This is a genomic window from Atopomonas sediminilitoris (assembly GCF_022601735.1).
Classification (GTDB): domain Bacteria; phylum Pseudomonadota; class Gammaproteobacteria; order Pseudomonadales; family Pseudomonadaceae; genus Atopomonas; species Atopomonas sediminilitoris.
This window is the reverse complement of sequence record NZ_JAKUMM010000005.1, coordinates 1-114003: the sequence shown is the minus strand read 5'-3', so window position 1 is coordinate 114003 and position 114003 is coordinate 1. Positions and strand designations below refer to the sequence as shown.

The window sequence follows — 114003 nt, the reverse complement described above, 5'->3', positions numbered from 1 at the left end:
CCCAGCGGCAGCACGCCCTGCCCTTGCAGGCGTTGTAAGCGGGCGCTGACCACGGCCTGTTGCTCGGCCAGCGGGGCGGCTAAGGCGTGATCGAGCAGCTGTTGTTGCAGTTGATGACGGCTCAGGCCGTCTAGGGCGAAGGGTTCTAGGTCGGCGCTGGTTACCTCCGGCTCGTCAAAATTGACCCCTAAGCGTTGCTGGTAAAAGTGGCGAACGGGGTTGCGTAAAAACTGCCCGAGCTGGCGCAAGGTCACGCTGCCGCCTGCGGTCAGCGGCGCGAGTGCTTGCTGCGGCGCGGCTTCGCGCTGTGTTTGGTGCAGCTGCTGCCACTCACGGGCATAGCTGAACAGCCACGCGGGTTTGGCCTCATCAGCAAAGTAGCGGCGGCTGAACGGTTGTAGCGGATGGCTTTCGCTCAAGGCCTCTAGCAGCGGTTGGTCGTCGGCTAGGGCAAAGCGTGCGCGCAGGTCATCTTGCAATTGTGCGACCAGCACCGAGGGCGGACGCTCGCTGTTGTCACGCACGTCATGGCCGATCCAGCTGAGCAGTAAATGGTCGCGGGCGGCGAGCAAGGCTTCTAAGAATAAGTAGCGGTCGTCTTCGCGGCGCGAGCGATCGCCGGGGCGGTAATGCCCGGGCTTGCCCATCAGATCAAACTCCAGCGGCGCGCGGCTGCGTGGGTAGTCGCCGTCATTCATGCCGAGCAAGGCAATCACCCGAAACGGAATGGCGCGCATCGGCATCAGGGTGCAAAAGTTCACGCTGCCGGCCAAAAACCGCTGGCTCAGGTTGGGGGCATCCACCGCGGCTAGCCACGCCTCCCGCACCACGGCCAAGGGCAGCGGCTCATCAAGACGCGCCTCGGCGCACGCCTGCTGCCAGTGCTCTAGGTGTTGACGCAGGCTGGCTAGCAGTTGCTCGTCGCTGTCGTCGGCGGCGCTGAACAGGTCATCCAACAGCTGGGTTAAGCGCGCGGCCCAGGTCTCGGGGTTGGCGGCGTTGGCCAGCTCACCGCTGTAGTGACGCAGCTGCGCGAGCAAGTCGAGCAGCGGACCGAGGGCGGCGGCATCCAGCCCGCCGACTTCCGCGTAAGGCTCAATATCCGCCCACGGCGCGCCGTTGCCGGCCAAATAACCGAGCAGCAAGCGCTCCAGACCAAAGGCCCAGGTGTTCTGCTCTAGGTCATCCGGTAAGCCCAGCGCGGCGCGTTGGCTGGCATCCAGCCCCCAGCGTATGCCCGCGCCTTCGACCCAGCGTTTCAGCTGCGGCAGGCTGCTTTCGTGCAGATCAAAGCGTTTTCGTAGCGCCGGTACATCCAGCAAGGTCAGCACATCGCTCACCCGGCAGCGGGCTTGCGGGAGCTCCAGCAGTTGCTCCAAGGCTTGCAGCAGGGGCAGGCGGCCGCGTTGGTTTTGGTCGGCCAAGGTGAAGGGGATAAAACGCGGATCTTGTTGCGCGTACTGGCCGAATACCGCTTGCACGTGCGGGGCGTATTGCTCGACATCCGGCAGCATCACGATCACCTCGCGCGGCTCGAGCGCCGTGCCGGCTTGCGCGTGCTGGGCGAATAACGCCAGCAGCTTGTCGTGCAAGATTTCAACCTCGCGCTGGCGGCTGTGCGCCTGAATAAACCGCACGCTGTCGTCTACTTGTGCCAGCACGGCGGGGCTGCTTGGGGTCGGCGCCAGGTCGAGAATGGCGTTGTGAAGCTGGGCCAATAAGTGCGGTTCGCTGCGCGGGATAAACAGGTCGATGCGCTCGGCGTTGAATGCGTGGCGGTAGTGTTCTGGCTGATCGAACTGGTCGAGCAGGCGAATATAGTCGCGCCCCTGTTTGCCCCACGAGGCCAGTAGCGGATGAGCATGCAGGTGCAGCTCTGCTTCGGCGAGGACGGTGGGCATCCCCGGTTTCAGCGCTTGACGGCGTTGCGCGGCGCGCAGTAACTCGCGGTGCTCGATGATGTCGGCCCAAAAGTGCTGGCAAGGGTTTTGTACCGCCAAAATCACTTGGCAATGCCGCCCCAGCGCGGCGAGTGCCTCAAGCAGGCTTTGCGCCAGCGATGAAATACCAAACACCACGATGCGCCGCGGCAAGCCGACCGGCCGCTGCGGGGCGTCCGTCAGCGCCTGAACAAAACGCTGATGCAGCGCCGCGCGATGGCTGTCACGGCTGGCGGCGGGGACGTCGTCTTGCAAGGTGGCCCATAACTCGGCCTGCCAACGCTGATCTTCGGCCAAGGGCTGCGCGTGACCGAGGGCATCGTTGGTTTGCCACAGGCTTTGTGCCCAATCATTCAGCCAGTCGGCACGGTAGACCTGATATTGGTCGTACAGATCAGCCAAGCGCTCGGCCAGTTGGTGGCGTTTGCGTAGCTCGGGGTCGTCGCCCAAAAAATCGCGCAGCGGGGCAAAACTGGCGCGCGTCAATAAGGTGGGCAAGACCCGCAGAATGCGCCAGGTTAGCCGCGCTTTATCGAACGGCGAGTGCTTAGGCACAGCGTCTTTACCCAGCACCGCGCGGTAGGCCTGCCACATAAACTGCGCCGGCAACTGCGCCTCTAAGGCGGCGCTGATGCCCACCCCGCCGCGCGCCGGGCTTTGCGCCAACGCCTGCTTAAACCACTGCGCAATACCGTTGCTTTGCACCAGCAGAACTTCGTTTTCCAGCGGCGCTAACGGTTGACTGGCCAGCCACTGCAACAGCACATCGCGCAGGCTCTCCAACTGATTGCCTTGCAACACCATAAAGCCCGGGGTCAACGCTGCGCTCATGGCGGCCATCCTGTGCAGTGAAACGAAAGGGCGATGATAACGGCTTGGGGCGACGGGGTGTGTCGTGGGCGTTAAGTAACGTTGGTTTACAGCTTTGTTTTTGGCTAATGCAACTGGCGAGTTGATATAGATCAGAACGCCGAATGGGCCGCACCGCATACTGCACCGACAGAGGGAGACTCGAGGACAAACCATGAGCCCGCATCAACAAGCCAAGCAGTTGTGCCAAGCGCTGGCTGAGCAAGCGCAAGCACAGCAGCAAGATCCGCTGCTGCTAGCGCGGGCGCTGTTAAGCGCTTGTGTCGAGTGGAACAAGCAGCTGCGCAGCCACGCCGACTTGGCCGCGGAGCTGGTGTTTTTGGCGAATAATCTGGACGATGAGCAGGACTACCTGTTTATGCGTCCTTAAAGGTGTGTTGCGATGATTGTGATCCAAAGCGAGCCGCTCGATACCCAAGCGGCGCAAGCACGTTTGATGGCCAACCCGCAGGCCGGTGCGGTGGTGAGTTTTCATGGCTTGATGCGCGATCACAACGACGGTCAGGCGGTGTCGCAGTTAACGCTGGAGCACTACCCCGGCATGACCGAAAAAGCGCTCGCGGCGATTATTGCTGAGGCGCAAAACCGCTGGGCGTTGTATGCCGTCGAGGTGCAGCACCGCGTGGGGCCGATGCAGCCGAGCGATATCATCGTTTACGTGGGCGTTTCCAGCGCGCATCGCCAAGAGGCTTTTGCTGCGTGTGATTTCATCATGGATTACCTGAAAACCCGCGCCCCCTTCTGGAAGAAAGAAGTCGCCCCTAGCGGCAGCAGTTGGCTGGATGGCCGTGAGAGCGATCAAGACGCTCTACGCCGCTGGCAGGACTAAGCCTGTCGCCTCACCGCAAGGGTGAGTGCAAAATCACCTGCTATCCTGATGTGACACGTTGCGCACGAATAGCGACATAGGTTTGCGCGCAGGCTGTGTAGTGGCCAGCGCCACATTGTCCGCCTCATGAGGGTGGGCAATACCCCTTCAATAAGCATAGAAAAGGATAGTCCCCATGAAAGGCAAATCCCTCGCATGGATCCTGTCGGCAGCATTGGCAGGCACCACTCTTACAGGCACCGCACAAGCTCAAGAGCAGTTCGTCACCATCGGTACCGGCGGTCAAACCGGCGTTTATTACGTGGCTGGCCAATCGATCTGCCGTTTTCTGAATCGTGGTGCTGAGCAGCACATGATCAAGTGTAATGCCCCGTCGACTGGCGGTGGTGTAGCGAACGTGAACGGTATCCGCACTGGCGAATACAACTTCGGCATCATGCAGTCGGACCACCAGTTCAAGGCCATGAATGGTCTGGCGCCGTTTGCCGATCAAGGCAAGATGGATGACATCCGCGCCGTGTTCTCGCTGCAAAGTGAAGTGTTCACCATTCTGGCGCGCGCCGACTCTAAGATCGCGGGCTTCGATGACATGAAGGGCAAGCGTATCAACGTCGGTAATCCAGGTTCGGGTCAGCGCGATACGTTGGACGAAATCATGGCCGCCAAAGGCTGGGACAAGTCCGTGTTCTCGCTGGCAGCTGAGCTGAAGCCGGCTGAGCTGGCCTCGGCACTGGGCGACAACAACATCGATGCCATGACCTACTTCGTGGGCCACCCCAACGGTGCGATTCAAGAAGCCACCACCACCGTGGATGCCGTTCTGGTACCGGTGACTGGCCCAGAAATCGACAAGCTGCTGGCAGAGAAGACCTACTACACCAAGGCTGAAATCCCAGGTGGCATGTACAAGGGCAACGATAAGCCGACCGTATCGATCGGCGGCAAGGCGGTCCTGTCGACCTCAGCCAAGACTGATCCAGAAGTGGTCTATCAGTTGGTTAAGTCGGTGTTCGACAACTTGGAGCGCTTTAAGCGTCTGCACCCTGCGTTCAATTACCTGAACGAGCAGGAAATGATCAAAGCCGGCCTGACCGCACCGCTGCATGAAGGCGCTGTGCGTTACTACAAAGAAAAAGGCTGGATGTAAGTCGTCAGTCTCGGCTGGGCCTGCGCAGGGCCTAGCCGCTTGTGTTGTAGAGGGTTGCGAAGCGGCTTAGCCGTTTCGCAACTTGCCCTTTCTACTGCCGTATAGGTCTGACGTATGCAAAACGATAAGAACCTCTCTGCCGAAGAGCTGATTGCTCAGGATGTCGGCGCGCGCCTTCCGCTAGGGGTCATGGCCACGGTGATCGCCGTGTTGGCGGGCTTGTGGTCGCTGTTTCAACTGTGGATTGCTTCGCCGCTACCGTTTGTGGTCGGCGTGGGCGTGTTTAACAACACCGAAGCCCGTGCGATCCACCTCGCCTTTGCGCTGGCGCTGACTTTTTTGGTGTTCCCTGCGTTTAAGCGCTCCCCGCGTGACTATGTCCCGGCGGTGGATTTGCTGTTGGCCTTGGTGGCCTCGGCCACGGCCGCGTACATCTACATATTTTATGAAGCGCTAGCCAATCGGCCCGGCAATATCACCACCGAAGACTTGGTGGTGGCGTTGATCGGTATCCCGCTGCTGCTTGAAGCAACGCGTCGTTGCTTGGGCCCTGCGCTGGCGTTGATTGCATTGGTGTTCTTGGGCTACAGCTTGGCTGGCCCGTGGATGCCTAGCTTGCTGGCGCACAAAGGGGTTAGTTGGACCGCGTTGGCTAACCATCAATGGATCACCACCGAGGGCGTGTTTGGTATCGCGCTGGGGGTATCCACCGGCTTTGTGTTCTTGTTCGTGCTGTTCGGCGCCCTGCTGGAGCGCGCTGGGGCCGGCCATTACTTTATTCAGCTGGCCTTCTCCATGCTTGGCCACATGCGCGGTGGCCCAGCGAAAGCCGCCGTGGTGTCATCGGGCTTGACCGGTCTGATTTCCGGTTCGTCGATTGCCAACGTGGTGACGACCGGCACCTTTACGATTCCGATGATGCGCCGTGTGGGTTTCTCGGCGGAAAAAGCCGGGGCCGTGGAAGTCGGCGCCTCAGTCAACGGCCAAATCATGCCGCCGGTGATGGGCGCGGCGGCGTTCTTGATGGTCGAGTACGTGGGCATTCCGTATATCGACGTAATTAAGCACGCTTTCCTGCCAGCGATGATTTCCTACATCGCACTGCTGTACATCGTGCACCTTGAGTCGATGAAGTTGGGCCTTAAAGGCCTGCCACGGCGCGATACGCGGCCATGGCTGCAGCGCTTGCTGGGCTTTGCCTTCGGGGCAGCGTTTATTAGCGGCTTGTCGCTGGCGGTGTATTACGGCTTGGGCTGGCTCAAGCCGGCGCTGGGCGATGCAGCTACTTGGGTTGTCGCCGGGATGCTGGCGGCGGTGTACGTCGGCTTGTTGAAGATTGCCGCCAACATGCCCCCGTTACCGGCCGAAGATCCGGATGCGCCGCTAGAAGAGTTGCCAGAGACCCGCGCTGTGTTGCTGTCGGGCCTGCACTTCATCCTGCCGGTGGTGGTGCTGGTGTGGTGCTTGATGGTCGAGCGCCTGTCGCCCGGTTTGTCCGCCTTTTGGGGCACGGTGATCTTGATGGTCATCTTGCTGACCCAGCGCCCGCTGCTGAACTGGCTGCGGCAAGGCGATGAGCATCAACACGGCAGCTTTATGGATGGCGTGATTGATCTGCGCGAAGGCTTGATCGCCGGTGCGCGCAACATGATCGGTATCGGTATCGCCACGGCGACCGCCGGTATCATCGTCGGTGCGGTGTCGCAAACGGGCGTGGGGCTGGTGTTGGCCGACGTGGTTGAAGTGTTGTCCATGGGCAACCTTGTGCTGATGCTGCTGCTGACCGCCGTGCTGAGCTTGATTCTGGGCATGGGCTTGCCGACCACCGCCAACTACATTGTGGTGTCCAGCTTGCTGGCGCCGGTGGTGGTGGCGCTGGGTGAGCAAAACGGCCTGTTGGTGCCGCTGATTGCGGTGCACTTGTTCGTGTTCTACTTCGGCATCATGGCTGACGTCACGCCGCCGGTGGGCTTGGCCTCGTTTGCCGCGGCGGCGGTGTCCAAGGGTGACCCGATCAAGACCGGTATCACCGCGTTCTACTACAGCTTGCGTACGGCGGCGCTGCCATTCCTGTTCATCTTCAACACCGACTTGCTGTTGATTGATGTGGACTGGCTGCACGGCATCATGATCTTCATCGTGGCGACGGTGGCCATGCTGATCTTCGCGGCAGCGACGCAGGGTTGGTTTATCGTGAAGAGCCGCTGGTATGAAACCGTGCTGCTGCTGTTGATCGCCTTCTCGTTATTCCGCCCAGGCTTCTGGATGGACATCATCCACCCGCCTTACGAAGATCGCCCAGCCAGTGAGCTGGTGCAGGTCTTAGATGAGTTGGAGCCTAAAGATGTGCTGCGTTTGCGCATTCGCGGCGAAGATGCGGTCGGCGATAAGCGCGACTTTAGCGTGCTGCTGCCCGTGCCGGCTGGTGCTAGCGGTGCAGAGCGGATGGAAACCTTAGGCATTACCTTGTACGAGCAGAACGGTAAGTTCTTGATCGACTCGGTAGGCTTTGCCAGCCCCGCGAAGACCGCAGGCTTAGACTTTGACCAAGAGATTCTGATGGTTAAGTCACCCAGCGATCGTTGGGCGAAAGAGTTGATCTGGCTGCCGACCCTAGGCTTGTTAGTCCTAGTGGTGATGTTGCAGTGGCGTCGCCGCGAGCCTGAGATCACGCCAGTTAAGGCATAATGTCAGCCGCGTTTTGAACGCATAAAAAGCCCTGCAACCGAAGCCCTGCAACCAAAGCCCCGCAACCGAAAGGTGCGGGGCTTTTAATTGGCGCTTTAGGGCTAAGGCGTTAGTGCTGGGTGCCGCTGGGGGCGACAACGCCGCCACCGTTAAATAGCTGACCAATGTCGGCACGATCAAAGCTGTAGCGCTGATTGCAGAACTGGCAGTCGATGGTCACGGCGCCGTCTTGCTCGTCGGCCAGTTGCAGGGCGTCATGTTCGCCAAGGCTGACCAAAGCGTTGGCCGAGCGCTCGCGCGAGCAGCTGCAGGAAAACTGCACGGGTTGCGGCTCAAACAGGCGCACTTCCTCTTGGTGATAGAGGCGGTGCAGCAAGGTTTGGTTGTCGAGCCCGAGCATTTCTTCCGCATTTAGGGTGTCGGCCAGGGTGACCAAGTGCTCCCAGGTATTGGCGCGCTCCTCACTGTCTAGCTGTTTGTGCTTGGGCAGTGCTTGCAACAGCAAACCGCGCGCACGGCGGCCATCGGCGTACAGCCAGAATTGGGTCGGCAACTGCTCGGAGGAGGCAAAGTAGCTGCTTAAGCTTGCCGCTAAGCTGGCGTCTTCTAACGGCACAATGCCTTGATAGCGCTGACCCTTAATCGGGTCGATGGTGATAGCCATTACGCCGTCGGGCATCAGCTCGCGCAGGTCGGCGCTGTCGCCGACGGTGTCATCAAAACGGGCAATACCGCGTACCAATTGTTGATCGGTGCATTCGATCATCAATAATTTGAGCGGCCCCTCGGAGCGCGCCTGCAGCACCAGTACTCCTTCAAATTTTAACGTGCTGGATAACAGCGAGGCGGCGGCTAATAACTCGCCCAACAGCTGTTGTACCACCACGGGGTAGTCGGTGCGGGCCAGCACTTCGTGGTAGCTGTGCTCAAGGGCCGCCAGTTCACCACGCACATCGTTGGTGTCGAACATAAAGCGTTGAATGTGATCGGTGTCTGGCATTGGGAAAGGTACCGTGAGTCGTACAAAGGGTGACAATACAATGACATGCCGTTATAAACGCGCCGTGTTTTGCCCCGAAAAGGAGTTCATTTTATGAGGATTACTACGCCGCTCCAACCACGCTGGTCGTTTGCTGGCTTGTTGGTGTGCTTTGTTTTGGCCGTGTTGTTGCTCGCCAGTTGGCTGTTTGCGCCGACCCACGCGGTGTGGGAGAGCTTAGACACGCAAGCGTTTTATCTGCTCAATGAGCCGCTGGCGCATTACCCCGCCTGGGCGTGGGTTTGGGCGGTCGGCAGTGTGCGGGTAACCGATCTTGCGGTCGCTGCTTTGATGTTGCTGCTGGTGATGCGCGGCGATTTATTTTTTCCTGCGGCCCAAGTGCGATTGGCTTTAATCTGGCTAGTCATGGCCATGGTGCTGTTATTGGTGCTGCGTACCGGCTTTAACCAGTTGGTCAAGGCGTTGGACTGGCAGCATGCGGGGCCATCGCTCCAGCTGACCGCGGTGCGCTTGTCAGAGATGTTTGTGGGCTGGGAGCAATGGGGCTTGAAAGATGCCTCCAAGCGCAGCTTTCCCGGTGACCATGCTTCGGTGCTGATGCTGTGGGGCTTGTTTCTGGCACGGGTGGCGCGCTGGCCGGCACGTATCGGCTTGCTGTTGCTGGTTTGTGTGTTGATGATGCCGCGCTTAGTTGCCGGTGCCCACTGGCTGAGTGATAACGCCGTCGGTGGTTTGTTCATTGCCTTGCTGAGCTTCACCCTGAGCGTGCACACACCCTATGTGCTGCGTGGTGCGTTATGGCTTGAAAATCGATTGCAGCCGTTGCTGGCATGGTTACAACGCTTGCCTTGGGTGGGTAACTGGGCGGTGTTGCGTCAGTATCAATCGTGATCGTGATGAAAGTCGCGTAATTGCCGGCGCTGTTTCTTGCTCGGGCGCCCGTCGGTACTAACGCCCAGCGCGCCGGCCTTACGCAGCGCCGCCGCTTGCTCGCGCTGGGTGATGCTGTCAGCGCTTTCGGCGTACAAGGCTTGTGCCTCGGGTGCGCCACGGCGCTGATCAGATAATTTCAGTACACTCACCGTGCGGCTATCAAAGCCGGTGCGCACGGTGAGTGTCTCGCCCACACGAATCTCTTTGCTGGGCTTACAGCGCTCGCCTTGACACTGCACCTTGCCGCCTTCGATCGCGGCTTTGGCTAAGGCGCGCGTCTTAAAAAAACGCGCCGCCCACAGCCATTTATCTAATCGTAGCTTTTCGTCGCTAGCCTGCATCTGCTCGACCTGTAAGGGAGGCAAAAGAGGCCAGTGTACGCTGCTGTCACTGGCTTTAAAAAATCGCCTGCTACACTTAGCGGAGGCTCTACGTAGCCTGTGTACGGAAATCGGCGGGTTATTAAGGAGAATTAATGAGCGACAGCGAACACCATTTGCCGATGGTGATTGGCTTGCGCGAGTGGGTGGCTTTGCCCGAGTTGGGCATTGATGCCTTGCGCATGAAAGTGGATACCGGTGCAGCCACCTCCGCTTTGCACGCCAGCGACATTGAGTTGTTTGAACGGGACGGGCAGACCTGGTTGCGCTTTACCGCGCACATCGGAATTAAACAACATGTCGCCCTTCCCGGTTGCGAGGCCCTGCTACTGCAAGACAAGCGCATTCGTAGCTCCAATGGCCATGTGCAACACCGTTACGTTATTCGCACCTTAATGCAGTTGGGCGAGCGCCTGTGGCCCGTCGATATGACACTGACTTGTCGCAAAGCCATGCGCTTTCGCGGCTTACTCGGCGCCAAGGCCATGATGTCCGGTAACTTGCTGGTCAATCCGGCCCTTACCTACGTGCAAGGTAAGCCGAAAATTCGTTTAAGCGACACCCTATAACAGTCGCTGCCGGTTGGGCGGCGACTCAGAACAACAACCACATAGGTACACCCATGAAAATTGCTGTGCTGTCCCGTAACGCCAAACTCTACTCCACCCGCCGTTTGGTGGAGGCTGGTGAAGCGCGCGGCCATGAAATGGTGGTAGTCGACACCCTGCGTTGCTACATGAATATTGCAAGCCACAAGCCGCAAATTCATTACAAGGGCACGTCGCTGGAGGGCTTTGATGCGGTGATTCCGCGCATTGGCGCTTCGGTGACGTTTTACGGCTGCGCCGTGCTACGGCAGTTCGAAATGATGGGCGTGGCGCCGCTGAACGAGTCGGTGGCGATCACCCGCTCGCGCGATAAGTTGCGCTCACTGCAGCTGTTGTCACGCAAGGGCATTGGTTTGCCGATCACCGGGTTTGCCCACAGTCCGGATGACATCCCCGATCTGATTGAAATGGTCGGCGGCGCGCCTTTGGTGATTAAGCTGTTGGAAGGCACCCAAGGCATTGGCGTGGTGCTGTGTGAGACGCCCAAAGCGGCCGAGTCGGTGATCGAAGCCTTTATGGGCTTGAAAGCCAACATCATGGTGCAGGAATACATCAAAGAAGCCGGCGGTGCCGATATCCGCTGCTTTGTGGTGGGCGATAAGGTGATTGCGGCGATGAAGCGTCAGGCTAAGCCGGGCGAATTCCGCTCTAACCTGCACCGTGGCGGCTCTTCCAGCCTGATTAAGATCACCCCAGAGGAGCGGATGACCGCGATTCGTGCGGCTAAAGTCATGGGGCTGAATGTGGCGGGTGTGGATATCTTGCGTTCGAACCACGGCCCTGTAGTGATGGAGGTGAACTCGTCGCCGGGCCTAGAAGGCATCGAGAAAACCGCCGAAAAAGATGTGGCGGGCATGATCATCGAGTACTTGGAAAAGAACCATCAGCCCAGCCAAACGCGCACCCGCGGCAAGGGCTAAAAGCGTGCTAATGCCGCTGTAACAAAGCAACCGGGTAAGCGATTACCCGGTTTTTTGTGTGCGGTTAAGCCCTAACTTATCGCTGACCCAGCGCTTAAAGTCATCAGCCTCCAGCGGCTTGCTCCATAGGTAGCCTTGCCCTAAATGGCAGCCGCGCTCGCGTAAAAACTGCCATTGCACGTCTTCTTCAACGCCTTCGGCGACCACCTCTAAATGCATTTGTTTGGCGATGGCCAGCATGGTGTCGACCAGCACTATGTCATTGGCATCTTTGGGTAGGTCACGCACAAAGCTGCGATCAATTTTCAGACGATCCAGCGGCAGTCGTTTGAGGTACGTCAGCGAGGAGTAGCCGGTGCCGAAGTCATCAATCGCAAACTGCACACCCAGTGCTTTGATCGAACGCATGATGCCGATGCCTTTTTCGACATCGTGCAGCATGCTGCCCTCGGTAATTTCAAGCTCTAGCAATGACGGGGCGATGCTGTGTCGCGTGATGGCGTTGATCACCTCGTCGCGCAGTTGCTCGCTGCGCAGGGATTGCGCGCTGAGATTCACCGCCATGCGCAGCGCCAGTTCAGGCCACAAGCGCTGCCAGCGAGCTTGCTCGGCGCAGGCTTGATCGAGTACCCAGAGGCCGAGTTCGGGCATTAGGCCAATCTCTTCGGCCAAGCCGATAAAGCGATCAGGCGGTACGTTGCCGAGCAACGGATGCTGCCAGCGCAGCAGGGCTTCAGCGCCCGTGGGCTTGCCGGTTTGCATGTCGACTTGTGGTTGGAACACTAACCGCAGCTGCTTGCGCTTGAGGGCGTGGCGTAGCTCGTTTTGTAGGGTTAGGCGTTCGTCGAGACTTTCCTGCACTTCGGCGGAGAAGAAGCGCAGCGTGTTGCGCCCCGCCCCTTTGGCCAAGTACATGGCGGCATCGGCTTGGCGAAACACGTCCTCGGCTTCTTGATCGTGTTGGGGGAACAGGCTGATACCAAGGCTGGCGCTGATGGCAAGATCGACCTCGCCGACCGGCACGCTGTCATGCAGGCTGCTAATGACCTTGGCGGCGATGCGCGTGGCAGCGTCGATGGCCTGTTCGCGGCTGTCGCCGAGGCTATCCAGCAGCACGACAAACTCATCGCCGCCGCTACGGCCTAAGGTGTCTTCATCGCGCAGGCGACTGCGCATGCGCTTAGCCACGCTGCACAGCAGTTGATCGCCAACGGTGTGGCCTAGGCTGTCGTTGACGTGTTTGAAGTGATCAAGGTCGATCAGCAGCACCGCGCCGAATTGGTTTTGCCGCCGCGCACGAGCCATGGCTTGTTGCAGGCGATCATTAAGCAGCACGCGGTTGGGTAGGCCGGTGAGGGTGTCGTGAAAGGCCAGGCGCTCGATCTCTTTTTGGTAGCGCAAGCGCTCGGAGATGTCGTTAAAGCTGGCGCGCACTAAGGGCTGCGCGCCAGGCATGCGAATCAGGCGTACTTCGCAGGTGCGCGGGCTGCCCTCGGCGCTGAGCAATCGCCATTCAAACACGGGCTGTTGACCGTCGAGCGCTTGGCGGAAGCGCTCGGCGATATCGCTATCGCCGGGGTTAGCCTGCGCCAAGCGCTCATTCAGCACTTCAACGCTTTTGCCGTAGAGCGCCTCGCGCTTACAGCGCAGCATGCGCTCGGCGTGGCCGTTGGCTTCGACAATGCCCTGCTCGGCATCCCACAAAATGATGGCCTCTGGCGCGTATTCGACGATAGCGCGGTAACGTTGCTCGGCTTCGCGGCGCTGGGTGATGTCTTCAATCAGGCCGATGCAATACTGCAGTTGGCCGCTGCGATTGCGCACGGCTTGCACCAGCAGGCGGGCATAGACGATCTCGCCGTCGGCACGGCGGTAGCGTTTTTCCAGCTCGTAACTGTCGCGTTCACCCGCTTCGACCTCATCGAAAAGGCGCAGGTCTTTGTCCACATCCTCTGGATGAGTGAGCTGCCGCCAGTTGAGTTTGAGCATTTGTTCGCGGGTGTAGCCGAGTATGTCGCACAAGCGCTGGTTCACCTCGAGCCATTCTTGTTGTAACGAGGTCAGTGCCATGCCCAGGATCGGCGCATCAAAGAACAGACGCAGGCGTTGGTCTTGCTCGCTCAGCTGTTGCTGTGTTTCGCGCCAAGAGGTGATGTCTTGGATGGCACCGTAGAGGCGAATAGCGCGCCCTTCTTCGGCCTGCACCAGTCCTTTGATACGCAACCACAGCAAGCGTTTTTGTGCGTTGCAAACGCGTACTTCAAAGTCAAAAGGTTGGCCGGTTTCTACGGCTTTGCGCATGGCGTGGCGAACTTTGCCGCGATCTTCGGCGGTGTAGAAGCTCAAAGAGCTTTCTAAGGTGGGCTTGAAGTCATTAGGCACCTGCAGGATTTGGTACACCCCTTCGGTCCAATAGATGTCTTGGCTGCCGACGGCCCACGTCCAGCCGCCAATGTCGCTGATGGCCTCGGTTTGGCTGAGCACGCGGGCTTGGCGCAATTGCGCTTCGCGGCTGTGCATCAGCTCATGCATCAGGCGCTCACGGGCGCTGACGTCTTGGTGCAACAAGATGTAATAACGGCCTTGGCGACCGTTTATCAGCGGTGCCAAGGTGATTTCATCCCAAAATAGATGGCCGTCTTTGTGGTATTGCCGTACCACCACTTGGCAGGCCTCGCCGGTGGCCATGGCTTCGCGCAAAAGCAACATGCCGCCTTGCATAAGGTCTTCACCGCTAAGTATTTCATCGCCTTTGCCTAGCAGCTCGCTGCTGGTAAAGCCGGTCATCTGGCTGTAGGCCTGATTGACATAGGTAATGGGGCGATTGTTGGGTTCGGCGTCTAGCACAACCACGCCCAGTGGGCAGGCGTTGAGCACTTGGCGGCTGAGATCCAGTTCGGTCTGTATCGATTTGCGCCAGCGGTAAGCGCTGCGTAAATCGCTCAGGATGCGGCCGGTGAAGGCGCAGGCGCCGCCAGCCAGTGCGAGGTATGCCAGCTCCAGTGCGTTTAGCGGTACAGCTTGCCACGGCAGTTGTAATTGCCACAGGGCGACGATGGCCAGACTCAGGCAGGCGCCGCGCATACCGGTAAATAGGGCGCTACTGATCAACAGCGTGCACGCCAGCAGCAGGGCGTGCGGGCTGGGTAGGTAGACCAATAGGGCCAGTATCACCGCGCCGGTGATCAGCATCCACGGTGCCGGCCAATCGCGGCGACTTTGTTGTCGGTTGCTGCGCGTGCTGCTGCGCAGCAGGGTTGGGCTGAGGTAATGCAGCAGCGGTACGCCGATGGCGGTGAGCATGGCAAAGTTGGCTGCCCACAGCGCTAATGCGGGCTCGGGATGCCAGTGAGCGCTAAACAGGGCTTGGCTCAGACTGGCTAGCGCGGCTATGCCAAGGCTGCTTAATAGGAAGCGTTGAATGGCGACCAAGCGCGGCAGGCCGCTGCTGATCGGCAAATAGCGTTGGCTCAGCAGGAGTAAACACGGGGGCAGGCTGACGCTAAGGATATGCGCGCTGCTCGGCATCGTTTGTTGCAGCCCCATGCTCGTTGCCAGTAACAGCAGCGGTTGCAGGGCTAAGGCCGGCCAGCCAAGCCAAAACCATGCGACACAGCCTGCCGCTAAGCCGGCAAAGCCTATCTGCCAAGTGTCACGGCTGGGTTGAAGTAAATCGATACTGTGGGCGGTTACTAGCAGCAGTATCACTGCAATCCATGCCAGCCGGTGTGCGGCCATCCGGCCTACCGAAGCGTCCATAAGCAGTCTCCTTGCTAATGGGATCAGTCTAGACAGCGCTCCATAGCGCAGCGTTGTCGTAAGGCTGGCAAAATGACGGGCGGTCGCTGCGCGGGCCTTAGCTGTCTGCCGCTGGGCGGTGGTGATGGCTGGTTGAGCACGACCAATATGACAATGGTCGCAATCGTGCTGCTAAAATTCACTATTTGAGGGTTTTTGTCGGGAAAATAGTGAAATTTGTTGTTGGTTGAAAGTGAGCGAGATTTGGTTAGTTTTTTTGCTGACATCCAGCAGGATGTAAAGTGCCAATTGGAATAAAGTGTTAGGCCAGCCTTACACGGCTCATGGGGAACCGTTATGAACCGCAATGATCTGCGGCGTATCGATCTGAACTTGCTGATTGTGTTTGAAGCCATGATGCATGAACGCAGCGTGACGCGAACTGCAGAAAAGCTGTTTCTCGGTCAGCCGGCCATCAGCGCGGCGCTGGGGCGCTTGCGTAGCTTGTTTGATGATCCCTTGTTTGTGCGCAATGGCCGCATCATGGAACCCACCGCGCGCGCGCAAGAGTTGTTCGACTTGTTGGTGCCGGCACTGGACTCCATCTCAAACGCGATCAGTACCGCCAGTGATTTTGATCCGGCCACCAGCGATGCGGTGTTCCGTGTGGGCTTGAGTGATGAGGTGGAGTTTGCCTTGTTGCCGGCGCTGCTCAAACGCATCCGCAGCGAAGCCCCGGGGGTGACCTTGGTGGTGCGGCGGGCCAATTACTTGTTGATGCCGGGGTTGCTGAGCTCCGGCGAGATCACCGTTGGCGTCAGTTACACCGAAGAACTGCCGGCTAATGCCAAACGTAAAACCTTGCGCCGCAGCGTGCCGCGCCTGTTGCGCGCCGACACGGCGCCCGGGCCGGTGAGTCTGCAAGATTACTGCCGCCGTCCGCATGCGCTGGTGTCTTACGCCGGCGATTTAAGCGGCTTTATTGATGAGGCCTTGGCCGAGCAAGGCTTGAGTCGGCGTGTGGTGCTGGCGGTGCCGCAGTTTAATGGCTTGGCCAGCCTGCTCAGTGGTACGGACATGCTCGCCACTGTGCCGGATTACGCGGCAGCGGTGCTGATCGCGCGTGGTGGCTTACGTGCCGAGCCGTTGCCGTTGTCGGCGCGCAGTTTTGAGTTGTCGATGGCGTGGAGCGGCGCCCACGATAACGACCCTGCCGAGCGCTGGCTGCGCTCGCGCTTGCAGATGTTTATCGCTGATCCCGACAGCCTGCGTTAGCGCCTGGCGGTTCTCTCAGGGCTCACGCAGCAAATAGTTGCAGCTAGGGCACAGGGTGTAGTGATGCACGTAATCTTTGGCCAGCTGATAAATCTCACCGTTGCCGTGCATGGTCAACAGTTGGTCGTTGAGCTGCTCAAGAAAGTCCTGCAGGTAGGGGTAACGATCACGCTGGCGCCGAGTAAAGCCCACGTAGGTGGCTTGTTTGGACACCGTGAGCACATCCAGCAACTGTTGCGTGCGCTTGAGTAGAGCCGGATCTAGCTGGCTGTGATTAAAGCGTTCAATTTCTAAGCGCGTCGACAACCGGTCATTCAGATAACAGTCGCTGCGCCCTTTGGCCAGCATCATCAGGCTGAGCTCGGTGGAGCGGGCGTTGATCTCATGGATTGCCTCGCGCTGGCGCAGCGCCTTATAGCGTTCACCGCCTAAGTCATAGCCAGTGTTCACGCCAATCCGTAAGCCGGCGAACGAGTCAGGCCAGTGAAGTGATTTCTGCGTATTGAGGTGTTCAGGGTGGCAAAACAGCGCCACGGACTCTTCGAACAAGGGTACCGAGTACGGCCACATATAGGGCCTTGCTGTGGGGTGCCAGTAGGGTGGGTACATGCCCATCACATCGCCCTGCTCGACGGCCTTGAGCGCGCGCTTCCATGGCATGGGTTGCAGGGTGACGCGGTAATTAGGCATGCGGCTGAAGGCGCGGCGCAAAATAAGCGCATAGAAGCCCGACGCCTCGCCGTTTTCGCTAAAGGAGTACGGCGGATAGCCATCGTCAGCATAGAGCAGCACGTCTTGCACGGCGGCGGCTTGGCTCGGCGCACTGAGCAACGCACCAGCCCAGAGGGCTACACCCATCAACAGTTTCAGCATAACGACTTCTTTCCAAGGATGGCCTCAGTCTAGCCAACCCGCACGCGGCTTGCTGCCGCCGGTTGCAGTCATTGGATGATCGGTCTCTTTGCCGATCAAATCTGGCGCGAGTCCATAGCAACGACCACACTGAAGGCATTGAGGCAAACAGGGGGAACAGCATGAAGTCTTGCGATTTAGTGTTGCTGGGGGCTGGGCATGCTCACTTGGGGGTATTGCGCTTGTGGGCTGCGGGGCAGCGGCCGCCGGGGCGGATTGTGCTGGTGTCGCCACAGCCGTTTGCTTGGTATTCGGGCATGTTGCCGGGGCTGTTGGCGTGGCGATATCAGCCGGATGAGTGCCGTATCGCGTTGGAGCCTTTGTGCCAAGCGGCAGAAGTGGAGCTGATCGAAGGCACGGTTGAGCACTTTGATGCGCGGCAGAGCTTGGTGCGCTTAGGTAATGGCCAGTTACTGAAGGGGCGTTACGTGTCGCTCAATTTGGGTGGCCAGACCCGCGTGCCGCCGCAGCGCGATGTCAGTTTAGATTTGTTGGGGGTCAAACCCTTTAGCCAGTTTTTGGCCGGTTGGCAGCGCTGGCAGCAAGAAGGCTTGAAGCCACTGGCTATCGTCGGCGGCGGCCCAGCGGCGATTGAGCTGGCGCTGGCGCTGAGTAATCAACCGATTGGACAAGAGTTGGCGTTGATCTGCCAAGGCGAGTTGCTGGAGCAGCACCCCGCCGCGCTGCGGCAAAAAGTGCGTCGGTTGTTAGCGCAACAAGCGGTGGAGCTGCGCGAGCATTGTCGGGTGGACCTGATCGAGCACAACACCTTGCGCTTGAGTAATGGTCGCAACTTGGCCTTTGAGCGGGTGATCTTAGCCACCGGCAGCGCCCCGCTCGACTGCTGGCAAACCAGCGGCTTGCCCTTGGATAAACACGGCTTTATCCGTATCAACCCTCAGTTACAGGCCCTCAACCATAAGCACGTGTTTGCCGTCGGTGATAGCGCCAGCTTGCCCGGTGCCGCTCACAATGGCGTGTATGCCGTGCGGATGGGCCCCGTGCTGGCCGCCAACTTAGCGGCCAGCCTGCAAGATAAGCCGCTGCAGCGTTATAAACCGCAGGCGCAAACCCTTGCGCTGTTGGCCGATGGCAGTGGCGGTGCCTTGCTGAGCTGGCATGGTTTGAGCGCTAGCGGGCGTTGGGTCGGCTGGTGGAAGCACTGGCTAGATCAGCGCTTTATGCAGCGCCACCGCTGGTTACCGCTGGAGGCGTAATACCGCGTTGACAGGGCGTTCGTCGCAAGAACTGAATCTAAGTTCATTTTAAGCCATAATGCGCCAACCTCTGGCGCATGCGCCGGTAACAGCAGTTCATTTGAGGATTAAATTCCATGTGGTACAACGGCTTGCTTGACCTTTCTGTCTGGCAATTGGTGCTCGTCACCCTGCTGCTCACGCACATCACCATCATCAGCGTGACGGTTTATTTGCACCGTTTCTCGGCCCACCGTGCCTTGGACCTGCATCCTGCGTTACAACATTTTTTCCGCTTTTGGTTGTGGCTGACCACCGGGCAAAACACCCGTGAGTGGACGGCTATCCACCGCAAACATCACGCTAAATGCGAAACCAGCGAAGACCCGCACAGCCCGCAAGTGTTGGGCTTATTCACCGTGCTGCGCCGCGGTGCCGAGCTGTATCAAGACGAGGCCAAGAATCAGCAGACCTTAGATGTCTACGGCAAAAACTGTCCCGATGATTGGATGGAGCGCAACGTCTACAGCCGTTACACCTTTGGCGGGATCGTTGTGATGGCGGTGCTGGATCTGCTGTTGTTTGGCGCCTTGGGCATGACCATTTGGGCGATTCAGATGGTGTGGATTCCGTTCTGGGCTGCCGGGGTGATCAACGGCATTGGCCACTTTTTTGGCTACCGCAACTTTGAATGCAGCGACGCTGCAACCAACATCAGCCCGTGGGGCATTCTGATTGGTGGCGAAGAACTGCATAACAACCACCACACCTACCCCAACTCGGCCAAGTTGTCGGTCAAGCCGTGGGAGTTCGACTTGGGTTGGGCTTACATTCAGCTGTTTAGCGCGTTGGGTTTAGCCAAGGTTAAGCGCACCACGCCGATCGCCCACCGCGTTGAAGGCAAGCGCAGCTTGGATTTAGATACCGTGATGGCGATTGCCAACAACCGCTTTCAGGTCATGGCCGAGTTCCGCCGCACGGTGATTGCGCCGTTGGTACAGACAGAAAAACTGCGCCTTGAAGACAAGTTCAGCGGTCTTGGCCGCAGCGCCAAACGCTTGTTGGCGCGCGAAACCAGCTTGTTGGATGCACGCCACAAAATGCGCCTCGACACCCTGTTTAGTCGCAGCGATGCGCTCAAGCAGGTGTACGAAAAGCGCCTTGCCCTGCAAACCATCTGGACCGAACGTCGCAACAACGCCCATGAGATGCTCGAAGCCATGCGTCAGTGGATTGCCGATGCTGAAAATAGCGGTAACCAAGCCCTACAAGCCTTTGCCGAACAACTGAAAAGTTATTCGCTGCGCCCAGCTGTGCAGATGGGCTAACGCTTAAGTCTCATTACGCCGCGCAATAAGCCCACTTTTTAGTGGGCTTTTTTGTTCTTTCAAATAAGGAGTGACTTCGCGCTAACCTGAGAAAATTTCAGCAATGAAGCGTAAGTTCAGGGAAGGTGCGTATGGTGGCGGGTAAGAACCCCCTTGCCGATCAGGTCGCAACGCAAGACGCGATGCTAGAGGGCTTGGCGCTGCGCAGCACCGAGGTGCATTTGTTGGCGCGGCAGCTGACGCTGCTCAATCGTCTGCTGGCCACCGTCCCGCAGGTGTTGTGGGTGTATGACCCTCAAGATAAGCGCGTGCTGTATGTCAGCCCGGCCTTTGAGCAGGTGTTTGGCTTGAGTTTGGCGCAGGTACAAAGCAACGCATCGGTATGGCATGCGCAAGTCCATCCGGAGGATCTGCCCGGGTTAAGAGCCAGTGTGCGCCGTACGATTGAGCATGGCGAAACGCAGGAGCAGGAATACCGCTTGTACCGCAAAGGGCAGCTGCGCTGGATCCGTGACCGTTGTTACCGCACCTATGACGAAGATGACAATCGGCCCTTGCTGGTGGGCATTGCCGAAGACATCACCGAAAACAAACACCTGCACACCGAGCTGCAACGCCTGGCCACGGAAGACGGCCTGACCCAGTGTCAAAACCGTAATCACTTTTTGCATTGCGCACGTTTTGAAATAGATCGTGCGCAAGAAAGTGGCCTGCCGCTGGGGTTTTTGATGTTGGACGTCGATGATTTCAAAGCGATCAATGACCAGCACGGCCACCATGTCGGCGACCAAGCCCTGCGTGCATTGGCCGAGTGTGGGCGGCAAGTGCTGCGCCGTGGTGATCCGTTTGGCCGCGTCGGTGGTGAAGAATTTGCCGCCGTGCTGATCAACTGCCCGCCCGTGCAAGGCCGGCAGATTGCCGAAAGGCTGCGCGATGCCATCAGTACCTTGTATGTGAGCAGTCTTGAGGGCTCGGTCAGCATCACCGCCAGCATGGGTCTGTGCTGGTTAAAGCCGAGCGACAGCCTCGACAAGCTGTATCAGCGCGCCGATCAAGCGATGTACGCGGCTAAGTCCGCCGGCAAGAACTGCATCGTTGAAACTTAGCCGCAAACGGCCTCGGTTTAGCTATTAGCTGTTTCTGCTAATTGCTAATCGATCTTGTTGGCCACGACCGCAGGTAAAAAGCTGAACTATCGTTGACTTTGCCGCGCAGCATGGCGGCCCCTTGTTTCCCAGTCGTACTCAGCGGGAATCAGGCTGGCCAGCGGGCCAGCCCTCTCATAACAAGAACAAGAGGGACTTCACATGCGTTTTATCCGGCAATCCCGTGTCCTCATCACGGCGCTTGGGCTGAGTGTGTTGTGCGTCGCCCCTGTGCACGCTGAGTCTGGCGACTATGGTTTTTGGACCACGCTCAAGCACCTGACATCGCCGCCCAAAGCCGACAACAAAGTCACGGCGGCCCAGCGTGTTGGGCCGTATCCCATGCTGGCCAACCCCAGCAACTTCCCGCAGAGCTTTAAGCCGGGCCTGTATTGGAGCTGGCAAAAGGTTGAGATGGCCCCGCAAACGGGCGCGGTGTGTGGTGATGGTTCGCCCTACAAGTTTTTCGTCAATCGTGTGCCCAACACCAGCAACACCATCATTTATTTAGAAGGTGGCGGCGCATGCTGGGGCTACCAAAGCTGCAGCGGCCAGAGTGGTATTCGCGGTGCCCGCAACCCCAATGGCATACCCGACAATTACATGAGCTTGCTGAATCCGGGCGCGAGTTTGGTCAGCCCGTTAGTGGTGCGCTTGCACCCGTGGACGCGGACTAAAAGCCAAAACTGGAACATGGTGTACGTGCCCTATTGCACCGGCGATATTTACGCCGGCGACAAAGTGGCGGTGTACAGCAACCCCAGTGACGCCAATAAGCCCTTGGTGTGGCATCACAATGGGCTGTGTAATATGCGCGCCACGCTGGGTTGGCTGAAAGACAACTTGCAGCGTCCCACGCAATTGCTGACCACCGGTTGCAGTGCTGGCGGTGCGGGGAGCTTGAACAACTATGCGGCGATCCGACAGGACATGGCGCCCAACAAGGGCTACCTCATCAACGACTCAGGGCCGATCTTTACGGCGCTGGCCAATGGCAGCGAGCAAGATTATCCGTCCAAGCCGTTGCAGGCGTTGATTCGGGGCGCGTGGGGTTTAGATGCAGGCCCCATGGGGTATTTGCAAAGCCGTTTGCCCGGGTTTAATCCGAGCGACTTGGGCAGCTTGTACTCGGCGTTATCCAGCCATTTGCCCAGTGACCGCATGGGGCATACGCATTTTTGGCAAGATCAGAACTACTCGGCCTACTCGTACGAGCGCTTTTATGGCGACATCATCAATGCGCCAGACCAAGCCAGCAAAGAAGCCCGCATTACTGCGCGTTGGAATGTCGATACCGGTCGCTTAAAAACCCAGTTGGCCAGCTTGAACAATGTCGGCGGCTATTTCCCGCAGTACCGCGCGGTGAATGAAAGCCATTGCACCACCATCATCGAGTTTGCCAATGCCGATATCCAAGAGCAGAACCTGCAGTTGGATCACTTCGTCAACAATGTACTCGAAGGCTCAGGGCCGGTGCTGAGCGCCAGTGAAAGCAGCGACACGGCAGATCGCAATAAGCCGTTTAACTTGCTGTATTACGTGTTGGGTCAGTTGCTCTGATCGGGGTCGCGCGCGGCGCCGCTGGCATTAGCCAGTGCCGCCTCGCGCGCGGCTTGTAAGCGCTGGCGCAGGTACTCGTCGCGGGTCACGCCCAGTGGTAAGGCGCTGTCACTGCTGGCCATGACCTCACTGACGATGCGCGCTTCCTCGCTCTTGTATTGCTGGAAGGCTTGAGCCTCCACAGCATCTTTCAACCCTTGCTGGGCTCTGGCTGCGCTGCGTGCTTGATAGCGCGCCAGCAGTTGATCGGCGGCGGCTTTTTGGCTGGCTTCGTCTGCGCCTTGGGCTTGTATCAGGGCAATGTGCAGTAGCAGCGCCTCATTCATGGCTAGTGCGCCGCTCGCTTCGCGCTCCTCAATCGCTTGGGCAAACGCTTCGGCCTGTGCATCGCGGCTGGCTTCGGGTAAGGCGCTGGCTTGGCTAAAGAAGTCGCGCAGCGTGCTCTCGAAAGCTAGTTTGTCTTGATAAGCCTGCGTTTGCGGGGCTTGCAGCAAGGCTTGTTGCTCGGCGTTCAGTGATGCGGCGGTAGCCTCGTGCGCAGCGATGGGCGCGGCGCTAGGGCCGGCGCTTGCCGTGGCTGGCTTGGGATTGGTTTGGCTGGCAGAGGTGCTGGGCCACCACCACCACACCGCAGCGCTAAGGCCAAGCACGGCGCTGACGGTTACAAGCCTTGAGGTATTGATCAATGCGGGCATGCGCGATTCCTTGCGGTGGTTGTGCTGCACGTTAGCTAGTCTAGGCTTAAATCGTTGGGTGAGTGGCTCCGTGGATAAAGGCACAGGGACGGTATGCGCAGACGAAGCTGGATTTTAGGATGGTTATGCTTAGCGCCCTTGGCATGGGCTGACACGCCGCCGCTGCATCTGGTCACGGCCGATGGCCCGCCACACATGCAGGCCAGCTCCGGCACGGGGCTAGACATCGACATTGCGCGGGCGGCTTTGGCCCGCGCGGGGCGGCAGATAACGCTGGAGTTCATGCCGCTTAATCGCGCGTTCGCTTCGCTGCAAGATGGTAAGGCTGACCTCATGCTGCCTTACTTCAATGCGCCACAGGCTGGGCTGTATCTCTCGCAGCCGTATTTGCAATATCGCCCCGCCGTGTTTATGCAAGACCACGGCGGCCCCGCGCCGGTGCAGCAGTTAGCCGATTTGGCGCAGTTTCGGATTGCGACGTTTCAAGGTGCACGCGGTTATTTTGGCGAGGTGTTTGTCCGCGCCAGCGAGCAAGCGCCCGATTACAGTGAAGTGCAAAACATGGCGTCACTGGTCGACATGCTGGCTTACGGGCGGGTGCAAGTGGTGGTGCTGGATGAGTGGATTTTCCAGCACTACTACCGAGAAAAGCGCCATACCTTTCCACACCGCGTGCTGTCGCATGTGATTCCGGCGGTGCCTGCGGTGGCGGTGTTTAAAGACGCGACACTGCGCGATGCGTTTAATCGTGGCTTGGCCTTGTTGCAAGACAACGGCGAATACGAAGCGCTGCTGGCCTATTATCGGCGCTAAGTCGCCTTAGTCGCTGGTGCTGACCAAGCGGGCGAAGGTCGCCAGGGTTTTTACCACTAATTTACCGTGCTGGATGACCTCGGCTTCGAGCACTAAGGTGCGTTTGCCGTTGTGCAAAATCCGCGCGTGGCAGTCGACCACGCCGTCCGCCACGGGGCGGATAAAGTTGAGTTTGCACTCCACCGTGACACAGGGCTGATCGGCGCCAAAGCGCTCAAAACAAGCCAGCCCCATGGCAGTGTCAGCCAGCGCCATCAGGGCGCCGCCGTGCAGCATGCCCGAGAGATTGCGCAGCTCGGGCGTGACCGTCATCTGCAGGTGGGTGCAGCCGTCAGCGGCCGCCAGCACTTGTATTCCCAAGTGCTGGCTAAACGGGCTGCCGACAAAGCCTGCGGGTAGGCTCATTTTTTCAGCTGTTTAGCATTAGCAAACAGCGCCGCCATGGCGTTGCTGGCCGGTGCCGGTTGCTGCTTGGGCACGGCATTACGCGGGGCGCTCTGGCCTTTGCCGCGACCACCTTGGCGGGGGCCGTCGACCTTCTCGCCGGGGGTGTCGTCCATACGCATGGTCAAGGCGATGCGCTGACGGGGGATATCCACCTCCAGCACCTTCACGCGGACGACGTCGCCTGCCTTGACCACTTCGCGCGGGTCTTTGACAAAGGTGTGCGACAGCGCACTGATGTGCACCAAGCCGTCTTGATGCACGCCAACATCGACGAAGGCGCCAAAGTTGGTGACGTTGGTGACCACGCCTTCTAGCTGCATACCCAGTTGCAGGTCGTTGAGCGTTTCGACGCCGTCTTGGAAGCTGGCGGTTTTAAACTCGGGGCGCGGGTCGCGGCCGGGTTTGTCCAGCTCGGCAAGGATGTCGGTGACGGTGGGCAAACCAAAGGTTTCGTCGGTGAATTTGGCTGGGTCCAAGCGCTTCAAGAAGCTGGAGTCGCCAATCAAACTGCGAATATCGCGCTGGGTGTCCAGCGCCATGCGCTCGACCACAGGGTAAGCCTCAGGGTGCACGCCCGAGGTATCCAGCGGGTTGTCGCCGTTCATCACGCGTAAAAAGCCCGCGGCTTGTTCGAAGGTTTTTTCACCCAAGCGCGACACCTTGAGTAGCTCGGCGCGGTTGTTGAACGCACCGTGGGCATCGCGGTGGCTGACGATGTTCTGCGCCAAGGTCGCATTCAAGCCTGAAATACGCGCCAACAGCGGCGCCGAGGCCATGTTGACGTCCACGCCGACGGCGTTCACGCAGTCTTCCACCACCGCATCCAGCGAGCGCGCCAGCTTGAGCTGCGACACATCGTGCTGGTATTGACCGACACCGATGGCTTTGGGCTCGATCTTGACCAGTTCGGCCAGTGGATCTTGCAGGCGACGGGCAATCGACACCGCGCCGCGAATCGACACATCCATATCGGGGAATTCTTTGGCCGCCAGCTCCGAGGCGGAGTACACCGACGCGCCCGCCTCGCTGACCATCACCTTGGTCATGCCCAGGCCCGGCGCTTTTTTGATCAGATCAGCGGCCAGCTTGTCGGTTTCGCGACTGGCGGTACCGTTGCCAATGGCGATCAGGTCGACGCCATGTTTGGCGCATAGCTTAGCCAGCACGGCCAAGGCTTCGTCCCAGCGATTGCTCGGCGCATGCGGGTAGATGGTGGCGGTGTCGAGCACCTTGCCGGTGTTATCCACCACCGCCACTTTGCAGCCGGTGCGCAAGCCTGGGTCCAGCCCTAACGTGGCGCGCGGGCCGGCCGGGGCGGCCAACAGCAGGTCTTTGAGGTTGCTGGCGAACACGCGAATCGCCTCGTCTTCGGCTTGTTCGCGTAAGTCACCCAAGAGCTCGGTTTCTAGGTGGGTGTAGAGCTTGACCTTCCACGTCCAGCGCACCACATCGCCGAGCCACTTATCGGCGGCGCGGCCTTGCTGGCTGATGCCGACGTGCGCGGCAATGATCGGCTCGGCGGGGTGCATTTGCCCCGGCGCTTCATCGCCAACGCGCAACACCACGCTGAGGATGCCTTCATTGCGGCCACGGAAAATCGCCAGCGCGCGGTGCGACGGCGTGTTCTTGAACGGTTCGTCGTGCTCGAAGTAGTCGCGAAACTTGGCGCCTTCGCTTTCTTTGCCGGGGCTGACGCGGGCGCTCAATTGCGCATCCTGCTTGAGCAGCTGGCGCAGTTTGTCGATCAAGCCGGCGTCTTCGGCAAAGCGCTCCATGAGGATGTAACGCGCGCCTTCCAAGGCGGCTTTCACATCGGCCACGCCCTTGTCGGTGTCGACAAAGCCGGCGGCGAGCGTTTCGGGCACTTGGCTTGGGTCAGTAAACAGACTGTCAGCCAGCGGGCCAAGGCCGGCTTCTAGGGCGATCTGCCCTTTGGTGCGGCGCTTGGTCTTGTAGGGTAGGTAGAGGTCTTCGAGGCGGGTTTTGGTCTCGGCGGCGTTAATCTCGCGCGCTAACTCGGGGCTTAATTTGCCCTGCTCTTCAATGCTGGCGAGGATGCTGCTGCGGCGCTCTTCAAGCTCGCGCAAATAGCGCAGGCGCTCTTCAAGATGGCGCAGCTGCGTGTCGTCTAGACTGCCGGTGACTTCTTTACGGTAACGTGCGATGAACGGCACCGTGGAGCCTTCATCAAGCAGGGCAACGGCGGCTTGCACCTGCGGTTGACGGACGCCAAGTTCTTCGGCGATGCGCTGGGCGATACTGATCATGCGCGAGCTAACTCATAACAATGGAAAGCTCGGGATTATAACCACCCTCGACAGCAGCGCGAGCGCTCAAGGGAATGCTTGTGTAACGTCTTGCAAAGATTGCGCTTTGAGCCTGGCGAGTGCGATGGGCCACAATGCGAATCAAAGGAATAGGGAGAGCACCGATGAATGACGTGGTGAACAACGCGGAAAGCGGCAAAATTCTGGTGGTGGATGACGATGCCCGCCTGCGCCGTTTGCTTGAACGTTTTTTGGCCGAGCAGGGTTACAGCGTGCGTGCGGTGGAAGACACCGAGCAGATGGATCGCCTGTTGGCCCGCGAGCATTTCAACCTGGTGGTGCTCGATTTGATGATGCCCGGCGAAGACGGCATCAGCGCCTGTAAGCGTTTGCGCGCCGAGGGCAATCCGATTCCGGTGATTATGCTCACCGCGCGCGGTGACGAAGGCAGCCGTATCGAAGGGTTAGAAACCGGCGCTGACGACTATCTGCCCAAACCGTTTAACCCGCGTGAGCTGTTAGCACGGATCAAAGCCGTGTTGCGCCGCCAAGGCCCGACGATTCCTGGCGCACCGCTGACCGATGAGGCAGAGGTGACCTTTGGCGAGTTTCGTCTCGACTTAGGCACACGCGAGCTGCACAAGCCGGATGAGGTCAGCATGCTCACCAGCGGTGAGTACGCGGTGCTCAAAGCCTTGGTGCAGCACCCGCGTGAGCCGTTGAGTCGTGACAAGTTGATGCAGCTGGCGCGGGGCCGTGAGTGGGATGCGCTGGAACGCTCGATTGATGTGCAGATTTCGCGCTTGCGCCGCATGATCGAAGTCGACCCGTCCAAGCCGCGCTATATCCAAACCGTGTGGGGTGTGGGTTACGTGTTTGTTCCGGACGGCCAAAACAAGTGAGTTCGAAGTGGCTACCGCGCAGCATTTTTGCGCGGGTGTTGTGGCTGATCTTGGGCGTGGTGTTGTTGTCCAAGGTGCTGACCTTTTTGTACCTGTGGGCCAACGAAGACGCTCTGGTGGATCGCCACTACAGCGCCAACACCGCGCGCATGATTCAAGGGTATTGGGCCACGGATGCCGAAGATCGTGCGCGTTTGCTCAGCGCCGTGGGTATGCGTTTGGCGGACGCCAAGCAGCTGCCGCCCACCGAGCAACACTGGCCCTATAACGAGATTTTTCAGCGTCAGCTCGAGCAAGCGCTCGGCGGGCCGGCCGACATCATCCTGCGTATCGCCAATGAGCAACGCCTGCTGGTACGCGCACCGAGTCTGGGGCCTGATTGGTTGGAGTTTCCGCTGTCGCCGCACCCTTTGCGGGGTAAGCGGGTGTGGAATGTGCTGGCGTGGTTGGGGGTGATTGGTTTGGCCTCGACCTTGTCGGCGTGGTTCTTGGTCAACCAATTGCTCCGGCCCATGGAGGTGCTGAAGCAGGCCGCCGGTGCGGTCGGCCATGGTGGCAAGGTCAAGCTGGCCTTGGGGCGTGAACCCAGTGAGATGACCGAAGTGTACGAGGCGTTTAACCATATGAGTGCCAGCATCGATCAAGCCGCCCTGGAGCGCGAATTGATGCTGGCCGGGGTATCGCATGACCTGCGCACGCCGCTGACCCGTATGCGCCTAGCGCTGGAGCTGGGCGCGGTGGATGACGCCGAGATGCACGACGACATGGTGCGTGACATCGAGGACATGAACGAAATCCTCGATCAGTTCATTGCCTTTATCCGCGATGGCCGTGACGAAAGCGAGGAGCCGGTTGACCTTAACTTGCTGGTCAGTGAAGTGGTGGCGGGCTTTAACCAGCACGAAGAGCGCGTCTGCCTGCAGCAAGATGAAATCCCCTTGCTGCCGCTGCGGCGCGTGGCCTGCAAACGCATGTTGACCAACTTGGTGGGTAACGCACTGAAATACGGGCTTAAAAACGTCGAAGTGCAGACCACCATCGAACGTGACAGCGTGCTGCGCAGCAGCGCCGTGGTGCGCGTACTCGATCGCGGTGCGGGGGTCGATGCCAGCGACATCGAGCGCCTGTTCCAGCCGTTTGCTCGTGGTGATCAATCGCGTGGCTCGAGCCAAGGCTCGGGGCTTGGCTTGGCCATCGTGCGCCGTATCGCCCAGCTACACGGTGGCACGGTAGAGCTGAATAACCGCGAAGGTGGCGGCCTAGAAGCCAAGCTGCGCTTGCCGCTGCCGCTGGAAGACTGAGACGGCTTGGTGCGATCTCAGCGTAACTTCTCCAGCAATTGGTAGTACCACATACCCGCCGCCAGCATAGGATTGCCGAGCACGTCACCCAGCGGCACTTTGATGTGTTGGCAGGCGGCAAAGGTGTCGAAGCGGGTTAATTGGCCGCTCATGGCCTCGGCCATGATTTCGCCCATGATGTGCGTGGTGGCCACGCCGTGGCCGGAGTAGCCCTGACAGTACCAAACGTTATCCGACAACTTGCCCAGTTGCGGGATGCGGTTCATCACAATGCCCATGGCGCAGCTCCATTGATGCTCGATGGCCACCCCTTTGAGTTGAGGGAAGGTGCGCTCGATGCACGGGCGCAGCTCGCCGGCGATATCGCGCGAGTCACGCCCGGAATAGTTGGCGCCACCGCCAAACAGCAGGCGGCTATCGGCGGTCAGGCGGTAGTAATCCAGCACAAAACGGCAGTCATACACGGCCAGATCGTGCGGGTTGATCTGCTTGGCTAAGTCGCCCAGCGGTTCGGTGGTGACGATGCCGCCCATCGCCGGAAAGATCATGCCCTTGAGCTGCTTTTGCGCCAACTTGTGGTAGACATCGCCGGCCAGCAAGATTTGTTTGGCCTGCACACGGCCGTGGGCGGTGATTAGCGCGGGCTGATCGCCGTGAACGATGTCGAGTACGGGCGAGTCCTCAAATATTAGCGCGCCCAAGCTGGCCGCCGCACGGGCCTCGCCGAGGCACAAGTTCAGCGGATGCAAGTGCAGGTTGCGGGTGTTGTACACCGCGCCGCAGTACAAGTCGCTGGCTAATTTAGTGCGCACCGCAGCGGCGTCCAGCAGGCTGACCTCATCGCCCATGCCGCGGGCTTGGGCCTCGGCAACGCTGGCCTTGAGCTCATCCATGTGGCTGGGTTTCATCGCGGTATGGAGGTGGCCGCGCTTCAGGTCGCAGTTGATGGCGTACTTAGCCACGCGTTGCTCAATGATGCGGTGACCGCGCCAGCGTAAGTCCCAGATAAAATCATCGACTTCGTGGCCCAAGGTGGCGCGCATTTGTTTGCGCATGGCGCTATCGCCGGAGAGCGAGCCGGTCACTTGTCCACCGTTGCGCCCGCTGGCCCCCCAGCCAATTTTATGCGCCTCAACCACGGCCACGCGGTAGCCGCGTTCGGCCAGCTCAACCGCGCTGGCGACCCCAGTAAAGCCGCCGCCAATGATGGCGATATCGACGCTGACCTCACCGCGCACGGCCGGATAATCGCTTTCGTGCTGCAAGCTGGCGCTGTAATACGAAGGGCTGCGAACCGCGTGGGGGGTGGCAAAGGCAGGCATACAGGCTCCGACGGTGAGGACTAAGCACTCAGCCTGACAGGCAACAAAGGTTAGATAAAGCGGGCTTTGTCGACCTTAGGTTTAGCCATCGCTAATCAAAGCGCGCAGGGTGTTTAGCGTTTGGGGGCGAGCAACCAGACTTCTTCGTGGGCAGGGCACTGGCCTTTAAGCCCGCCGTCGAGCGGTTCGCTGGCCAGCCGTTGACAGTCATAGTGCGCGCCGTACAGCTCGTGGATGTCGGCGCTGGGTACGGCAAACGGCGGGCCGGCCAGCAAGGCCTGTTGGTAGTCAAAGCTGATCAGCAGTTGTGCGGCGTTGGGATACAGACCGATTAACTGGGCGGCATAGGCTTGGCGCATCTGGGCCGGTAAGGCGACCAGCGCGGCACGGTCATACATCGCGTCAGCCGGACCAAGGGTGGCGGTGTCGAGCGTGAGAATGTCGCCGACTTCAATCTGGATTGCCTGCGCTTGGTAACTCACGCGGGTTGCCTCGCGGAGCACTGTGGGCGTTATGCCGAGCTCTTGAAACAGCTGCTGCACCGCAGATTCATTTAGCTCGGCGCCGACCACGCGGTAGCCTGCTTGCAACAACCAGCCAATGTCGCGGGTTTTACCGCACAGCGGCACAAACACGCGGCTGTGGGCTGGCAACGCCAGCGCGGCAAAAAAGCGTATGAGCAGCGGATTCACCTCGGCGAGGTGAAAGCCAATCTCGTTCTTGCGCCAGCGGCGATGCCAAAAATCCGCTTCCATGGGCCTACTTATCCAGCTTGCGCAGGAACACCTGCATTTCTTTTTCTGCCTGCTTGTCGCCTTTGCGCTGTGCGGCGGCGATGCCTTGTTGCCATGCGTTGCGCGCGTCGTCGGCGGAGCCTTGGCTGAGCAGCGCTTTGCCCAGTAGCTTCCACGCGGCGGAGTAGTCTTGATCAAAGGCGAGGCAGGCGTGCAGGTGCTGCGCGGCCGCTGCGGCATCGCCTTCATCGAGCAAGGCTTTGCCGAGGCCGAAGCGCAGCAGGGCGTTATCCATGCCACGCGTCAGCAGGCGTTCGAGGTTGGCTTTGTCCATCAGAAGAAGGTCAGGCCGACTTGGAACAGGCGCTCCACATCGCGGATATATTTCTTGTCGACCAAGAAGAGGATGATGTGGTCATCGGATTCGATCTCGGTGCTATCGTGCGCGATCAGTACTTCTTCGTTGCGAATAATCGCGCCGATGGTGGTGCCAGGCGGTAGTGGGATATCACGAATCGCGCGGCCCACGACCTTGCTCGACTTCTTGTCGCCATGGGCGATGGCCTCGATGGCCTCGGCGGCGCCGCGCCGAATGCTGTACACGCTGACGATATCGCCACGGCGCACGTGGGTGAGCAGCGTGCTGATGGTGGCGGTCTGCGGGTTGATCGCAATGTCGATCACGCCGCCTTGAATCAGGTCGACGTAAGCCGGGTTGTTGATCAGGCACATGACCTTCTTGGCGCCCATGCGCTTGGCCAGCATGCACGACATGATGTTGGCTTCGTCGTCGTTGGTCAGGGCGAGGAACAAGTCCGTGTCGGAGATATTTTCTTCTTGCAGCAGGTCGCGGTCCGAGGCGCTGCCCTGCAACACGATGGTGTTGTTCAGGGTTTCCGAGAGCTGGCGGCAGCGCAGTGGGTTTTTCTCGATCATTTTGACTTGGTAGCGGTTTTCAATCGCTTCGGCCAAGCGCTCGCCGATGTGACCGCCGCCGGCAATCACAATGCGGCGATGGCTTTCGTCGAGGCGGCGCATTTCGCTGATCACCGCGCGGATGTTGTTGCGGGCGGCGATGAAGAACACTTCGTCGTCGGCCTCAATCACCGTGTCGCCTTGCGGAATAATCGGCCGGTCGCGGCGGTAAATGGCGGCGACGCGGGTATCGACATTGGGCATGTGTTGGCGCAGGTGGCTAATGGCGTGGCCGACCAGCGGGCCGCCGTAATAGGCTTTAACGCCGACCATTTGCGCCTTGCCGCCGGCGAAGTCGAGCACTTGCAGGGCGCTGGGGTATTCGACCAAGCGCTTGATGTAGTTGGTGACTACCTGCTCGGGGCTGATCAAGACGTCGATCGGGATCGCTTCGTTGGCAAATAAACCGCTACGCGTGAGGTAGGCGGACTCGCGAACGCGGGCAATCTTGGTCGGGGTGCGAAACAGGCTGTACGCGACTTGGCAGGCGATCATGTTGATTTCGTCGGCGTTGGTCACCGCAATCAGCATGTCCGCGTCTTCGGCACCGGCTTGGCGCAGGATGGTCGGCAACGAAGCGCGACCTTGCACGGTGCGGATATCTAGGCGGTCGCCGAGGTCACGTAAGCGCTCGCCATCGGTGTCGACCACAGTGATGTCGTTGGCCTCGCCGGCCAGGTGCTCGGCGAGGGTGCCGCCGACTTGGCCCGCGCCAAGAATGATGATCTTCATTTTCGCCTCTTGAGTAAGAACCGATCACGCCGCGCTGATTTTAATCAGCTTGGCATAGTAGAAACCGTCGTGGCCGTTTTCTTGGGCAAACAATTGCCGGCCATGTGCTTGTTTGTGTCCCCAGTGGCCGGGCATGTCGAGCTCGCGGGCACTGGGTGTTTGCTGCAGAAATTGCGCGATGACCTGGCTATTTTCCGCCGGCAGCACCGAACAGGTGGCGTACAGCAGAATGCCGCCGACCTCGAGAGTGGGCCACAGAGCCTGCAATAGCTGCAGCTGTAAGACGGACAAGGCCTGAATGTCGCTGGCTTTGCGCAGTAGCTTGATGTCGGGGTGACGGCGGATTACGCCGGTGGCTGAGCACGGGGCATCCAGCAGAATGCGTTGAAACGGCTGGCCATCCCACCACGCGTGGGTATCGCGAGCGTCGGCGGCGGTCAGTGTCGCGGCAAGTTTTAGTCGGGCCAGGTTGTCGGCCACGCGCGCAAGGCGCTCGGGCTCTAAATCCAGCGCCTGCATGGCGACGGGCTGTTGCTCCAGTACGTGACAGGTTTTGCCGCCGGGGGCGCAACAGGCATCCAACACGCGCTGACCGGGGCCGGCCTCGAGTAAGTCGGCGGCGAGCTGCGCGGCTTCATCCTGCACGCTGACATGGCCGTCGGCAAAACCGGGCAGTTGCTGCACATCGCACGGCGCTTGCAGGGTGATGCCAAATGGCGCGTGTTCGCAGGCGTTGGCGGCAATATTGGCGCTGTTAAGGCGCGCAAGATAATCATCGCGGCTACCGTGCTGGGCATTCACGCGCAAGCTCATCGGCGCTTGGGCGTTGTTGCCGGCGCAGATGCTCTGCCAATGCTCGGGCCAGTCTTTTTTCAGGCGCTTGAGCAGCCAGCCCGGGTGGGCGTAGCGCGCGCTGTCGTGCTCGTCGGCGGCTAACAGCAGGGACTCTTGCTCGCGCTGGGCGCGGCGCAGCACGGCATTGAGCGCCCCTTTGGCCCACGGTTTTTTCAGGGTTTGGCACAGGGCGACGGTTTCATCCACCGCCGCATGGGCGGGAATCCGCAGGTAATACAGTTGATACAGACCGCACAGCAGCAAGGCCTGCAGGTCGCTGTCGTCCTTTTTGAAGGGTTTATCCAACAATAAGGCGGCTAGGGTTTGCAGGCGCGGTAGCAGGCGGCAAGTGCCGTAGACCAACTCTTGCAGAAAGCCGCGCTCGCGCGCTTCGACCTTGTCGAGCAAAGGCGGCAGCAGGCTGGCGAGTGAGCCGTGTTGCTGCAGTAAGCCGCTGATGGCGTGACAGGCGGCGAGCCGAGGGGTCATGCCAGCACCTGACCGGGGGCCAATTGCTCGCGGCGGCTGTTGAGCAAGTCAGCCACGGCTAAGGCTTTACCGCCGGGCAGTTGCAAGTGGCTCACGCGCAAAGCGTGGGTGCCGCAAGCAATCAGCAAGCCTTCGCGCTCGGCCGCGAGCACCGTGCCGGGAGCGGCGCTGTGCGCGTGATTTTCGGCGCGCGCCACCCAAATTTTAACGACGGTGTCGCCTAGCTGGCTGTGGCAGATCGGCCACGGCGTGAAGGCGCGGACTTGCAGGGCTAAGTCTGCTGCGGGGCGTTGCCAGTCGATGCGGGCTTCGTCTTTATTCAGCTTGTGCGCGTAGGTTGCCTGCGCATCATCCTGCACTTCACCACGCAGGCGGCCGGCGGCAAGGCCGTCAATGGCCTGTAGCACGGCTGGTGGGCCGAGCTCGGCCAAGCGATCATGCAAGCTACCGCCGGTATCTTCGGCGCTAATCGGCGTGCTGACTTTTAGCAGCATGGGGCCGGTATCTAGCCCCGCTTCCATCTGCATCACGGTGACGCCGCTTTCTACGTCGCCGGCTTCAATCGCGCGTTGAATCGGTGCCGCGCCGCGCCAGCGCGGCAGCAGCGAGGCATGGCTGTTGATGCAGCCTAGGCGCGGAATATCGAGCACCGCTTGCGGCAGAATTAAGCCGTAAGCCACCACCACCAAGAGATCGGGTTTGAGCGCCGCTAACTCGGCTTGGGCTTCGGCATCGCGGAGGGTTTTGGGCTGAAAGACCGGAATGTCGTGTTGCAGGGCCAGTTGCTTGACCGGGCTCATGCTGACTTTATGACCACGCCCAGCGGGGCGATCGGGCTGACTGTAAACCCCCACCAAGTGATGCGGGCTGTTGATCAGCGCCGCCAAGTGGCTCGCGGCGAATTCGGGGGTGCCGGCAAACACGATGCGCAGGGCTTGGCTCATAAACATTCCATCATCAGAGTGCACAAGGCCAGCGTGATGCTGGCCTTGGCAGAGGGCTTTAGCCGCGGGCTTGCTGTTTGTGTTGCTTTTCCAGCTTGCTCTTAATGCGGTTGCGCTTGAGGGCCGACAGGTAGTCAACAAACAGCTTGCCGTTCAAGTGGTCGCATTCGTGCTGAATACACACGGCGAGCAGGTCTTCACAGATCATTTCAAACGGCTGGCCATCGCGGCCTAAGGCCTTGACCTTGACCCTTTGTGGGCGATCGACGTTTTCATAGAAGCCGGGCACCGACAGGCAGCCTTCTTGGTATTGCTCCATGTCATCGGTCAGCGCCTCGAAAGACGGATTGATAAACACCAACGGCTGGTCTTTTTCTTCAGAAATATCAATGACTACGATGCGCTCGTGGACATTGACTTGAGTGGCGGCCAAGCCAATACCGGGGGCGTCGTACATGGTTTCGAACATGTCATCGATCAGCTGGCGAGTAGCGTCGGTAACCGCGGTGACTTCTTTGGCTACCGTGCGCAGGCGCGGATCGGGAAATTCGAGAATGCTCAGAATCGCCATATGCGTTTGTGATCCACTTATGGAATAAAGCTAAAAAGCGCTGCTAAGATGATGAGCAGCTTGGAAAACGTTTGTGCCCCCGCCATCCGAGGATGGCAAATGCAATGCGGGGCGTGCCACGTCAATACACATAATAAAGGGATTCCGCGCATGAGGAAAACACTCGTCGCCCTGATGCTGGCAGCCGCCAGCACACTCGCCCATGCCGAGGCACTGCTTAAAGAAGGGCATCCGCAAAATTACACCGTGGCCAAAGGCGATACCCTGTGGGATATCTCCGGCAAGTTTTTAACCTCACCGTGGAAGTGGCCAGAAATCTGGCACGCCAACCCACAAGTGAAAAACCCCCACCTGATTTACCCGGGTGACACCCTAAGCTTGGTGTACATCGACGGTAAGCCGCAGCTGATGCTGAACCGCGGCACCGATCGCGGCACTATCAAGTTGGTGCCAGGGGTGCGGACTACCCCGTTGGCAGAAGCGATTCCGACTATTCCGCTGGATAAGATCAACGCTTTCTTGCTGTCTAACCGCATTGTAAATACGCAGGCCGAGTTTGATGGTGCGCCGTATGTGCTGGCCGGCAATCAAGAAAGTGTGATCAATGGCGTGGGTGACACCATCTTTGCACGCGGCAACTTTGCCGGCGCTGACAAGGCCATGGGCATCTTCCGTCAAGGCAAGACCTACACCGATCCGGTGACCAATGAGTTTTTGGGCATCAACGCGGACGATATCGGCACTGCAGATAAGCAGGCGGTAGATGGCGACATCGTGACCATGGTGTTGACGCGCACCACGCAGGAAACCCGCTTGGGCGATCGCCTATTCCCCACCGAAGAGCGCGGTATTACCTCGATCTTTCAGCCCAGCGAGCCTAGCTTGCCGATTGATGGGGTGATTTTGGATGTGCCGCGTGGCGTGACTCAGATTGGTGCCATGGATGTTGTGACCATCAACAAGGGCACCCATGACGGCTTGGCTGAGGGCAATGTGCTGGCCATCATGAAGACTGGCGAAACCGTGCGCGATGTGGTGACCGACGAGTTCATCAAGGTGCCGGATCAGCGTTCGGGCTTGTTGATGGTGTTTCGTGCGTATGACCGTCTGAGTTACGGCTTGGTACTGCGTGCCAGCCGCCAGTTGGCGGTGAAAGATCGGGTCACCAACCCGTAAGTTTGCCAACGCCGCCTTCGGGCGGCGTTGTTGTTTTGACGTACCACGTTTGCCACCAAGGACGGCTGGCCATGTTTGAAGCTCCCGATCAGCGCCAAGCGCTGTTGCGCTTACACCTTTTACCGGGCATCGGCAGCAAGCGCTTGCAACACTTGTTAGCCGCCTTTGCCTCGCCGGTGGCGGCGTTACAAGCGCCGGCCTCCGCGTGGCGCGCCTTGGGTATGCCGCGCGAAGCTTGTGCGGCGCGGCGTGACAGCCAGTTACGCCCAGCCATTGACGCTACCTTAGCGTGGGCTGAGCAAGCGGATCATCACCTGCTGTGTCTGGGCGAGCCGGATTATCCGGCGTTGTTAGCAGAAATCCCTGATCCACCGGCACTGTTAATGGTGGCCGGCAGTGTGGCCTGCTTGCAGCGCCCCGCGCTGGCGCTGGTGGGTAGCCGACAAGCAAGCCTTAGCGGCGCGCGCTGCGCCAGTGAGTTCGCCCGTACGCTGGCGGCTGCCGGCATGAGCATCGTCAGTGGCTTGGCGCGTGGCATCGACACCGCCGCGCACCAAGGCGCGTTAGCTGAGGTGGGCGGCACTGTGGCGGTCTTAGGCACAGGGCTTGGACATATTTATCCGGCCAGTAATCGTGCGTTAGCCGAGGCGATCATCGCCAACGGCGGGGCGCTGGTCTCAGAGTTGCCGTTGTTGACCGCGCCCGTGGCGAGTAACTTTCCGCGCCGCAACCGCATCATCAGCGGCTTGAGCTTGGGCACCTTGGTGGTTGAGGCGGGGCTTAACAGCGGCTCGCTGATCACGGCCCGCTTGGCCGCAGAGCAAGGTCGCGAGGTGATGGCGATCCCCGGTTCGATTCACCACCCGGGCAGCAAGGGCTGTCATCAGTTATTGCGTGACGGCGCGGTATTGGTAGAACAAGTGCAAGATATCTTCGATAGCCTCCACGGCTGGCAGAGCCTGTTGGCCGCGCCTGCTGCATGCGGCGTGCAGGGTTTGCCGCTGACTGCTCGCCAACAACAGGTGTTGGCTGAGTTGGCTGTTTGCGCGCAGAGCAGTGATCAGCTCAGCCACCTGCTGAGCTGGCCGCTGGCCGAATTGCTGGGCGAATTGACCGAGTTAGAGTTATCGGGCGTTATCGCGCAGCAAGGTGGTCGCTGGCAGCGAGTAGACTAAGCGCCTTGGGGCGCGACTAGAATCATCGGTGCCCTGCTTTGTTTTGCGCGACGACCAAGGAGTCCTTATGCCCAGTTCCGTTGTCTTGAGCCATGCGGCGCGCATTATCAATGCTGGCGGCGTGGTGGCTTACCCGTGCGAGGCCGTGTGGGGGCTGGGTTGCGATCCGTGGGATGGCGAGGCCGTGGCACGCCTGCTGCTGCTCAAGCAGCGCCCCGCGCACAAAGGGCTGATTTTGGTCAGCGGCGCGATCGAAGATTTTGCTTGGCTGCTGCACGATCTCGCGCAAGCCAAATTAAGCGAGCTGCGCCTGTCTTGGCCTGGCCCACACACCTGGCTGGTGCCGCACCAAGGCCGTGTGCCGGTGTGGATCAGTGGCGACAGTGACTGCGTGGCGCTGCGGGTGAGCGCTCATCCCGGTATCGCCGCGTTGACCGCGCTGACAGGACCGCTGGTCTCAACCTCGGCCAATATTGCCGGTCATCCGGCGGCGCGCTCACGCCTGCGTGTTGAGCAATATTTTCATGCCGCGCTGGATGCCATTGTGCCGGGTGCGTTGGGGGATGCGGCCAATCCCAGTATGATTCGCGATCTGATGACCGGCGCCACCTTGCGCCGCGCTTGATGCAGGCGTGCCCTGCCCCCTCAAGGAGATTGGCGATGAACACCGCGCAAGCCGTCGACACGGTAAAAAACTACCTCTTGGATCTACAAGACCGCATTTGTGCTGGGCTTGAGGCGGCGGATGGGCGTGCGCGCTTTAGCGAAGACAGTTGGACGCGTGAAGCCGGTGGCGGCGGGCGTACCCGCGTGATTGGCGATGGCGCGCTGATTGAAAAGGGCGGCGTTAACTTCTCCCACGTGTTTGGCACTAATTTGCCGCCTTCGGCCTCGGCGCATCGTCCAGAGCTTGCCGGGCGCAGCTTTCAGGCGCTGGGCGTGTCGTTGGTGATTCACCCAGAAAACCCGCACGTGCCGACCTCGCACGCCAATGTGCGCTTCTTTATCGCCGACAAGCCGGGTGAAGAACCCGTGTGGTGGTTTGGCGGCGGTTTCGACCTCACCCCCTATTACGGCGTCGAGGAGGACTGCGTGCACTGGCACCAAGTGGCGCATGATGCTTGCGCGCCGTTCGGTGATGAGGTCTACCCGCGCTACAAACAATGGTGCGATGACTACTTTCTGCTCAAACATCGCGGCGAGCCGCGCGGCATTGGTGGTTTGTTTTTTGATGACTTGAATGCCGGTAGCTTTGAAGACTGCTTAGCCTTTATGCAAAGCGTTGGCGATGCGTATTTGAAGGCGTATTTGCCGATTGTTGAGCGCCGTAAGCGGACGCCGTTTTCACCCGCGCAGCGCGACTTCCAAGCCTTCCGCCGTGGCCGCTACGTGGAGTTCAACTTGGTGTATGACCGTGGCACCTTGTTTGGCTTGCAGTCCGGCGGGCGTACCGAGTCGATTTTGATGTCGTTGCCGCCGGTAGTGCGTTGGGGTTACGACTGGAAGCCAGAACCCGGCACGCCCGAGGCACGCTTGACCGAGTACTTCCTCAAAGATCGTGATTGGCTGAGCGAGGCGCGCGGATAATGGTGGCAGGGCTTGATCAATACGGCGTGTTTGGTAATCCGATTGGCCACAGCAAGTCGCCGCTGATTCACCGCTTATTTGCCGAGCAAACGCGGCAAACCATGAATTACGAAGCCTTGCTGGCGCCGTTGGATGGCTTCGCCACCTTTGCCAGCGATTTTTTTGCCCGTGGCGGCCGTGGCGCTAACGTGACTGTGCCGTTTAAGGAGCAAGCGTTTGCCTTGGCCACTCAGCTAAGTGAGCGTGCCGAGCGCGCCGGCGCGGTGAATACCTTGTGCCGGCATGCCGACGGCACCTTGCTGGGCGATAACACCGATGGTGCCGGTTTGGTCCGTGACCTCATGATTAACGCGCAGTGGCCACTGAAGGCGCAGCGCATCTTGCTGCTGGGGGCTGGCGGTGCGGTGCGTGGCGTGTTGCAGCCGTTATTGGCGCAGCAGCCCAGCGAGATTGTGATTGCCAACCGGACGTTGAGCAAAGCCGAAGCCCTCGCTCAGCACTTTGCCGATCTTGGCCCAGTATTGGCCAGCGAGTTTGCCTGGTTGCAACAGCCGTTCGACATCATCATCAACGGCACCTCGGCCAGCTTGTCGGGGGCGTTGCCGCCTTTGCCGGCGGCGGTGATCCGTGCGGGTCACACGCGCTGCTATGACATGATGTACAGCGCCGAGCCCACCGCCTTCAACCAGTGGGCGCAGGATCTGGGCGCGGCCGCCTGTATGGATGGCCTTGGCATGCTGGTTGAACAAGCCGCCGAGGCATTTCTGCTTTGGCGCGGGGTGCGCCCCGACAGCGCGCCGGTGCTGGCCGCCCTGCGTGAGCAGTTGGCCGCCAGCGCGTAAGCGCAACTTATTCGCTGCGGGTGACGATCGCAAAGCGCCCATCGGGCTTGTCCAGCAGGCTAAAGAATTCCCCCAGCTTCAGCACGCTACCGTCAATGCTGACCTCATCCGAGGTCAGCAAGCTGGCGGCGCCGGCTTTGCCGATCACCATTTGCAGGAAGAAGTCTTTGCTTAGGCTCAGTTGCGCATCGCGCTCGACGGCTTCTGCAGCCGCTAAAGTGCGGTGATGCAGCACGCTGTTCTCTAGCCACAACAGGTAGCGCGCGCCGCTGTCGGTGAAGTCGAGCACGATGCGCAGGCTTTTGCCTTCGGCGGCTTGCGCGTCCAGTCGTGTGGCCATGCTGTCGAGAAAATGTTCGGTGTCGGTATGGCGCAGCATGTCGAGCATCATCGCGGGGCTAAACGCCTGCTCCGGCAAGCCGTGGCGTAGCTCGTAGGCGCCGCTCAGGTAAAAGTTGCGCCACGGTGTGCCCTCAGCCTGATACCCCAGCTGCTCGAAGGCTTTAGCTTGTAGCTCGCGGGCGGCTTGATGGTCGCGGTCGGCATACAGCAAATGCTTACCCAGCTCGGCGGCCCAGCGATAGTCGCCGTCGTCGTAGGCCTTTTGTGCCGCCTTGAGCATGGCCTCGGCACCGCCGGCGAGCGCGACGTAACGCAGCGCGGCATCCGCTTGTGGTAACGGGTCGAGGTTGGCAGGTTGGGCATCAAACCAGCCTAAATAAAACTGATAAATCGCCTTCACATTGTGTTTTACCGTGCCGTAATAACCGTGCACCGACAGTTGCTGGTCAAGGCTGGCGGGGAGCCGAATGCGCTCGGCAATTTCGTCGGCATGCAGCCCTGCATTCATCCAACGCACGGTTTGGTCGTGCAAAAAACGGTACACATCGCGTTGCCCAGTGAGGAAGCTACGAATGTTCTCGGCGCCCCACACCGGCCAGTGGTGTTGGTTAAACAGCACCTCGGCTCCGTCGGCTTGGGTCAGCAGGGTTTGTAGGTAGTTCGACCATTGCTTGGCGTCGCGCACTTTGGCGCCGCGCAGGGTGTAGAGGTTATGCAGGGTTTGGCTGACCAACTCGGCACCGGCAAAGGCTTTGTGCTGCGGCAGACTAAACGTCAGCTCGGCGGGTGCTTCTGCCCCGGGCATGCTGTGGAAGATGAACGGCACGCCGTCGATGCTCAGCGCTTGCGTGGGCTGATCAATGATGAGCGTGGGCGGCAAAATGCCGGCTTGGCCAAACGCCACTGCCTTGCCGAGGCCGTTATCTACCAAACCAGTGCTGCTGCGTGGCAGGCGTTGGCCGTACATGTAGCTGGCGCGGCGTGCCATGGCCAACCCCATCAGCAGGTTTTCGCTGGTGGCTTCGTCCATAAACCCCGCCGGCGCAATGATCGGGACTTGCCGCGCTTGTGCCTCTTCGGCGCTCAGTACGCCCAGCACGCCGCCAAAGTGGTCCACATGACTGTGGGTAAACACCACCGCCGAGATCGCTTGCTCGCCCAAGTGTTGCCGAGCAAAGGCAAGGGCGAAGGCGGCTGTCTCGCGTGAGGTTAGCGGGTCGACCACGATCCAGCCGGTGTCGCCGGCGATCAAGGTCATGTTGGCCAGATCAAAACCGCGTAGCTGCCAAATACCCTCGCTGACCTTAAACAGGCCGACTTGGTTGTTGAGTAAGGCTTGTCGCCATAGGCTGGAGTTGACCGTGTCGGGCGCGGCGCCGTGGATAAAAGCAAAGCTGGCAAAGTCCCAGATCACGTCGCCGTCGGCATTGCGCACTTGCCCGCTCGGTGCGGCGATCAAGCCTTGCTGTGCGGCGGCGAAGCTGGCGCTGTCGCGTAAGTCGTAAGCCTCTGCCACGGCAGCATGCTGGGCTTTTGTGCTGGCGCTGGCTGCACTGTTGCTGGGTGGTGTGTCGTTGCTGCAGCCGGCCACGCTGAGCGCAAGGCAGGCGCAGAGCACGGCACAGACGTGGCGAAGGCGATAGGTCATGACGGGGCCTCGGGCGTTGAGTGATTTGGCGGCTCGATGACAGAAGATTGCGCTGCCGGTTACGATGCGTCCAATGCATTTAACGCATGTTTTTCATTCTTGGAGCGCATCATGGTCGATCTGCGCCACTTACGACATGCCTTGGCGTTGGCCGAACATCGCAACTATGCCCGCGCCGCCGAGGCGGTGCATCTGACTCAATCCGCCCTGACGCGCAGTATTCAGACCCTAGAAGCGCAGCTCGGCGAGGTGTTGTTTGACCGCGGCGGCCGTGAGGTCACGCCCACGGCGATGGGCGAATTGGTGCTGCGTCACGCCCAGCAACTGACCTTGGCCTCGCTTGAGCTGGAGCGTGACGTGCAGCTGGCGCGCGGACTCGAGCTTGGCGAGCTGCGCATCGGCGTGGGGCCATTTGCCGGCGCCGCCTTGGTGGGGCCGGTGTTGGGACAGCTCAGTACGTTGCACCCGCGCTTGCAGGTCGAGGTGGTGATTGCGCCCTGGCAAGAGTTACCCGCGCGCCTGCACGCGCGTGAAATCGACCTGATGGTGGCGGACCTGCACGAGATCGAGCAGCAGGCCGACTACGAGCTGCGCCCCTTTGGCGAACACCTGACGCTGCCGTTGTGTCGTGCTGAGCATCCGTTGTTAAACGCGCAGGCCGTCAGCACCCTGAGTGTGGCCGATTTGCTGCGCTACCCTTTGGCAGGGCCGAACTTGCCGCTGCAAATTCAGCAGCAGTTTTTGCAGCGCTTACCGCCAGCGCTGCGCGAACAGGTGGGGGCGCGCTTTAAGCCGACCTTGCTGTGTGACAGCTCGGCGGTGCTGCGCAGTATTTTGCTCAGCTCCGACGCCATCGCCGTGATGCCGCTGTTTATGCTCGCCGAGGAGCTCCGCGCCGGCCGTTTGGTCGCGCTGGCGCATCTGGATTTTGGCCTGCGAGGGCACTTGGGGGCGGCTTGGTTACGCGCTCGGCGCTTGTCGCGGCCGGCGCAGTTGTTTGTGCAGCTCTTGTTAGCGCATGCCGCCACGCTGCAAGGCCACGATGGGCTTTCCAGTCGTGGCTAAGTGGCCGGTTTTACCCGCGTATCGGCAACGTCGGTGGTTTTTCAGCGGCCTGCTAGGCGGCACGCGGCTTACTCCCTATACTGCGCCGCCCGCGCTATGCTGAGCGCCGATAACCCTTTGTTGTGGAAGCTAATCGTGTCCCTATTTCGCGCCTTAAGCAGCGTTGTGCTGCTGTGTAGTCTGGCTGTCAGTCCTGCCGTTTTTGCCGCGCCCGTGCAGCAGCTGGCGTCGGGAAGCGCGCTGTTGGTGGATATGAACACCGATGAGGTGCTGTACGCCGAGAATCCCGACTGGGTGGTGCCGATTGCCTCGGTGACCAAGCTGATGACCGCTATCGTCACGCTCGATGCCAAGTTGCCGCTCGAGCAAGCGCTGCCGATCACCATCCGTGATGTGCACGAGATGCAAGGCGTGTACTCGCGCGTGCGGGTGGGCAGTGTGATCAGTCGCCGAGAAATGCTGTTGCTGACGCTGATGTCCTCAGAAAACCGCGCGGCTGCGAGCCTTGCCCACCACTACCCCGGTGGCGTGCCGGCGTTTATCAAGGCGATGAACGCCAAGGCGCAAGCGCTGGGCATGAGTAACACCCGCTATGTCGAGCCGACGGGCCTGTCTGAGCACAACGTCTCTAGCGCGCGTGACTTGGTCAAGTTGCTTAAGGCCACGCGTCAGTACCCGATGATGAGCGAGCTGAGCACCAGCAAAGAACGCACCACGACCTTCCGCCAGCCGCACTACAGCTTGGGTTTTCGCAACACCAACCGCTTGGTTTACAAGGCAGATTGGAGCATTCAGCTGACCAAAACCGGCTTCACCAACGCCGCCGGCCATTGCTTGGTGATGCGCACGCAAATGGCCGGTCGCCCCGTGGCGTTTGTGGTGCTGGATGCCTTCGGCAAGTACACCCACATGGCTGACGCCAATCGCTTAAAGCGTTATCTGGAGACCGGCAAGGTCTCCGCGGTGCCGGCTGCTGCCTTGTCTTACAAAAAGCAGAAACTGGCGCAACGTCAGTAACGCTGCATTTGGCAGACCCGTTGCCAGCACAACGTCTGCACCCGCAGCTGCACCACCACGCCGCGCGCTGAGATTTACCTCGCGCGCGGCGTGGTCGTTTGTGCAGATCGGCCAGTGCTTTGGCGATCGGGCCAATCTTCTGAGCGGCCCTTGTCGGGCCTAACAACGCACCCTAGGCTGCTGTGCTGGAGTCTTCGACAAGGCGCTGCGCGCCCTAAAAAATATAGGGTGCAAGGCTAGTTTTGTTAAGGCTCCAGCGGCCGTGTTGTCACGGCGGCGACAACTTCACCTGTTGCAATGCTCAAACCCAATAAAAAAAGAGAGCTCACCATGAAACACCTCACCGCACTGGCGGCGGGTCTGGCTTTGGCTGTGTCAGCGACACAGGCCAGCGCTTGGACTCAGCCGACGCACAAAAACATCGTTAAAGACGCCCTCGCCTTCATGAACTCCAGCTACGCCACGGCGGAGATGAAGCGTGCTTATCAGTTTTATGTCGGCGCGGCCGGCAGCGAAGCCAAGGCTGGCGACATCCTCGGTCAAGCGGCCTACGACGTCGACGACTTCAAAGACACCCGTCTGGGTGGCTGGTGGGTCGGCTATGAGCGCGCGCCGGTGTATGGCTTGGCGGCCTCGATCGTCAGCTACACCTCGTACTGGCACTTCATCAACATGGGTCGTCAGGGTGATGCCCACGGTAACGACCACGGCGGCTACGACTATCGTTACCACAAGGTCGATGGCGGCATTGCCGATGTGGATTGGTACGCGATGGTGTACTTGTACAACCGTGGTCTGAAAGACGACGACTACAACACCACCGAAGCCAACTACCGTCAGGGCAGCCGCTCTAACTGGAAAGAGCACTACGATGACTTCCAGAAGATGGCTTTCCAGCCGATCGACAACTTGGCTAACTACTGGTTCGAGCAGTTCAAGCGCGCGCCTTCGCTGCAAACCATCGGTTACTCGCTGCACGCCACCGGCGACGTGGCGCAGCCGCACCACACTTGGATTACCTCGGCCAACGGCCACTCCAGCTGGGAAGGCTGGGTGGAAGATAACTACCAAAGCAACCAGCTGAATAACCCCGCTGCAGTAGCGGCGGTCGTGACTGGCTACAGTGCCGCTAAGCCCTTGCGTGACACCATCACGCAAACTGCGCAGGTGGCATATCAGCACCCTGAGCCGCTGTACGACACCAGCCACACCACGCGTTTGCGCGTGGCCAAGAAGCTGATCCCAGAATCGATTGCCTCGACCGTCACGGTGTTGACCAAGGGCGCTAATCATTTCTATGGCCAGTCGCTGTAAGCGCACGGTCGGCACGTTCACCCTGCTGCTGGGGCTTGCCCTCAGCAGCAGCGGTTGGGCGAGCAGCGACCTGATCATCAACGGCACCCGGCTACCGGCCAAAAGCATCGCCTTGCTGGAAAAAGCGCTGACCCGGGTGAAATTCAACACCGATCTAAGCCAAGTTCGCCAAGGTGTGGTGGATAACCATGTGCTGGCGCAGGCGGTGGCCGGTGATTTGAGCGCGGCCAATCAAGCGAGCCTTGCGGTGGATCTGGAGCTGGAAAGCGCCGATCTGCTGGAGCGTGTGCTTGGCAAACAGCTTGAGCGTGACTTTCAGCCCTACCTCAGCGCCCCGCAGCCGATGACCAGCGCGCAGTTGGCGGCTTTGCTACAACCGCGCGCCGGTTTAGTCGCGTTGGATAGCTTGTGGTTGGATCAAAGCCAGCGTGCCGACGTGGCGCAAGCGACGCTGGTCACGTGGCAGTTTCCACAGCAGCCGGCGCACGCGTTAAGCCTGCTGGAGGTGTGGGACAGCGTTGCCGTGCAGGGCAAGGTCGAACTACAAAAAGGCAACCTGCAGTACTTGGGCCAGCAAGTGGCGCAACACCTGCAGCGCGCGTTCTATTGGTATCAGCTCAAGGATCTGGGCTACAGCCAAGCGGAGATCGACGGTATTCGCACCTTAGTGCGCGACAAGCTGGTGCGACACAAATACATGCACCAACTGGGGCTGCACAGCGACTTCCATCACGAGACGCCGGTGCTTAAAGCCATGGCTGCTAAGGTCAGCGACGCCGAGGCCAAGGACTACTACCAAGCGCATCAAGCCGAGTTCATGAACGTGGCGCAAGTGCAGGCAGCGCATATTCGTCTTGATAGCCAAGCCAAGGCCGACGCCGTGTACGCTGAAATCGAGCAAGGTTTGCCCTTTGCCGAGGCCGTGCGGCAATACTCATTGGCGCAGGACAAAGAGCAAGACCCTCCGGGTGACTTGGGCTTGGTTCGCCACGATGACCCCAACTTGAGCTTTCTGCATAAAACCGCGTTGATTCAAAAAGCCGATAGCGTGTCACAGCCGATGTGGCTCGATGGCTTTTTTGAGATTGTGCAGGTGCGCAGCCGACAAGATCGGTTGTTGCCATTGAGCGACCCCAGCGTGCGCCGCGAGGTGAACCAGCAGGTGGCGCGTATCAAGCTGGCGCAGCAAGTGGAAACGCAGCTGGCAACGCTGCGCGCCAACGCCAAGGTGCAAGGCCTGTGATGCGTTGGTTGTTGGTGGCCGCAGGGCTCAGTGGCGTTGGTGTTGGCGCGGTGCTGTGGTGGTACCCACAGCCCGCCGCGCCGCAGGCCGTGGTACCGGCGAGCAACATGCCAGTGCCCACGGTTGGTGGAGTATCGACTGGGCCGAAGGCGGTCGCGACTAACGTCGATGCCTTTAGCCTGAGCCCTGCACCACAGGCCCCTACGCCTGCGCAGGACAGCCCCGAAGCAACACCGTTAAGCCCCGCCGAGGCGATCACCTTGATGCAGGTGATGGCTGAACAAGGCGATCCGCGCAGCCCTGCGCTGCTGCAGAGCGCCCCGCGCGCCTTGCCCAGCGCCGCGCAGTTGGCTGATCCGCAGCAGTACAGCGACTACGAGCAGCAACAGTTGGATGACTTGCTGCGCAGCTACACCGGGATTGTTAAAGACATTCCCCAGATCAAACAGCGTATCGACCAAGCCGAGCAGTTGGGCGAACGCACGCCAGAAGAAATTCGCGAGGCGCGCTTAGCGGTCGAACAACTCAGCGCCATGCAGGCGCGTTTGCAACAAGAAAAGCCCAGCCTGCTGCCGCAATAAACGCCCCGCAGTCGACGCCGTGCACGTTAGCTTCTAGTCTGACAAGACATAACCGTCGCAAGGATGCCACCGCATGGCGTTGGTCTTTATCGATACCGAATTCACTGATCTGAAGGCGGATGCCCTGCTGATCTCGCTGGCGCTGGTCAGTGAAGAGGGCAGCACCTTTTACGTTGAACTGAATGATCATTGGCACGAACACCAATGCAGCGAGTTTGTGCGCGAGAACGTACTGCCGCAGCTGAATCTGGCCGAGGACGGTATGTCGCTCAGCGAAGCGGCCTTAGCGCTGCGCAGCTTTGTCGAAAGCCTCGATGGCCACGTTGAAGTCGCCAGCGATGCGCCGGTCTGGGACAGCATGATGCTTGACCAGTTGTTCAGCGCCAGCGGCGTCCCTTGGCCTGGCCGCTTGCAGCGCAAGTTCAAGCACGTCGGCCACCTGCGCGATGACCTGCCCGACAGCCTATTTCCTCACCATGCCCTCGAAGACGCACGCCAGCTGGCACTGGCGTGGGCGCGGGGGTAGTGGTGTTAGTGGTTATGGGTGCTGATCAAACCACGCTTTGATTGTTGCCGGCGAGCGAGCAAACCACTCATGTCCGCCGCTGAGTTCGGTGTGTCGTGCCGTCGCGATACCTTGGTACAGCAATCGGTCGTAATACAGATCCATGCTCCACCAGGGCACGACGGCATCAATAAAACCGTGCACAAATAACGTGGGTGGATGGTCGCTTGGCAGGTTGTCTGGCACGAGGCATAGCGGCCCCGAGCACGTTGCATAAGAGCCAGATTGCACCGCCAGCGCGCGAAACTCGCCGGCGAAGGACACCGCCATGCGGCTGGTGTTGTAGCCGCCGCTGGAGATGCCGGTAGCGTATTGGCGCTGCCTGTTCAGCGGGCCAAAGGCGCCGCCGTGCATGGCGGCGAGAACATTGTTGAGAAAGTCGAAGTCGGTGCTCAGTTCATACGCCTGCGCTAGGCCGGGGATATTGGTTTGCCAGAACAAATCCGCTGGCGCGCTGGGGGCAATCACCGCGTAGCCACCCTCTAACAAGGCTTGAATTAACTTGCCTTGGTAGTAACCGCCAAAGGGCATGTTGCTGTAGTAGGTGAAGTTATTCAGCGGGAAAAACGAGCCTTGGTAAATCAGCACCGCCGGCCATCCTGCTGCCGGTGGTGTGCCGCTGGGTACTTGGTAGATCACTTTACGTTGGCCCACCACGCCGGAATCAATCCAGCGTGATTGATAGCTGCAACTGACTTTGGCCGGTAGCAGCAAGGTCTTGCTGCGCTCGCTACAGGGCGACTGAGCAACGCTCAGGCTACTGAATAGGCTCAAGGCGGATAGGCAACACAGGGTGCGTAACATGTTGGCGATCCTCGATAGGACTAGGGCCCTATAGCGATAAATCGGAATTTAAGTTCCGTAAATACGATTCTGACCGACGGTATCGCCATTTCACTGTTACAAATTAAATCTTGCGCATTGCCGATTGCAGGTCTATTTATTGGAACCGATGTTCCGATTCCAAAAATAACCACGAGGAAAACATCGTGAGCGCACACGGACGATGCCCTCTCGCACTCGGCGCAATCGCGCTGATGGGTTGCAGTACTGCGAGCCAAGCGTTCCAAATCCGCGAGCCGGACTGGACGCTATCCATCGATACCACGCTTTCCTACGGCGTTAGCTACCGCATGGAAAGCCAAGACCGGCGCTTGATTGCGCGCGCCAATGGTGGGCGCGGCGATAACGCGGCCCTGATCAACAGCGATGACGGCAATCTCAACTTCAAAAAAGGCGAGTTGTTTTCCCAAGTGGTCAAGGCGGTCAGCGACTTGGACTTCAACTACCAAGGCCGCTATGGCGTGTTTTTGCGCGGTAAAGCGTTCTACGACTTTGAGCTGGAAGAAGACGGCCGTAGGCATCGCGCGATCAGCAGTGACGGCCTCGATGAAGCGGGCTCCAGTGCCGATATTCTGGATGCCTTTGTTTACGGTAGCGGTACATGGCTGGATGAGCGCGCCTTTAACCTGCGCGTGGGGCGGCAGGTGATTAACTGGGGCGAGGGCCTGTTCTACCAAAACGGCATTGGCGTCACCAATCCAGTGGACATCAACGCCTTGCGCGCGCCAGGCTCGGAGGTCAAAGAGGCTTACATGCCGACCTTTATGCTCTACGGCTCGTTCGAGCTGCGCGATAACCTGAGCATTGAAGCCTATTGGCAACCCGGTTGGGCGTGGGAAGCCTCAAAAATCGACCCCTGCGGCACCTATTACTCCACCCTCGATGTGCTCGGCGAAGGCTGCGATTACTTAAGCGTATCGCCACTGCAAGAGCCGCTTACCAGTGGCCGCGCCTTTGACAGCCCAGTCGCCGCACAAGCGTATGCCGATGCTTTGCCGGCTGGGGCGATCAATAACCTCATCAAGGGTTATCTGCCGACCACGTTTATTCAGCGTGACAGCGATGTGGATGCTGACTCGGCCAGTCAATACGGTCTAGCGCTGCGCTGGTTTGTGCCCGAGCTTAACGATACGGAGTTCGGCGCCTATTACCTGCGTTACAGCATGACCGCGCCGATGCTTGGCCTCACCGTGGCGCAAACCACCACGCTGCCGGTGGTCGGTGCTTTGCCCGTGGCCAATACCGCGCGTTATTACGCCGAGTATCTGGAGCATCGTGACCTGTATGGCGTGAGCTTCAACACCACCCTAGGCGGTGACACTTGGCTGAACGGCCTGTCGTTGGCTGGTGAGTTGAGTTTCCGCCCCGATACGCCGATTGCCTTGGGCTTAGGCGAGTATCTGCCCACTGCGTTAACCGGTAGCACTCGCGGCATTAGCCCCGGCACGCGCCTCGATGGTTATCGCGAGAAAGACATGCTGCAGGCCTCGTTGGTCGGTATCTACAACTTCAACGGCTTGCTAGGTGCGGACTCGGCGACGTGGCTGAACGAAGTGGTGGCCAGTCGCGTGCAGGGGCTGGAGTCCAATGTGGATTACTACGGCGCTACCAGCAGCGCCTGGGGTGCGCAAACCAGCCTGTCGCTGACCTACAGCAACGTCTTAAACCTGGTCAACGTGGTGCCTTCGGCGAGCTACCAATACGGTATTAACGGTGTGGCGCCGCAGTTAACCAATGGTCTGTTGGAAGAGGCCAAAGGCTACTCGTTGGGTGTGGACGCCATCTACCAAGAGGCCTTCACCGTCGGCGTGAAATACGTCGGTTACAGCGGCGCGGGGCTGGCGAATAAGCGTAGCGACCGCGACTTTTTGAGCCTTAACGTCAAATACAGCTTCTAAGGAGAGATGCGCATGAACACTGCAATCCTAGTGCGCGCTTTGGGCGCCATTGTCTGCGGCTTAGCAGCCGCCAGCGTGCAGGCCAAAGTGAGTAGCGAAGAGGCGGCGCAATTGGGCGCAAGCTTAACCCCCGTCGGCGCCGAGCAGGCTGGCAACGCCGCTGGAACTATTCCGCCATGGCAGGGCGGATTAAAACAGCAGGCCGATGCTTATGTAGACGGTGAGGGCTACCGCGACCCGTATGCCAGCGATCAGCCGTTGTTCGCCATTGAGCACGCCAATGTGGCGCAGTACCGCGAGCAGTTAAGCCCGGGACAAATCGCCATGCTGCAACGTTACCCCAAGACCTGGCGTTTGCCGGTCTACCCCACGCGGCGCTCGGCCTCGTACCCCGACAAGGTCTATCAAGCGATCAAGGCCAACGCACAGAGCGCGCAACTGCTGGACGGTGGCAATGGCTTGGCGGATTTCACCGTGGCCACGCCGTTTCCCATCCCCAAGTCGGCGCTGGAAGTGTTGTGGAACCACCTAGTGCGTTATCGCGGCGACAGCGTCAAACGCTTCTACGCACAAGCGGTGCCGCAGCAAAACGGCAGCTTCTTTGTCAGTAGCATCGAAGACTTGTTCTTGTTCAACCCTGCTGCCGGTAATCAAGCGCAGCAAAACGGCAATGTACTGTTTTATTTCCGTCAGTCGGTACTGGCACCGGCGCGCTTAGCCGGCACCGAGCTGTTGGTGCACGAAACGGTTAACCAAGTGCAAGAGCCGCGCTTAGCATGGCTGTATGCCGCCGGTCAGCGCCGTGTGCGGCGTACACCCAATGTGGCCTACGACTCGCCCGGCACGGCCTCAGACGGCATGCGCACCACGGATAACTTCGACATGTTTTCCGGCGCGCCGGACAAATACGACTGGCAGTTATTGGGCAAGCGTGAACAGTTCGTGCCCTATAACAGCTATAAGTTCGCCAGCAAGAAAAATCGTTATAAAGACATGATTCAAGCCGGACATGTGAATCCGGATTTATTGCGTTATGAGCTGCATCGCGTGTGGCATGTGCGGGCGACGTTAAAAGCCGGCCAGCGCCATCAATATAAAACCCGTGACTTTTACTTTGATGAGGACAGTTATCAGTTACTGGTTATTGATCACTACGACAATCGCGATAACTTATGGCGTGTGGCGGAGTCATACACCATTAATTATTACGACCAGCCGTTGTTGTGGACTGCAGGTGATGCGGTGTATGACTTAATCAATGGTCGTTATGTGATGGGCATCTTATCCAACGAAGAACCGCAAGCTCAGTTTGGCGTCGCGTTAAGTCCCAATGACTTTACCCCGGCACAACTGCGCCGAGAGAGTCGACGCTAGTCATCATAACGTTAGGCCGATGCTGATTTATTCAGCGTCGGCTAAATCGTTGTGCAGATAGCTGCAAACCATGCGCGCCAGTTCGGCCGGTAGTTGCGCGTTAGGGGTGCGCCCCAGTTGGCCTGTGAGGGTGTGGTAATTCATGCTGGCCAACAACACGTGAGCGAGTAAGTCAGCGGCCTGCGCGGGGTTGGGGTGTTTGCGACCCTGCAAGCGGGCCAGGGTCAGTAAGCTAAAGGATTGTGCAATGTAGGCATTTAATTCATGAAAGCGCTGGCGAAATTGTACATCGCCGCTGCTGCGGCGAATGAGTGCGCGCAATAAACCTTCACGACCATGGAAGAGCATGAGGACATGGCTGATATAACGCTCAGTCTGGGCGAATAAATCCAGCGGCTGGCTAAGTAGCGTTTCATTCAGTTGGTCGATAGCGCTGCGGCTTTGTTCAACAAAGCGTTGGTGTACGGCATACAGCAGTAAGTCTTTATCGCCAATTAGGCGATAAAAGGTGCCCACGGAAGATTCTGCCTGTTGCGCGATATGCGCAATGCCGGTGTCTTCAAATTGATTGTTTTGCAGTAAATCGGCAGCCACATTTAAAAAGCGCTCGAGGGCTTGTTGGCTGCGGGCTTGGCTGGGACGAGGAATGCGCTGCATTCAAGTTCTCACATTAGAGTGCAATTAAATTATGCACGTTAATGACGGCGAGCAAACATCCTTTTTTGCAGTGTTGTTTTTATTAATTCACATCACAAGGAGCGATGTCATGTTACAGGTTGATTTGCCACAAGGCACATGGCGTTACGAACGTTATGGTAGCGGCAGCCCCGTGTTGTTGCTACACGGTTTAGGTTCGGCACGGCAAGATTGGCAGGCGCAGTGGTTGGCCCTGTCACAGGATTATCTGGTGATCTGTGTTGATTTGCCCGGCCACGGCGAGGGACGGCGCTTACTTAAGCGCACGGCGTTGCCGGAATTAGTGACTGAGCTGGCTGCGTTTGTTGAAGCCTTAGCGCTGGGGCCGTGTGCGGTGGTGGGGATGTCGATGGGTGGCATGTACGGCTTTGAGTTACTGGCGCAGCGCCCTGATTTGGTCACCCGCTTGGTGGCCATCAACAGTGCGCCGCATTTCCCTGTGGATACTTGGCAAATCCGCAGCAAACTCTGGCTACGCGAGCGGTTGGTGCGTTGGTTTGGCTTGTCGGCATTGGCAAGCAGCTTAGCGAAGAAGCTGTTCCCTTATCCGCAACAGGCCGCACTGCGCGAACAGTTGGTGGCGCGGATCAGCGCGAACCGGATGCCTGATTACTTAAACGCCTTGCATGCCTTCCCGGGCTGGTCTGCGTTGCCACGGCTAAAAGCATTGCCCACCCCCATCTTGGTGGTTAGTGGCGATCGCGACTACACCCCCTTGGCGTTTAAACAGGCTTATGTGGCGCAGTTGGCTAATGCGCGGCTGGAGGTGGTGGCGGACTCTGGTCACGCCACCCCACTGGATCAGCCCGCCGCGTTGAACCAATTGCTGCAGGGGTTTCTGTTGGAGCCGATGCGCTCAAAAAGCCCCGCAGCGTAGTTCTTTGCCGCGGGCGAGTACTTGGCCTTGCTCGTCGAGCAGGCGTACGTAGCCTTTCCAGCCTTGTTTTTGTCCGTGCACGCGGTATTGCTGGCCGGCTTGAAAGTCGTAATGCAGACGATAGTGGCAGGTCACTTGAATCGTCTCGTTTTCGTCGCTCAGGCCGCCGCCGCTGGCGCGCTCGAACTGCAGCTTGACCTCAAGCTCGTGCTGGCCGGGGCTGAGGTCGACGTAACGGCCGTCGTGCCAGCGCTGGCCGTCGAGTTTGTCGGCCATTAATAGCTCGCCCGGCAAGTAGCTCATGGGGATGCGCAGGGCATCGTCGGCCTTCGGTGGCATGGGGCTGGCGCAGGCGCTTAGGGCGCTAACGGCGAGCAGTACACAGAGAGGGTTGAGGCGCATCGGAGTCTCCTCATGAGTTAGCCAGCTGGCTGAGGTGTTGGTCTTTCAAGCGTACATAGTTAGCGGCGCTGTAGGTGAAGTACTCGCGCTCTTTCGCGCTTAACGCGCGTGCTTGCTTGGCGGGGCTGCCGACGTATAGGTAGCCGCTGACCAAGCGTTTGCCCGGCGGCACGAGGCTGCCGGCGCCGAGTACGACCTCGTCTTCGATCACCGCGCCGTCCATCACAATCGCGCCCATGCCAATCAAAATACGATTGCCGAGCGTGCAACCGTGGAGCAAGGCTTTATGGCCGATGGTGACGTCGTCGCCAATGGTCAGCGCATAGCCGTCGGGGTTAAACGGGCCTGCGTGGGTGATGTGCAGCACGCTGCCGTCTTGCACGCTGGTGCGTGCGCCAATGCGGATGCGGTGCATGTCGCCGCGAATCACCGTCAGTGGCCACACTGAGCTATCGGCGCCTAAGTGCACATCGCCCAACACCACGGCGCTGGGATCGACAAAGGTGCGCTCGCCCAACTGCGGTTGATGCTCGAGAAAAGGTCGCACGGCCATAACGCTCTCCTTCACGGTTGTGCCTGTTAAGATGCCCACCATTGTGACTGATTTATGGACGCTACCGTGACCCAAGCCAATCCCTTGCTAACTGCTTACGATTTGCCGCCGTTTAATCGCATCGAGGCCAGCCATGTGCAGCCGGCGATTGAGCAGATTTTGGCCGATAACCGCGCTGCCATTGCCAAGCTGTTGAGCGAGCAGCCGGCAGAGCCGACGTGGGCTTCGCTGGTGCAGCCGTTAGATGCTTTAGGCGAGCGCCTGAGCTTGGCGTGGGGGCCGGTCAGCCATCTTAATGCGGTGTGCAACAGTGCAGCGCTGCGCGAGGCCTATCAAGCTTGTTTGCCGCAGTTGTCCGCCTATTGGACGGAGCTTGGGCAAAATCGCGCCCTGTTCAATGCCTTTGATGCCTTGGCCAAAAGCCCGGCGGCAGCTGACTTGAGCGTGGCGCAACAGACTATTCTTGAGCACAACCTGCGTGACTTCCGCTTGTCCGGTATCGATTTACCGCCGGCACAGCAGCAGCGCTTTGCCGAGATTTCAGCGCGACTGGCCGAACTGTCGAATCAGTTTTCCAACCAGCTGCTAGACGCCACGCAGGCATGGACTAAGCATGTTGTTGAGGCTGAAGCGCTGGCCGGCTTGCCCGAATCGGCGCTGGCGCAGATGAGCCAAGCAGCGCAAGCGCGCGAGCTAGAGGGTTATCTGGTGTCGCTGGAGTTCCCCAGCTATTACGCCGTGGTCACCTATGCCGATGACCGCGCGCTGCGCGAAGAGCTGTACCAAGCCTACTGTACCCGCGCCTCGGACCAAGGCCCCAACGCCGGCGAGTTTGATAACGGCCCCTTGATGGCGGAAATCCTCGACTTGCGTCATGAGCTGGCTCAGCTGCTGAGTTTTGCCCACTACGGCGAGCTGTCGTTGGCCAGCAAAATGGCCGAATCCACCGAGCAAGTGCTGGGCTTCTTGCGTGATTTGGCGCACAAGAGCCGTGGCTTTGCCGAGCAGGATTTGGCTGAGTTGCGCGCCTTTGCGGCCGAGCAGGGCGTTAGCGAGCTGCAAAGCTGGGATGTTGGCTACTTCGCCGAACAACTGCGCCAAGCCAAGTACAGCGTGGCGCAAGAAGCGCTGCGCCCGTACTTCCCGATCAACAAGGTGTTGAGTGGCTTGTTCGCCATTGTCGAGCGCTTGTACGGCATTCAAATCAGCGAGCTGGATCACTTTGAAGCGTGGCACGATGACGTGCGCTTGTTCGAAATTCGCGAAAATGGCGAGCAAATAGGGCGCTTCTTCTTCGATCTGTACGCGCGCGCCAATAAACGTGGTGGCGCATGGATGGACGGCTGCAAAGACCGCCATCTCACAGCCCGTGGCGAACTTAAACTGCCGGTGGCCTATTTGGTGTGCAATTTCACCCCTGCGGTTAGTGGTCAGCCCGCGCTGCTGACGCACGATGAGGTCACCACCTTATTCCACGAGTTTGGCCATGGCCTGCACCACCTGCTGACGCGAGTGAATGATGCCGGTGCCTCGGGCATCAATGGCGTGGCGTGGGATGCGGTCGAGTTACCCAGTCAATTTATGGAGAACTGGTGCTGGGAGCCTGAAGGCTTAGCGCTGATCTCGGGTCATTTCGAAACCGAGCAAGCCTTGCCGCAAGACCTGCTGGATAAGATGCTGGCGGCGAAGAACTTCCAGTCCGGGCTGATGATGTTGCGTCAGCTGGAGTTCTCGCTGTTCGACTTCGACATGCACGCCAGCCACGGCGATGGCCGCAGCGTCGCCGAGGTGCTGCAAGCGGTGCGCGATGAGGTTGCGGTGTTTGCTCCGCCTGCTTACAACCGCTTTCCTAACAGCTTTGCGCACATCTTTGCCGGTGGTTACGCCGCCGGTTATTACAGCTACAAGTGGGCCGAAGTGCTGTCGGCCGATGCCTTCAGCCGGTTTGAGGAGGAAGGTATTTTGAATCCGCAGACTGGCCGTGCGTTTCGCGATTGCATTCTCGCCAATGGCGGCAGTGAAGCGCCGATGGTGCTGTTCCAGCGCTTCCGTGGCCGCGCGCCGAGCATCGATGCCTTATTGCGTCACAGCGGTCTTAGTGTGGAGGCAGCATGACTAGCGTGAGTAAGCGCTTTATCGCTGGGGCGGTCTGCCCTGCGTGCAGCGAGATGGATAAGCTGCGGATGTGGAGCGTAGACGGCGTGCCGCACCGCGAGTGCGTGGCCTGCGGTTATGCCGACACCTTGGATGAGCGCGGTAATGCCGTGGCCGTGCGTGAGCTGGCCACGCGGGTAAATGCGGCCAAGCCCAAAGCGGCCAGCCCGCAGGTGCAAACGGTGCAGTTTTTCCCGAATCCCAAGCTGAAAAAGTAATGTTTGCGCCGCTGGTAATATTCTGCAAAACCTTAAACATCACCCAGTTTTCTCGACGTTAACCGGGTGATGTTGCTTGTTGGCTGCACGATCGTGACATAACGCCGGTGTGGTGCTGAGTGACAAAACCGCTGATCGTTTTTTGATCAGTTTGGGCTTAGGGCTTGGCGAAGGGCCTTCTATAATGGTGGCTCTTCAGGAGGTGCCCTATGCCCATCAATGCCCTTAGCAACAACCTGCCACTCAGCACGCAAGTGATTAAGCGTGCCGGTGCTGTCGCCGCGCAAAACCCGCAGGCAGGCATTAGTCCGGAAGATGTGAATCGTGCGGTGAACAGCAGCCAAGATCGCCTGCAAAGCGCGCAAACAGCCCAAGAAGCGACCCAGAGCAGCCGGCGGAGTGCGGCGGCGGATATCTACACCGGCCGCAGTCAGCAGCAACAGTTGGATACCTATCTGGCGGTCACCTTGGAAGAGGACGCGCCGAGCAGTAACAGCGTGTCGCTTACCAATGCCAACGATATCCGCAATGTGCTCAATCGCAACGATCTCGCCAGTCGCTTGCCGAATACCCCCGAAGATGCCGGCCAGCGCCTGCAAGAGTTAGTGGGGCGCTTGCAAGATCGTCCGGCCACCTTGCCTGCAGTCGACGTACAGGCTTAAAGGTTCAACAGCCAACAAAGCCACGTTTGCACCGTGGCTTTGTTGGGTCAGGTTCGCCGATTAGAAGTGATCGCGAATGATCACCGCGTGTTCATCACGCTGAACGCCGCGCGGCCACGGGGCTTGGGTTTGTTTGCCGACGGCCAGCAACATACTGATGACGTGCCCTTCGGGCAGCTTGATCAGCTCGGCGACTTTATCGAAGTCAAAACCATCCATCGGGCATGAGTCGTAGCCTAGGCCGCGAGCCGCCAGCATCAGCGTCTGCGCGACAATGCCGCAGCTGCGCATCGCCTCATCACGCTGCACTTGGGGTTTGTCGCGGTAGTAGCCGTCGATGGCCGGCACGATAAAGTCTTGTACCGGTTGCGGTGCGGCGGCCCACAAAGCCTCGGGCTGTTTGGCCCAAGCTTGGGTGTCGGCGCACAACACGAGCAATAACGAGGCATCGGTGACCTGGGCTTGATCCCACGCGGCGGCGCGGATTTGGGCGCGCAATGCGGGCGACTCGACCACCACAAAGCGCCAATGCTGCAGGTTGAAGGCAGTGGGCGCGCGCCGCGCCAGGTCAAATAATTGCTGCTGCTCGGCCGCCGTCATCGGCGTATTGGCTTGAAAGTGTTTAACGGCGCGGCGTGATTCGATGGCTTCAAAGACATGCATGGCAGGTTCCTCGGTCGGTTAGCGTGAGTCGATGCTAGAGCAATGCATGCACTTATGTAAGTATGCACTTTTATGGCCTATACAGCCCAAAAGGTAACTATGGACACGGAACCAAGCGTTTTTTCAGGTTGCCCTGTCGAGGTGTCGCTGGATGTGATCGGCGGCAAGTGGAAGGGCGTGATCGTGTATCACTTGCTCGCAGGCACGCAGCGCTTTGGTCAGCTACAGCGCTTACTGCCGGGCATCAGTCAGCGAGTTTTAACCAAACAACTGCGCGAGATGGAAGCGCACGGCCTGATTGAGCGCACGGTGCATCCTGTCGTGCCGCCGCATGTGGATTACGCATTGAGCCCGTTGGGCCATGAGCTAGCGCCTGTGATCGCCGCACTTAAACACTGGGGGCAAACTTTTTTGGCCCAAGGTGGCGAGCCACAGCGCTGCGATCAAGCGCAATGGCAAACACCGAATTAGTGCGTTACAGGGCGTGCAGCGACTGCGGTTGCTCGGGTGGGCGGTCAAAGCAGGCGCAGTTACGCCCGCTGTGCTTGGCCTGATAAAGCAGTTCGTCGGCGCGCTGTAACAGCGCCGCTGGCGGTGTTGCGGTATCGCCGTTGCATGCGCTGACACCCAGGCTGATGGTGACGATCGGCACTATGTTGCCTTGATGCGGTAGCGCTAAAGCGCGCACGCGATCGAGCATGCAGTCAGTCACATGACGGGCTTGTTCAAGATCGGTTTCTGGCAGTAAGCACACGAACTCTTCCCCGCCAAAGCGTGCGATGCGGTCGCTGGGTCGCTGTAGGCAGGCTTTTAGTGTTTGCGCTAACTGGCGCAAGCACTCATCCCCCTCAGGGTGGCCGTAGAGGTCGTTGTAGGCTTTGAAATTATCCACATCCAACATGATCAAGCTCATCGGCTGTTGGCTGCGCTGCATGCGCTGACTTTCTTCCAGTAACACGGCTTCAAAATAGCGACGATTAGCGAGCCCCGTGAGGGGGTCGGTGTTGGCGGTGGTTTGTAGTAACGACATGTTGTTTTCAATGCGCTGCATTAACGTATTAAACGCTTTTGCAAGGGCGCCAAACTCATCGTTGTAACGCAGAACCAGGCGGTTTTCACCGCGCCCCAAGGTGAACTGTTTGGTGCGTGCGGCCATGCCCAGCAACGGGCGCATGACGCGGCGTGAAATTAGATGATGAAAAGCAATCGCGACGGCAAAGCCCGCCAACAGTGTCAGCACCAACCATGTTGTGAAGATAATGCGTTGCTGGTCTGCCTTGGCAAGGGTGTGCTGTTGCCGCGTCGTCAGTGAAGCAAACGCCTCTTGGATGGGATTCATGATGGCTTTTTTAGCCCGCTGATAGGCACTGTCGTGTAATAGCTTGATGGCCATTCGCGTTTCCGGCTCGCCCTTGCGGGTAAACTTGCCGTAGCTATCGAGAAAACGGCCTTGCGATGCCTGCATGGCTAGCTGCTCAAGTTTGGTCAGCTCATTGGAGCGTTTCTCTGCGCGAAGGAGTAACGCGCGTTCAGCCTCAGTAAACGGCAGCCGACCAAGTTGGCTGCGAAAGTTCTTGATAGTGCTGTGTTTCTCGTCCCAGTGCGTTCCGCTCTGGGAGTCACGCTCTAGGTCTTTAATCCAGCTTGATGAGGGGTTTTCGCCGTTTCTGATCGCCAGCAAATCCCAAAATAAGCGCTGGTAGTGCGCTTCTTGGGTGATGACAAACATCCGCGCGTAGCGGGTTAAGTCGTCTGAGCTTTGTTGCAGCTGATGCGCCAGGCTGTGGGTTTGATGGTAGTCATGTTGCACCTTGTCTAGCGTGCGGTATGCGTCGATCAAGCCCATTAAGCCGATCAAAGCAAAGACCAGTAGGCAGAACGCTAAAGCGCTCAAGGAAATGAATAATCGTTGAATCGACACAGGTGCACCGTCTCAAGAGCCAATGCTTACAGTTAAGCTGCATTCGGCAGAATTGCTCGCCCTGCTACACTGCGCGGGTATTTTCCTTAGGTAGACCTGCGTGACTGACTCTTTAGCTTTTTCTCAACTGCCCTTGTCGGCGGCCATGCTTAGCAACTTGGACGCCTTGGGCTACCAGCAAATGACGCCGATCCAAGCGGCGAGTTTGCCTTTAATGCTCAAGGGCCAAGACGTAATCGCCCAAGGCAAAACCGGCAGCGGTAAAACAGCCGCGTTTGGCATTGCCTTGCTGGCACCGCTTAATCCGCGGTTTTTTGGCTGCCAAGCTTTGGTTTTGTGCCCGACGCGTGAGTTGGCCGATCAGGTGGCTAAGGCGCTGCGCCAGCTGGCGCGGGCGGCGGATAACATCAAAATTCTAACGCTGTGTGGTGGTGCGCCGATTGGCCCGCAGATTGGCTCGCTAGAACACGGCGCGCATATCGTGGTGGGCACACCGGGGCGCATTCAAGAGCATTTGCGCAAAGGCACGCTGGTACTGGAGGGCTTGAACACCTTAGTGCTGGATGAAGCGGATCGCATGCTCGACATGGGCTTTTACGACAGCATCGCGGAGATCATCAATCAGGCCCCTGCGCGTCGGCAAACGCTGTTGTTTTCCGCCACGTACCCCTCGGGCATTGAGCAGCTAGCGGCTAACTTCATGCGCAGCCCGCAGCAGATAAAAGTTGAAGCGCAGCACGATCAACAGCAAATCGAACAGCGTTTTTACGAGATCGACCCGCGTGAGCGGTTGTCGGTGGTGGCGCGTTTGCTGGAGCAAGTCCGGCCAAGTTCCTGCGTAGCGTTTTGTCATACCCGGCAACAATGCCAAGAGTTAGTCGAGCTGCTGCGTAGCCGGCAAATGGCGGCGCTGGCGTTGCACGGTGACTTGGAGCAGCGCGAGCGTGACGAGGTGCTGACCTTATTCGCTAATCGCAGCTGTAGCGTACTGGTGGCCACCGATGTGGCAGCGCGTGGTTTGGACATTGAAGAGCTGCAATTGGTGATCAACGTCGAGCTGGCGCGTGACCCAGAAGTGCACGTGCACCGTATTGGCCGCAGCGGCCGTGCGGGGGCCAAAGGCCTAGCTCTGAGCTTGGTGGCGCCGGCGGAAGGGCAGCGCGCGCAGGCGATTGAAAGCCTGCAAAAGCAAGCGCTGAACTGGCAGGACATCAGTGCCTTGCCGGCGGCCTCAGGAGCTGGGCTGGAGCCCGTGATGCAGACCTTATGCATTGCGGCAGGCCGCAAAGACAAGCTGCGCCCGGGCGATATTCTGGGTGCGCTCACTGGCGACGCTGGCATTGCCGGTGCGCAGGTGGGCAAGATCGCGATTTTCGATTATCAGGCTTATGTGGCGGTGGAGCGTAGCGTGGCTAAGGCCGCGCTCAAGCGCTTGAACGCCGGGAAGATTAAAGGTCGTAGTTTGAAAGTGCGCTTGTTGTCGGTGTAATACAGAGCGCCAACAAAAAACCCGCATCAATCGATGCGGGTTTTTTGTTGCGAGCCGCTTTTTACAGCTGCGGGCCAGCGCTCTTGATGGCGTCAGAAACGTCGAACTTCTGGAAGTTGTCGACGAACTGCTTGGCCAGGCCGCGGGCGGCCTCGTCGTAAGCGGCTGGGTCAGCCCACGTGTTGCGTGGGTTGAGCAGTGCGCTGTCAACGCCAGGCACGGCCTTAGGCACGTCAAGGTTGATCAGGTCGAGGTGCTCGGTGTCTGCGCCGATCAGGGCACCGCTTTGAATGGCGGCAATCACACCACGCGTGGTGGGGATGTTGAAGCGTTGACCAACGCCGTAGCCACCACCAGTCCAGCCGGTGTTAACCAGATAGACCTTGGAGCCAAACTCCTTGATGCGCTTGATCAGCAGCTCAGCGTACTCGCCAGCCGGACGCGGGAAGAACGGTGCGCCGAAGCAGGTGGAGAAGGTCGACTTAATGCCGCCGCCAGAACCCATCTCGGTCGAGCCGACCAGTGCGGTGTAGCCGGACAAGAAGTGGTAAGCCGCCTGCTCATTGCTGAGGATCGACACCGGTGGCAGTACGCCGGTCAGGTCGCAGGTCAAGAAGATCACCGCATTCGGCTCGCCGGCACGGTTCAGCTCAACACGCTTTTCAACGTGCTCCAGCGGATACGCGGCGCGGGTGTTTTGCGTCAGGCTGTCGTCGGCGTAGTTAGGCTGGCGGTTTTCGTCGAGTACGACGTTTTCCAGCACGGCGCCAAATTTGATCGCGTCCCAAATCACCGGCTCGTTCTTTTGCGACAAGTCGATGCACTTGGCGTAGCAGCCGCCTTCGATGTTGAACACGGTGCCTTTACCCCAGCCGTGCTCGTCGTCGCCGATCAGGAAGCGGCTTGGGTCGGCGGACAGGGTGGTCTTGCCAGTGCCGGACAGGCCGAAGAACAAGGTCACGTCGCCTTCATCGCCGACGTTGGCGGCGCAGTGCATCGGCAGTACGTCTTTTTCTGGCAGCAGGAAGTTCTGCACGGCGAACATGGCTTTCTTCATTTCGCCGGCGTAGCGCATGCCCGCCAACAGCACTTTGCGCTTGGCAAAGTTGAGGATCACAGTGCCGTCAGAGTTGGTGCCGTCACGCTCGGGGACGCACTCAAAGTGCGGCGCGTTGAGGATCTGCCAAGCTTCTTTGCCTTTGTAGTTGTAGTTCTCAGGGCGAACAAACAACACACGGCCAAACAGGTTGTGCCACGCGGTTTCGGTGGTCATGCGTACCGGCTGGTAGTGCTCCGGGTCTGCGCCCACATGCACGTGCGATACAAAGCTGTCGCGCTCTTCGAGGTAGGCTTCAACACGTTCCCACAGGGCGTCGAACTTGTCGGCGGGGAATGGGCGGTTGATGTTGCCCCAGGCAATGGCGTCTTTGGTGCTGGCTTCTTCAACGATGAAACGATCCATCGGTGAACGGCCGGTGCGTGCGCCGGTGTTAACTACCAGCGAGCCGTTGGCGGCTAGCTCACCTTCACCGCGGCGAACCGCTAATTCGACCAGTTCAGCGGCGCTGATGTCGGTGTAAACGCGAATATTGCTATCGGTCATCTAGTTACCATCGGCGGGGCCGATTCCTCCGGTAATTCACTCTGCGACAAGCTTGTACGCGACGGGATGCAGGGGGTGCCGCGACAAAGAGCGCGGATTATGCCAGATGTAGCGGGTCAAATCGACAGACTACCGGACGGCCTGCAGCCATCAGCGCCAAGCGCGAGGGCAAGTGTAGCGAACGACAGCAAAACTAGGGGCATTTGGCGACTAAATGGTCAAAGCGTGGATCGTTCTGTAGTTGCGCGTAGTCATTGCCGTCATCGACATCCCACAGCGTCTCGCCGAGGTGCAGACGTAGCCCAGCGCGTTGGCACTGCGCTTGGCTTTGCGCCAGCACGCGTGCGGTGCTCCAGTCGATATCTTGGAAGGGCGCAGGGTGCGGCTGTTGAAGGCCGATCAGCACGTAGCCACCGTCGCTGCTGGGGCTCAAGGTGATGTCATGTTGTTCAAGGGCCTGTGCGGCGGCGTGCAGGTGCGGGGCATCCAGCAGTGGGCAGTCGCTGCCGATCAACAGGGCCGGTGTGCCCAGCTGGCTGAACGCATACAACATGCGTTGGCCCAAGTCGCCTTGGCATTGCAGGCTCAACTGAGCGTCAAACTCGTGGGCCAAGGCTTGCAGTTCAGGGTGGTCTAGGTCGGGGCTGACATGCAGGTGCAGTGCGTTGGTGTACTGCGCGGCGTGGCTCAGCGTGTGCCGTAATAAGCGGCGATACAGCGCGCAGGCTTCATCAGCGCCCAGCGTTGGGATCAAGCGGGTTTTAACGCGGCCAGCCTCTGGGGCTTTGGCCATGACAATGACCGGCAAGCTCATGATTGCCGTGGGCCGTAATAGCGGGCGGCTAAGTCGGCGGGATCGGCGCCGCGCCAATAACGCCAGCGCAATGACCACATCAGGCCGATGGTGCGGAGCGTGCCGTGTTTAAGCCAGCGGCGGCTGGAGGTGATCAGCGGTGTACGGATGGCGGCAAACTGGCCGGCGCGCTTGAGCCGGCGACTGAGCTCGATGTCTTCCATCAGGGCAATGTCGGCATAGCCGCCGAGCTGTTGCCAAAGCCGGCGGCGCACAAAAATGCCTTGGTCGCCGGTAGCGATGCGCGTCAGCCGTGAGCGGGTGTTGATAAACCATGCCACGCAGCGCAGCAGCGCGGTGCTGGGCTGTAAACGCAGATCAAAACGGCCCCAGTCTGCGTGCTGCATGGCGTGGCTTATTAAAGCGGGAAAGTTATCCGGCAGCTGGGTATCGGCATGCACAAACAGCAAGGTCTCGCCTTGCGCGTGGGCGGCGCCGGCATTCATTTGTCGCGCCCGACCGGCAGGGCTGCACAGCACATGGTCGGCCAGCGGTGTGGCGATCGCGATGCTGGTGTCTTGGCTGTGGCCATCCACCACGATCAGCTCGACCTCGGCGCGGTGGATTTGCAGTTGCGCGAGCAACAGCCCCAGCGCCTCGGCGTCGTTGAGCGTGGGGATGATCAGTGAGAGCGCTTTAGCCATCGGCTTAACGCAGTCGCCATGCGTGGAACTTGCCCAGCCAAGCCAGCACCTTTTGCGGCGCGTGGGCGCGCTTCCATTCGCCGGCGGCGTATTTATTCGCCTCCGCCAGCGTGGGGTAGATATGGATGGTGCCGAGGATCTTGTTTAAGCCAAAGCCGTGCTTGATCGCCGCGACGTATTCGGCAATCAAATCGCCCGCGTGCTCGCCGACGATGGTGACGCCGAGGATTTTGTCTTTGCCGGGCACAGTGAGTACTTTGACAAAGCCGTGGGCGGCTTCGTCGGCAATCGCGCGGTCGAGGTCGTCGATACCAAAACGTGTCACTTCGTAGGCAATGCCTTGGGCTTTGGCGTCTTGCTCATTAAGGCCGACGCGCGCCACTTCTGGGTCGGTAAACGTGGCCCACGGGATCACCCGATAATCCACCTTAAAGCGTTTGAACGGCGCGAACAGGGCGTTCACCGCGGCGTACCAAGCTTGATGCGCGGCGGCGTGGGTGAATTGATAGGGGCCTGTGACATCGCCGACGGCAAAGATGTTGGGGTATTTAGTGGCGAGGTATTCATCTACCGCCAGCGTGCCATTGGCGCGCACTTCAAGGCCGAGCGTTTCGGCGCCATAGCCGGTGACATTGGCAACGCGGCCAAGGGCGATCAGCACGGCGTCAAAGGCGATACGCACTGGCTCGCCAGTGGCTTTGTGGCGGCAGTAAAGCACCGACTCGCCGTCTTCCACGGCAAAGCGCTGGGCTTCGTGCTGCAGGCGCAGGTCCATGCCTTCGGCGCGGAACTTGCTCATCACCGCGTCGCTGGCGTCGTCATCTTCACGCGGTAACAGGCGTGCGCCGCGCTGGACCAAAATCACTTGGCTGCCTAAGCGCTGGAAGGCTTGCGCCAGCTCGCAGCCAATCGGGCCGCCGCCGAGTACCAGCAGGCGCTTGGGTTGTTCGCGCAGTGTCCAAACGGTGTCGGAGTTATACGCCGCAACCGTATCCAGCCCCGGTAGGTCAGGCATCAGCGGGCGTGCGCCGGCGGCGATGACAATGTTGCGGGTGGTCAGGCGCTGGCCGTCGACCTCTACCTCCCAGGGCGAGAGGATGGTTGCGCTGCCTTGCAGGCACTCGACGCCTAAATCGGTGTAACGCTCGACCGAATCATGCGGCTCGATGGTGCTGATCACGCTCTGCACGCGCTCCATCACACGGGCGAAGTCGACCTGCGCTTGCGCACCGCTAAAGCCCAGCTGCTCGGCTTTTTGCAGCTCGGCGGCAAATTTGGCCGAGCGAATCAGCGCCTTCGACGGCACGCAGCCAGTGTTGAGGCAATCGCCGCCCATTTTGTGTTTTTCGATCAGCGACACTTTGGCCTTCACCGCCGCGCCAATGTAGGTGCTGACCAAGCCGCCGGCACCGGCACCAATGGCGATCAGGTTGCGATCAAACTGCTTGGGCTTGTGCCAGCCTTGATAGACGCGGCGCGCCTTGAGGGTATCGAGCAGCTTGCGCGCGATGATCGGGAACACGCCCAGCAGCACAAAAGCGCCGAGCACGCTGGGCGACAAAATGCCGGCCAATGAGTCGAGCTGGCCCAGTTCGCGGCCGGCGTTCACGTAAACCAAGGTGCCGGGCAGCATGCCTAATTGGCTAACCCACCAGAAAGTGCTGGCACGCAGTTTGGTTAGGCCCATGGCGAGGTTGATCACAAAGAACGGCACCACCGGCACCAAGCGCAGGGCGAACAGGTAGAACGCCCCTTCGCGCTCGACGCCCTGCTCGATGCCGCGCATGGCGCTGGCGAACTTGCTTTGCACCCAGTCGCGCAGCAAAAAACGTGACAGCAGCATGGCCAGTGTCGCGCCCAGCGTGGAGGCAAACGACACCAGCACAAAGCCTTCCAGCAGGCCAAACAGCGCGCCGGCGAGCAAGGTTAAGAGCGCCGCGCCAGGAATCGACAGCGCCGTCACCACCACATACAGGCTGAAGAAGAGACCAGCGGCCAGCCACGGCTGCGCCGCGACGTGCGCGCTGAAGGCGGCTTGTTGGCTCTTGAGGTAGTCCAGCGTGAGGAACTGGCCCAAATCAAACAGGAAAAAAGCCGCCACCGCGGCGACCACGGTGATGAGCACGATGAGCTTGCTGGAACGCATAAAGGCCTCGTTAATCGCAGCGCCCTAAGGCGTCTGGGCGGATAAAAGGGGTGGCTTAACCGAGCGCACCGCCACAACTAGAGCCTTGTCCGGCGGTGCAGGCAAAGCAGTGGTCGCGGGTGACAATCGGGTTGCCCTCCAGACGCTGCGCCAGCAGATCACGCAAATGGCTGCGTTCGCGGCCGATCAGCGGCAAGGGTAAGTCGAGCATTTGGTTGAAGTCGCAATCGTACAGGTAGCCTTGGTAGTCAACGCTGACCAAGTTTTTGCACATCACGCCATCGAGGTTGTCGGCGCGGTAACTGTCGCGCAGCAACTGCATATAGCCGTGAAAGGTGCCTTTGCTGATCAAGGTGCTGCCAAAGCGTTGAATCGGCATATTGGTGATGGTCAGCAGGTGGTTGAACACAATGCCAAAGTCTTCGGCCAGATGGGCCTTGTAGGCGGCTTCGAGCCCCGCTTGCGCCGGCGGCAGGCTGGGGCCTTGCGGGTTGTAGACCAAGTTGAGGGTTAAGCCGCTGTCGGCCACGCCGTAGCCTAGCGCGTTAAGCGCTTTGAGACCGTCGATGCTGCGGGCAAACACGCCGTCGCCGCGCTGCTGGTCAACGTTGTCACGCGAGTAGCACGGCAATGACGCGCTGATCTCGACCTGCTCGGCGGCCAAAAACGCGGCTAGGTCGGCGTAGCCGGGCTCGCTGAGAATGGTCAGGTTGCAGCGGTCGATCACCCGCAACCCTTCGCGCCGCGCATGCTGTACGAGCTCACGAAAGCGTGGGTGCATTTCCGGCGCGCCGCCGGTTAAGTCCAGCGTGTCGACCGCATGGGCAGCAATGACCTGCTTGAGCAACGCTAGGTTGCTGTCATCCATCCGCTCGGTGCGGCTGGGGCCGGCGTTAACGTGGCAGTGCAGGCAACGCTGATTGCATTCGTAGGTCAGGTTGACCTGCAAGGTGGTCAAGGTACTGCGTTGAATCGCGGGAAAATCCAAGGCATTGAGCAGGGGCAAAGTTGCGTGCACGCCAAATCCTCAAGCAAGCGGTGTTGTTGTAATGACGACAGTGTGGGCGCTGCGTTACACACAAGCCAGCCGCGAACGGCGTTATCGTGTCGCTTGATAGTGGCTCATAGGCGGTTTTTGGTTGGCGCGCTAGGCAGTGTGCGACGCGAGTAGGTGCTTAAAACGCAGCGCGTGCCTGCTTATAGCGCTACTTGCGGCATATGGCGCACCGACTCGAGAAGCCCCTCGGCAATGGTTTTGCCTAAGTTCAACTGTCGCAAGCAGCTGTCGAGGCCGTCTTCGCGGCTGTCTTCGGGTTGTTGCAGTAAATAAGCGCTGCGCATGACCAAGTCAGCCTTGGCGGTGACTTGGCCGCCCATGCCATACAGCGCACCGATGCGCTGGCGCACGCTCAGCGGTAAGCGCCAATTGGCTTTTAGTGCGGCGCTAAACGGGCGGCTGAAGCGGTCGAGCGCGGCGGCTAAGTCCGCATCAGTCAGCGTCTGGCCGGTGGCGAGCCAGCTTTGCACTTCATACAAAACGACCAGCTCGCCCAGGTTGCTGAGCAAGGCGGCGGTGTAAGCTTCTTCAGGATTGTCGCCGACTTGGCGGGCAAGGGCTTGGCACAGTTCGGCAAGGGTTCGTACTTGGTTCCAGAGGGCTTCGCCACGCTCACGCAATACCGGCTCTTGCAGGCCGCTGGCGGGGGCAAGGGCAACTCCTAGCGCTAAGTTCAAACTGGTGTGCAGGCCAAGGCGTTGTAGTGCCTGGGCGAGCGTGGTCAGTGAGTCACCGCCTTTGTAGTAATCACCGCTATTGGCGGCGGCGAGCAGGCGCGCGGTGATGGCAGGGTCGCGCTGCCACAGCGCATTCAGGGTGGCGAAGTCTTGCTGCTCTGGGCGTATGCTGCGCTCGAGGGTTTCTTGTAGGCTGGGGCTAAGCGGCAGTTCCAGTTCTTCATCGCTGAGGCGCTCGAGGTACTCCAGCAGGCTTTGTTCGGCAAGTCCGCTAGCAGTGCTAGGCCCTTCGCCTAGATAAGGCTTAAGGCGCTCCAGGACATGCCCAACACTAAAGGGCTTGGCAATGAAGTCGGTCAGGCCAAAGCGCACCGCCTCCATCACACTGCGGCGGTCGTTGCGAGCGGTGACCATAATGAAGGGGGCTTGCTGTTCTTTGCTCAGGCGCTGCTGCTTTTCGTGTTTGCGCACCCGCTCCAACAAGTCCAGCCCATTCAGGCCAGGCATATTCCAGTCGGACAAAATCAGCTCGGCACCGTGCTGGCTCCAATGCTGCCAGCCGGCCATACCATCTTGGCAAACGGTGACTGCAGCATCGCGGCGCTGGTTGCGCACTAAGCTGGCGAGCAACTCGGCCATCCATGGGTCGTCTTCGATAATAAGAACCTGCATGGGTCCTACCTTATACGAGGTGTGTTTTTGTTGAGCTTAGCCGGTGATTGCCAAGGCGGTCAGCCCATAGCTAGTTGACTAGATATAGCAAGCAGAAATAACGATGCAGCGCAATAGTCATATTGGTTATCGAATAACCATCAGCTTGACATCACACCCTGCTAGCCTTGATTATGCGCAACATTTTGTAACGGCCAGAAAATGTGAGCCAAGTCAATTTCTTGGCAACAAACTTTTGACTAATGCAGTTAGGTGTAGTCATGAGCGCTTCCGATATCGCGGGTTTATTCAAGAAATTTGGCGGCAGTCCCGCCCAATATCAGGAAATTACTCAGGCTGAGACCGAAAAAGCCTCGCAAAAGCGCTGGCCTTCGATGTTTGGCGGAAAAAAAGCCGCCGCCGAGGCTGAGGCTCACGCGGAAGAGCCCGATGAACAGCCTGAAGTAGAGCCAGAAGTAACGCCGCCAGCGGCACCCGTTGCAGAAAAGCCAGTGCTCGACGCCCCAGTGGCGGCTCCTGAGCCCTTGCCTGCGCCGAGCAAAAAGCCCAGCAGCAAGACGCCGGATGCTTGGTCTTCGGCGGGGCTGCAAAGTTTGTTGGCCAAGTTGGCGAATGAGGCCAAGGCGCCGGCGACTCCCGAGCCGGAGCAGCCCAGCGAGCCCGAGCCTGAGCCCATTGCGGTAGCGCAACCACCACGTAGCAAGCCTGAACTGAGCGATATCAAGGTCGTCGCTGTGGTGTCGGGTAAGGGCGGTGTCGGCAAGAGCACCATGGCCGCCAATATTGCCGCGGCGCTGCACAAGGTTGGGCGCCCGGTGCTCGCAATTGATCTGGACCCACAAAACGCGCTGCATCATCACTTCCAGCCCGAGGGCGAGGTCAGTGAAGAGCAAGGCGTAGTGCGTTTTGAGCAAGACTGGCGCGAGCAAGCAGTGCCGACCAAAGATGGGGTGTTTGTGTTGCCTTATGGGCTGGGCGATGAAGCGCAGCGGCGCATTTTTGAAGCGCAGCTAGCGGATGATCCGCTGTGGTTGGCCTATCGTCTGAGCGATTTAGAGCTGTCAGAAGGTGCCGTGGTGGTGATTGATACCCCGCCCGGCCCCTCGGTTTATCTGCAACAGGCGTTGGCGGTGGCCAATGTGGCGTTGGTGGTGAGCTTGGCAGATGCGGCCTCGTACACTGCGCTGCCGATGATCGATCGTTTGATCGCCTCGTACACTGATGAGCGCGATGATTTTGCCGGTACGGCCTACGTGGTCAACCAAATTGACCCGTCGCGGCAGCTGAACAAAGACATCACCCACGTGATGCACGGCCTTTTGGGCGACCGCTTGATTGGTCGCATCACCCGCGATCAGTCGATCAGCGAGGCGCTGGCCTATAACCGCAATGTCATGGATTACGACCCGCATGGACGAGGCTGTCGGGATATTCTCGACTGCACGATGGCCCTCGTCGGTTACTTCGCCAGTGACGACGAAGGTGCCTAAACGATGAGCCAATGGCGCAATGGGCGCATGGCCCAGTTGAGCCAAATGGCCGTCCGTCTCAGCGCCACGCTCTGGGCGCAGGTGCTGATTGCCGTATTGGCGGTGCTGGTCATCACCATCACCGTGATTGCGCCTTTGCCTCTGGAAGAGCAAATGCTCTTCACCGCCGCCTGCATGACCGCCGCGCTGATATTAAGGCGCAAAGCCAGTCGCTTGGCCGTGTTGGCGATGATCGTGATGTCGGTCATCGCCTCATTGCGTTATATGTACTGGCGTTTAACCAGTTCGTTGGGCTTCGAGCATTGGCTCGACATGGCCTTTGGTTATGGCTTGGTGCTGGCCGAGTTATACGCCTTGCTGGTGTTGCTGTTGGGTTACCTGCAAACCGCTTGGCCGTTGCAGCGCAAGCCTTACCCTTTGCCGCAAGATCAAGCCTTGTGGCCGTCGGTGGATGTGTACATCCCGACCTATAACGAGCCGCTGGATATCATCCGCTTAACCGCGTTCGCCGCGCAGGCGATCGACTGGCCGAAAGACAAGCTCAATGTTTACGTGCTGGATGACGGTCGTCGCGATGAGTTCCGTGAGTTCTGTGACAGCGCCGGCATCGGTTACATCATCCGTCCGGATAACTTTCACGCCAAAGCTGGCAACCTGAACCACGCCTTAAAGATTACCGACGGCGATTTTATTGCCATTTTCGATGCCGACCACGTGCCCACGCGCTCGTTCTTGCAGGTCGGTATGGGCTGGTTTTTGCGCGACCCGAAGCTGGCGATGCTGCAAACGCCGCACTTCTTTTTCTCCCCTGATCCGTTTGAGAAAAACCTCGAAACCTTCCGTTCGGTGCCCAACGAAGGCGAGCTGTTTTACGGCTTAGTGCAAGACGGCAATGACCTGTGGAACGCCACCTTCTTCTGTGGCTCCTGCGCCATCATCAAGCGCGGGCCATTGCTTGAGGTGGGCGGCATCGCGGTGGAAACCGTGACCGAAGACGCGCATACCGCGCTCAAAATGAGCCGCTTGGGCTACAACACGGCCTATTTGGCACTGCCGCAAGCCGCAGGCCTGGCGACTGAGAGCCTCTCGGGACATATCGGCCAGCGGATTCGCTGGGCGCGCGGCATGGCGCAGATCTTCCGCACCGATAACCCACTACTCGGTGGCGGCCTCAAGTTTGGCCAGCGCTTGTGTTACCTCAACGCCATGCTGCACTTCTTCTACGGTTTGCCGCGCTTGGTGTTTCTCACCGCGCCGTTGGCGTATTTGTTTTTTGGTGCGCAAATCTTCCAAGCCAGTGCGCTGCTGATCATGGCCTATGCGCTGCCGCACATTTTGCTCGCCAGCGTGACGAACTCGACCATCCAAGGGCGGTTCCGCCACTCGTTCTGGAACGAGGTCTACGAATCGGTACTGGCGTGGTACATCATGCGCCCGGTGTTGCTGGCGATGGTTAACCCCAAGCTGGGTAAGTTCAACGTGACCGCCAAGGGCGGGGTGATCGAGAAAGGTTACTTCGACTGGAAGATGGCGCGGCCGTATATCGTGGTGCTGGCACTCAACGTGATCGGCATTGTGGTGGGCCTGAGCAAGTTGGGTTTTGCCGCCGACAGTGATGTGGTGGCGACGCTGCTGATTAACCTAACGTGGACGCTGTACAACATCATCATCAGCGCCGCTTCTGTGGCGGTGGCCGCCGAGGCTCGCCAAGTCCGCGTTGAGCCACGTGTTTACGCCAATCTACAGGCCAGCCTAGTGCTCAGTAATGGCAAAACCGTGGTGTGCGAAACCCACGATTTTTCCCAGCGTGGCATTGGCATCACCCTGCCAGAGGGCGTGTTGGTGCCGCACGGTGAACAGGTCTTGGTGTCGCTGATGCATGATCAAGAAGAGTGCGCCTTCCCAGCGCTGGTGGCATTCAGTCGTGGCCCAACCTTGGGCCTGAGCTTTGCCAATCTGAGCATTGAGCAACAACGCGAGTTGATCCGCATGACCTTTTCGCGCGCCAATACGTGGGCTGCCTCGTGGGGCGAAGGGGTTCCCGACACGCCGCTGGGCGCGCTGGGCGAAGTCTCGACCATTGGTTTGCGTGGTTTGCGCTTGTTAGGCCGCGCCACGGCAAACGAAACCCTGATCCATTTACGTAGCCTGCTGGCACAACTCAAGGCTTCTGTGAGGAGCACATGACATACACCTACGGAAAGATCCTTGTTTTAGCTTTGGCGCTGTGTGGCGGCTTCTCAACGGCTTGGGCTGAAGAAGAGTACGACTACAGCGAAGACGCGGCCTACGCAGAGGGCGCTGAAGGCGAAGAAGGCGTCGTGGACGTTGACTGCGTGCCGCCTGCCGAAGGCGAGGAAGCTGGCGAAGGTGAAGAGTATGCCGAGGGTGAAGAAGCGGCTGAAGGCGAAGAAGCCAGCGTCGATGACGGCTGTGTTCCCGAAGAACCTTTTAACCCGACCTTTAGTGCCACCTTGGCGCAGCTGGGTATCAACTACACCATGCAACTGCGGGGTATCGAAGGCAGCGACAGTGTGAGTTTCGATGTGCGCGCCGACCAAGTCGTGAGTAAAGCGCGGGTTAACTTGGAGTACAGCTACTCCCCAGCGCTGATCGCAGAGTTGTCGCAACTGAACGTGATGATCAATGACCAGCTCGCCACCAGCTTGGCCTTGCCGCAAGAAAACGCCGGCTCGTTGCAGCAGGCCGTGGTGGATATTCCACCGCACCTGATCACCGAATTTAACCGCTTAAGCCTGCAGCTGATCGGTCACTACACCATGGAGTGTGAAGACCCGCTGCACACCAGCCTGTGGGCCAAAGTCAGCACCAGCAGCAGCCTTGAGATGGAAACGACCGCCATCGTGCTGCCGGATGACCTAGCCAAGCTGCCGCTGCCGTTTTTCGATCCGCGCGACTCGCGCCAGTTACAGCTGCCGTTCGTGTTCACCAGTACCCCGGATAACCTCGCGCTGGAAGCCGCCGGTGCGGTGTCGTCATGGTTTGGCGCCTTGGCCAGCTACCGTGGAGCGCGCTTCTCCGCCACCCTTAACGAGCTGCCCAGCGAGGGCAATGCCATCGTCTTTATGACCCAAGCGGCGCCGTTGGAAGGCTTGGCAGTCGATAGCCTCGATGCTCCGGTGGTTAGCATTCAGGCCAACCCCAATGACCCGTACGGCAAGTTACTGATTATCTCTGGGCGGGATAGCGAACAGCTGCGCACCGCCGCGCTGGCTTTAGTGACGGGCAGCCAAGCCATGGCCGGCCCCAGTGCCCGCGTGGAGGGTTTGGTTAGCTTAAAAGCCCGCAAGCCTTACGACGCACCCAACTGGTTGCCCAGTGACCGTGCCGTGCAGTTGGGTGAGTTGTTAGAGGCGAAGAAACTCACCGTCGCGGGCTACAACCCAGGCACCATCAAGTTCCCGCTGCGTCTGCCGCCTGATCTGTTCACTTGGCGTGACGAAGGCATTCCGCTGCACCTGAAATACCGCTATACCCCGCAGCCGGTGTCGTCCAATTCATCCATGCTACTGAGTGTCAGCGGCAAGTTCATTAAGTCGCTGCCGCTGCCCTCACAAGAGCATTACAAAGATGATCAGGCCTTGCTGGAGCGCCTGCAAAGCGACGACAGCCTGCTGAAAGAAGTCGATCTGCGTTTGCCGGTAAACAATATTCCGCAGCGCGCCGATCTGGAAGTGCGCTACATGTACGACTACATCAAGCAGGGCGACTGCCGCGATATCATTATCGACAACATGCGCGGCACCATCGAGCCGGATTCGACCATCGATATCAGCGATTACGACCACTACATCGTGATGCCCAATATGGGCGTGTTCCAGAACAGTGGCTTCCCCTTCACGCGCATGGCCGACTTGTCGGAAACCGCCGTGGTAGTGGCGCCTTCGGTGAGCCTTGAAGAACTCGGTCTATTCCTTGATGTGATGGGGCGCTTTGGTGAGTCCACTGGGCTGCCGGCGAGCGCCGTCACGGTCAGCCAAGGTGACGATGACAGCCTGCTCGATGGCAAAGATATTCTGCTCATTGCCACGGCCGGCAATCAGCCGCTGCTGCAACGCTGGACCGAGTATTTGCCTGCCAGCCTACAGGCCGGCAGCAGCTTTGAGTTTTCTGACCTGACGCACCGCCTGCGCACTTGGCTTAGCCCCGACGACCGCATCAACCGCCGCTCGGCACGCAGTAGCGTAGCGCTGGGTAGCGGCGGCGCGGGTGCTTATCTGGCAGGCTTTGAGTCGCCGCTGGACAGCACGCGCAGTGTGGTGGTGTTGGCGGGTGCCAGTGGTGAACATTTGACCAATATCGCCGGCGCCTTGCGTGGCGACAGTGAATACGACCAGCCCGTGCAGGGCAGCCTAGTGGTGGTCAATGGCACCCGCGTTAATCCGCTCGTGGCCGAAAATGAATACTACGTGGGCAGCCTCGGCATCGTGCGTTACTTGCAGTGGCTGTTGGCAAGAAACTTAGGTTGGATGGTGTTCTTCACTGCCTTGGGCGTGTTGCTGGCCAGCGTGTTCCTGTACCTGACCCTCAAAGCCCGCGCCAATGCGCGTCTTAAGGATGCTCTGTAATGCTGCGTAGTCTCTTCAGTGGTCTATTACTGCTCAGTAGTCTGTCGGTACAGGCTGCCGTGCAGTGTTCAGCGCCGTGGCCGCATTGGGAGTTATTTGCCAAAAACTGGGTGCAGCACGATGGTCGCGTGCTGGAGTCCAGCATGGAGAAGAATCACAGTTCATCGGAAGGGCAATCCTATGCGTTGTTCTTTTCCTTGGTGGCTAATGACCAAGCGCGGTTTGAAAAAATTTGGCGTTGGAGTCGAGAAAATCTTGCTGGTAACGATCCTGTTAACACGTTGCCAGCTTGGCATTGGGGGCAAGGCAAAGATGGCCTGTGGAAAGCGCAGGACGCTAACTCAGCGTCGGATGCTGACCTGTGGTTTGCTTACGCATTACTGGAGGCCGACCGCCTGTGGGACAAGCCGGCTTACCGCGAAGACGGCATGGCATTGCTGGCGCAAGTCAAAGGTCGTGAGGTGAAAAACCTGCCTGGCTTAGGCTACACCTTGCTGCCGGGGCCGTTTGGTTTTGAATACCCTGGGCATCTATGGCGTCTGAATGCCAGCTATCAGCCGGTTTCTATGATGCGCCGGTTGGCTGTTATTGATCCTCAAGGCCCATGGGAAGCGATTGCCAATCAAACGCCAAAGTTGATTCGCGGTAATGGCGATCATGGCTTTGCGGCAGATTGGATTGGTTACCGCGCCGTTTCAGAGACTTCTGGTGTGTTTACCTCAGCGCCGTTAGGCGGTGATTACAGTAGCTACGATGCTATCCGCGTGTACCTTTGGGCCGGTATGACAGACCCGCAAGACCCTCTGTTTAAGCCTGTGCTAGATAACCTACAGGGCATGAGCCGCGTGGTAGCAGCCAAAGGGATGCCGCCGGAAAAAGCCAACGTGCTTACCGGTGAGACAGACGGCGTAAGCATCATCGGCTTCTCTTCGGCATTGGTGCCTTTTCTGCATGCGCTTGAGCAGCCTTGGCTTGCGGATTTGCAGTACAAGCGCGCCATTGCTGCGTTTGATAAATGGCAAGCCGGTACAGCAACCCCGCCGGTTTATTACGACTACATGCTTAGCTTGTTTGGCCTGGGATGGGCTGATGGGCGTTATCGCTTTGCTTTGGACGGCCGTGTTCAGCCTTATTGGGAAAAGCCATGCTCCGCTACCACCCGTTAACATTAGCCCTTCTTATTGCGGCAGCTTCAACCTTAGTCAGTGCCGCCGACGATCAAACCAACACGCTGCTAATTGAGCAAGGCTTATTTTGGCAAGCCCAAGAAAAGCCCCAGCGCGCTGGTGAAGTGTGGCAGAAGCTGCTGCTCATCGACGCCACGCATCCTGATGCACTTTATGGCTTGGGCCTGATCGCGGTGCAGGATAAAAAGCTCACGCTGGCAAAAAACTACCTACAGCAACTGCAGGCAAATCATCCCGGAACACGACAAGCGTTGTTGCTAGAGCAGGATATTTTACTGCAAGACCCAGCCAAAGAAGCCCAGCTGAATGAAGCGCGCACCTTGGTAGAAAGTGATGAGCCGTTAAAGGCTGCAGAAACTTACATCCAAACGCTCGATGGCAAAGCCGCGCAGGGCTTGATTGGGCGTGAGTATTACAACAGTTTAGGGTTTGTGGATAAGTACTGGCCGCAAGCGCGTGCCGGTTTTGAGCGCTTACAGCGCGAATATCCTAATGAGCCTTACACCAAACTGTTTTTTGCTCAGCATTTAGTTCGCCGCACGGATACCCGTCCAGAAGGCATTCGCTATTTATCCGAGCTAGCCAAGCGGGAAGATATTGGTGGCGCTGCAGAAGAAACATGGCGCATGGCGCTGACTTGGATGGGCGCGCCCAACAAATCGCAGCAGCCGTTATTTGAGCAGTTTTTACAGGGCCATCCCGATGACGAAGAAATTCGCGCCCTGTTGGCCAAAGGCCGAGCTGAGAATACGGCAAACGCAGCACAAACGGTTTGGAAGCGTGATCCCGTTTTAGATCAAGCCTTTAAAGCGCTAGATCGTAAAGACTTGCCCGCCGCAGAGCAGGGTTTCACGGCTTATCTCAAACGCAAGCCAAAAGATGCCGATGCTTTGGGTGGTTTAGGTTTAGTTCGTCAGCGCCAAGACCGCTTAGAAGATGCCGAATTGCTGCTGACCAGCGCCATTCGGCAGGGTGGTCGCAGCTGGCAGAAAGCGCTCGATGATGTGCGCTATTGGGCTGCGCTTAAGCAGGTGCGTACCAGTGTTGAGAGCAATAACTTTGCCGATGCGCGGGCTTTATTGGCCGAGGCGCGTCGGTTAAACCCCAATGACAGCGAAGCGATCATCACGTTAGCCGACATCCAAGCTAAACAAGGCGAGTTAGCTGCCGCCGAGGCCGGCTATCGTCAAGTGCTTGCCATGGGTAAGCAAGAAGCGCGCGCGATGCGCGGCTTAGTGCAAGTGCTTGGTGGCCAAGGCCGTGTTGATGAGGCGCTCAAGCTGTTGGCGGGTATGTCAGCCTCAGAGCGCAATAAAGTTGGAGGCGTGGCTAAGTTGCGTGCCGAAGCTGCACTGCAGCGCGCTAAGCTTGCGGAGCAGCGTGGCGATAGCAAAGCGATGCGCAGAGAGCTTGAAGCGGCGCTGCGTGAAGACCCGGATAACGCCTGGGCGCGCTTTGCCTTAGCGCGACTTTATGTCGATTTAGGCGCCGTGAAAGAAGCGCGCAGTTTAATGTCAGGCTTATTGAAAAAGTCGCCTAACGATATTGATGCTATCTACACCAGTGCGTTGTTGTCCGTACAGTTAGGTGATGTCGATGAGGCTCGTACTTTACTGTCGCGTATTCCACACAATAAGCGCACCGTCGAGATCAATGATCTCGAAGCCGAGCTTGAATTCAATGCGCAGATGAAGCGCGTTGCAACGCTTATTAAAGATGGCCAGCGGCCAGAAGCGCGCATGTTTTTACGCCGCTTGGAAAGCAAAGCTCAAGGACAAGTTGATCGCGTTACTTTGTTGGCATTGGCTTATGCCGATGCCGGAGACCCGCAGCGGGCTGTGAGCTTAATGCGCGACTTAATGGCGCGTAGCCCGCGCAGTGATCTCACCCTGATGCTTAGCTATGCGGGCGTCATGCTGCGAGCAGAGCAAGATGTAGAAGTCGCCGGCATCCTGCGCGACTTACAAGGTCGTCAAATGACCATGGCGCAGCGCAAACAATATGACGATGTGGCGTTCATCTATCGCGTGAGGCAAGCAGAAGCACTGCGTGAGCGTGGTGAGCTTGAGCGCGCCTATGAAACATTAAGCCCTGCCCTTGCGCAGCGGCCGCAAGATCCCTTGGCATTGGCCGCTTTAGCGCGTATGTACGGCGAGCACGGCGATACCGAGAAAGCGCTGGAAATTTTCAAGCCGCTGGTGGAGCGTTTTCCTGAGAATGCCAATCTACTGGTGGGTGCTGCCGACATGGCTTCGCAGCAGTTTGAAACCGGATACGCTGAAGATGCTTTGGAGAAAGCACTCGTCCTAGCACCTCAGGATCGGACCATTTTATCGATGGCGGCCAAGGTCTATCACTTTATGGGCCGCTCCGGCACAGCAGAAAAGCTGCTGCGCAAGGTGGTGGCACAAGAAGCTCGTGACAAAGCAGAGCAAACGGCGGTCGTGTCGACGACAACGCCTAAGCCGGCTTCCGTCGCTAACCCGTTCGCCGGGGTTGGCTCGAGTGCTCGTGCGGAGCCGAAAGCGCTGACTATTCCAGAGCCAACGGAAACCCTAACTCTGGCACCTAAGCCCAGAAAGCAACCGGGCGAGATTCGTTTGCCGACGCTGCGTTCTCGCTCGGATGAATCACTGCTTAGCCGCTCAACGAGCTTAGCTAAGCAAGAAGCGGCGAAGAAGCCCATTAACCCGTTTGCTGTGCAAGAAGGTGAAAGCGAGCCGGATCCGCAGGCTGGCCTATCCGATGCAGCCAAGGCATTGGATAACATCATTCAGCACCGCAGTCCCTACGTAGTTCAGGGCGTCACTGCGCGTACCAGTGAGGGCGAGTCGGGTATGGGACAGATAACGGATATAGAAGCGCCGTTTGAAGCCAGCATGCCCATTGGGGACAACCGCATTGCGTTGCGTGTGACGCCAGTATCCTTGCAGTCGGGCAGTGTCGATGCCGATGCCGCTAATCGCTTTGGTGGCGGCCCAGCGGCTTCAGCAAGTCAGCCTGGTGTTTCTGCCGGCTCACAAAATGCCTCAGGCGTTGGTCTGGCAGTGGCGTTTGATAGTCCAGCCTATGGGGTGAAGTCAGATATTGGTATCACCCCTGAGGGCTTTCTCTACAGCACCCCAGTTGGCGGCATCAGTATCAACCGCCGCTTTGCTGGTGAGCCAAATATTCACTGGGGTGTTTCTGCTTCACGCCGTGCGGTAACCGATAGCGTATTGTCATTTGCTGGTGCTAAAGACAAGCGTACTGGCCAAAAATGGGGCGGCGTAACGGCAAATGGCGGTCGCGCACAGCTTGCTTATGACGACAACAAAGTCGGGGCCTATGTCTCTAGTTCGTGGCACCGTTTGCTGGGCAACAATGTCGAAGATAACAACCGTTTTGAGTTGAGCACTGGCGCTTATTGGTATTGGCAGAATGACGACTACAGTAAATCGACGATTGGTCTTAGTTTGTCGGGTATTCGCTACAGCGAGAACTTAGGTTTTTATACCTATGGTCATGGTGGTTATTTCAGTCCGCAGTCTTTCTTAGCGTTGGGCGTACCGGTGACCTGGGCAGAGCGTTTCGATCGCTTTACCTTCCAGCTCAAAGGCTCTGTAGGTGTTCAGTCGATCCAGCAGGATGAAGTGGATTATTACCCTGGTAACGCCACCCTCCAGACGGCGGCCACCAAAGCTCTCGGTCGCTCTGCGGTTTACTCAAGCGATAACACCACGGCTGTTGGATACAACTTATCGGGCGCTGCAGAATACAAGGTTGACCGCAATATTTTCTTTGGTGGGCATCTTGGCGTGGATAACGGGCAAAACTATCGCCAGTGGAATGGTGGTCTGTATTTACGTTACATGTTTGAAGATCAGACCGGGCCTATGGTTTTACCGGTTTCACCGTACACCTCCCCCTACTCTAATTAAGGAACAGTAATGGCGTCGTCCCTTTTAGTTGGTTTATCGATCTTGGTGATCGGTGATAGCAATATGGCTCTTCCGGGTAGTTTGATTACCGGTTTGCACGATGATTTAACCCGCCGTGGTGCAGTGGTTCACTCCATTGGTATTTGTGGTGCTAATGCCGGTGATTGGTTGAAAGCTACGCCGGGTGGCTCTTGTGGCGCTGCCGAGCGCCGTGGCAAAGAGCCCGTTAAGAAGTTGCCGCCGAACGCAAAAACCACACCTATTAAAGAGCTGATTGCTAGGGACAAGCCAGATCTCGTAATGGTGGTAATGGGTGACACCATGGCCAGCTACGATAAGCCAACCTTGCCCAAAACCTGGATTTGGCAGCAAACCTCTAGCCTGACTAAAGCTATTGCTGAAACTAAAACTCAGTGTGCTTGGGTGGGACCAAACTGGGGCACTGAAGGTGGCAAATACGGCAAGACCTATATGAAAGCCAAGCAAATGGCGAGCTTCTTGTCGGCCAACGTAGCGCCGTGTGACTACATCAACTCATTGAAATTCTCTAAGCCGGGTCAATGGAAGACGCTCGATGGCACACATTTGACCCACGACGGCTACAAAGTCTGGGGCAAAGCCATCTCTAATGAATTAGAGAAAATTCGCAAAACCAAAGCTAATTAATGGCTTTGCTTTTTTCGCTTACATAATTCGTTAATTGGGAGTATCCGATGCCTGCCTCCGTTCTAGCCGGTTTGTCTTTGTTAGTGCTTGGCGAAAGCCATATGAGTCTGAATAACCACCTCACCCAGCCGCTTAATGCTGCGCTGGTGGAAAAGGGTGCCAATGTCTACTCCATTGGTGCCTGTGGTGCCAGCGCCGCCGATTGGCTGGTGACCAAGAAGGTCGACTGCGGCGCCGTGCAGAAGAACAAAGAGAAACTCAAACTCAGTGGCAGCAGCGCGACCACCACGCCGATCAAGCAGCTGATCGCCAAGCACAAGCCCGACGTGGTGGTGCTGGTGATCGGTGACACCATGGCCAGTTACGACAAGCCTGCCTTCCCCAAAGCGTGGGCATGGCAGAGCGTGACCAAGCTGACCAAAGAAATCGCCGCCACCGGTACTAAGTGTGTGTGGGTTGGTCCGGCTTGGGGTAAGGCCGGTGGCATGTACCACAAGAATGACCAGCGCACGGTGCTGATGTCTAAGTTCCTGACTTCAAACGTCTCGCCGTGCACTTACGTTGATTCGCTGAAGATGTCCAAGCCCGGTCAGTGGGTCACCACCGACGGCCAACACTTTACCGTGGCCGGCTACAAGGCGTGGGGCAAGGGCATTGCTGAGGCCATGAGCAAACTGCCGGCCAGCAGCCTGAAGAAAGGGGCTAAGTAATGAAGCGCGCATGCTGGGCAGCCCTGTTGGGTCTGCCGCTGCTGGCGCAAGCCGCAGAAATCCCGCTGTACCCTACAGGCCCGAGTGAAGATGCCGCCTTCTTGCGCTTCTTCAATGCTGGCGAGCAGCCGTTAGCGCTGAGCGCGGCCAATGGCGCCAGCCTGACCTTGGATGCCCAGCAGCGCGCCTCAGATTTTCTTACCGTGCCTGCCGGCAAGCCGATTCAAGGCACGCTCAAGCAAGGTGAGCAAAGCGCCGAGCTGGATGTGAGCGTCGAGCCGGGTGAATTCGCCACGGTGATTGGCCTGCCCAGCGCCGATGGCCTGACTCTGCACACCCTGCGCGAGCAGCCGGATGACTTCAACGCGCTGAAAGCCTCGCTGGCCTTCTACAACGCTGATGCCAGCTGTGCCGATGCCAGCCTGCAAGTGGCTGGTCGCGCTGTGGATATCTTCAAGGCGGTTGCGCATGGCGACGTGCAGCGTCGCTTTATCAACCCGCTAAAACTCAGCGTGCAACTGCAATGCGCAGGCACTGCCGCAGGCGCACCGTTAGAGCTGGGCCAGCTAGAAGCTGGGCAGCGCTACAGCGTGCTGCTGGTGCCGTCGGCCCAAGGCCCGCGCCTGTTTCAGGCCGTGGATAATTTAGCGAACTGATGCCGACGACATGGTCTTCACCTCCCTCGAGTTTTTAACGCTCTTTCTACCGCTGGTTCTGCTGATTTACGTGCTTTCGCCGACCTCTTGGCGCAATGGCGTATTGCTGATCGGCAGCTGGGTGTTTTTTGGCTGGCTCAGCCCGATGTTTATGCTGCTGCATACGGTGCTGACCGCGATCACCTGGGTGGGTGGTCTGCTGATCGACCGAGCGCCTGATGGCTCCAAGAGCCGGGTGCGCTGGTTGACGGCTATGATCGTGCTCAACGTACTGGTCTTGTGTTGGTACAAGTACGCCAACATCTTGGCCGCGACCCTCAATGAGGCGTTGATGTCGCAGGGCGCCATGCCGCTGGAGTGGCAGAAGGTGGCCTTGCCGGCGGGCTTGTCGTTCATCGTCCTGCAGGCGATTTCCTACTTGGTCGATGTCTATCGGCGTACCGTCAAGGTCGAGCGCAGCTTCGTCGACTATGCCACTTACCTGCTGATGTTTGGCCAGTCCATCGCGGGGCCGATCATTCGTTACAGCTGGGTGAGTGAGGAGCTGTCGCATCGGGGCTTAAGCTGGGGCAATTTCAGCCTAGGCGCTCGGCGTTTCATGATTGGTATGAGCATGAAGGTGCTGGTGGCCGATAGTCTGGCGCCGTTGGTCGATGCGGCGTTCGCGTTGCCCGAACCCAGTTTTGTCGATGCTTGGATCGGTTGTCTGGCGTACTCACTGCAGCTGTTCTTCGATTTCGCCGGCTACAGCGCCATGGCCATCGGGATTGGCTTGATGCTGGGCTTCCACTTTCCGGAGAACTTCAATCGGCCTTATCTGGCCAACAGCATTCAAGACTTCTGGCGCCGCTGGCACTTGTCGCTGTCCAGCTGGATTCGCGATTACTTGTACATCCCCTTCGGCGGTAATCGCGGCAGCAAATGGATGATCTACCGTAACCTGCTGCTGACCATGGCGATTGCCGGCCTGTGGCACGGTGGCGACAGCTGGAACTTCCTGCTCTGGGGCACGGCACACGGTGTAGCGCTGTGCGTGGCGCGTATCTGGGGCAACGCCGGATGGTTGCGCATTCCCACGGCGTTGTCGCACGTGCTGACGCTGCTGTTTGTCGCGCTGGCCTGGACGCTGTTCCGCGCGCCGGACTTTGCCACGGCGATGACCATGTACGCGGGGCAGTTTGGTCTGAATGCCTTTGCGCTGGGCGATGCTCTAGCGGCGACGCTGCGCCCAACCCATGCTATTGCTGCCTTGCTGGGCGTGTTCTGCGTGATTGCGCCGATCTATCAGCAGCGTGTCGAGACTCGCTACGGGCACAATGCGCTGTTCGTTGTGCTGGGCTCTGTGTGGCCGGTGCTGGGTTTCTTGCTGTCGTTCGCCTTGATCGCCAGCCGTGAAACCGTGCCCTTCTTGTACTTCCAGTTTTAAGGCCAGAAGCGATGACTGATACCCACAATTCAGCAGCCGAAGCTTTAACCGCCAAGCTCAGCCCCCTCGCGGGCATGGTCATGCTGGTCTTCTTCGTAGCGGGGTTGGCCTCGGTGATCTGGTCTGTAGTCAGCGGCAAAGTCGCTGTGCAGCCGACTGAGACGCTGACTAACGAGCAACTCTTTAATGGCGCGTATACCCACCGTATCGCCGATGAGCTGGCCAACGTGCCGTTTGCCAAGCAGGCTGCCAATCTAGAACGTGCCGCCAGTTGGCTGGCGATTGGCGACACCGGCACGCGGGTGCGCCCCGGCTGTGACGGCTGGCTGTTCTTGGCCGATGAAAACCGCATCCATCACCAAGCAGAGGCTAATGCCGCCGCCAAAGCGCAGAAAGTCACCGCCGTGCGCGATTGGCTGGCCAAGCGCAACATCAAGCTGCTGGTCGCTGTGGTGCCGGACAAAAGCCGTATCGCTAGCGAGCAGTTGTGCGGCTTAGCACGCTCGCCGCAATTGGCCGAGCGGGTTAATGAGTGGCAAGCCTTGTTGGCGGCGCAGAACATTCCCGTGCTGAACTTGGCGCAGGCGATGGCGCCGCTGGGTAGCGCGAGCTTTTTGCGCACCGACACCCATTGGAGCGAGCAGGGCGCCGAGGCGGCGGCCAGCGCCATTGCTGCCGGCATCCGCGCGCAGGGCATCAGTGCGACCCCCGCTCAGCAGCTCAAACGTGACGTGGGTGAAGCCCAGCTTTGGCATGGCGACTTAGTGCGTTTGGCGGGCCTCGATTGGTTGCCGGTAGCGTTGCGCCCTGCGGGTGAGCAGCTCGCGGCGTCGACGTTTACCGTGCAAGAGCAAGCCAGCGACGAGCTGAGTTTGGATGACCTGTTTGGCGACAGCCAGCTGCCCAACATTGCCTTGATTGGCACCTCGTTCCCGCGTAACTCCAACTTCGTGCGTTTACTGGAGCAAGCGCTGGGTGCCAGCATTGGTAACTTTGCCAAAGATGGCGGCGAGTTCTCCGGTGCGGCCAAGGCCTACTTTTCCGGTAAAGAGTTCAGCCACAGCCCGCCGCAGCTGGTGATTTGGGAGATTCCCGAGCGCGATCTGCAGTCGCCCTACGTGGATGACATCCTCCTCGCCGAATAAGCTCTGCGAGGTAGTTAATAAAGGCTGCGCTGGTTTAATCCCGCAGCCTTTTTTCTTGCCCTCTATCAACGTATGGGCAGAAACCCCGGGCCACTCAGGCAGCTCACGCTAAGCTAAAGGCTTTACCGCTTTTCAGGGGGCGCTATGCCAGAGCAGATCAATTTGGGCGGGGCCATGGGTTTGGCCTTGGCGATTATTGCCTTGTGGCTGGGCATGGCGGTGAATGCGCGGGTGGGCTTTTTAGAGCGCTATAACATCCCCGCGGCGGTCACTGGCGGCTTGTTGATTAGCTTGCTGGTCAGTGCGCTGCAAGGTGTGTTGGGTTTGCAGGTGACGTTTGATTTAGACCTGCGCGATTTATTGTTGATTGTGTTTTTTAGCACCATTGGCTTGTCTTCTCGGCTGCGGGCCTTGTTGGTCGGTGGGCGGGCGTTGGCCTTAATGCTGTTGCTGGCGGTGGTGTTTTTATTGCTGCAAAACACCGTGGGCGTCGCGTTTGCGTGGGTGTCTGATGCGCATCCGGCGTATGGCCTGATTGGCGGCAGTATTTCTTTGGTCGGCGGTCACGGCACCGCGCTGAGCTGGGGGCAGCTGTTTGTTGATGAGTTAGGCCTGCACGACGCCGCCACCTTCGGCATGGTGTTTGCCACGGCCGGCTTGATCAGCGGCGGCTTACTGGGCGGGCCGGTTGGCGCTTGGTTGATCAAGCGTTACCAACTCACCAGCCAAGAGCAAAGCGCTGATGTGGCGCACATTGAGGCGCAAGGCCAGCTGACCTATTTGATTAACGTGCCGGATTTTATGCGCGCGCTGTTTCTAGTCGCGCTGTGTTTTGGCGTGGGCGCGCAGGTTAACGATTGGCTCGCCAATTACGACGTGCGCTTACCCGGCTTTCTCACCGCCATGTTTATGGGGATTGTGCTGGCGAACGTACTGGATGCCACGGGCGTCCAACTCGATAGCCGGCCGATTAACTTGATGGGCGCGTTGAGTTTGCAGCTGTTTTTGGGCCTGTCGATGATCAGCATGCCGTTGTTAGAACTGCGCGGGGCGTTAGGTGTGGTGCTGGTGATTATGTTGCTACAAGCCGCACTCATCGTGTTGTTTACGGTGCTGGTGGTGTTCCGCTGTTTAGGCCGCGACTACGATGCGGCCTGCATCAGTGCCGGCTTTATCGGCATGGGGTTGGGCGCCACGCCGGTGGGTATCGCCAACATGAACGCGATCACCGACAAATTCGGCCCCAGTTCTAAGGCGTTTTTAGTGATTCCGCTGTTGGGCGCGTTTTTTATCGATATTGCCAATGCCAGCGTGGTGCAGTTTCTGCTTAGTTTGCCGTTGTTTCAGGCTGGTTAACGGCTACCTCAAAACAACTCGATGCTGCTGTTGGGGGCTTCTTGTGGTGCTGTGGTGTTGGGCTCATAGCGCACCACTTGGTTACGCCCCGCGTTTTTGGCGCGGTACAGCGCTTGATCAGCTTGTCCTAAGGCCGTGGCGGCGTTGCCTTGGGCATGCAGCGCGCAGTAGCCAATGCTGAGGGTGACTTGGCCGAGCTGCGGGAAACGGTACCGCTCGACGTCTTGGCGAAAGCGCTCCAGCGCGCCAAGCGCCCCGTCTTCGTCGACCTCGCTGAGCAGCACCACAAACTCTTCACCGCCGTAGCGGTACAGGCGGTCTTGATTACGAAAAGCGCCTTGCATCAGCTGGCTGACGGTGAGCAATACTTCGTCGCCAAACAAATGGCCAAACGTGTCGTTGACCTCTTTAAAGTGGTCGATATCCATCATTGCCAGCCAGTATTGCTCGGTATTGCCTTTGCTGCGCATCTGCCGATTAAGCAGTTGGTCGATGCCTTCTTCCAGTTGATGGCGATTGAGCAGGCCGGTTAAGCGGTCGCGGTTTTTCTCCCGCAACAGTTCGCTAAAGTTCTCCACGATGCGGATCAAACTGCCGATGAGCTTGCGTGCCGCTGGCGAGATTTTCGGTGTGTGCAGCACGAGCAAGGCATGGCTGGGCGTGAGTGTGTCGACCTTGCTTAAGGGGTGGATAAAGTACTCGCCGATCATGCCCGCCTTGCTGCAGTTCGGGTGCAGTTGAGCTTGCAGGTCAAAGAGCGGGTGCGCAGGCGTGAGTCTGGCACCGTTGTCACTGGCGAACTCGCCGTGGTGCAGTGCGCCGTATTCAATCAGCTCGTTATCGTGCCAGGCCAGCAGGTACAGGCTGTCGATGCTGGGGTAGATCTCCCCAAGGGTTTTTAGCAGTGCGGCTTCTACGGTATCGAGCGAGCGTAGGGCGGTGAGCTTTTCCAGCGCAGCAAGAAGAGGATCGTTAGGCATGCGGGCCTCACAGACTATCCCCGCAGAACTTCATCATGATGGCGGCGGGCTAGAGACCTGACTGATCAGGTGGCGAGTTATCGGGTTTGCAAGCCCCTCTTCCTGAGTGGGTTTGTTTAGCGTAGTCAAGAAAGGCAGGGCTGTCATGGCGTGTTGCCACTAGGTGACCAGCGCGCAGCGCGCGCTGGTCATGGTGCGGGAGTGGGACGGGGTTTGGCGCGTTAGGCCAGTTCGGCAAAGCACTCGGCGATGATGGCCATGCCGCGGTCGAGCAGCTCGTCGCTGGCGGTCAGTGGTACGAGAATACGCAGCACGTTGCCGTAGGTGCCGCACGACAGCAAGATCAAGCCCTTGTCGCGGGCGCGGGCTACGATTTTGCCGGTCAAGGCGGCATCGGGCTTGTGCACATCGCCGCCCTCAAACAACTCTACCGCGACCATGGCGCCTAAGCCGCGCACATCGCCAATGGCAGGGTGCTGGGCTTGGATGGCTTTGAAGCTGGCACTCAGGCGGTTGCCGACATCAATGCTGCGCTGTAGCAGGTTTTCTTCTTCAAACACGTCCATCACGGCCAATGCGGCGGCGCAGGCAATCGGGCTGCCGGCATAGGTGCCGCCCAAACCGCCGGGGGCGATAGCGTCCATGATCTCGGCCTTGCCGCACACGCCGGACACCGGAAAACCACCAGCAATCGACTTGGCAAAGGTAGTCAGGTCAGCTGCGACGCCCATTTGTTCCATCGCGAAGAAGGTGCCCGTGCGGCCTGCGCCGGTTTGCACTTCATCGGCGATCAGCATAATGCCGTGCTCGTCGCACAGCGCGCGCAGTTGCTTGAAGAAGTTTGCCGAGGCCACATAGAAACCGCCTTCGCCTTGCACCGGCTCAAGAATAATCGCGGCGATATCGCACGGTTCGGCATCGTTTTTAAAGATGCGTGCGATGCTCGCCATGGCCTCGTCGTCGCTGACGCCGTGCAGCTCGCAGGGGTACTGGGCGCGGAACACTGGGCCGGGCATCAAGCCCATGCCGGCCGAATAAGGCACTTTCTTGCCGGTCAGCGCTAAGGTGGCCATGGTGCGGCCGTGGTAGCCGCCGGTGAAGGCAATCACGCCTTCGCGGCCGGTGGCGGCGCGGGCGACTTTCACCGCGTTTTCTACCGCTTCGGCGCCGGTGGTGACCAGCAAGGTTTTCTTGGCGAAGTCGCCGGGCACCTTGGCGTTAATCTTTTCGCACAGTTCCACATACGGCTCGTAGGCCAGCACTTGGAAGCAAGTGTGGGTGACCTTTTTTAGCTGGGCTTCCACGGCGGCGATCACTTTGGCGTGCAGGTGGCCGGTATTGAGTACCGCGATGCCGCCGGCGAAGTCGATAAATTCGCGGCCTTCAACGTCCCACACGGTGGCGTTCTCGGCGCGATCGACGAAGATCGGGTGAATCTGTCCTACGCCACGCGGCACGGCGGCGTTGCGCCGTTGCATCAGCTGCTCATTGTTTTGGCTCATGGTGTTCCTCATGCTCAAGCTTGCCGTGCGGCACGGCAGAGTTAATAAAGCAGCGCAGCGGCCGGAGTGGCCGACACAGCCGCTGCGCAAAACGGTGACTGCATAGTGCAGCGATTAGGGAGGCGCTGATTTAATTGGCGAACGGTTCAAGCGCAAGGCGTACGGAGCACAGCAACCGAGACATACCGCTTGGTAAGCGAGGTTGCGAGCACCGCACAACGCAGTGATTGAGCCGTGCAGACATTAAATCAGTGCCTCCTAGATGCCCATGCACAGGTATTTCAGTTCCAAATACTCTTCAATGCCGTGGCGCGAGCCTTCGCGGCCTAAGCCTGAGCTCTTCATGCCGCCAAACGGGGCTAACTCGGTGGAAATCAAACCGGTGTTGATGCCCACCATGCCGTATTCCAAGGCCTCGGCGACGCGGAACACGCGGCCTAAGTCGCGGGCATAAAAGTACGCGGCTAGGCCAAACTCGGTGTCGTTGCTCTGCGCGATCACATCGGCTTCGTCGCTAAAGCGGAAGATCGGCGCTAGCGGGCCAAAGGTTTCTTCGCGGGCCACGGCCATCTCGCGGGTGACGCCGGTGACAATGGTGGGCTCGAAGAAGGTGCCGCCTAAAGCGTGCGGCTTGCCGCCGGCGATCACCTTGCCGCCTTTGCTCACGGCGTCGTCGAGGTGACGCTGCACTTTGGCCACGGCGTTGGCGTCGATCAGCGGGCCGGTGGTCACACCGTCGTCCAAGCCATTACCCACCTTGAGCTTGGCCACGGCGGCGCTGAGTTTGGCGACAAAGGCGTCGTACACGCTGTCTTGCACGTATAGGCGGTTGGCGCAGACGCAGGTTTGCCCGGCGTTGCGGTATTTGCTGATCATCGCGCCTTCAACGGCGGCATCCAGATCGGCGTCGTCAAACACAATAAACGGTGCGTTACCGCCCAGTTCCAGCGACAGCTTTTTAATGCTCGGCGCGCATTGCTCCATCAGCTTGACGCCCACGGCGGTGGAGCCGGTGAACGACAACTTACGCACGATCGGGTTGCTGCACAGCTCGCCGCCGACGGCCCGTGAGGCATCCACATCGGCGGTGATCACGCTGAATAAGCCGTGCGGCAGGCCGGCACGCTCGGCCAGCTCGGCCAAGGCGAGGGCCGAGAACGGCGTTTGCGGTGCAGGCTTGAGCACCATGGCGCAACCGGCCGCCAGTGCTGGCGCGGCTTTGCGGGTGATCATCGCCGAGGGAAAGTTCCACGGAGTGATGGCTGCCGCCACGCCAATTGGCTCGCGCTGCACGATGATGCGCTTGTCCGGCTGATGGCCAGGAATGGTCTCGCCGTACACGCGCTTGGCTTCTTCGGCGAACCACTCAATAAACGAGGCGGCGTAAGCGATTTCGCCACGCGCTTCGGCCAGTGGTTTGCCTTGCTCGCAGGTCATGATGCGGGCGAGGTCTTCTTGATGCAGCATCAGCAGCTCAAACCACTTGTGCAGCAGCTTGGCACGCTCTTTGGCGGTGCGTGCACGCCAGTCTTTTTGCGCGGCGGCGGCCGCTTCGATAGCGCGGCGGGTTTCCGCGGCGCCCATGTTCGGCACGCTGCCGAGCAGCTCGCCGTTGGCGGGATTACGGATTTCATAGCGCGCGCCGTGATCGGCCTCGCACCAGTGGCCATCGACATAGGCCTGCTGGCGGAACAGGCTGGCGTCTTGCAATTCCATCGGTCATCTCCTGACGGTTGCTCAAGATGAACAACGCTAGTGTTCAAAAAGTCAAACAAATCGTAGGCGTAGCCGCTGCGTTCGGCAATAGTCTGTTCAACAAAAACAACAAAATAGATCGAAAGCATGAGCCGTGTTTGCTGCGCTGGCGGCGCGGTTTGGCGTTTCGCGTGGTATTTGCTCGGCGTTCGATATCGTGAACGTTAGCTGCCGTGGCGGGCGCGCCATTGGCTGGGGCTACAACCCAGCCAACGGCGAAACGCGCGGCTAAAGCTGCTGCTGTCGGCAAAACCGAGCAGATAGGCCACCTCGCCGATCGACAAACGCGGGTCGACCAAGTGCTCGCAGGCTAAGCGCTGGCGGATGCCGGCCAGCAGTTGCTCGAAGCTGCGCTGCTCGTCGTGTAAATGGCGCTGCAGGCTGCGCAGGCTCACGCACAGGCGTTCGGCAATGCGCTCGGCGCTGGGTTCGCCGGCGGCTAAATGCTGGCTGATTTGCGCTTCGACACGTTGGCTCCACGGGCGTTGCAGCAGCGCCAGTTCGCGCTCCAGTAGCGCTTCGTTGTGGGCGGCCAGTTGCGGGTGGCCGTCGGCCAGCGGGCGCAGTAAGTCGGCGCGGGCGAAACGCAGGCCGTCGATAGCAGCGGCAAACTGCACCGGTGCGCGAAAGGTGTTGTGCCACGGGCTTGGGTCGCTGGGGGCTGGGCGCCGCAGCAGCACCGCTTGCGGGGCGTAGTCGCGGCCTAAACGTTGGCGGCAGGTGCGCACGTAAATGGCCAGAAAGGCATCCACCGCCGCCGGGTGTGGGGCGGCGCTGTCGCTCGGCTGGCGCAGGCTGAGCAGATAGCTGTCGCCCTCGGCTTGCAGGGTGGGCGCCAAGGCATCGGTCACCACTTGGTAATAGCGGGTGATGCGCTGGAACACGTGCAGCAGGTTGTCGCTGGCGACAATCGCCAAGCCCAGCGCATGAAAGGTGGTGGGCCAGACAAACCGTGAGGTATCCAGCCCTAATGCGGGGTTGCCGCTGTGCTGCACGGCGAGCGTCCAGAGCCGGCTGGTGGCCGACAGCGGCAGGCGACAGGGCGCTTGTGCGGCGCTGGGCAGTTGCACTCCGGCGGCGCGGCACAGGGCTTGGCTATCTAGCCCGAGGCTATCGAGCTGGCGGCACAGAGCGCCGGTCCAGCTACTTAATGTGGTGGGTTCGCGCATGGTTGGCGTCCTCGAACAACAGCTTGGCGTGTGCTGACAGGCAGGTGCACGGTAAACCGCGCACAGTGAGGGTGAGTGAAGCTGTCAGACCACCGCGCTGTGCCCAAGCGGGCCAGCCGAGCCAAGAGGATGTCTTGATGTCGCAACAAAATACAAGCGCGCTGTCGGCGGCGGCGCGCGCCGAACATATCCGCTCGGTGGTGCTCGCCGAAGGCCAAGCGCTGCGTGCGCGTTATCCGCTGTTGCAGCGACAGAACCTGCTCGGCGCGCTGATTTTGACCTTTGCCTTGCTCGGCATGCTCGGCAGCGCTTGGTTGTATATCGAGGGCGTTCTGGCGTGGTGGGCTTGCCTGCTGCTCAATGCTTGGTTTGCCTCGCTGACTCACGAGTTGGAGCACGACCTGATCCACAGCATGTATTTTCGTAAGCAGCCGCTGGCGCATAACGCAATGATGTTGCTGGTCTGGCTGGCAAGGCCGAGCACGATTAACCCCTGGGTGCGCCGTGGCTTGCACCTTAATCACCATAAAACCTCGGGTAGCGAGGCCGACTTGGAAGAACGCGCCATCACCAATGGCGAGCCATGGGGCTGGGTGCGCTTGCTGATGGTGGGCGACAACATGATGGCGGCCTTGATTCGCCTGCTGCGCGCGCCCAGTTGGGCGCGTAAGCGTTATATCGCTGGGCGCACGCTGGCGGTGTATGCGCCACTGGGTTTGCTCAACTGGGGGGTGTGGTACGCGTTTTTGCTCGGCCACGGTGCGCAACTGCTGGCGCAGCTGTGGGGTCAGCCGGTGTTGTGGAGCAGCAGCGCGGCGGCTTGGTTGCCGGCGCTGGATATCGCTGTGGTGGTGTGGGTGGGGCCCAACGTGCTGCGCACCTTCTGCCTGCATTTTGTCAGCTCGAACATGCACTACTACGGCGACGTTGAGCCGGGCAATGTGATCCAGCAAACCCAAGTGCTTAACCCTTGGTGGTTGTGGCCGTTGCAGGCGTTTTGCTGCAATTTTGGCAGCACCCATGCGATCCACCATTTCGTGGTGAAAGAACCGTTTTATATCCGCCAACTCACCGCCCGCACGGCGCACCGGGTGATGCGTGAGATGGGCGTGCGCTTCAATGACTTGGGCACCTTCCGCCGCGCCAACCGCTGGCAGGCCGATTACCGTCCGGCTGTCGCCGAATAGCTAGCAAGCTACCCGGCGCGGTGAGCCCGCGCCGGGCAAAGGGTTACGGCACTTCGAACAGGCCCGCCGCGCCCATGCCGCCGCCGACGCACATGGTGATCACCACGTACTTCACGCCACGGCGTTTGCCTTCCAGCAGGGCATGGCCAACCATGCGCGCGCCGCTCATGCCGTAGGGATGGCCGATGGCGATGGCGCCGCCGTTGACGTTGAGCTTGGCTGGGTCGATGCCGAGTTTTTGCGCGCTGTACAGCACTTGGCAGGCGAAGGCTTCGTTGAGCTCCCACAGGCCGATATCGTCCACGGTCAGGCCGTGTTGCTTGAGCAGCTTGGGCACCGCGAACACTGGGCCAATGCCCATTTCTTCGGGAGCTAGGCCAGCCACGGCAATGCCGCGATACAGGCCCAGCGGCTGGATACCGCGCTGCGCGGCCAAGCTGCCGCTCATCAGTACGCTGGCGCTGGCGCCGTCGGACAGCTGACTGGCGTTGCCTGCGGTGATGCAGCCACCGTCGATCACCGGCTTGAGGTTCTGCAAGTCGGTCAGCACGGTTTGCGGGCGATTGCCTTCGTCTTGGCTGAGGGTGACGTCTTGGTAGCTGACGGCACCGGTTTCCTTGTCGACCAGCTTTTTGCGTGCGGTGACCGGGACGATTTCGCCCTCGAACAAGCCAGCAGCCTGCGCGGCGGCGGTGCGCTGCTGCGACAGTAAGCCGTACTCATCCTGCGCCTCGCGGCTGATGCCGTAGCGCTTGGCGACGATTTCGGCGGTTTGCAGCATCGGCATGTACGCATGCTCGGCCATCTTGACCACATTGGCATCGGCCTCGGCGGCGGTCCACTTCATGTGGGTGTTCTGCACCAGGCTGATCTGCTCCTGCCCGGCACCCACGGTGACTTGCATGCCATCGACCATGATCTGCTTGGCGGCGATGGAAATCGCCATCAGCCCCGAGGCGCACTGGCGGTCGATGGTCTGCCCGCTCACCGACAGCGGCAAGCCCGCAGCCAGCAGCGACAGGCGTGCCAGGTTGGTGGAGGCGGTGCCGCCTTGCATGGCGGTGCCCATGATCACGTCTTCGATCTCGGCGGCGTCGATGCCGGCGCGCGCGACCGCCGCTTGTAGGGCAATGGCGGCCATGGATGGCGATTTGAGGTCGTTAAACGCGCCGCGAAACGCCTTGGCGATGGGCGTGCGGGCGGTGGAAACAATCACAGCATCTTGCATGGCAAGCTCCTTACGGGGTGGTGCGCTGCAGGCGACTAAGCGCTTCGCGCAGCGCCGGGGGGATAGACACTGGGCGGTTGCTCGCCCGATCGACAAACACATGGACAAACTGCCCGGCGGCGCAGGCCTGCGCTTGGCCGTGCTTGAAGATGGCCAGCGCGTAGTGCACCGAGCTGTTGCCCAACTTGGCGACCCGCAGCCCCACTTCGATGCGCTCGGGGAAGGCCACTGGGGCGAAGTAGTCGCACGCCGAACTGACCACAAAACCGACCACGCTGCCGTGGTGGATATCCAGCCCGCCGTGCTCGATCAGGTAGGTGTTCACCGCGCTGTCGAAGTAGCTGTAATAGACAACGTTGTTCACGTGGCCGTAGATATCGTTGTCGTGCCAGCGCGTGGTGATTGGCTGGAAGTGGGCGTAGTCGGCGCGCAGGTGCTCAGCGTGGCTCATGCTTTTTTCTCGTCTTACCTGCCCAGCAGCCTAGAGGCTAGGCGTTGGGCGCAATAGTTTGATTCGCCGGCTGTATTGCCAGCCATTGACCACCCCTCTCCCGCTGGGAGAGGGGCCGGGGGTGGATATCTCAAGCGGCTCCGAGCTGCCTGCATCGCCCTCAGCCTAGTTATGCCCTCACCCTAGCCCTCTCCCAGAGGGAGAGGGGAATACAAGCAGAGGGATTCAATACGCCGCCTGATAGATGGCCAAGGCATCGGCCTCGTGCACCTCGCGCGGGTTATTGACCAGCAGGCGCTGCTGCAGCAAAGCGTCGCGCGCTAAGGTGGGCAGCAGGCTGTGCGCCACTCCGGCTTCACTCAGTCGGCTGGGTAGCCCGCAGCGGCGGTTTAGCCCGGCCAAGTAGTGGATGACATCGGCGCAGCGTTGCCCGGTGCCGCTGCCGCGGTAGTTGTCGCCCAGTAGCAGCGGCGCCAGTTCGGCATACAGCGGCGCGGCGGCTGGGGCGTTAAAGCGCAGTACCTCTGGCAGCACCAAGGCATTGGCCAGCCCGTGCGGCAGGTGGCAATGCCCGCCCAGCGGATAGGCCAAGGCATGCACGGCGGCCACTGGCGCATTGGCAAACGCCTGTCCGGCCAAGCAAGCGCCGAGCAACATGGCCTGACGTGCTTCGCGCTGAGTGCCGTGGTGCACGGCTTGCTCCAAGTTGCCCGCGAGCAGGCGTAGCGCCTCGCGGGCGAGTAAGTCCGACAGCGGGTTTTTCTTCAGCTTGCTGGTGTAAGCCTCGATGGCATGCACCATGGCGTCGATGCCGGTGGCGGCGGTCACCGCAGGCGGCAGGCCTAAGGTCAGCTCGGCATCCAGCAGCGCCAAATCCGGCAACAGCACCGGTGAGACGACGCCTAGCTTAGTGGTTTCGCCGGTGGTGACGATGGCAATCGGGGTGACTTCCGAGCCGGTGCCTGCGGTGGTCGGCACCTGAATCAGCGGTAAGCGCGGGCCGCGCGCTTGGTTCACCCCGTACAGCTCGGCCAAGCTTTGTCGCTGATTGGGGTGGGCGAGCAGCGCCACCAGCTTGGCTACATCCAGCGAGCTACCGCCGCCAAAGCCGACCACCAGCTCCACGGCCAGTTCACGGGCTTGTTGCGCGGCGCGCAGCACAATGGCTTCGGGCGGGTCGGCGAGCACTTCATCGAACACCGCCACGTGCAGCCCGGCTTTGCTGAAGCTGGCTAAGCAGTCGTCGAGCAAACCGCAGCGCACAATGCCGGGGTCGCTGATCAGCAACACCCGCTGCGCGCCGCGCTCGCGGCATAACTCGCCCAAACGGCTGGCCGCGCCCGGCTCACAGAGAATTTGCGCGGTGGTGGCAAAGCTAAAGGCTTGCATAGTCGGCTCTCGTGCGGGGGTTAAAAGGCAAAGTGCTCGGCATCCAGCGCCAGCAAACAGGCGGCGCCGCCCAGCAAGGCTTCGCGGTGCGCGCTGGCACGCGGCAGGATGCGCTTTAGGTAAAACGCCGTGCTGTGCAGCTTGGCTTGGTAAAACGCATGCTCGTCGCTGGCGTTATCCAGTGCTTGCTGGGCACATTCGGCGGCGCGCAGCCACAGGCTGGCGAGTAGCACATAGGCGCTGTAGTGGAGGAAATCCACCGACACCGCGCCGATCTCCTGCACATCGGCGTGGCAGCGTTGCAGCACCTCGGCGCTCAGCGCCCGCCACTCGGCCAAGCGCTGTTGCACCGGCGCGGCCAAGGCGGCCAGTGCCGGATGCTGCGCGGCGCGCTCGGCCTGCGCGGCGCATTCATCGAGCAGTGCGTTGAGTTCGGCACCGCCGTCGCCGAGCACTTTGCGGCGGATCAGGTCGAGCGCCTGAATACCGTTGGTGCCCTCGTACAGTTGGGTGATGCGGCTGTCGCGCATTAGTTGTTCCATGCCCCATTCGCGGATATAGCCGTGCCCGCCGTACACCTGCACGCCGAGGCTGGCGACTTCTTGGCCAAGGTCGGTGACAAAGCCCTTGAGGATAGGGATCAGCAGCGCCGCCCGGCGGGCCGCCGCGCTGTCGTGTTGCTGTTGTTCGTTATCCAGCTGTAGCGCCGTGTAGGCAGCGAGCATGCGCGCGCCTTCGACCAAGGTCTTCTGGGTCAGCAGCATGCGCCGCACATCCGGGTGCACGATGATCGGGTCGGCCGCCTGTTCCGGCACTACGGCACCGACCAAACCGCGCGACTGCAAATGCTCGCGGGCATAGCGCAACGCGCCTTGGTAGGCCGCCTCGGCAATCCCCAGACCTTGCAGGCCGACTTGAAAACGCGCGTCGTTCATCATGGTGAACATGCAGGCCAAGCCTTGGTGGGCGTTGCCGATCAGATAGCCGCTGGCGCCATCGAAGTTCATCACGCAGGTGGCGGCACCTTTGATGCCCATCTTGTGTTCCAGTGCGCCGCAGCTGACGGCGTTGCGCGCGCCTAAGCTGCCATCGCCATTGGCGATGAACTTAGGCACCAAAAACAGCGAGATGCCTTTGACCCCCGCTGGGGCGTCGGGCAGGCGGGCGAGCACCAGATGGATGATGTTTTCCGCCAGATCGTGCTCGCCGCCGCTGATAAAAATTTTGCTGCCGCTGATGCGGTAGCTGCCGTCGGCCTGCGGCTCGGCGCGGGTGCGCAGCAGGGCTAAGTCGGTGCCGGCTTGGGCTTCGGTCAGGCACATGGTGCCGGTCCATTGGCCGCTGACCAGCTTGGCCAGATAGTCGCGTTGCAGTGCGGGGCTGCCGTGTTTGTGCAGCGCCAGCACGGCGCCTTCGGTGAGCCCGGAGTAAATCCGCAGCGACAAACAGGCGCTCATCAGCATCTCGTGCACGCAGGCGGCTACCAGCAGGGGAAAGCCCTGCCCGGCAAAGTCTTGCGGGCCGGTCATGCTCGCCCAGCCGTGCTCGACATACTGGCGATACGCGGCGCGAAAGCCCTGCGGGGTGGTCACCTGGCCGTTGTCTAGGTGGCAGCCTTGCTCATCGCCGCCACGGTTGAGCGGGGCCAGCTCGTGGGCGGTGAAGTGCGCGGCTTCTTCCAGTACGCCGTCGATCAGCTCGCGGTCCAGTCCCGTGCCGAGCGCGGCGCAATGCGCGCTGGCGTCGAACAGCTCGTGCACAACAAAACGCATGTCCCGCAGTGGCGCTTGGTAACTCATACCTGGCCCCCTTGCACATCGCTGAAGCGCTTGCCGTAGGCAGCTAAGCGTTCGATCAGCGGCGCCGGTTGCCAATGTGCGCCGTGCTGCGCTTGCAAGGCGCGCAGGCGGGCGGCGATATGCGCCGGGCCTTGGTCGTCGGCCCAGCTCATCGGCCCGCCTTTGGCCGCCGGAAAGCCGTAGCCGTTGAGATACACCAAGTCGATATCGTGGCTATTGGCGGCGATGCCTTCGGCGAGAATCTTCGCCCCTTCGTTGACCAGCGCGAGCAGGCAGCGCTCGCGGATTTCCTCTTCGCTGATCGCACGGCGGGTCATGCCTAAGCGCTCGCTCACCGCGACCACCAGGGCATCGACGGCGGGGTCGTGCTGCGCCTCGCGACTGCCTTGGGCGTAGCGGTAATAGCCTTGGCCGCTCTTCTGGCCGAGGCGGCCCAGCTCGCACAGGCGGTTATCCACTTGCACCGCCGGGGCGTCTTGCCCGCTGCCGGCCAGTTCGCGGGCGCGCCATTCCAAGTCGATGCCGACCACGTCGTACATGCGGAACGGGCCCATGGCAAAACCAAACTGTTGCAGCACACCATCTACCTGCGCGGGCAGCGCGCCTTCGAGCAGCAACATGCGCGCTTCACGCACGTAGGTGTGCAGCATGCGATTGCCGATAAAACCATCGCAGTTACCGGCCACCACGCACACCTTGCCCAAGCGCTCGCCCAAGGCGCGCGCGGTTTCTAGGGTGGCGGCGCTGGTGTGGGCACCACGGACGATTTCCAGCAGCTTCATGATGTGCGCCGGGCTGAAAAAGTGCAGGCCCAGCACCTGTGCCGGGCGCTGGGTGACGGCGGCAATGGCGTCGATATCCAGCGCCGAGGTATTACTGGCCAGCAGCGCCACGGGGCGTAGGGTGGCGTCTAAGGTGCGGAAGATCTCCTGCTTTAGGGCGAGATTTTCGTACACCGCCTCGATCACCACATCGGCATCGGCCAGCGCCGCGTAGTCGCCCACCGGATGCACATTGGCTAAGCGCTCGGCGGCCTCGCTGCAAGTGAGGCGGCCCTTGCTGATTTGCTGCTGCCAGACGTCTTCGAGGTTGCGCAGGCCCTGTTCGAGCATCTGCGGGTTGTTGTCGAGCCAGAGCACCTCCAACCCGGCATTCGCCAAACTGATAACAATGCCCCGACCCATAGTGCCCGCGCCGATCACGGCGGTTTGGCGAATTGCGCTTGCGTGCATGACCTGCCCTCGCAGAGTGAAAAACCTGCACAGCACCTTAGGCAAGGGCTTACTATTTGAGAAATTGTTAGTTGTGATAGGTTGGATTTAGCCAGTGAATATATTGAACTTCGATCTCAACCTGTTGCGCGTGCTCGATGTGCTACTGCGCGAGCGCAATGTGTCGCGTGCGGCCGAGCAGCTGGCGCTCAGCCAACCGGCGGTGAGTAACGCCCTAAATCGCCTGCGTGAAACGCTGGATGACCCGCTGTTGGTGCGCGTGGGCCGCCAGATGCAACCCACCCCACGCGCCTTAGCGCTGGAGGCGCCGCTGCGCCAAGCCTTGCAGCAAATCGCTTGGCAACTGAGCGATGGCCGCGACTTCGACCCGGCGCGCGCCGAGCAACGTTTCGAGATTGCCGTCACCGACTACGTGGAGCAGCTGCTAATGCCCGAGCTGCTGGCGCGCCTCGCCGAACAAGCGCCGGGGCTGGCCGTGCGGGTGCGTCACTTAACCCCCCAGCTGCCGGCTGAAGCGCTGGATAGCGGCGAGCTGGATGTGCTTATCGGGCGCTTTTTCGAGGTGCCGAACCGCTTTGCCCGCCGCCCTTGGCGCAGCGAAACTTTGCGCATTGTGGCTGCCCGCGAACACCCGCAGCTGCGCAGCGCGCCGGATTTAGCGCAGTTTTTGCGCTTGCGCCACCTGTGGGTTAGCGGCGGGCAAACGCGCGGCATGGTCGATCAATGGTTGAGCGAACAAGGCCTCAGCCGGCAGGTGGTGTACACCACGCCCAACTACCTGCAAGCCGCGCACTTGGTGGTCGGCAGCGATTTAGTCACCGTCTTGCCCACCAGCTTGGCCGAGCATTTTGCCCAGTTACTGCCGCTGGCCTTATACCCGCTACCCTTCGCCTTGGGCCCGTTTCACCTGCAAGTAGTCAGCAGCGCACTGCGCGCCCGCGACCCGGCGCTGCAATGGCTGCTGGAACAAATCGACCAACTGCGCGGCACGGCGGCGTAGCTCCGCTGGGCTGGTGGCATTATCCTGCCCAGCGATAAATCGGCAGGAGGCCGCCGCATGCACACCCTTATCCACGCCTGCCAAACGCTCGCCAGCCAAGACCGCGCCTTGCCCTTCGCGTTGTACAGCGCGGTGCACGCCCAGCATCTGCGCAATGTGACCATTGCCAAGCCGCTGCTGGTGGTGGTGCTTAGCGGCAGTAAAGCGTTGGGCTATGCCGAACCGCTGACCTGCCGCACCGGGGACTTTGCCTTGCTGGCCAATAACGCCACCCTGAGCGTGCGTAACCTGCCAGAGGCGGGGGATTACTTGGCCTTGTTGATTGAGTTCGAGTACGCCGATTTCGCCCCGCTAACGGCCAACCACCCCAGCGGGGCGTTGCCCAGTGTGCCTAGCCAGAGCAGCCCGGCACCGCGTTATGTGCATGGCACGGTAGAGCCTTTGCTGCACACCGCGCTGCTGCAATTTGTGCAGTGGTCGGCGTGTGCCCCGGCGGCGTTGTGGCCGCTGCGGCGCCAAGAGTTACTGCAGCTATTGGCTGTCAGTGGTTACCCGGCGGTCAGCCAACTGTGCCTGCCGCCCAGCCTAAGCCAGCGGGTTTATGCCGTGCTCGGCGCCGAGCCTAGGCAAACGCCGGATGCCGCCACGCTGGCAGCGCAGCTGGCGATGAGCGAAGCCACCTTACGGCGGCGTTTGAGCGCCGAAGGCACCAACCTGCAAACCCTCAAAGACAGCGCCAAACTCAGCCGTGCGCTGCACCTGCTGCAAACTGGCTTTGCGCCCATTGGGCAGATTGCCGAGCAGTGCGGCTACCACTCGCAGTCGCGCTTTACCGAGAAGTTCAAACAGCACTTTGGCCTCACGCCCACGGCGCTGCGGCGGACCCGATTGCGCGAAACAGGATAATTATTGCGCGCTTTGGTGCTAATCAGCCCGGCGCGCCGCGAGTAGGGTAAAGGCTCCATGCACAGCCTTAGGAGTCATCATGTTTATTGTTAAACACCCCTTAGCCTGGTTGGCGCCCTTGGCGCTGGTTGCCCACAGCGTGGCGGCCGAGCCCTTTACCTTGCGCAGTGCCGACATCGCGCACGGCGAATTTATGAACAAAGCGCAGGAGTTTGCCGGGTTTGGCTGCAACGGCGCCAATCGCTCGCCGCAACTGAGCTGGAGCGGCGCCCCAGCCGGCACGCAAGCCTTTGCTGTGTTTGCCTACGACCCCGACGCCCCCACCGGCAGCGGCTGGTGGCACTGGCAGTTGGTGAATATCCCCAGCACAGTGACCAGCTTGCCCAGCGGCGCGGGCGATGCCGAGCAGCCGCGTGCGCCTAAAGGCAGCCAGCACACCCGTAACGATTACGGCGTAGCGGGCTTTGGCGGCGCGTGCCCGCCAGAAGGCCACGGCGCGCACCGTTACCAGTTCACCGTGTTTGCTTTGTCGCAACCGCTTGAGCTGCCCGCCGGGGCCTCGGCGGCACTGACCGGTTATATGGTCAAGGCTCATGCCTTGGGCTCTGCCAGCTTAGAGGCACTTTACAAGCGCTAAGACTTAACCCAGCCAACCCTGTGCCTTGGCGTAAGCCACGGCTTGGGTGCGGCGCGCTACGCCGAGTTTGACGTTGATGCGCCGGGCGTGGGTTTTTACCGTGTGCAGCGAGATAAACAGCCGCTCGGCGATCTGTTGGTTAGAGTCGCCAGCGGCGATGCGCTCAAGCACATCGCACTCGCGCTCCGACAGCGGGCAGGCTTGGCTGGCCTGTTGCTGGCCATGTAAACGCTCTGGCCACGGCGCTTGGCTGAGCAAGCTGTGGCAGTCCGGCGCCCAGCGTGCGTAGTGGCGCAGTAACGGCCAGTGTGGATGGCTTTCGGCGTGGCTGAGCGCGCTGTGCCACGCCTGCTGCGCGCCTTGACTGTCGCCCTGCACGGCCAGTGCTTGACCGTAGATCAGGTAAGCGGCGCTGGCTAAGGCCATGCCTTGCTGGCGCAGTTGCGCGGCCAGCGGGGCCAAACGCGCGGCACAGGCAGCGGGTTGGTTTAAGTGCAATTCGGCTTGGGCGAGCAGCACAGTGCAGCGCGGAATCAGGTCATAAAAGCCCGAGGGCGCCAGTTGCGTGTGGCTGGCCATATCACCCAGCACTTGCTGGGCAATGCTCTGCGCTTGTTCGGCTTGGCCCTGTTGCAGCGCCAGCCAGGCGTGACCGTAGCGCAGCACTTGGCGGTAGCGCGCCGGTGAGACATGCAGCCACTGCATTTGCCGTTCGGCGCGGCGCAAGGCGTCGTGGGCTTGGTCGAATAAGTCGAGCGCGAGGGCCTGTTCGACTTGGCTCATGTAGCCCAGCAGCAGGTAGGCGTCTTCGCAACTGTGTGCTTCGCGCAGGCCGTGGGTCAGTGCGTTGCGGGCCTCCTCCGGGTGCTGGCGACTATCCAGCAGTTGCCCTTTGAGCAGCAGCAGGCGGGCATACACCGGGCCGCGCACGCTGTGTTGCTCAAGGCTGTTGAGTGCCTGCTGACACAGGCTTAAGCCACGCGCCAGATGCCCTTGCAAGGACAAGAGGTGTACCCAGTCGACACTCAGCAGGGCTTCAAACAGGCTGTTGCCGCTCTCGCGTGCTTGGCGCAGGCCTTCTTCGATATGTTGCTCAGCCAGCCCCAGCTGCTGCTCGGCGAGCGCCTGCTGGGCCAGTGCCTGATGGCAGAGGATATGCTGCGACCAGGCTTTGCGCGGCAAATAGGCCAGCGCTTCGCCACACAGCTGGGCGGCGTCGGGTAGGCCGCGTTGGCGGCTGAGCACACCTTGAATGGCTTGGTATTGCGCCAACAGCTGGCGCTGGCGGGTGGCGTCGGGTTGCGGCAGAAAGTTGGCCAAAGGTGCTAAGCACGGCTCAACATCATCGAGCTTGGCGCAAATGATCAGCGCCCACGCTTGCAGGGTGATCAGGCGCGGCGTGCTGCGCAGCAGCTCGGCGGGCAGGGCGCTGCGCCAGTGTAAAAACTGCGCCACGCTGTGACCTATCAGCAGTTGGTCTTGCCCATAACGCTGCAGATATGCGGCGGCGATTTCGTTATCGCCGGCCCACACCGCGTGTTCTACCGCCTCGCGTAGCAGGCCTTGTTGGGCAAACCACTGGCAGGCCAGCAGGTGACTTTGCTTGATAGGCAGCAGTGCGGGCAGGCGACGCAGGCATTCGGCCAGCGGTTGCCAGAGTCGATACCACTGTCCTTGGCTATCCAGCGGGAGCAAAAACAGCTGCTGCTGAGCGAGGGTATCCAGCAGGCTGGCGCCGCCTTGTTCGGCCAGCAGTAATTGGCACAGTTCGGCATTAAAACGTGGCAGATGGGCGAGCAGGCACAACGCTTCGCGCAAGGGCTCCGGCAGGCCGCTGAGCACTTCGTGCTGGATGTAATCGGTCAGTAGCGGGCTGCCTTGGCGCAGTCGCTCGCTGAGTTCTGCCGGTTCACCGAGCAGCAGCAGGCAAACCCCGGCCAGCCAGCCTTCGCTCTGTTGCAGCAGGGCCTTGCGGCTGGCGCCGGGCAGGTTAAGGGCGCGGGCTTTGAGCAGCTGATCCAGCTCGTCGCGCGTCAGCGCTAAATCGGCGGCGTTCAGCTCACGCAGATCACCCTGCAAGAGCAGGCGCGGTAGGTGCCACGCCGGGCGACGGCGCCCGCTGATCCACCAGCACACGGTGTGCGGGGTGCGCTCTAAGAGTCGCTCCAGCGCGGCGTCTAGGTCGGCGTTGGGTTGTCTGGGGTAGTCGTCGAGCACAATCCACAGCGGTTGCCGTGGGCGTTGCAGCAAGGCGCACAGCTGGTCAAACGGCTCGGCGGCGCTGCGGGTGTGGTCTAGGGCGCTGCTTAAACGGTTGGCGAGCGTATCGAGGGTTAGCGGTTGGCCGAGTAAATCTAACCAGAGCACTGCGGTGTTGCTGGGGGCTTGGCGCACGCATTCGTTGAGCAGCACGCTTTTGCCAAAACCCGCCGGTGCGCAGATCAAATTGACCCGGCTGCCTTGTTGCAGGCGTTCGGCCAGCCGCGCGCGCGGTGCGTGGGCGTGGGGTAAGCGGGGCAGGTGACTGTAACGATCAGAGGCAGGCATAACGGCAGCGCTGTTGGTTGTTGTGGTTTGAGTATGTCGCTTGGCGAAAAAAAGGCGACCGCAAGCGGTCGCCTGAATACAGGAGCAACGTCGTCAGTGATCAGCGCACGCCAGCGTTACGCAGCGCCGCCGGGGTGAAGTCTTTGGCGGAGGCCTCGGTGCCATACAGCACGCCGACTTTCTCTTCGTTCTTCATGCCGATGGCCAAGTAACGGCCAACGGTGAGGTCGTAGAGCGCTTCGAAGGCATACACCGGGGCTTCGACCGCGTAGTGCTGCAGGAGCATGGCTTGCCCCACGCGCCACAGTTGGCCACGGCCGTCGTATAGCTCGCTGGCGGCGATCTGCCAGGTGTCTTCGTCGAAGTAGAAGCGGCGTTTGGCGTAGATGTTGCGCTCGCCGTTTTTCAACGTGGCTTCCACTTCCCAAACCCGGTGCAACTCGTAGCGGGCCAGCTGCTGGTTGGTGTGCCCGGCTTGCAGAATTTGCTCGTAGCTCACCTTGGGCGAGTCCAGCTCGTAGTTGTTGTAGGGGATGTACAGCTCGCGCTTGCCGATCAGCTTCCAGTCGTAACGGTCGGGTGAGCCGTTGAACATGTCGAAGTTGTCCGAGGTGCGCAGGCCGTCTGAGGCAGTGCCCGGGCCGTCGTAAGCCACCTGCGGGGCGCGGCGCACACGGCGTTGTCCGGCGTTGTATACCCAGGCCATGCGCGGCTCGGCCACTTGGTCGAGGGTGTCGTGCACCAACAGCACGTTACCGGCTAAGCGCGACGGCGCGGTGACGCGTTGCTTGAAGAACAGCAGCGCGTTGCTGGCACGCTCCGGCGCGAGGTCGGGCATGTTGCCGGGGAAGGCCACTTCGTCTTCAAAACGCACGATGGTGAACGCGCCATTGGCTTGCGGCGTGGCCTGCACGATGTTGCGTTTGAGGTTGCCGCCGCGGTAGCGGGTGATGTGGTTCCACACCACTTCTAAGCCATTTTGCGGAATCGGGAAGGCGTAGTAGCGGCTGTCGGCGAAGTTTTTCAGCCCGTTGCCACCGGCGAGCAATTGCGTGTTCAGCGCGCTGCGCTTGGCCGCCTCGTTAATGGCTTGCGGTACGCGGGCCGTGCGGTGGCTGGGGTACACCTTGATCACAAAGCTTTGCGGGTAGCGCTTGAGCAGGGCGATCTGCCCCGGCGCCAGCTTGCTTTCATACTGGGTGTAGTTGTCGGCGGTGATGGTGAACAGCGGCTGTTCGCTGGCAAACGGGTTGCTGAGAAAGCCGCCGGCGTCCATCTGCCCGGCATCGGGGCCTAGGCCGCCGGTCCACGCGGGAATGCTGCCGTCGGTGTTGCCGGCCAGTTCTCCGCCGAGTGGGGTGAGTGCGCTGCCGAGTTTATCGGCTTCGGCCGGGCTGACCGCGGCCACGCTGTAACTGCTCACCGCCAGCGCTAGGGCGGTGACTAAGGTGCGAAGCATCATACAAAGCATCCTGTACTGAATTAGAAGTTGACGCCGACGCTAAAGGCCACGAAGTCGCGGTCGGTCAGGGTGTTGTAATCACCGCCAAAGAAGTCGGTGTACGACAGGCTGGCGGTGTAGGTGTTTTGGTAGTCGGCATCCACACCGAGGCTCACGGCCTTGGCGCCTTCGTTGAAGGTGGGGCCGTAGCCATCCACGTCATGCGCCCACGAGACGTTGGGCTTGAGGTTCACCCCGGCAAAGGCGTTGCTGTATTCCCAGATACCGCGCACTCGGTAGCCCCACGAGTTGCTAGTGGTGAAACCGTGGTAGCCGTAGTCGCGCGCCGCCGCCACGTTGCTGGCGGCGGTGCCATAGGGCGAGCCGTAGATCGAGTCGCGGCCATAGCGCAGCTCGTTTTGGCTCTCCAGATCGCCGATGTGGGTGTAGCCCAGCTCGCCGACCACAGTGAAGCGCCCGGCGCCCATCACTTGATCGAAGAAGTGCGTGAAGGTGGTTTGCAGCTGAGTAACCGGCTTGCGACGGTAGCCGGCAACATCCTGACTGCCTTGCGCCATGGCTGCGGCCACCCCACCGGCGCCCCCGCCGGCGGCGGTAAAGGCCCCGGCGGGAATGGTCGCCAGCTTGCCGGTCATGTCGGTGCCGTTGATTTGCAGCGGCTGGTTGGGGCGATAGCTCAGCTCACCCGACCACGCGGTGCCGGTGGGCAGACTGGTGGAGAAGCTCAGGCCATACAGGCGAATATCCTCAGGGTATTCGAGGTAGTAGCGGCCGTTACCCAGCAGCAGCGGTTGCGCCAAGGCGCCGCCGGCGGTGGTGAAGGCGCTGGCAATTTGCGCCGGGGTGGCGGTGGTGAAGCTCACGTTGGGTGTGCGGCTGTGGTAGTTGATGAAGTACGCGCCGTATTCGGCGTTATCGCCCAGCCAACGTAGTGCCACGCCAAACTGGCCGTCATCACGCGCATCGCGGTCGCCGCCACGCGGCACAATCAGGCCTTCATCGACGAGGGTTACACCACGGCTGGCCAGCAGTGGCTTAAAGCCTTGTAGGCCACTGACGGTGCCACGGTCGAGAATCGTGTAGTTGTTCACGCAGCCATCGGCCAGCACATCGGTACCGAAGAAGGTGCCGCAGTTATCCAGCACGGTCTGGTCCCATTCCAGTTGGTAGAAGGCTTCGGCGCTCAGGCGGTCGGTGAGGGTCTGCGAGACATAGAACATGTTGACCGGAATCAGACCTTCTTTGAGCTCGGCACCGGGGCGGCGCAGCGCCGACACATCAAACGGGTTGATGGCGTTGATGCTGTTGCCGATAAAAGTGCTCTCGCCCCAGCTGACCACTTGCTTGCCCAAGCGCACGGTGCCGGGCAGATCGGCTATTGCGTAGTTGTGGTAAACGAACGCGTCGAGCAGCTCGGCGCCGCTGGCTTGCGCGCCTTGTTTGCGGTTGCTGTCGTCGATGTCTTTGAACAGGCGGCTCTCGTCTTTGAGCTCAAAGTCGTACCAGTACTTGCCGCGCAAAAACACGCCGCTATCGCGGTAGCGCAGCTCAAGATCGTGGATGCCCTTGAATATTTTCGAGAAGGTTTCGCCCTTCTTGAAGTTCAAGCGGCCATCGTCACCGGTCTGCGTGTAGCCGGTGCCGTAGCGGCTGTTGCTGGCGCGGTTGGCGCTGCCGACTAAGTCGGGATCGGCGCCGCGCACGCTCCAGCTGGCGCCGAAGGTGAGGTTGGAGTCGAGCTGGCCTTCGATCTCGCCAATGTTGAACGTGACGGCCATGGCCTCGGCGCTCATGGCCATGGCGATCGCCAGCGTTAGTGCGTGTGGCTGGAACAATCCCGGCCTTGTTCTTGTTGTCATACGGCTCTCCGCGGTTGGGGTGTAACTGCACGCACCCTAACCAGCGGTCCGCAGAGCGATAAGCGCACCAAGGAATGATTTTGCCTGTCGCTCGAAAGTATGAAAGCCCACGGTTAACGGGCTCTAGAAATGCAAAAAGCCCCAATGAATGGGGCTTTATTGCTTTGGGTGATGGGTCATCCTTTGGCGGATGCCCTGTGCGCGTGAGCGACTGCCTTAGCGTGCGGCGGACCACTGTGCCAGCGTGCCTAAGCTGGCGCGGTACGGCGCCAAGCCACGGCCCAACAGCCAGATCGAGCTGAGCACGGCGAGGCTACTCACCCCCGCCAGCGAATAACGCAGCGCGGCGGGGTCGCCGAGCACGAAGTCGGTCACTAATGCCACGGCGGTGGGGCCTAGGCCTAGGCCGATCAGGGTGATCACGAACAGGTAAATCGCCGAGGCTTGGCCGCGCATGCTGTTGGGCATTAGCTCTTGAATGGCCGCTGGCGCCACGCCAAACGGCATGCTGAGGAAGAACACCGAGGGCACCAGCAGGGCGGTGGCTAACCAAGGGTCGTTCACCAGCGGGAACAACGCCACGCTGGGTAGCGCGCCTACGGCGGCGTACCAGCCCACGCGCATGTTGGCATCGTCCTGACCCCGGCGGCGCAGCCAATCGGCCAAACGCCCGCCGGACAAAATACCCAAGCAGCCACACACAGCGACGACCGAGCCGTAGACCACGCCCACTTGCCCGGCATCCCAGCCGTAGGTGCGAATGTAAAAGGTCGGAATCCACGCCGAGCTGCCATAACCGGCCAGCGCCAAACCGGCAAAGCCCAAGTTGTGGTGGATCACCGTGCGGCGAATGCTGCCGAGGTAACGGCCCACTTCGGCCAGCGGAATTGCTTGCCCGGCGCTCACGCCACGGCGCACCGGCTCACGCACGGCCAGCATCAGCAGGGTAAACAGCACCCCGGCGACGCCGAGTAATAAAAAGATGAACTGCCAAGGGCGCACTTCGCCCACCACCGGCAGCTGCACATTGCCTTGTTGCTGGGCAAAGCGAATCACCAGCCCGCCGAGCAAAAACGCCAACCCCGAGCCTAAGTAAACGCCCATCGAATACACGCTCATCGCGGTGGCGCGGCGCTCGGCGGGAAAGCTATCGGCAATTAGCGAATAGGCCGCTGGCGACAACGCGGCCTCGCCGACGCCCACGCCAATCCGGCCGATCAGAAACTGTCCGTAGCTTTTCGCCAAACCGCAAGCGGCGGTGGCGGCGCTCCAAAACAGCACGCCCACGGCAATCAAACCCCGGCGGCTGCGGGTATCGGCCAAACGGCCCAGCGGAATGCCACACACGGTGTAAAACAGCGCAAACGACAAGCCCATCAGCAGGCTCATCTGCGTGTCGTTAATGGCTAAATCGCGCTGAATGGGGCCGACTAAGAGATTAAGAATTTGCCGGTCGATAAACGACAGCACATAGGCCAGCATTAGAATGATGACACTGCTCCAGGCAGCCAGCGCAGAAGGGTAGGGCGGTTGGTTCGGGGCAGCAGACATGGCAACACTCCAAGGCAGGGGGATGGGTTCCAGCGTGCAAGAGCCCCCAGCCTAGGCAGCGATAGGCACTGGGCCTATCGCTCGAAGGTATTATTGGCGGTGTTATTGGCGTGTTGAATCACGCTGATGGCGCACCCTGAATACCCGCGGCCATCCCAGCCGCGCCGCTACACTACCCCGTTGCCTTGCAAGGCGGCAATCTCTGCGGCGCTCAGCCCCAGCACCCGCGCGAGCACTTGCGCGCTGTGCTCGCCCAGTTGTGGCGGTGGCAGGCGGTAGTCCACCGGACTGGCCGAGAGGCGCAGCGGGCTGGCCACTTGCGGCACGCTGCCCAAGGCGTGGGGCATCTCGATTTTTAAACCGCGCGCTACGACGTGTGGGTCGGCAAACACTTGCGCCAGATCGTTGATGGGGCCGCAAGGCACGCCGACGGCCGCCAGTTGGCTAAGCCACTGCGCGCTGGTTTTAAACACCGTGGCTTGGCGGATCAGCGGAATCAGCTCGGCACGATGCTCCACCCGTGCGCGGTTGCTGGCAAAGCGCGGGTCATCGGCCCACTCGGGTTTGCCAGCGACTTGCGCGAACTTACGGAATTGACTGTCGTTACCCACCGTTAGAATGAAATCTCCATCGGCCGTCGGAAAGCTCTGATACGGCACGATATTGGGGTGCGCGTTGCCCAAGCGTTTGGGCGCTTGGCCGGTGGTCAGGTAGTTGAGTGCCTGATTGGCCAAGCAGGCGACTTGCACATCCAGCAGTGCGGTGTCGATGTACTGACCAACGCCTTCGCGCTCGCGGTGCTGCAAGGCAGCGAGCACAGCAATGCTGGCGTACAGGCCGGTGAGCACGTCGGTCAGCGCCACGCCGACTTTCATTGGGCCAGCGCCGTCGCTGCCATCCGGTTGCCCGGTGAGACTCATCAAGCCGCCAAGACCTTGCACCATAAAGTCATAACCGGCGCGGCTGGCGTAGGGGCCGTCTTGGCCGAAGCCGGTGATCGAGCAATAAATCAGCCGCGGATTGAGTGCTTGCAGGCTGGGGTAGTCGAGACCGTAGGCGGCCAAACCGCCGACTTTAAAGTTCTCCAGCACGATGTCTGAGCGCGCTGCCAGCTCGCGCACCAAGCGCTGCCCCTCGGGTTGGGTGAAGTCGATGGTCAGCGACTCTTTATTGCGGTTGGCGCACAAAAAATACGCGGCTTCGCGGCTGTCGTTGCCGTCGCGGTCTTTGAGATAAGGCGGCCCCCACTGGCGCGTGTCATCGCCGGTGCCGGGCCGCTCCACCTTGATCACCTCGGCGCCTAAGTCGGCGAGGTTTTGTCCACACCACGGGCCGGCCAGCACCCGCGATAAATCCAATACCCGAATGCCCGTCAGCGCGCCCATGGCGGTCCCTCCCTTAACCGAACGCGGCGATGCCGGTGATGGCGCGGCCTAAGATCAGCGCGTGCACATCGTGAGTGCCTTCGTAGGTGTTCACCGCTTCCAGGTTGAGCACATGGCGGATCACCCCGTACTCATCAGAGATGCCATTGCCGCCGTGCATATCGCGTGCAACGCGGGCAATGTCGATGGCCTTGCCGCAGTTGTTGCGCTTGATCAGCGAGACCATCTCGGCGCTGGCGTTGCCGGCGTCAAAGGCACGGGTAATGGTCAGCGCGGCGTTCAGACCGAGGGCAATTTCGGTTTGCATGTCGGCGAGCTTTTTCTGGATCAACTGATTGGCCGCCAGCGGGCGACCAAACTGCTGGCGATCCAGCGTGTACTGGCGACCGGCATGGAAGCACGCCTCCGCAGCGCCCATCGCGCCCCAAGCAATGCCCAAGCGCGCACGATTTAAACAGGCAAATGGCGCAGAAATGCTGGTGGCGTTCGGCAGGCGGTTTTCTTCCGGCACGAACACATCTTGCATCACGATTTCACCGGTGACCGAGGCGCGCAGGCTGAACTTGCCTTCGATTTTCGGTGCGCTTAAACCCGGCATGCCTTTTTCCAGCACAAAGCCGTTAATTTTGCCGTCATCATTCTTGCCCCACACCACAAACACATCGGCGATCGGTGAGTTAGTGATCCACATCTTGGCGCCGTTGAGCAGATAACCGCCGTCGACCTTTTTCGCGCGGGTTTTCATCCCGCTAGGGTCAGAACCGTGGTCCGGTTCGGTGAGGCCGAAGCAGCCGACAAATTCGCCGCTGGCCAATTTGGGCAGGTATTTCTCGCGCTGCGCTTCGCTGCCAAAGGCATGGATGGGGTACATCACCAAGCTCGATTGCACGCTCATGGCCGAGCGGTAGCCAGAGTCAACGCGCTCGACCTCGCGCGCAACCAAGCCATAGCTGACATAGTTAAGACCGGCGCAGTCGTAACCTTCGATGGTGCAACCCAGCAAGCCCAGCGCGCCCATTTCGCTCATGATCTCGCGATCGAAGCGCTCCTCACGAAAGGCGCTGCGCACGCGACTGGCCAATTTATCTTGGCAATAGGCGTGCGCCGAATCGCGCACTTGGCGCTCCTCGGTGGTCAACAGATCATCTAGGTGCAGAATGTCGTCCCAACGGCAGGCGGCCAGCTTATGTGATGCCAATTCCCCAACTCCTTTAAAGAGGCAACCCAAGCGGTTGCGGGCGTGTTGTGTTTGTTAGACAGCGTGTTTGAAATCTTTAACGCATGCTATGCCTGCACCCCACATCGGGCAAGCCACTGTGCAAAGAAATAAACATAAATGACGAAAACAGAGAAAATGACACCGCCGCCCGAGCATGGACGCCCCCCAGCAACATCGGTATCATGCGCGGCCTACGCACCAGTAGCTCAGCTGGATAGAGTACCGCCCTCCGAAGGCGGGGGTCGTGGGTTCGAATCCCGCCTGGTGCGCCATATATCTTTTAGAATCAGCATTTTGAAGAAAAAGCCAAGCATGATTTGGCTTTCTTCTAGCGTATCCGTTTGCCTGCTTCTAACGGATCATTCCGAGTTGATTCGTTCTTAAAATGACCTCTGCCCTAAAAGCTTTAAAAGGGGCCTTTTCTAGCGTGTGCCCACTCTGTGCCCAAATTGTGCCCATGGCTTTTTGAGCAAATCGTACGTACGCGAAAAAGCACGAAAAAGCTTGGAAAAATAAATCTGTCCCCTTTTTCGCCCATCTGTGGTCGAGCTACCGCGACCGTATGGGCTTAACTGAATATGGTGATTGGCTAGACGTTGACCCCTGCTTTTTAGCCCTGGGCCGCCACTTGACGGAGCGCCGCGAGCGCTATGAGGGCTTTGTAAAGCAGGCGGTAAAGTCCGAGGAAGTGAGCTTGATCCGTGAAGCACTGCAGCGCGGCCAGCTGACGGGTAGCGCAAAATTTATTGACGAAGTTGAGCAAATCACCGGCATTCGAATTGAGCAAAGGGGGCAGGGGCGCCCCAAAGCCCAAACAAACCCGTAAAATAAATCTGTCCCCTTTTTTCACCTCTAAAGGTAATTGATATGGCTTTGGGGATTCCTGCTAGAAAGGCTATATTTAGCTGCTTGTCTGGTGATCGCTGCATCGATGTGTGTTTGGTCGGAGCCACGATGTATGTGCTTTATTCGTTGGAGGATGACTGGGAACTTGGTGTTTCTAGTTATTTGAAGACTATTGATCTTGATCATTTTGATGGGATCTTTGAGTGTGGGCCTAATGATTATAAGGTGCAGGCTTCTTCTGTAAGGAAAGTTACTTTTTCGAATGGACATCTGCTTATAACTGGGGCGATGCCTGAGGTGCTTCCATTAGGTGGTGCTGCTCCAGTCTACAGTGAGGTGAACTGCAAGATTCACCCTGATTGGGGTGAGCGTGGGTGGGTCTATTATTGGAAGGGGTTGGTCTATCGTGGTTTTAGTCTTGATGCGCCTCATAAGGGGGTTTATGTTGTCGATCCGGTTCGTTCGAAAGTGCTGCGACATTTAAGCTTAGATATACCTTATTCTAAATCTTGGGATCGGTCTTTCCTGTTTGGAGAGCGTCGGAATGGAAATTTTTTGATTTATTGCTTAGATAGGGAGCAAGCTATTTTAGATGTCTCCCTTGCGCGTTATCGTCAAGGCTTTTCAAATACCCAGCTTACGGCATGTATTGAGGCTGACTTGGCTTATGTGATTGCTGGTGGCCACTTGCTGGTTTTTGATCTTGTTACTGCCTCACTGGTTCGTGAGATCAATTATCTTAATTTTCCAGAATTGCAAGCTCATATTCTTAAAGAAGGGATATGCCGTGATTGGGTTTGCGCAAGTAATCTTAGTGTTTGTGATCAGGAGGTGGTGCTAACTCACGCCAGCGCGGGTGGTTATGCTCTGTATTTGGCTCCCTTTCGTGATGAGCCGTTTGTGTGGTTTTGGTCTGCAGGATGGGGCGTTAATGCGTTAAACTGCTCCGGTGATTTAGTCTTTGGCCTTACCGGTACAAGACCTATCGCTTGGGATAAATATACTGGGGGTGTTGTTTGGGAGGTTACTAAGCCTACATCCACGAATTCAATTTCAGTGGGTGAGAAGTGGGTGGTCTTTTCTCAAACTTCTGAATATCTGCAAGGCTATCATTGCAAGAAGCCCTATATTTCACCGCATCGCCCAGTAAAAGAGAAATGAATTTTCCGGTAATTCCATTGCTTAAAGCGGCTGACTGGATTGGGAATAAGCCAGATCAAGTACAAAAAAGGGGACAGATTTATTTTTGCTGGTTGGTTGCTGGACTAAGCTGAAGGCCTCAATGGAAGGAGGTGTTTATGC

General features: G+C 59.7%; 94 protein-coding genes and 1 tRNA gene (1 of these 95 only partly in view). 52 read left to right on the top strand and 43 right to left on the bottom strand.

Annotation, left to right across the window (positions count from 1 at the left end):
* A protein-coding gene (recC, locus tag MKI83_RS08905) for an exodeoxyribonuclease V subunit gamma (RefSeq protein WP_370867376.1) crosses the window boundary here: on the bottom strand, positions 1–2780 show its 5' portion. It extends 685 nt beyond the left edge of the window; only the first 2780 of its 3465 coding nucleotides appear in the window; its start codon is at positions 2778–2780; its stop codon lies off the left edge, out of view.
* 184 nt (positions 2781–2964) lie between these two features.
* On the opposite strand from recC, the gene MKI83_RS08900 reads away from it, so the two are divergent.
* From MKI83_RS08900 to MKI83_RS08885, 4 genes are all read left to right on the top strand, one after another.
* Positions 2965–3180, top strand: a complete 216-nt coding sequence (locus tag MKI83_RS08900; RefSeq protein ID WP_241585009.1) for a hypothetical protein — start codon at positions 2965–2967, stop codon at positions 3178–3180.
* Positions 3181–3192: 12 nt separating this feature from the next.
* Complete coding sequence (gene moaE, locus MKI83_RS08895; protein ID WP_272493034.1) at positions 3193–3639, top strand: molybdopterin synthase catalytic subunit MoaE; 447 nt, start codon at positions 3193–3195, stop codon at positions 3637–3639.
* A 175-nt stretch (positions 3640–3814) separates the two neighbouring features.
* Entirely contained in the window at positions 3815–4786 is a 972-nt protein-coding gene (locus tag MKI83_RS08890; RefSeq protein WP_241585008.1) for a TAXI family TRAP transporter solute-binding subunit, read from the top strand.
* Between the two features lie 114 nt (positions 4787–4900).
* Positions 4901–7474 (top strand): TRAP transporter permease, encoded by a 2574-nt coding sequence (locus tag MKI83_RS08885; RefSeq protein WP_241585007.1) that lies wholly within the window; start codon positions 4901–4903, stop codon positions 7472–7474.
* Positions 7475–7583: 109 nt separating this feature from the next.
* Here MKI83_RS08885 and hslO read toward each other — a convergent pair whose 3' ends face one another.
* Positions 7584–8474: an Hsp33 family molecular chaperone HslO gene (hslO, locus tag MKI83_RS08880; RefSeq protein WP_241585006.1), complete on the bottom strand. Its 891-nt coding sequence runs from the start codon at positions 8472–8474 to the stop codon at positions 7584–7586.
* A 93-nt stretch (positions 8475–8567) separates the two neighbouring features.
* Between hslO and MKI83_RS08875 the strand changes: the two genes are divergently transcribed.
* Complete coding sequence (locus MKI83_RS08875) at positions 8568–9365, top strand: phosphatase PAP2 family protein (RefSeq protein ID WP_241585005.1); 798 nt, start codon at positions 8568–8570, stop codon at positions 9363–9365.
* Here the strand turns inward: MKI83_RS08875 and MKI83_RS08870 are convergent.
* A complete protein-coding gene (locus MKI83_RS08870; protein WP_241585004.1) occupies positions 9356–9748 on the bottom strand; it encodes an RNA-binding S4 domain-containing protein in 393 nt (130 codons plus the stop codon). The two genes, MKI83_RS08875 and MKI83_RS08870, sit on opposite strands and share 10 nt — an antisense overlap.
* A 134-nt stretch (positions 9749–9882) precedes the next feature.
* Here MKI83_RS08870 and rimB point away from each other — a divergent pair, with 134 nt between their 5' ends.
* Complete coding sequence (gene rimB, locus MKI83_RS08865; protein WP_241585002.1) at positions 9883–10356, top strand: retropepsin-like aspartic endopeptidase RimB; 474 nt, start codon at positions 9883–9885, stop codon at positions 10354–10356.
* A 53-nt stretch (positions 10357–10409) separates the two neighbouring features.
* On the top strand, positions 10410–11315 hold the full coding sequence (rimK, locus tag MKI83_RS08860; protein WP_241585000.1) for a 30S ribosomal protein S6--L-glutamate ligase: 906 nt from the start codon (positions 10410–10412) through the stop codon (positions 11313–11315).
* Positions 11316–11357: 42 nt separating this feature from the next.
* Here rimK and MKI83_RS08855 read toward each other — a convergent pair whose 3' ends face one another.
* Complete coding sequence (locus MKI83_RS08855) at positions 11358–15074, bottom strand: EAL domain-containing protein (RefSeq protein WP_241584997.1); 3717 nt, start codon at positions 15072–15074, stop codon at positions 11358–11360.
* Positions 15075–15410: 336 nt separating this feature from the next.
* On the opposite strand from MKI83_RS08855, the gene MKI83_RS08850 reads away from it, so the two are divergent.
* Positions 15411–16328, top strand: coding sequence for a LysR family transcriptional regulator (locus MKI83_RS08850; protein ID WP_241584995.1), 918 nt, complete (start codon positions 15411–15413; stop codon positions 16326–16328).
* A gap of 15 nt (positions 16329–16343) precedes the next feature.
* Here MKI83_RS08850 and MKI83_RS08845 read toward each other — a convergent pair whose 3' ends face one another.
* Positions 16344–17201 (bottom strand): substrate-binding periplasmic protein, encoded by an 858-nt coding sequence (locus MKI83_RS08845; RefSeq protein ID WP_241584992.1) that lies wholly within the window; start codon positions 17199–17201, stop codon positions 16344–16346.
* 161 nt (positions 17202–17362) lie between these two features.
* Between MKI83_RS08845 and MKI83_RS08840 the strand changes: the two genes are divergently transcribed.
* The 4 genes from MKI83_RS08840 (at position 17363) to MKI83_RS08825 (ending at position 22469) form a co-directional block, all read left to right on the top strand.
* On the top strand, positions 17363–18457 hold the full coding sequence (locus MKI83_RS08840; RefSeq protein ID WP_241584990.1) for an FAD-dependent oxidoreductase: 1095 nt from the start codon (positions 17363–17365) through the stop codon (positions 18455–18457).
* 116 nt (positions 18458–18573) lie between these two features.
* On the top strand, positions 18574–19764 hold the full coding sequence (locus MKI83_RS08835) for a DesA family fatty acid desaturase (RefSeq protein WP_241584988.1): 1191 nt from the start codon (positions 18574–18576) through the stop codon (positions 19762–19764).
* 131 nt (positions 19765–19895) lie between these two features.
* Positions 19896–20870: a GGDEF domain-containing protein gene (locus MKI83_RS08830; protein ID WP_241584986.1), complete on the top strand. Its 975-nt coding sequence runs from the start codon at positions 19896–19898 to the stop codon at positions 20868–20870.
* 201 nt (positions 20871–21071) lie between these two features.
* Positions 21072–22469: a pectin acetylesterase-family hydrolase gene (locus MKI83_RS08825; protein ID WP_241584984.1), complete on the top strand. Its 1398-nt coding sequence runs from the start codon at positions 21072–21074 to the stop codon at positions 22467–22469.
* Here the strand turns inward: MKI83_RS08825 and MKI83_RS08820 are convergent.
* Entirely contained in the window at positions 22457–23164 is a 708-nt protein-coding gene (locus tag MKI83_RS08820; RefSeq protein WP_241584982.1) for a PH domain-containing protein, read from the bottom strand. The genes MKI83_RS08825 and MKI83_RS08820 overlap by 13 nt on opposite strands.
* 93 nt (positions 23165–23257) lie before the next feature.
* Between MKI83_RS08820 and MKI83_RS08815 the strand changes: the two genes are divergently transcribed.
* Complete coding sequence (locus tag MKI83_RS08815) at positions 23258–23977, top strand: substrate-binding periplasmic protein (protein ID WP_241584981.1); 720 nt, start codon at positions 23258–23260, stop codon at positions 23975–23977.
* Positions 23978–23983: 6 nt separating this feature from the next.
* Here MKI83_RS08815 and MKI83_RS08810 read toward each other — a convergent pair whose 3' ends face one another.
* Both MKI83_RS08810 and MKI83_RS08805 read right to left on the bottom strand, forming a co-directional pair.
* Complete coding sequence (locus tag MKI83_RS08810) at positions 23984–24382, bottom strand: PaaI family thioesterase (protein ID WP_241584980.1); 399 nt, start codon at positions 24380–24382, stop codon at positions 23984–23986.
* A complete protein-coding gene (locus MKI83_RS08805; RefSeq protein ID WP_241584979.1) occupies positions 24379–26691 on the bottom strand; it encodes a Tex family protein in 2313 nt (770 codons plus the stop codon). The genes MKI83_RS08810 and MKI83_RS08805 overlap by 4 nt, the downstream gene beginning before the upstream one ends.
* 164 nt (positions 26692–26855) lie before the next feature.
* Here MKI83_RS08805 and ompR point away from each other — a divergent pair, with 164 nt between their 5' ends.
* Positions 26856–27593: an osmolarity response regulator transcription factor OmpR gene (gene ompR, locus MKI83_RS08800; RefSeq protein WP_241584978.1), complete on the top strand. Its 738-nt coding sequence runs from the start codon at positions 26856–26858 to the stop codon at positions 27591–27593.
* Positions 27590–28894, top strand: coding sequence for an ATP-binding protein (locus tag MKI83_RS08795; protein WP_241584977.1), 1305 nt, complete (start codon positions 27590–27592; stop codon positions 28892–28894). The genes ompR and MKI83_RS08795 overlap by 4 nt, the downstream gene beginning before the upstream one ends.
* A 17-nt stretch (positions 28895–28911) precedes the next feature.
* Here the strand turns inward: MKI83_RS08795 and MKI83_RS08790 are convergent, their stop codons facing one another.
* From MKI83_RS08790 to def, 7 genes are all read right to left on the bottom strand, one after another.
* Positions 28912–30216: an NAD(P)/FAD-dependent oxidoreductase gene (locus tag MKI83_RS08790; protein ID WP_241584976.1), complete on the bottom strand. Its 1305-nt coding sequence runs from the start codon at positions 30214–30216 to the stop codon at positions 28912–28914.
* Between the two features lie 113 nt (positions 30217–30329).
* Positions 30330–30971 (bottom strand): thiopurine S-methyltransferase, encoded by a 642-nt coding sequence (gene tmpT, locus MKI83_RS08785; protein ID WP_241584974.1) that lies wholly within the window; start codon positions 30969–30971, stop codon positions 30330–30332.
* A 4-nt stretch (positions 30972–30975) separates the two neighbouring features.
* Positions 30976–31284, bottom strand: a complete 309-nt coding sequence (locus tag MKI83_RS08780) for a tetratricopeptide repeat protein (protein WP_241584973.1) — start codon at positions 31282–31284, stop codon at positions 30976–30978.
* Positions 31284–32657: a Trk system potassium transporter TrkA gene (gene trkA, locus MKI83_RS08775; RefSeq protein WP_241584972.1), complete on the bottom strand. Its 1374-nt coding sequence runs from the start codon at positions 32655–32657 to the stop codon at positions 31284–31286. Before trkA ends, MKI83_RS08780 begins: the two co-directional genes overlap by 1 nt.
* A gap of 24 nt (positions 32658–32681) precedes the next feature.
* Entirely contained in the window at positions 32682–33980 is a 1299-nt protein-coding gene (gene rsmB / locus MKI83_RS08770) for a 16S rRNA (cytosine(967)-C(5))-methyltransferase RsmB (protein WP_241584971.1), read from the bottom strand.
* Entirely contained in the window at positions 33977–34924 is a 948-nt protein-coding gene (gene fmt, locus MKI83_RS08765; RefSeq protein WP_241584970.1) for a methionyl-tRNA formyltransferase, read from the bottom strand. The genes rsmB and fmt overlap by 4 nt, the downstream gene beginning before the upstream one ends.
* 58 nt (positions 34925–34982) lie before the next feature.
* On the bottom strand, positions 34983–35495 hold the full coding sequence (gene def / locus MKI83_RS08760; RefSeq protein ID WP_241584969.1) for a peptide deformylase: 513 nt from the start codon (positions 35493–35495) through the stop codon (positions 34983–34985).
* 150 nt (positions 35496–35645) lie between these two features.
* On the opposite strand from def, the gene MKI83_RS08755 reads away from it, so the two are divergent.
* The 5 genes from MKI83_RS08755 to aroE all read left to right on the top strand — a co-directional run bounded on the left by MKI83_RS08755 (position 35646) and on the right by aroE (position 40275).
* Positions 35646–36671 carry a LysM peptidoglycan-binding domain-containing protein gene (locus tag MKI83_RS08755; RefSeq protein WP_241584967.1) on the top strand — a complete coding sequence of 342 codons (1026 nt, stop codon included), beginning with the start codon at positions 35646–35648 and terminating at the stop codon, positions 36669–36671.
* A 71-nt stretch (positions 36672–36742) separates the two neighbouring features.
* Positions 36743–37846 carry a DNA-processing protein DprA gene (gene dprA, locus MKI83_RS08750; RefSeq protein ID WP_241584966.1) on the top strand — a complete coding sequence of 368 codons (1104 nt, stop codon included), beginning with the start codon at positions 36743–36745 and terminating at the stop codon, positions 37844–37846.
* A 67-nt stretch (positions 37847–37913) separates the two neighbouring features.
* Positions 37914–38471 carry an L-threonylcarbamoyladenylate synthase gene (locus MKI83_RS08745; protein WP_241584965.1) on the top strand — a complete coding sequence of 186 codons (558 nt, stop codon included), beginning with the start codon at positions 37914–37916 and terminating at the stop codon, positions 38469–38471.
* A gap of 35 nt (positions 38472–38506) precedes the next feature.
* Entirely contained in the window at positions 38507–39433 is a 927-nt protein-coding gene (gene hemF / locus MKI83_RS08740) for an oxygen-dependent coproporphyrinogen oxidase (RefSeq protein ID WP_241584964.1), read from the top strand.
* A complete protein-coding gene (aroE, locus tag MKI83_RS08735) occupies positions 39433–40275 on the top strand; it encodes a shikimate dehydrogenase (protein WP_241584963.1) in 843 nt (280 codons plus the stop codon). The genes hemF and aroE overlap by 1 nt, the downstream gene beginning before the upstream one ends.
* A gap of 7 nt (positions 40276–40282) precedes the next feature.
* Here aroE and MKI83_RS08730 read toward each other — a convergent pair whose 3' ends face one another.
* The gene (locus tag MKI83_RS08730; RefSeq protein ID WP_241584961.1) at positions 40283–42265 is read right to left on the bottom strand and encodes an alkyl/aryl-sulfatase; all 1983 of its coding nucleotides are present in this window, start codon (positions 42263–42265) and stop codon (positions 40283–40285) included.
* Between the two features lie 36 nt (positions 42266–42301).
* Between MKI83_RS08730 and MKI83_RS08725 the strand changes: the two genes are divergently transcribed.
* The 6 genes from MKI83_RS08725 to MKI83_RS08700 all read left to right on the top strand — a co-directional run bounded on the left by MKI83_RS08725 (position 42302) and on the right by MKI83_RS08700 (position 48011).
* Entirely contained in the window at positions 42302–43330 is a 1029-nt protein-coding gene (locus MKI83_RS08725) for a LysR family transcriptional regulator (protein ID WP_241584958.1), read from the top strand.
* 135 nt (positions 43331–43465) lie between these two features.
* Positions 43466–44347, top strand: a complete 882-nt coding sequence (pbpG, locus tag MKI83_RS08720) for a D-alanyl-D-alanine endopeptidase (protein ID WP_241584957.1) — start codon at positions 43466–43468, stop codon at positions 44345–44347.
* 330 nt (positions 44348–44677) lie between these two features.
* The gene (locus MKI83_RS08715) at positions 44678–45661 is read left to right on the top strand and encodes a phospholipase C/P1 nuclease family protein (protein WP_241584956.1); all 984 of its coding nucleotides are present in this window, start codon (positions 44678–44680) and stop codon (positions 45659–45661) included.
* The gene (locus MKI83_RS08710) at positions 45645–46904 is read left to right on the top strand and encodes a peptidylprolyl isomerase (protein ID WP_241584955.1); all 1260 of its coding nucleotides are present in this window, start codon (positions 45645–45647) and stop codon (positions 46902–46904) included. The genes MKI83_RS08715 and MKI83_RS08710 overlap by 17 nt, the downstream gene beginning before the upstream one ends.
* Positions 46904–47485 carry a hypothetical protein gene (locus MKI83_RS08705; protein ID WP_241584954.1) on the top strand — a complete coding sequence of 194 codons (582 nt, stop codon included), beginning with the start codon at positions 46904–46906 and terminating at the stop codon, positions 47483–47485. Before MKI83_RS08710 ends, MKI83_RS08705 begins: the two co-directional genes overlap by 1 nt.
* A 73-nt stretch (positions 47486–47558) precedes the next feature.
* Positions 47559–48011: a 3'-5' exoribonuclease domain-containing protein gene (locus MKI83_RS08700; protein ID WP_241584951.1), complete on the top strand. Its 453-nt coding sequence runs from the start codon at positions 47559–47561 to the stop codon at positions 48009–48011.
* A 12-nt stretch (positions 48012–48023) separates the two neighbouring features.
* Here the strand turns inward: MKI83_RS08700 and MKI83_RS08695 are convergent, their stop codons facing one another.
* On the bottom strand, positions 48024–48854 hold the full coding sequence (locus tag MKI83_RS08695) for an extracellular medium-chain-length polyhydroxyalkanoate depolymerase (RefSeq protein ID WP_241584950.1): 831 nt from the start codon (positions 48852–48854) through the stop codon (positions 48024–48026).
* 185 nt (positions 48855–49039) lie between these two features.
* On the opposite strand from MKI83_RS08695, the gene MKI83_RS08690 reads away from it, so the two are divergent.
* Together MKI83_RS08690 and MKI83_RS08685 are read left to right on the top strand one after the other, a co-directional pair.
* Positions 49040–50791, top strand: coding sequence for a DUF1302 domain-containing protein (locus MKI83_RS08690; protein WP_241584949.1), 1752 nt, complete (start codon positions 49040–49042; stop codon positions 50789–50791).
* A gap of 12 nt (positions 50792–50803) precedes the next feature.
* A complete protein-coding gene (locus MKI83_RS08685; RefSeq protein WP_241584948.1) occupies positions 50804–52165 on the top strand; it encodes a DUF1329 domain-containing protein in 1362 nt (453 codons plus the stop codon).
* Positions 52166–52192: 27 nt separating this feature from the next.
* On the opposite strand, the gene MKI83_RS08680 is transcribed toward MKI83_RS08685, so the two are convergent.
* Complete coding sequence (locus MKI83_RS08680) at positions 52193–52822, bottom strand: TetR/AcrR family transcriptional regulator (protein ID WP_241584947.1); 630 nt, start codon at positions 52820–52822, stop codon at positions 52193–52195.
* A 109-nt stretch (positions 52823–52931) separates the two neighbouring features.
* On the opposite strand from MKI83_RS08680, the gene MKI83_RS08675 reads away from it, so the two are divergent.
* Entirely contained in the window at positions 52932–53738 is an 807-nt protein-coding gene (locus MKI83_RS08675) for an alpha/beta fold hydrolase (protein WP_241584946.1), read from the top strand.
* Here MKI83_RS08675 and MKI83_RS08670 read toward each other — a convergent pair.
* Positions 53718–54140, bottom strand: a complete 423-nt coding sequence (locus tag MKI83_RS08670) for a PA0061/PA0062 family lipoprotein (RefSeq protein WP_241584945.1) — start codon at positions 54138–54140, stop codon at positions 53718–53720. The two genes, MKI83_RS08675 and MKI83_RS08670, sit on opposite strands and share 21 nt — an antisense overlap.
* A gap of 10 nt (positions 54141–54150) precedes the next feature.
* Positions 54151–54693: a gamma carbonic anhydrase family protein gene (locus MKI83_RS08665; protein ID WP_241584944.1), complete on the bottom strand. Its 543-nt coding sequence runs from the start codon at positions 54691–54693 to the stop codon at positions 54151–54153.
* Between the two features lie 54 nt (positions 54694–54747).
* Between MKI83_RS08665 and prlC the strand changes: the two genes are divergently transcribed.
* The 3 genes from prlC to MKI83_RS08650 all read left to right on the top strand — a co-directional run bounded on the left by prlC (position 54748) and on the right by MKI83_RS08650 (position 57727).
* Positions 54748–56808, top strand: coding sequence for an oligopeptidase A (gene prlC, locus MKI83_RS08660; RefSeq protein WP_241584943.1), 2061 nt, complete (start codon positions 54748–54750; stop codon positions 56806–56808).
* Complete coding sequence (locus tag MKI83_RS08655; RefSeq protein WP_241584942.1) at positions 56805–57065, top strand: YheV family putative zinc ribbon protein; 261 nt, start codon at positions 56805–56807, stop codon at positions 57063–57065. The genes prlC and MKI83_RS08655 overlap by 4 nt, the downstream gene beginning before the upstream one ends.
* 209 nt (positions 57066–57274) lie before the next feature.
* A complete protein-coding gene (locus MKI83_RS08650) occupies positions 57275–57727 on the top strand; it encodes a hypothetical protein (protein ID WP_241584941.1) in 453 nt (150 codons plus the stop codon).
* 60 nt (positions 57728–57787) lie between these two features.
* Here the strand turns inward: MKI83_RS08650 and MKI83_RS08645 are convergent, their stop codons facing one another.
* The gene (locus MKI83_RS08645) at positions 57788–58390 is read right to left on the bottom strand and encodes a nitroreductase family protein (protein ID WP_241584940.1); all 603 of its coding nucleotides are present in this window, start codon (positions 58388–58390) and stop codon (positions 57788–57790) included.
* A 99-nt stretch (positions 58391–58489) separates the two neighbouring features.
* Between MKI83_RS08645 and MKI83_RS08640 the strand changes: the two genes are divergently transcribed.
* Positions 58490–58861: a winged helix-turn-helix transcriptional regulator gene (locus tag MKI83_RS08640; RefSeq protein WP_241584939.1), complete on the top strand. Its 372-nt coding sequence runs from the start codon at positions 58490–58492 to the stop codon at positions 58859–58861.
* 4 nt (positions 58862–58865) lie between these two features.
* Here MKI83_RS08640 and MKI83_RS16985 read toward each other — a convergent pair whose 3' ends face one another.
* Complete coding sequence (locus MKI83_RS16985; RefSeq protein WP_241584937.1) at positions 58866–60311, bottom strand: GGDEF domain-containing protein; 1446 nt, start codon at positions 60309–60311, stop codon at positions 58866–58868.
* Positions 60312–60456: 145 nt separating this feature from the next.
* Between MKI83_RS16985 and dbpA the strand changes: the two genes are divergently transcribed.
* Positions 60457–61800 carry an ATP-dependent RNA helicase DbpA gene (gene dbpA, locus MKI83_RS08630; RefSeq protein WP_241585374.1) on the top strand — a complete coding sequence of 448 codons (1344 nt, stop codon included), beginning with the start codon at positions 60457–60459 and terminating at the stop codon, positions 61798–61800.
* 61 nt (positions 61801–61861) lie between these two features.
* On the opposite strand, the gene MKI83_RS08625 is transcribed toward dbpA, so the two are convergent.
* The 6 genes from MKI83_RS08625 to MKI83_RS08600 form a co-directional block, all read right to left on the bottom strand.
* Entirely contained in the window at positions 61862–63403 is a 1542-nt protein-coding gene (locus tag MKI83_RS08625) for a phosphoenolpyruvate carboxykinase (RefSeq protein WP_241584935.1), read from the bottom strand.
* A gap of 193 nt (positions 63404–63596) precedes the next feature.
* Complete coding sequence (locus MKI83_RS08620) at positions 63597–64217, bottom strand: TIGR04282 family arsenosugar biosynthesis glycosyltransferase (RefSeq protein WP_241584933.1); 621 nt, start codon at positions 64215–64217, stop codon at positions 63597–63599.
* Positions 64214–64900: a TIGR04283 family arsenosugar biosynthesis glycosyltransferase gene (locus MKI83_RS08615; RefSeq protein WP_241584931.1), complete on the bottom strand. Its 687-nt coding sequence runs from the start codon at positions 64898–64900 to the stop codon at positions 64214–64216. The genes MKI83_RS08620 and MKI83_RS08615 overlap by 4 nt, the downstream gene beginning before the upstream one ends.
* Positions 64901–64904: 4 nt before the next feature.
* Entirely contained in the window at positions 64905–67046 is a 2142-nt protein-coding gene (locus tag MKI83_RS08610) for a dihydrolipoyl dehydrogenase family protein (protein WP_241584929.1), read from the bottom strand.
* Positions 67047–67101: 55 nt separating this feature from the next.
* On the bottom strand, positions 67102–68064 hold the full coding sequence (gene arsS, locus MKI83_RS08605) for an arsenosugar biosynthesis radical SAM (seleno)protein ArsS (protein WP_241584927.1): 963 nt from the start codon (positions 68062–68064) through the stop codon (positions 67102–67104).
* A gap of 179 nt (positions 68065–68243) precedes the next feature.
* A complete protein-coding gene (locus MKI83_RS08600; protein ID WP_241584925.1) occupies positions 68244–69452 on the bottom strand; it encodes an HDOD domain-containing protein in 1209 nt (402 codons plus the stop codon).
* Between the two features lie 260 nt (positions 69453–69712).
* On the opposite strand from MKI83_RS08600, the gene bcsQ reads away from it, so the two are divergent.
* The 11 genes from bcsQ to gltS all read left to right on the top strand — a co-directional run bounded on the left by bcsQ (position 69713) and on the right by gltS (position 86597).
* Positions 69713–70942 (top strand): cellulose biosynthesis protein BcsQ, encoded by a 1230-nt coding sequence (gene bcsQ / locus MKI83_RS16920; RefSeq protein WP_272493033.1) that lies wholly within the window; start codon positions 69713–69715, stop codon positions 70940–70942.
* A gap of 3 nt (positions 70943–70945) precedes the next feature.
* Entirely contained in the window at positions 70946–73129 is a 2184-nt protein-coding gene (bcsA, locus tag MKI83_RS08590; RefSeq protein WP_370867375.1) for a UDP-forming cellulose synthase catalytic subunit, read from the top strand.
* The gene (bcsB, locus tag MKI83_RS08585) at positions 73126–75531 is read left to right on the top strand and encodes a cellulose biosynthesis cyclic di-GMP-binding regulatory protein BcsB (protein ID WP_241584924.1); all 2406 of its coding nucleotides are present in this window, start codon (positions 73126–73128) and stop codon (positions 75529–75531) included. Before bcsA ends, bcsB begins: the two co-directional genes overlap by 4 nt.
* A complete protein-coding gene (bcsZ, locus tag MKI83_RS08580) occupies positions 75531–76697 on the top strand; it encodes a cellulose synthase complex periplasmic endoglucanase BcsZ (RefSeq protein WP_241584923.1) in 1167 nt (388 codons plus the stop codon). Before bcsB ends, bcsZ begins: the two co-directional genes overlap by 1 nt.
* Positions 76676–80638: a cellulose biosynthesis protein BcsC gene (locus tag MKI83_RS08575; RefSeq protein ID WP_241584922.1), complete on the top strand. Its 3963-nt coding sequence runs from the start codon at positions 76676–76678 to the stop codon at positions 80636–80638. The genes bcsZ and MKI83_RS08575 overlap by 22 nt, the downstream gene beginning before the upstream one ends.
* A 9-nt stretch (positions 80639–80647) precedes the next feature.
* Positions 80648–81304 (top strand): SGNH/GDSL hydrolase family protein, encoded by a 657-nt coding sequence (locus MKI83_RS08570; RefSeq protein ID WP_241584921.1) that lies wholly within the window; start codon positions 80648–80650, stop codon positions 81302–81304.
* A 47-nt stretch (positions 81305–81351) separates the two neighbouring features.
* Positions 81352–82014 (top strand): SGNH/GDSL hydrolase family protein, encoded by a 663-nt coding sequence (locus tag MKI83_RS08565; protein ID WP_241584920.1) that lies wholly within the window; start codon positions 81352–81354, stop codon positions 82012–82014.
* Positions 82014–82670, top strand: coding sequence for an alginate O-acetyltransferase AlgF (locus MKI83_RS08560; RefSeq protein ID WP_241584919.1), 657 nt, complete (start codon positions 82014–82016; stop codon positions 82668–82670). Before MKI83_RS08565 ends, MKI83_RS08560 begins: the two co-directional genes overlap by 1 nt.
* A gap of 10 nt (positions 82671–82680) precedes the next feature.
* The gene (locus tag MKI83_RS08555) at positions 82681–84096 is read left to right on the top strand and encodes an MBOAT family O-acyltransferase (protein WP_241584918.1); all 1416 of its coding nucleotides are present in this window, start codon (positions 82681–82683) and stop codon (positions 84094–84096) included.
* Positions 84097–84107: 11 nt separating this feature from the next.
* The gene (locus MKI83_RS08550; protein ID WP_241584917.1) at positions 84108–85241 is read left to right on the top strand and encodes an alginate O-acetyltransferase AlgX-related protein; all 1134 of its coding nucleotides are present in this window, start codon (positions 84108–84110) and stop codon (positions 85239–85241) included.
* Positions 85242–85385: 144 nt separating this feature from the next.
* On the top strand, positions 85386–86597 hold the full coding sequence (gene gltS / locus MKI83_RS08545) for a sodium/glutamate symporter (RefSeq protein WP_241584916.1): 1212 nt from the start codon (positions 85386–85388) through the stop codon (positions 86595–86597).
* 8 nt (positions 86598–86605) lie between these two features.
* Here gltS and MKI83_RS08540 read toward each other — a convergent pair whose 3' ends face one another.
* From MKI83_RS08540 to MKI83_RS08525, 4 genes are all read right to left on the bottom strand, one after another.
* Positions 86606–87577 (bottom strand): GGDEF domain-containing protein, encoded by a 972-nt coding sequence (locus MKI83_RS08540; protein ID WP_241584914.1) that lies wholly within the window; start codon positions 87575–87577, stop codon positions 86606–86608.
* Positions 87578–87798: 221 nt separating this feature from the next.
* Positions 87799–89079, bottom strand: coding sequence for a 4-aminobutyrate--2-oxoglutarate transaminase (gene gabT, locus MKI83_RS08535; RefSeq protein ID WP_241584912.1), 1281 nt, complete (start codon positions 89077–89079; stop codon positions 87799–87801).
* A gap of 258 nt (positions 89080–89337) precedes the next feature.
* Positions 89338–90795 carry an NADP-dependent succinate-semialdehyde dehydrogenase gene (gene gabD, locus MKI83_RS08530; protein ID WP_241584910.1) on the bottom strand — a complete coding sequence of 486 codons (1458 nt, stop codon included), beginning with the start codon at positions 90793–90795 and terminating at the stop codon, positions 89338–89340.
* A 203-nt stretch (positions 90796–90998) separates the two neighbouring features.
* On the bottom strand, positions 90999–92003 hold the full coding sequence (locus MKI83_RS08525; RefSeq protein WP_241584907.1) for an AraC family transcriptional regulator: 1005 nt from the start codon (positions 92001–92003) through the stop codon (positions 90999–91001).
* A 137-nt stretch (positions 92004–92140) separates the two neighbouring features.
* Here MKI83_RS08525 and MKI83_RS08520 point away from each other — a divergent pair, with 137 nt between their 5' ends.
* Entirely contained in the window at positions 92141–93190 is a 1050-nt protein-coding gene (locus tag MKI83_RS08520; protein WP_241584906.1) for a fatty acid desaturase, read from the top strand.
* Positions 93191–93233: 43 nt separating this feature from the next.
* Here MKI83_RS08520 and MKI83_RS08515 read toward each other — a convergent pair whose 3' ends face one another.
* The 5 genes from MKI83_RS08515 to MKI83_RS08495 all read right to left on the bottom strand — a co-directional run bounded on the left by MKI83_RS08515 (position 93234) and on the right by MKI83_RS08495 (position 99289).
* Positions 93234–94418, bottom strand: a complete 1185-nt coding sequence (locus MKI83_RS08515) for an acetyl-CoA C-acyltransferase (protein ID WP_241584905.1) — start codon at positions 94416–94418, stop codon at positions 93234–93236.
* Positions 94419–94428: 10 nt separating this feature from the next.
* The gene (locus MKI83_RS08510) at positions 94429–94869 is read right to left on the bottom strand and encodes an acyl-CoA thioesterase (RefSeq protein ID WP_074864143.1); all 441 of its coding nucleotides are present in this window, start codon (positions 94867–94869) and stop codon (positions 94429–94431) included.
* Between the two features lie 225 nt (positions 94870–95094).
* Positions 95095–96258, bottom strand: a complete 1164-nt coding sequence (locus MKI83_RS08505; RefSeq protein WP_241584904.1) for an iron-containing alcohol dehydrogenase — start codon at positions 96256–96258, stop codon at positions 95095–95097.
* A 20-nt stretch (positions 96259–96278) separates the two neighbouring features.
* Complete coding sequence (locus MKI83_RS08500; protein WP_241584903.1) at positions 96279–98057, bottom strand: acyl-CoA dehydrogenase C-terminal domain-containing protein; 1779 nt, start codon at positions 98055–98057, stop codon at positions 96279–96281.
* Positions 98054–99289: a 3-hydroxyacyl-CoA dehydrogenase gene (locus MKI83_RS08495; protein ID WP_241584902.1), complete on the bottom strand. Its 1236-nt coding sequence runs from the start codon at positions 99287–99289 to the stop codon at positions 98054–98056. The genes MKI83_RS08500 and MKI83_RS08495 overlap by 4 nt, the downstream gene beginning before the upstream one ends.
* A 94-nt stretch (positions 99290–99383) precedes the next feature.
* Here MKI83_RS08495 and MKI83_RS08490 point away from each other — a divergent pair, with 94 nt between their 5' ends.
* The 3 genes from MKI83_RS08490 (at position 99384) to MKI83_RS08480 (ending at position 101832) form a co-directional block, all read left to right on the top strand.
* The gene (locus MKI83_RS08490; RefSeq protein WP_241584901.1) at positions 99384–100289 is read left to right on the top strand and encodes a LysR family transcriptional regulator; all 906 of its coding nucleotides are present in this window, start codon (positions 99384–99386) and stop codon (positions 100287–100289) included.
* A gap of 57 nt (positions 100290–100346) precedes the next feature.
* Positions 100347–101195, top strand: a complete 849-nt coding sequence (locus tag MKI83_RS08485) for a helix-turn-helix transcriptional regulator (RefSeq protein WP_241584900.1) — start codon at positions 100347–100349, stop codon at positions 101193–101195.
* Between the two features lie 79 nt (positions 101196–101274).
* On the top strand, positions 101275–101832 hold the full coding sequence (locus MKI83_RS08480) for a YbhB/YbcL family Raf kinase inhibitor-like protein (protein WP_241584898.1): 558 nt from the start codon (positions 101275–101277) through the stop codon (positions 101830–101832).
* A 3-nt stretch (positions 101833–101835) separates the two neighbouring features.
* Here the strand turns inward: MKI83_RS08480 and MKI83_RS08475 are convergent, their stop codons facing one another.
* From MKI83_RS08475 to MKI83_RS08450, 6 genes are all read right to left on the bottom strand, one after another.
* The gene (locus tag MKI83_RS08475; RefSeq protein ID WP_241584897.1) at positions 101836–104379 is read right to left on the bottom strand and encodes a LuxR C-terminal-related transcriptional regulator; all 2544 of its coding nucleotides are present in this window, start codon (positions 104377–104379) and stop codon (positions 101836–101838) included.
* Positions 104380–104479: 100 nt separating this feature from the next.
* Entirely contained in the window at positions 104480–105841 is a 1362-nt protein-coding gene (locus tag MKI83_RS08470; protein WP_241584896.1) for a DUF1329 domain-containing protein, read from the bottom strand.
* A 20-nt stretch (positions 105842–105861) separates the two neighbouring features.
* Positions 105862–107700, bottom strand: a complete 1839-nt coding sequence (locus MKI83_RS08465) for a DUF1302 domain-containing protein (RefSeq protein WP_241584895.1) — start codon at positions 107698–107700, stop codon at positions 105862–105864.
* 216 nt (positions 107701–107916) lie between these two features.
* The gene (locus MKI83_RS08460) at positions 107917–109251 is read right to left on the bottom strand and encodes a spinster family MFS transporter (RefSeq protein WP_241584894.1); all 1335 of its coding nucleotides are present in this window, start codon (positions 109249–109251) and stop codon (positions 107917–107919) included.
* A gap of 167 nt (positions 109252–109418) precedes the next feature.
* On the bottom strand, positions 109419–110636 hold the full coding sequence (locus MKI83_RS08455) for a CaiB/BaiF CoA transferase family protein (protein WP_241584893.1): 1218 nt from the start codon (positions 110634–110636) through the stop codon (positions 109419–109421).
* Positions 110637–110649: 13 nt separating this feature from the next.
* The gene (locus tag MKI83_RS08450; RefSeq protein WP_241585362.1) at positions 110650–111819 is read right to left on the bottom strand and encodes an acyl-CoA dehydrogenase; all 1170 of its coding nucleotides are present in this window, start codon (positions 111817–111819) and stop codon (positions 110650–110652) included.
* A gap of 231 nt (positions 111820–112050) precedes the next feature.
* On the opposite strand from MKI83_RS08450, the gene MKI83_RS08445 reads away from it, so the two are divergent.
* From MKI83_RS08445 to MKI83_RS08435, 3 genes are all read left to right on the top strand, one after another.
* Positions 112051–112127: transfer RNA gene (locus MKI83_RS08445), tRNA-Arg, on the top strand.
* Positions 112128–112483: 356 nt separating this feature from the next.
* Positions 112484–112681 (top strand): hypothetical protein, encoded by a 198-nt coding sequence (locus MKI83_RS08440; protein WP_241584892.1) that lies wholly within the window; start codon positions 112484–112486, stop codon positions 112679–112681.
* Positions 112682–112722: 41 nt separating this feature from the next.
* Positions 112723–113862 carry a hypothetical protein gene (locus MKI83_RS08435; RefSeq protein WP_241584891.1) on the top strand — a complete coding sequence of 380 codons (1140 nt, stop codon included), beginning with the start codon at positions 112723–112725 and terminating at the stop codon, positions 113860–113862.
* Positions 113863–114003 lie beyond the last annotated feature (141 nt).

Excerpts from the sequence above, each read along its gene's own strand:
- MKI83_RS08805 (WP_241584979.1), bottom strand. The coding sequence starts at position 26,691 with ATGATCAGTATCGCCCAGCGCATCGCCGAAGAACTTGGCGTCCGTCAA.
- rsmB (WP_241584971.1), bottom strand. The coding sequence starts at position 33,980 with ATGACCCCTCGGCTCGCCGCCTGTCACGCCATCAGCGGCTTACTGCAG.
- MKI83_RS08840 (WP_241584990.1), top strand. The coding sequence starts at position 17,363 with ATGAAGTCTTGCGATTTAGTGTTGCTGGGGGCTGGGCATGCTCACTTG.
- MKI83_RS08790 (WP_241584976.1), bottom strand. The coding sequence starts at position 30,216 with ATGCCTGCCTTTGCCACCCCCCACGCGGTTCGCAGCCCTTCGTATTAC.
- MKI83_RS08620 (WP_241584933.1), bottom strand. The coding sequence starts at position 64,217 with ATGAGCTTGCCGGTCATTGTCATGGCCAAAGCCCCAGAGGCTGGCCGC.
- bcsB (WP_241584924.1), top strand. The coding sequence starts at position 73,126 with ATGACATACACCTACGGAAAGATCCTTGTTTTAGCTTTGGCGCTGTGT.
- gabD (WP_241584910.1), bottom strand. The coding sequence starts at position 90,795 with ATGGAATTGCAAGACGCCAGCCTGTTCCGCCAGCAGGCCTATGTCGAT.
- rimB (WP_241585002.1), top strand. The coding sequence starts at position 9,883 with ATGAGCGACAGCGAACACCATTTGCCGATGGTGATTGGCTTGCGCGAG.
- MKI83_RS08565 (WP_241584920.1), top strand. The coding sequence starts at position 81,352 with ATGCCTGCCTCCGTTCTAGCCGGTTTGTCTTTGTTAGTGCTTGGCGAA.
- MKI83_RS08685 (WP_241584948.1), top strand. The coding sequence starts at position 50,804 with ATGAACACTGCAATCCTAGTGCGCGCTTTGGGCGCCATTGTCTGCGGC.
- MKI83_RS08715 (WP_241584956.1), top strand. The coding sequence starts at position 44,678 with ATGAAACACCTCACCGCACTGGCGGCGGGTCTGGCTTTGGCTGTGTCA.
- MKI83_RS08645 (WP_241584940.1), bottom strand. The coding sequence starts at position 58,390 with ATGCATGTCTTTGAAGCCATCGAATCACGCCGCGCCGTTAAACACTTT.
- MKI83_RS08665 (WP_241584944.1), bottom strand. The coding sequence starts at position 54,693 with ATGGCCGTGCGACCTTTTCTCGAGCATCAACCGCAGTTGGGCGAGCGC.
- def (WP_241584969.1), bottom strand. The coding sequence starts at position 35,495 with ATGGCGATTCTGAGCATTCTCGAATTTCCCGATCCGCGCCTGCGCACG.
- MKI83_RS08725 (WP_241584958.1), top strand. The coding sequence starts at position 42,302 with ATGACAGAAGATTGCGCTGCCGGTTACGATGCGTCCAATGCATTTAAC.
- MKI83_RS08570 (WP_241584921.1), top strand. The coding sequence starts at position 80,648 with ATGGCGTCGTCCCTTTTAGTTGGTTTATCGATCTTGGTGATCGGTGAT.
- MKI83_RS08505 (WP_241584904.1), bottom strand. The coding sequence starts at position 96,258 with ATGCAAGCCTTTAGCTTTGCCACCACCGCGCAAATTCTCTGTGAGCCG.
- fmt (WP_241584970.1), bottom strand. The coding sequence starts at position 34,924 with ATGAGCCAAGCCCTGCGCATCGTGTTTGCCGGCACCCCCGAATTCGCC.
- MKI83_RS08575 (WP_241584922.1), top strand. The coding sequence starts at position 76,676 with ATGCTCCGCTACCACCCGTTAACATTAGCCCTTCTTATTGCGGCAGCT.
- gabT (WP_241584912.1), bottom strand. The coding sequence starts at position 89,079 with ATGAGCCAAAACAATGAGCAGCTGATGCAACGGCGCAACGCCGCCGTG.
- MKI83_RS08465 (WP_241584895.1), bottom strand. The coding sequence starts at position 107,700 with ATGACAACAAGAACAAGGCCGGGATTGTTCCAGCCACACGCACTAACG.
- MKI83_RS08435 (WP_241584891.1), top strand. The coding sequence starts at position 112,723 with ATGGCTTTGGGGATTCCTGCTAGAAAGGCTATATTTAGCTGCTTGTCT.
- MKI83_RS08600 (WP_241584925.1), bottom strand. The coding sequence starts at position 69,452 with ATGCAGGTTCTTATTATCGAAGACGACCCATGGATGGCCGAGTTGCTC.
- trkA (WP_241584972.1), bottom strand. The coding sequence starts at position 32,657 with ATGAAGATCATCATTCTTGGCGCGGGCCAAGTCGGCGGCACCCTCGCC.
- MKI83_RS08495 (WP_241584902.1), bottom strand. The coding sequence starts at position 99,289 with ATGCACGCAAGCGCAATTCGCCAAACCGCCGTGATCGGCGCGGGCACT.
- MKI83_RS08625 (WP_241584935.1), bottom strand. The coding sequence starts at position 63,403 with ATGACCGATAGCAATATTCGCGTTTACACCGACATCAGCGCCGCTGAA.
- MKI83_RS08500 (WP_241584903.1), bottom strand. The coding sequence starts at position 98,057 with ATGAGTTACCAAGCGCCACTGCGGGACATGCGTTTTGTTGTGCACGAG.
- MKI83_RS08475 (WP_241584897.1), bottom strand. The coding sequence starts at position 104,379 with ATGCCTGCCTCTGATCGTTACAGTCACCTGCCCCGCTTACCCCACGCC.
- MKI83_RS08675 (WP_241584946.1), top strand. The coding sequence starts at position 52,932 with ATGTTACAGGTTGATTTGCCACAAGGCACATGGCGTTACGAACGTTAT.
- MKI83_RS08555 (WP_241584918.1), top strand. The coding sequence starts at position 82,681 with ATGGTCTTCACCTCCCTCGAGTTTTTAACGCTCTTTCTACCGCTGGTT.
- MKI83_RS08680 (WP_241584947.1), bottom strand. The coding sequence starts at position 52,822 with ATGCAGCGCATTCCTCGTCCCAGCCAAGCCCGCAGCCAACAAGCCCTC.
- MKI83_RS08710 (WP_241584955.1), top strand. The coding sequence starts at position 45,645 with ATGGCCAGTCGCTGTAAGCGCACGGTCGGCACGTTCACCCTGCTGCTG.
- dprA (WP_241584966.1), top strand. The coding sequence starts at position 36,743 with ATGTTTGAAGCTCCCGATCAGCGCCAAGCGCTGTTGCGCTTACACCTT.
- MKI83_RS08540 (WP_241584914.1), bottom strand. The coding sequence starts at position 87,577 with ATGCCTAACGATCCTCTTCTTGCTGCGCTGGAAAAGCTCACCGCCCTA.
- MKI83_RS08470 (WP_241584896.1), bottom strand. The coding sequence starts at position 105,841 with ATGATGCTTCGCACCTTAGTCACCGCCCTAGCGCTGGCGGTGAGCAGT.
- MKI83_RS08550 (WP_241584917.1), top strand. The coding sequence starts at position 84,108 with ATGACTGATACCCACAATTCAGCAGCCGAAGCTTTAACCGCCAAGCTC.
- MKI83_RS08855 (WP_241584997.1), bottom strand. The coding sequence starts at position 15,074 with ATGGACGCTTCGGTAGGCCGGATGGCCGCACACCGGCTGGCATGGATT.
- MKI83_RS08510 (WP_074864143.1), bottom strand. The coding sequence starts at position 94,869 with ATGAGCCACGCTGAGCACCTGCGCGCCGACTACGCCCACTTCCAGCCA.
- MKI83_RS08705 (WP_241584954.1), top strand. The coding sequence starts at position 46,904 with ATGCGTTGGTTGTTGGTGGCCGCAGGGCTCAGTGGCGTTGGTGTTGGC.
- MKI83_RS08810 (WP_241584980.1), bottom strand. The coding sequence starts at position 24,382 with ATGAGCCTACCCGCAGGCTTTGTCGGCAGCCCGTTTAGCCAGCACTTG.
- ompR (WP_241584978.1), top strand. The coding sequence starts at position 26,856 with ATGAATGACGTGGTGAACAACGCGGAAAGCGGCAAAATTCTGGTGGTG.
- MKI83_RS08525 (WP_241584907.1), bottom strand. The coding sequence starts at position 92,003 with ATGCGCGAACCCACCACATTAAGTAGCTGGACCGGCGCTCTGTGCCGC.
- dbpA (WP_241585374.1), top strand. The coding sequence starts at position 60,457 with ATGCTTAGCAACTTGGACGCCTTGGGCTACCAGCAAATGACGCCGATC.
- MKI83_RS08480 (WP_241584898.1), top strand. The coding sequence starts at position 101,275 with ATGTTTATTGTTAAACACCCCTTAGCCTGGTTGGCGCCCTTGGCGCTG.
- MKI83_RS08885 (WP_241585007.1), top strand. The coding sequence starts at position 4,901 with ATGCAAAACGATAAGAACCTCTCTGCCGAAGAGCTGATTGCTCAGGAT.
- hemF (WP_241584964.1), top strand. The coding sequence starts at position 38,507 with ATGAACACCGCGCAAGCCGTCGACACGGTAAAAAACTACCTCTTGGAT.
- MKI83_RS08900 (WP_241585009.1), top strand. The coding sequence starts at position 2,965 with ATGAGCCCGCATCAACAAGCCAAGCAGTTGTGCCAAGCGCTGGCTGAG.
- MKI83_RS08870 (WP_241585004.1), bottom strand. The coding sequence starts at position 9,748 with ATGCAGGCTAGCGACGAAAAGCTACGATTAGATAAATGGCTGTGGGCG.
- MKI83_RS08825 (WP_241584984.1), top strand. The coding sequence starts at position 21,072 with ATGCGTTTTATCCGGCAATCCCGTGTCCTCATCACGGCGCTTGGGCTG.
- MKI83_RS08615 (WP_241584931.1), bottom strand. The coding sequence starts at position 64,900 with ATGGCTAAAGCGCTCTCACTGATCATCCCCACGCTCAACGACGCCGAG.
- MKI83_RS08460 (WP_241584894.1), bottom strand. The coding sequence starts at position 109,251 with ATGTCTGCTGCCCCGAACCAACCGCCCTACCCTTCTGCGCTGGCTGCC.
- MKI83_RS08455 (WP_241584893.1), bottom strand. The coding sequence starts at position 110,636 with ATGGGCGCGCTGACGGGCATTCGGGTATTGGATTTATCGCGGGTGCTG.
- hslO (WP_241585006.1), bottom strand. The coding sequence starts at position 8,474 with ATGCCAGACACCGATCACATTCAACGCTTTATGTTCGACACCAACGAT.
- bcsZ (WP_241584923.1), top strand. The coding sequence starts at position 75,531 with ATGCTGCGTAGTCTCTTCAGTGGTCTATTACTGCTCAGTAGTCTGTCG.
- MKI83_RS08640 (WP_241584939.1), top strand. The coding sequence starts at position 58,490 with ATGGACACGGAACCAAGCGTTTTTTCAGGTTGCCCTGTCGAGGTGTCG.
- gltS (WP_241584916.1), top strand. The coding sequence starts at position 85,386 with ATGCCAGAGCAGATCAATTTGGGCGGGGCCATGGGTTTGGCCTTGGCG.
- MKI83_RS08745 (WP_241584965.1), top strand. The coding sequence starts at position 37,914 with ATGCCCAGTTCCGTTGTCTTGAGCCATGCGGCGCGCATTATCAATGCT.
- MKI83_RS08820 (WP_241584982.1), bottom strand. The coding sequence starts at position 23,164 with ATGCCCGCATTGATCAATACCTCAAGGCTTGTAACCGTCAGCGCCGTG.
- MKI83_RS08610 (WP_241584929.1), bottom strand. The coding sequence starts at position 67,046 with ATGCGTTCCAGCAAGCTCATCGTGCTCATCACCGTGGTCGCCGCGGTG.
- MKI83_RS08845 (WP_241584992.1), bottom strand. The coding sequence starts at position 17,201 with ATGCTGAAACTGTTGATGGGTGTAGCCCTCTGGGCTGGTGCGTTGCTC.
- MKI83_RS08655 (WP_241584942.1), top strand. The coding sequence starts at position 56,805 with ATGACTAGCGTGAGTAAGCGCTTTATCGCTGGGGCGGTCTGCCCTGCG.
- MKI83_RS08485 (WP_241584900.1), top strand. The coding sequence starts at position 100,347 with ATGCACACCCTTATCCACGCCTGCCAAACGCTCGCCAGCCAAGACCGC.
- MKI83_RS08815 (WP_241584981.1), top strand. The coding sequence starts at position 23,258 with ATGCGCAGACGAAGCTGGATTTTAGGATGGTTATGCTTAGCGCCCTTG.
- rimK (WP_241585000.1), top strand. The coding sequence starts at position 10,410 with ATGAAAATTGCTGTGCTGTCCCGTAACGCCAAACTCTACTCCACCCGC.
- bcsA (WP_370867375.1), top strand. The coding sequence starts at position 70,946 with ATGAGCCAATGGCGCAATGGGCGCATGGCCCAGTTGAGCCAAATGGCC.
- tmpT (WP_241584974.1), bottom strand. The coding sequence starts at position 30,971 with ATGGAAGCGGATTTTTGGCATCGCCGCTGGCGCAAGAACGAGATTGGC.
- MKI83_RS08650 (WP_241584941.1), top strand. The coding sequence starts at position 57,275 with ATGCCCATCAATGCCCTTAGCAACAACCTGCCACTCAGCACGCAAGTG.
- MKI83_RS08875 (WP_241585005.1), top strand. The coding sequence starts at position 8,568 with ATGAGGATTACTACGCCGCTCCAACCACGCTGGTCGTTTGCTGGCTTG.
- aroE (WP_241584963.1), top strand. The coding sequence starts at position 39,433 with ATGGTGGCAGGGCTTGATCAATACGGCGTGTTTGGTAATCCGATTGGC.
- MKI83_RS08730 (WP_241584961.1), bottom strand. The coding sequence starts at position 42,265 with ATGACCTATCGCCTTCGCCACGTCTGTGCCGTGCTCTGCGCCTGCCTT.
- MKI83_RS08755 (WP_241584967.1), top strand. The coding sequence starts at position 35,646 with ATGAGGAAAACACTCGTCGCCCTGATGCTGGCAGCCGCCAGCACACTC.
- MKI83_RS08890 (WP_241585008.1), top strand. The coding sequence starts at position 3,815 with ATGAAAGGCAAATCCCTCGCATGGATCCTGTCGGCAGCATTGGCAGGC.
- prlC (WP_241584943.1), top strand. The coding sequence starts at position 54,748 with ATGGACGCTACCGTGACCCAAGCCAATCCCTTGCTAACTGCTTACGAT.
- MKI83_RS08515 (WP_241584905.1), bottom strand. The coding sequence starts at position 94,418 with ATGCAAGATGCTGTGATTGTTTCCACCGCCCGCACGCCCATCGCCAAG.
- MKI83_RS08695 (WP_241584950.1), bottom strand. The coding sequence starts at position 48,854 with ATGTTACGCACCCTGTGTTGCCTATCCGCCTTGAGCCTATTCAGTAGC.
- MKI83_RS08850 (WP_241584995.1), top strand. The coding sequence starts at position 15,411 with ATGAACCGCAATGATCTGCGGCGTATCGATCTGAACTTGCTGATTGTG.
- MKI83_RS08700 (WP_241584951.1), top strand. The coding sequence starts at position 47,559 with ATGGCGTTGGTCTTTATCGATACCGAATTCACTGATCTGAAGGCGGAT.
- MKI83_RS08830 (WP_241584986.1), top strand. The coding sequence starts at position 19,896 with ATGGTGGCGGGTAAGAACCCCCTTGCCGATCAGGTCGCAACGCAAGAC.
- MKI83_RS08835 (WP_241584988.1), top strand. The coding sequence starts at position 18,574 with ATGTGGTACAACGGCTTGCTTGACCTTTCTGTCTGGCAATTGGTGCTC.
- MKI83_RS08780 (WP_241584973.1), bottom strand. The coding sequence starts at position 31,284 with ATGGACAAAGCCAACCTCGAACGCCTGCTGACGCGTGGCATGGATAAC.
- MKI83_RS08520 (WP_241584906.1), top strand. The coding sequence starts at position 92,141 with ATGTCGCAACAAAATACAAGCGCGCTGTCGGCGGCGGCGCGCGCCGAA.
- MKI83_RS08560 (WP_241584919.1), top strand. The coding sequence starts at position 82,014 with ATGAAGCGCGCATGCTGGGCAGCCCTGTTGGGTCTGCCGCTGCTGGCG.
- MKI83_RS08670 (WP_241584945.1), bottom strand. The coding sequence starts at position 54,140 with ATGCGCCTCAACCCTCTCTGTGTACTGCTCGCCGTTAGCGCCCTAAGC.
- moaE (WP_272493034.1), top strand. The coding sequence starts at position 3,193 with ATGATTGTGATCCAAAGCGAGCCGCTCGATACCCAAGCGGCGCAAGCA.
- bcsQ (WP_272493033.1), top strand. The coding sequence starts at position 69,713 with ATGAGCGCTTCCGATATCGCGGGTTTATTCAAGAAATTTGGCGGCAGT.